Source organism: Pedobacter suwonensis (assembly GCF_900111825.1).
In the GTDB taxonomy this organism is placed as follows: Bacteria; Bacteroidota; Bacteroidia; order Sphingobacteriales; family Sphingobacteriaceae; genus Pedobacter; species Pedobacter suwonensis.
In genome coordinates, this window is sequence record NZ_FOJM01000006.1 from 216,177 (window position 1) to 297,899 (window position 81,723).

Consider the following 81,723-nt stretch of genomic DNA (forward strand, 5'->3'; position numbering starts at 1 on the left):
GTGATTACGCATGTAACGACCTCTAACGATGTATATAAATATTTGCATCAAACCTTTGCCAATCTCAATCATGAAGAATTCTGGATATTACTGTTAAATAGGTCCAACCGCGTGATCGGTAAATTCTTGATCAGCAAAGGCGGACAGGCTGGTACGGTAGCCGATCCGAAAATTATTTTTAAAACGGCTTTAGAAAACAATGCGGCTAATATTGTGTTGGCACATAATCACCCCTCCGGAAATTTAAAGCCCAGCGAGAGTGATGATAAATTGACCAGAGATATGGTCGCTTCAGGTAATTTGTTGAGTTTGTATGTGGTCGATCACCTGATTTTTGCCAATAACCGCTATTATAGTTACAGAGACGAAGATTTAATTTAAAAGATATTTGGATGTTAAGCTGCAATTAAAGTTAAAATAGTATAATAGCGGCTCAGAAATAGGTGGTACAATTCACCTTATTAATTAAACAGTGAAATTACATTTTATGAATGCTTTAAAAATCATCCCTATTTTTCTTTTATTAACCATTGCGGCTTTTGCTCAGAAAAAAGGCGTTCCAATTAATCTCATTACCTATAATATCCGCTTAAATGTTGCATCAGATGGAATCAATGCCTGGCCAAACCGAAAAGACAATGTCAAAGCCCTGGTTAAGTTTCACGATGCCGATATCCTTTGCGTACAGGAAGCCCTGCCTGAACAATTTGATGCCCTGCTGGAAAATTCCAATTTTGATGTAGTGGGGGTTGGGCGCGATGACGGCAAAAGAAAAGGAGAATTTTCGGCAGTTTATTTTGATAAAGACCGTTTCACTAAAAAAGATGGTGGTACATTCTGGTTATCAGAAACGCCTGATGTGCCTTCAAAAGGATGGGATGCTGCACTCAACCGCGTGTGTAGCTGGGTAAAACTTTACGATAAGCTGAATAAAAAGGAATTTATCGTTTTCAATACCCATTACGATCATATTGGGGTGAAAGCGAGAATTGAATCAGCTAAATTGTTGAAACAAAAGATACAGCAGATTGCACCAAATTTACCGGTTATTTTTACGGGTGATTTAAACGTGACGCCAGAAACGGAGGCCATTGCAACCATCAAATCTTTTCTCATTGATGCAAAAGACGTTTCTGTAGAGCCTCCATATGGGCCAACTGGTACCTTTAATGGTTTTCATTTCGATAGCGACCTGAAAGACAGGATCGATTATGTTTTCGTAAACAAAGGTTTTAAAGTGCAAAAGTTTGCCGTGTTAACCGATAGTAAGGATAAAAGGTATTATTCAGATCATTTACCTGTTTTTTGCCGGTTATTCTTTTAATAGATGCTGTTAAAATCTGTATCACCATTTCCTTTTCAATTCGGGCTTTTTGGTCATCAATACCATTATCATTACATTTTCGAAACCCTCGCTTTTATCATCGGCGTGAGGTTATATTACCATTATAAAAAAGGAATTGCAGATCCGATATCTGACGAAAACAGATTATGGATTATGTTAGGGGCCATGCTTGGTGCCCTGGTTGGCTCGCGGGTAGTGGCCGTGCTGGAAACGCCAGAAGTAGTCAATCATCTTACGTTTTCGGTTCTTTATCAAAGTAAAACCATTGTTGGCGGTTTGCTTGGCGGCTTATTTGGTGTCGAACTGATAAAAAAGATCATCGGAGTAAATATCGCCTCGGGAGATGTTTACGTGATCCCGATTTTAGTTGCATTGATTATAGGGCGGATCGGTTGCTTTTCAATGGGAATCGATGAACCGACCTATGGTATTCCTACCCGCTTTTTTATGGGGATGGATCTTGGTGACGGTATACCCAGACATCCGATCATGCTCTATGAAATGATTTATCTGGTACTTTTGATTTTTCTTTTCAACGGTTTGAAACATAAGGAATTGATTAACGGCGACCGTTTTAAATTATTTATGGTGCTTTATTTCTTATTTAGGTTTTTGATAGAGTTTATAAAGCCTTACCATTCGTTATTTTTAAATTTAAGCAGCATTCATTGGTCTGCATTGTTTATTTTTATTTATTATTATAGATTCATTTTTAGAATTTCTAAAAGAATCTTACCTAACCTGTAACATGATGGCCAATACCAGAGATTATATATACTACGATTACACCAAAAGCCTTTGTCCTGAATGTTTACAGCTTTGCGATGCGAAAATTGTTTTTCAGGATGGTAAGGTGTTTATGCTGAAAAATTGTAGGACACATGGTGATAGTAAAGTGATGATTGCTGATGATGTTGAATATTATAAACAGATCAGGAATTACAATAAACAGTCTGAAATGCCACTTAAGTTTAATACCAAAGTGCATTACGGTTGTCCTTACGATTGTGGTTTGTGTACCGATCATGAACAGCATTCGTGTTTAACGGTAATAGAGGTTACCGATCGTTGCAACCTGGCCTGTCCAACCTGTTATGCCATGTCGTCACCAAATTATGGCAGGCACCGAACTTTGGCGGAAATAGAGCGGATGATGGATGTGGTAGTGGCCAACGAAGGCGAACCTGATGTGGTTCAGCTGTCAGGCGGAGAACCAACCGTGCACCCTGAGTTTTTTAAGATTTTAGATCTCGCCAAAACTAAACCTATAAAACATTTAATGGTGAACACCAACGGTATCAGGATTGCCAAGGATATCAATTTTGTGGAAAAGCTAGCCACTTATATGCCCGATTTCGAAATTTACCTGCAGTTTGATAGTTTTAATGCTGATGTGTTGACCAAGCTAAGAGGCGAAGACCTTACTGAGGTAAGGAAAAAAGCCATTGATCATTTAAATCAGTTTAATGTATCGACCACCTTGGTTGTTACTTTGCAAAAAGGATTAAACGATCATGAAATTGGCGATATTTTAGATTATGCGCTCAAACAGAAATGTGTACGTGGGGTTACTTTCCAACCGACCCAGGTTGCCGGAAGAAACGATGATTATAATGATCAGCAGGGAAGGATCACCTTAACCGAGGTGCGCAGAAAGATTTATGAGCAATATCCAACCTTCACCCCACAGGATTTGATTCCCGTACCCTGCAATCCTGATGCATTATGTATGGCTTATGCTTTAAAAATCGGCGATGAAGTCATCCCGATGACACATCTGATCAATCCTGAAGATTTGCTCAATAATTCGAAAAATACCATCGTGTTCGAACATGATGAAAAATTGAAAGAACATATGCTCAACTTGTTTAGCACAGGTGTTTCGGTCGATTGTGCAGAAGACACTTTTGGCGAATTGATGTGCTGCCTGCCAAGAGTAAAATCAGATAGTTTGAGTTACGATAATTTATTTCGGATCATTATCATGAATTTTATGGATCCGCTTGATTTTGATGTGCGGGCAGTCAAAAAATCTTGTGTGCACATTGTAAGCGATAAATATAAAATGGTGCCTTTCGAGACCATGAATATTTTTTACCGCGATAATAAAATAGATCTGATCAGGGAAAAATTAAATATGAATTAATATGGATGGTTTATTCGGCTTATTTGTGATTTACATTCTTACTGCAATTGTACTTTTTGTAGTGGGGATCATTCAGATTATCATTAAATCTTCCAGGAACGAACCGGTGAAACCAGGATTGAAACTGCTTATTATTTCGGTAATAATGGCTGTAATTGGTTTTGGTGCTTGTGCCGTATTGCTTTTTAACAGTTAATCTCAAAACAAGCGTATGGGAATTTTTATTGTATATTGGGTAATTGCGGTTTTGTTGTTTGTAATTGGCATTGTGCAGATTATTATAAAAGCTGTAAGAAATCAGCCCGTTAAACCTGGAATTCAGTTAGTTATCGCTTCGGTTATTATGCTGGTAATAGGAGCAGGGGCATGTGCGGTCATTCTATCCAATCTGAAAATCGGCCATTAGTTACTTTTTGGTGTGTTTGCACCATTTTTAGGTTTTGTTATGTCTCATATCCCACATCTCCAGTCTCACATCTCATATCTCACGTCTCCAGTCTCAAATCTCAATAATTAACTTCCTCCTTTGACCTTTAAATAATATCTTTGCGTTTTAATAAAATTGATCATCATCCGGGCTTGTCCCGATACTTGATACTCATTACTTGATTCTCTAAAATGAAAATATCATATAACTGGTTAAAGCAATTCGTACAAATTGAAAAAACACCTCAGGAGCTTTCTTTAATTCTTACCAATGTAGGTTTGGAGGTAGAAAGTGTAGAAAAAGTGCAGCCTGTTGTGGGCGGTTTAGAGGGCTTGGTTATTGGCGAAGTATTAACCTGTATTCAGCATCCCAATGCCGATCGGTTACGTATTACCACTGTAAATGTTGGTGGTAAAGAAAATCTTCAGATTGTTTGCGGTGCGCCAAATGTAGGCGCCGGCCAAAAAGTGGTGGTAGCTACCGTGGGTACTACGGTATATCCCTTAGAGGGAGAACCTTTCAAGATAAAAGAATCAAAAATCAGAGGAGAACTTTCGCAGGGAATGATCTGTGCCGAAGATGAAATCGGTTTGGGTAAATCGCATGATGGGATTATGATCCTTGCTGAAGATACCGAAGTTGGAATCCGTGCAAAAGATCATTTTAAAATGGATGACGATTTTGTTTTCGAAATCGGATTAACACCTAACCGTGCCGATGCGGCTTCGCATTTGGGCGTGGCGAGAGATGTTGCTGCTTATTTCAGGAGTGAGTATGAAATGCCCGATATTTCCGCATTCAAAACGGACAACGAAAATCTGGTTATTCCGGTTGAAGTAGAAGATTTGGCCGCTTGTCCGCGTTATAGTAGCGTTACCATTTCGGGCGTTACCGTAGCAGAATCGCCTGACTGGTTAAAAGACAAATTAAAGGTAATTGGTGTACGTCCGATTAATAATGTGGTAGATGTTACCAATTATGTGCTTCATGGTTTGGGGCAACCATTACATGCATTTGATGCTGATAAAGTTGCCGGTGGAAAAGTAATCGTTAAAAAAGCGGAAGAAGGAACTCCTTTTGTAACGCTTGATGATGTGGAGCGAAAGTTGAGTGCAGATGATCTGATGATCTGCAATGCTGAAGCACCAATGTGCATTGCAGGGGTGTTTGGTGGCAAATCTTCTGGTGTAGATACGAGTACCAAAAATATTTTCCTCGAAAGTGCTTACTTCAATTCTGTTTCTGTGCGTAAAACGTCGAAAAGACATGGTTTAAAAACCGATGCCTCTTTCCGGTATGAGCGTGGTACTGATCCTGAGATTACGGTTACCGCATTAAAATATGCAGCCATGTTGATTAAAGAACTGGCTGGCGGCGAAATTTCCTCTCCGGTTGCTGATATTTATCCAAACCACATCAAGCCCTTTGAGTTTGAGGTAAGTTATACCAATATCAATAAACTGATCGGTGCAAATATCCCATCTGCCGAAATCAAACACATCATAACTGCGTTAGGTATTTCCGCTACCAATACCGCTGAGGATACTTTGGCTTTAAGGGTGCCATCATTTAAAGTAGACGTAACCCGCGAATGCGACATTACAGAAGAAGTTCTGCGTATTTACGGTTATAACAATGTTGAAATCCCTTCAAAGGTAAACGCATCACTTTCTTACAGTGTTAAGCCTGAAAAGGAAAATACACATAACGTAATTGCAGATATGCTTACCGCGAATGGTTATGCTGAGATTATGTGCAACTCGTTAACCAAATCGGCCTATTCAAAAAATTTAGATGAAGCTGTATTTATTTTAAATCCGTTAAGCAGTGATCTAAATGTAATGCGCCAGAATTTACTGATGCCGGCGCTGGAAAGTGTAGCATACAATCAAAACCGGAAGAACTCGGATGTGAAGTTTTATGAATTTGGTAAAACCTATCATTTGATTAACGAAAAGTATGTTGAGCGGCCAAGGTTGTTATTATTGATTGCTGGTGCCAAGCAAAGTGAGCAATGGAACCACCAGGCTAAACCGGCAACTTTTTATAATTTAAAATCAGCTGTTGATGCAGTTATATCACGTTTGGGGATTGCCAGTTATCAGTCGGATGTTTTAAACGATGAAAACTTTGCTTATGGAATTAAATATTTCCGTGGAGATAAAACTTTGGTAAGTTTCGGTGCTGTTTCAAAAGCTGATCGTAAAGTAGCTGATGTGAATACAGAAGTGTTTTATGCGGATTTTGATTGGGCTGTTTTGTTGGATATTGTAAGGAAAAATAAAATCGTGCACAAAGATGTTGCTAAATATCCGCAGGTACGTCGTGATCTTTCCTTATTAATTGACCAAAATGTAACTTTCGATACCTTAAAGGGGATTGCATTTAAAACGGATAAAAAGCTGATTAAGGAAGTGGGGGTGTTTGACGTGTATGTTGGTGATAAATTGCCGGAAGGGAAAAAATCTTATGCACTGAATTTCATCTTGCAGGATGAGGAACAAACCCTTACCGATAAGCAGATTGAGCATACCATGCAGAAGCTTATTACGAATTTAACGGCACAAGCTGGCGCAGAAATTAGGAAATAAAATATAAATTCGTATTTTTAGAAATAAATTCATGGCTTCTGTTGCAGATCAATTAGATAAAGTATTACAAAAAACGGCTCGGGTAATTGAGTTATGTAATGCGCTACAGGAAGAAAATGATTTATTAAAGCTTGAAAACCAATCGTTAAAGGTAGCACTTGATACAGCGAAAGAAAAAAATGTAGAACTTGATGAAAAATTGAGGGTTACAAAATTGGCTAAAAGTATCGAGGGGACAAGTGAAAAATCGCTTGACATTAAACAAAAAATTAACGATTTTGTGCGGGAGATTGATAAAAGTATTGCATTATTAAAAAAATAGTGATGCAAGGAAATCAGAAACTAAGCTAACAAATGGGAGAAATCTCGATTAAAATAACCATTTCCGACCGTATTTACCCATTAAAGGTGAACATGGAAGAGGAAGAAATTGTGAGACGGGCAGCGAAAATGATCAATGAGCGCATAAAAGATTACCAGGATAATTATGCGGTTAGAGATAAGCAAGACCTTCTTTCTATGGCTGTATTGCATTATGCAACAGCCGTGTTAAGAACAGAAAACAAAGTACAGAGCCAGGATACTGCTGTTGCCGATAAAGTTGAAGAATTGGATGTTTTACTCAGTAATTTCTTTGCAAAATAAGGTTCGTTCTTTCGGCATTTCATTACGCTGACCTGTTCAGCGCTTAAATGATGCCAATATTTAGCATAAAAACATAGCCGCGGCTGGTTTTTGAGTTTCAAATTTTATAAAACTTAACACTTCAATATCTATAGGGTTAAGAGGGCGTATTTCATTTGCTATTGCACCTGAAAATGGCTTAAACCCTAATTATGCTTAGTTGAGGTTTAAAATGTATGAGACTTTAAAAATTAGTTGCGGTTTTTTTTTACATAAAAAACAAAATGGAAATAGTTGAAATATTAGGATACGTATTTGCCGTGATAGCGGGTATAGCTATCGGAGTAGTAATAGGAAGATTTCTCCTGCGTAACTTGCTTAAACAGCAAGAAATTGCCGCACAGAACAAAGTGAAAAAGATTTTAAAAGATGCAGAAAACAATGCAGAAATTTTAAAAAAGAATAAACTTTTAGAAGCAAAAGAGAAATTTTTACAGTTAAAAGCCGAGCACGAACAAGAAGTTAGTGCCAGAAACAATACCATTAACCAGCGCGAAAATACCATTAAGCAAAAAGAGCAATCGGTAAATCAGCGCATGGAAAATTTTAATAGAAAAGAGCAGGAACTCGAAAAGCATAAAATTAACCTCGAAAAACAGACTGAACTTGCGGTTAAAAAGCAGGAAGAAGTAGAGGTACTCAAAAACCAGCATCTAAAGCAATTGGAAACCATTGCCGGCCTTTCTGCCGAAGAAGCCAAAGAACAATTGGTAGAAAATCTGAAACAAGAAGCCCGCACCCAGGCCATGATGCAGGTGAAGGATATTGTGGATGAAGCCAAATTAACGGCGAGTAAAGAAGCTAAAAAAGTAGTTATCCAAACCATCCAGCGTACTGCTACAGAGGCGGCAATTGAAAATTCTGTATCTATTTTCCACATCGAAAGTGACGAGATCAAAGGTCGCGTTATTGGTAGAGAAGGTAGAAATATCCGTGCTTTGGAAGCAGCAACCGGTATCGAAATTATTGTAGACGATACGCCGGAAGCCATCATTTTATCAGGTTTCGACCCGGTAAGGAGAGAGATAGCCCGTTTGGCTTTACACCGTTTGGTAACTGATGGTCGTATCCACCCGGCACGTATTGAAGAAATTGTAGCCAAAACCAAAAAACAGATCGAAGATGAGATTGTAGAGATCGGCGAGCGTACCGTAATCGATTTGGGTATTCACGGCTTGCATCCTGAATTGATCCGCATGGTTGGCCGTATGCGTTACCGTTCATCTTATGGACAAAACTTATTACATCACTCACGTGAAGTAGCTAATTTCTGTGCTACAATGGCTGCAGAATTAGGCTTAAATGCTAAAATGGCTAAACGTGCAGGTTTACTACACGATATTGGTAAAGTGCCTGATGATAATCCAGAATTGCCACACGCTATTTTGGGTATGCAGCTGGCCGAAAAGTATAAAGAACACCCTGAAATTTGTAATGCCATTGGTGCCCACCACGATGAAATTGAGATGACTTCAATGATCTCACCAATTGTACAGGCTTGTGATGCCATTTCTGGCGCTCGTCCGGGTGCACGCCGTGAGGTAGTGGAAAGTTATATTAAACGCCTTAAGGATTTAGAAGAGTTGGCTCTTTCTTATCCAGGTGTTGAGAAAACTTTCGCCATTCAGGCCGGTAGAGAACTACGTGTAATTGTAGAAAGCGAGCGCATTACCGATGCTCAGGCTGAATTGTTAGCTGCTGATATTTCTACCCGTATCCAAACAGAAATGACCTATCCGGGACAGATTAAGGTTACCGTAATCAGGGAAACCCGTTCTGTAGCTTTTGCGAAGTAATATTTTTAAGACCTTATAGGTTTTCAAAACCTATAAGGTCTATGAATTAAACAAAATATAAAGCGATGGATATTCCATCGCTTTTTTTATTTTTACATAATGAGCAAGCAAACCATTAAAATTGAACCTAAGAGACCTGTTGATGTACTTTTTGACAAGTACGCCGAAAGTCATCAAAATCCGACTAACAAACTGGTGCACTGGATCTGTGTTCCATTAATTGTATTTAGCTTATTAGGTTTGGTATGGCAGATTCCTTTCCCGCATTTGGGATTTCTGGGCAGTTATAATGGATTCTTTAACTGGGCTTCCTTTCTACTTGCCTTTAGCCTGTATTATTATTTTACATTGTCTCCGGTACTGTTTTTCATGATGATCTGGGTGGTGGGAATAATGAGTTACGTTATCGTCAAAATTGAACAGGCTGTAGGTTTAGGGAGCGGAACTGCTTATGTCATTTATGCCGCAATATTTGTAGCGGCCTGGGTTGGTCAGTTTATCGGCCATAAAATAGAGGGAAAAAAACCATCATTCTTAGATGACGTTAAATTCCTGTTAATTGGTCCGATTTGGTTACTTCACTTTATTTGCAAAAAGGCGGGCATCCGTTACTGATCAAAAATGCTTGTTAATATTTAATTAACCTTAAAGTAAAGCAATCTTAATTAACATCTAACTTACAGTTAACACTGTGGTAATAATTTTGCCCTTATCAAATAAAGGCAAATTGGACTTACTAAACTCTTTTAAAAGGGCGGCACTTACTGTGTTCGCGCTAACGATCAGCATACTTTCGTATGCACAGACCGGAAAAATTTCTGGTAAAATAACGGATAAATCTACGGGGCAAACGTTGGTGGGCCTATCTGTATTGATAGAAGGAACATCAATTGGTACTACCAGTGATGCTGATGGTAATTATATTTTAAATACTGTAAAACCAGGAACTTACCGTGTAAGTTTTTCTTTTATTTCCTTTAAAAAACAGGTAATTCCTAATGTAAAAGTTACTCCAGGAAAAACAACTGTGATAGATGTTGTGATGGAAGATGATCAATCTACCCTTAACGATGTTGTAATTACGGGCGCCAGGAAATCAGGTACTGAAGTATCTCTTTTGGCAGAGCTGAAAAAATCTCAATCAATTGCAAACGGAGTTTCCGCTCAAACCATTCAGCGATCCGGTGATACAGATGCTGCGCAAGTAGTAAAACGTGTTCCCGGTATTACGATTGTAGACAATCGTTTTATTAATATCCGTGGTCTGGCGGAACGTTATAATAATGTTCAGTTAAATAATGTAACCGCACCCAGCTTAGAAACGGATGTTCGGTCTTTTTCATTTGATTTAATACCAAGCAATCAAATTGATCGTGTATTGGTTTATAAAAGTCCTTCGGCTGATATTCCCGCAGATTTTGCAGGAGGTGTTGTTAAGGTTTTTCTTAAAAGCATACCTGATGATGATCGATTAACAATCGATTATGGAACTAGTTACCGTCAAAATGCTACTTTTAAAGATTTCAAAAGAACTAATACCGGAAGCTTATATTTTACTGGCTTCAATACAGGTGAAAATGATTTACCTGTTAATTTCCCTTCAAATTTAAACCAGGTTAGTGCCAGCAAATTGAACGCGGCCGGGCATGCACTTAGGAATAACTGGTTACCAGAAGTTAATACGGCTAATTTGGATCAAAAGCTAAATATTTACGGTAGCAAACGATTTAACATCAACAATAAATTATTGGGAAATATTACGGCGATTACCTATAGCAACAGTAAAACAAATAATGCCGTGTTTAGAGGAAATTACGAGGTTTATGATCCAATTTCGAAAATCGCTGAAGAAAATTACAGATATAATGACGATCAGTATACCTACAATGTCCGTTTAGGGCTTGTACATAACTGGGCCTTTAAATTAAATAATAACAATACTTTCGAGTTTAAAAACCTATATAATCAATTAAGTACATCACAATATGTTAGTCGCCTTGGTTCTGAAAAACAGCAGGAATACGCCAATTATGCATCGAATGTTTTATATCGTGGCATTTATTCAGGGCAATTATCGGGTGTTCATAAATTTAATGAAGAGCATACCAAGTTTGACTGGGTATTAGGTTATAGTAAATCATTCAGAGATCAGCCAGATTACTCGCGTTACAGAACACTTGCTAATGGAGATGGTACTTATAATATCTTCGTGCCAACTGGTGGTGCCCAGCCAGAGTTCCTGGGTCGGTTTTATTCCAAAATGAATGAAGACATTAAAACCGGTGCATTTAATGTTGAACAGGCACTTGCTCCAAAATCTGAGGGTTTTAAGCCTTCAATAAAAGTTGGTGGTTATTATGAAGATAAGCAAAGAACATTTTCTTCTAGAAACATCGGTTACGTGCGGGCAAATTCATTACAATTTGATCAGTCGTTGTTAAAGGGAACTATAGAAGAACTTTTCGACTGGAAAAATATTAATACAACAACGGGAATCAGATTGGACGAAAAATCTAATCCATATGACAACTATGATGCTTCAAATAAACTATTAGCTGGATTCGCCAATTTTGTTCTGCCATATAAAGATAAATTAACCGTAGTTGCAGGTGCAAGAGTAGAAAATAACGTTCAGAAACTGAACAGTTTTGATACTGGAGGCCCTGTTAACGTTAATAATGATATTACGAGGGTACTTCCTTCGGCAAACATCCAGTTTAATATAAACGAAAAATCTTTATTCAGACTGGCTTATGGTAAAACATTAAACAGACCAGAATTTAGAGAGATTGCACCCTTTTCATTTTATGATTTTGATCAGAATTTCAATGTTGCCGGAAATCCAAATTTAAAAACAGCAAAGATTGATAATTACGATTTAAAATATGAATTCTATCCATCAACAAGCGAACTGATCAGTATTTCAGGCTTCTACAAAAAATTTAAAGACGCCATCGAGATGACTGCTATACCAGGTTCTAATGCGCAGTCTTTTAATTTCAATAACGCTCAGAACGTTAGAAATATAGGAGTAGAACTAGAAATGCGTAAATCGCTTGCAGGGTTAAGTGAAAGTAAGTTTTTAAACGATATCACCATTTTGCTAAATGCTTCATACATTAATAGTAAAGTGATGTTTGATGGTGCCAGCGCAATTGGACAATCCAATAATCGCCCTATGCAAGGACAATCACCATATATTTTAAACGCAGCGATATTCTATAATAACATTAAATCTAAATTCCAGGTTAACCTGCTTTATAATGTTGCTGGAAAACGTATTGCATTTGTTGGCACAGATCTGATCAGGGATATTTACGAGATGCCAAGAAACGTGGTTGATTTAGTTGTGACGAAAAATTTCACCAATAAACTATCCCTAAAAGCCAACTTCAACGACTTGCTCAACCAAAACTTTACATTGATGCAAGACGGAAATCAAGATGGAAAATTCGATCAGTCAGAAGATCAGGTTACGGCCCAATTTAGGAGTGGCCGTCAGTTCGGATTAACGCTTTCTTACAAAATATTTTAAATAAAAATAAAGACTTAAATAGGAAAAATGAATATGAAAAAGCTTTACAAGCCAAAATTTGGTACTAATGGATTCAAAACAATGGTATTTGTTTTGGCAGGAACATTAATTTTTAGTTCATGTAAAAGAACAACTATTATCGAATACAATGAAGCTGGATATAATTCTGGTAACGGATCTGGTACAGGTACAAATCCAGCTACTGGATTTACTAAACCAATAGTAGAAGTTGCAAACGGAAGTATTACGACCAACACTAAGTGGACTAAAGACAAAATTTACAGACTTAATGGTTTTGTTAGAGTGGGAAGAGATGCAAAAAATAAAGCAGGCTTAGCAGCAATTGAAGGAGTTACCTTAGAGATTGAAGCGGGTACGGTGATTATCGGCGACAGAGAGACAAAAGGTACTTTGGTTGTACAAAGAGGAAATAAATTAATTGCCGAAGGAACTGCATCTCAACCAATTATTTTTACTTCAGAACGTGCTCCGGGATTACGTGAGCCAGGAGATTGGGGTGGTGTTGTATTATGTGGAAAAGCAACTAACAATCAATCAGGTGGTGAAACCGAATTAGAAGGCGCTTACGAAGGCTGGCACGGTGGCACGGTTGATACAGATAATTCTGGTATTTTAAAATATGTAAGAATTGATTATGCTGGTACGCCGATTAACCCTAACCAGGAGGTTAACTCATTAACCATGGGTTCAGTAGGTTCTGGAACTGTAATTGATTACGTGCAATGTTCTTATGGTCTAGATGATGCTTTTGAATGGTTTGGTGGAACTGTAAATGCGAAACACTTGATCGCTTACCGTGGGCTTGATGATGATTTTGACGTTGATTTTGGTTTCCGTGGTACCGTACAGTTTGCTATTGGCATCCGTGATGCAAATTCTGCCGACCAATCTGGTTCTAATGGTTTTGAAGTTGATAATGATGGAACTGGATCAAGTGTTACACCTTACACATCACCTCAGTTTTCTAATGTAACTATTATTGGCCCAAAGAAAGACAGAACCAAAACCATTTCAACTCAATTTCAAAATGCAATGCATTTGAGAAGAAATAATAAAATAAAAATCTACAATTCTGTATTTACAGCATACCCTAATGGATTGTTTATTGATGGGGCAACCACTTTGGCAAATGCTGCAAATGGCGAATTAGTATTAAAAAATATTGTTTTAGCAGGTGTTGATGGTTGGGGAGCAAACGGTTATGGTACAGGAGGTACAACAACATTCCCTAACCCAGTGGGTGTTGAAACGAAATCAACTGGCAATGTAGGTACGCAGGCAATTGATGTTTGGTTTAAAACAGCATCATTTGGAAATGAAACATATGGGAAATGGCAGGATTTAGGAATCGATGAAACTATTTTTGATTTAGGTGCTACTCCTAAATTCACATTAAATACGGGGTCAATTTTATTAGCAGGCGCTAGTTTTACAGGCTTAACTGGTTTTGATGTCGTAACTTATCGTGGTGCATTCGGCACTTCAGACTGGACATCAGGTTGGGCTAACTTTACGCCTCAAACTAATGTCTATTAAGATTTTTAGGATTTAATTTAAAAGAGGCTGTCTCATTTATTTTGAGACAGCCTTTTTTTAATCTATTTTAATTCCGCCTCTTCTTTTTCCGTCACTTTGGCTTTTTTGGTAACGGTTTTTACTGCTGAGGATTTTGTTGGCTTTTCTTTAACGGGTGGTGCAGCTTGTTCTTCTTCCTTAATAAACGGCACAATAGAATCATCTACAGCAGGAATAGTTACCTTTTTAGCAAGTTGTTTGGCAAACTTCTCAATTACTTTGTCGATTTTTTTTGCTTTGCCATATTGATTAACTAATTCATTAAATGCAAAGGTTAATTTCGATTCTAATTCTTTACGTAGCTTTTTATTGGTCGAATGATTTTTCGACTTGGATTTATTCTTTTTCATCTACTTATGGGTTTTTACAAAAGTAGAAAAACAGAAAGTTAAGTTAATATTATGATTATGTTAACACTCAGATGGCTGCTTAACATACAAAATATTTGTCATAACTTAGGTTAAATTGCATAGACTGGTATTTAATCGAACAAATATGAATTATCCAATAGTAATAGGCGTTGCAGTTCTGGTCATTATTTTAATTATTTATCTGGTCGTCAGAAACCAAAAAGACAAAAAGGAGTTTGAGGAGGAGGTAATCCAATCAGAACTTCCCGCGGAGAAAGACGATAAAGAGAATAATTAAAAAGCATTTCCTGGTGCTACTTCACCACCTAAATCCAATGTATTTTGAAAGGCCTCCAGGTAGCCCAACAAATGGCGTTCTGCATTGGCATAAGAGGTAAATGTGGAAGCCGGTACATTGGCTTCCTGTCCGCTGGTATTTTTAAAGTGCGAACTGACCTGAAATGTAAAGGTTTTGTCGTCATTAATTGGAGATAGAATCCTGGCCTTTACCGGATAGCCGTGAATTTCGACAAAGAATTCCTTAATAACAGTATAGATGATGGCGGCCATGTGTTTTTTCAGATTAACCCTTAAAAATACGGTAAATAAAGTGTTAATATACTTCTTATCGATAAGATAACATCATCTTAACTTATGGTTAACCTTAGCTTAACCTGTCCGGTCTTTCATTTGTTGCCAGGCTCATAAGCATATACCACCTCATACTTCAGGTTTTTCAGGTTGGTGGCAATTTGCCCTATTTTTAAGTTTTGTGCCTGAGGGGTAGGTTCACAATAAGAATATTTTTTGCCCTTATAAGTAACTGCTTCACCCACTGGTTTGTCAAACTGTACCGCAATGGTTAAATGTTTGGGGTATAGTAATGCAATCATTGGCAGGTTATATATTTCCTTTACCAGGTAAAAGAATAATGCGGCCCGGTCGTCGCAGTCGCTATATGTACTCAATAAAGTTTGTTCCGGAGAAAAGCGTTTTTCCTTACCATAGTTTTCATTGTCATCTTCATATAGAAAGCCATAACGTGTAAATCTCATCAGGTAGTCCACACCTTTTTTCTGATCCATGTTTTTCAGATTTTCTTTCAGTGTGGGAATAAGAGAACTGTACGTTTCTCTGCTCAGCGGGATATTGAAATAACTCTCAAAATCAACTACCGGATAATTTTTAAAAATGGTCTGTACATCCTGATTAACTTTAAGTTTAAAATGATGTATTTTCTGTCGGTAGCTAAATTCAATGTCTTTTTCCTCGTAACTTTCAGGCTTAAAATCGGGCATTCTGGTTACCTTATAGGAAAATGGATTCTTGGCTTCTGGTATTGATATCTTTATCGGTTTGTAAGCATCGGCCTGTTTAAATAGTTTGCCGTAATCATGGTAGTTCAGGTATGTAAACTTTTGCCCGTCAATCATAAAAAACGGAATATCGCTGATGTCTTCTTCGTTTCTTACATAAAAAATGACCTGGTCGTTGCCTACCGCCAACCTTGCATCGTAGCCGCATTTACTTAGTAAAAACCATTTATATAATGTATATCCAAAATAGTTGTTGGCTTTGGGACTAATCTGTTCTGCTGTTTTGCGGATCAGTTGATAATAAATCCAGTCGTTTAAATTAAATTTTTTCTGGTACGTTTCTAAAGATGAGATAAGGGAAGCGTATCGTCCGGAAGAGACCTGATGATAAAAGTTCGAAACTGCTGAAGCTGTTGCCGTTTGAGGTATGGGAAAAACTATTGTGGAATCGACATTGAAATTAAAAGTTCCTTCGTAAAAATCGAAAGCGTATTGTTGTCCCTTTGAGCTGATGGCATTTGTCATCAGGCCAGCGAACAAAATAGTCCTCAAAATGTAGATGTAAATTCCTCTTTTCAAACCGCGCCATATTTGGTTACATTAAATTTACTTATTATTAATACAAAATCAACAATTTCTTTATGAGAACCATTTAGGCTGTCTTAATATTGTGTTAACATAGTGGCCGGCCTGCTAAAGCCTGAGTTTTTTCATATCAATTACTGATGTAAGCAAATTTCGTCAGTCATTAATAAATTTCTATAAATAACATTTCATTAATACCAATTTAACATGGCCAGCCTACTTTTGTGGCATAAATATTTGGTTAGTATTTATAAAGTTTAGGTTAGTTGATAATAAAAAACCCAGATGGATGTCTGGGTTTTTTATTGCCTTAAATTATAAGTTTTTGCCGAGTTTTTCCAAAATTTCTGCTGGAATACTGTGGGTATCAACCACTAAGAAACCATCTAAACAATCAGAAAACTTAGGGTCGATATTGAATGAGATGATCTTTGCATTCAGGTTCATGTACTGCCTCAACAATACCGGGATTTTAATATGCGTGTTTTCGATGTCTCCGATAATGCTGTCCAGATCTTTGAAAGATTCGCTGCTGTCAACCAGGGTATCGGTAGAAATAGGCAATAAATCGGCTTTAAATTTGTTTCGCGGTTTAACGTATTTGGCCATTTCGTAATCGAAATGGTTCTTGGTGATGTAATCTACAATTAAAGCCTTGCTGAATTTCGAGAAATTATTACTGATACTTACAGGACCGAACATATAACGGTACTGTGGATTATCGATCAGGTATTTTAAAATCCCTTTCCATAACAGGAATAGGGGAAGTGGTTTACCCTGGTATTCTTTTCTGATCCATGATCTGCCCAATTCAATACCTTGTCTCAACATCGGGTAGAATTGATCTTTCATTTTAAAGAGTTCAGAAAGGTAAAAACCACGGCGTCCCATGCTTTCTAAAATCTCATCACCTTTTCCAATCCGGTAAGCTCCTACAATATTTTCTAAATCTTTATCCCATATAAATAAATGGTTATAGTAAATATCGTAATTATCCAGGTCGATTTTTTTATTGGTGCCCTCGCCAACCTCACGGAAAGTGATTTCGCGTAAACGGCCGATTTCCCTTAAAATATTAGGGATTTTTAAAGTTGGGACAATATATACCTCATAATTTTTCTCCGTCCAGACCCTGAAATCTTCCAGAGCTGCTACCTCATTTTTAATCAGGAGCCTTGAGGTTTCTTCAATTACCTCCGCAGGTTTCTTTTTAATTTTAAACAGGTTTAACGGGTTAAAGAGTTTTTTCTCAGTATCTAAACCAATACCAAGCGCGTAGGTACGGGCTCTTAAAAAGTCCATTAGCTTATTGCTGCTGTTCATGTGCGAAATTTCAGAAACGGCTATTGGCTTACCAATCCGGACCTTGATGGTTCGTCCATGTTTGTTTAAAAATTCTGAAGGTAGCTTTGCCGTGCGCAGGGTAGGGTGTATAAAGCTCAAAATATTAAAGAAAACGCCATTATTACCATGGAAATAAATCGGTACAACGGGTACTTTAGCTTTAGCAATCAGTTTTCCAACAACAGGGTGCCACATCCTGTCGGTTACCTGCTGAGCATCTAATTTAAAAGTAGATACTTCTCCGGCAGGGAAAATACCAATCGGTGTTCCGTTTCTGAGCAGGTCAAACGTAGTTTTTAATCCGCTGATGCTGGAAGAATGCTGCACATTTTCGAAAGGATTAACCGCCACAAAAAACTCATCAAGGTTTGGTATTTTTTTCAGAATAAAATTGACCATTACCTTGGCATCTGGCCTAACCGTACACAATAGTTTAACCAGGGCCAAACCTTCTACACCGCCATAAGGGTGATTTGCAATAGCGATAAAAGGTCCTGTTTTCGGGATACTATTTAAGTCATCATCGTCGAATTCTATAGAAACACCAATGGTTTCCAATATCTTGTCTACAAATTCTAAGCCTTTAAAGTGTTGATTTTGAGCAAATACATCATTAATGTCGTTCAGTTTCATGATCTCCATCATCAAACCTGCTAAACCTGGCACACCTAGCTTATCTATCTTTGTTGCTTTCGCAAACTCAGATGTAGTTATGATTTTCATATAATTCTTAGATTGTTGATAGGCAAAACCTATGCAGTTTTGCAATTCCAAAAATAAGATTTATATTTATAATCCACATGTCATATCGCATCAATGAGAATTTGGTTCAACAAAAATTTTGGTGTTAGCAAAAGTGAATTCAACGGGCTGTTGTTCCTGGTCTTTATTATTATTGTGATTAAGGCTATCCCGATTTTGTGTACCCATTTCCAGCCGGTTTCGAAGGATGATCCTGATCTTTTGGCGCAGATTCAACAGATTAGTATAACAGACAAGGCGTATGATCATGTTGTTCGCGACAGGATTGAAGCTTCCAGTTATAAAAAAATAGTCAGACTTTTTAAATTTAACCCCAACACTTTAAATAAGGAAGGTTGGGAAACTTTAGGCTTATCGGCAAAACAGGCCCAATCGGTTGTAAACTATACGGCTAAAGGTGGCAGATTTTACAAACCCGAAGATCTTCAGAAAATGTATACCATTTCGCCGGAAATGTATAAAAAGATATTGCCTTATGCACATATACCCGAGTCAACTAAGGTGTACAAAAATGACCAGCTTTCTGAAAGAAAAGAACATGTGAAAAAAGCTCTTGTAATTGTTGATATTAATACGGCAGATTCTACACAATTGGATGAGATTAAAGGTATAGGCGAAACTTTTGCACGTAGAATTATTAAATATAGGGAACGTTTGGGTGGTTTTTACAAAAAAGAGCAGCTTCTTGAGGTTTACGGCTTAGACTCCGTTAAGTATGCGGAGATTAAAGACCAGATTAAAATTGGCAATACACCGCTAAAAACAATCAATATCAATACGGCAGGTTTTAACGATTTAAAGCGTAGTCCATATCTGAGTTTCAAACAGATCAATGCCATTATTCAATATCGCAGGCAGCATGGCCATTATACAGGTGTAGCTGATTTAAAAAAGATCATTTTATTAAATCAGGAAGTGATCGATAAGATTACGCCTTATATTTCTTTCCAGAAAGAATATTAATTTTTGATTTTGGAAAGCAAAACCTGTATTCCATAGGGAAGTTTCTCCCTGCTCTTCGCTTTACTCCGTTGCACTCCGTGTTCGCTGCGATCAGGTTTAAGTACGCAAGATAGTGCTGTAAACGATAATAATCTTAAATGCATATTATTTCTGCACCCTGCAACCTCAAATCTGATTACTGGCCGTGCCACCTAAACCCAATGGAAGCGGTCACGCAGTAAAGCGGACAGTGGGACTGCGTGATCCTGAATGCTTCCAATTTGCTTTCCTAAAAAAAGCGTATTTAAGAGTTCTGTTGTTTTGGAAAGCAAAATCTGTATTTCATCGTCAGGTTTCTTCCTGCTCTTCGCTTTACTCCGTTGCACTCCGTGTTCGCTGCGATCAGGTTTAGATACGCAGGACAGTGCTGCAATCCTTTGCGCATAACTAAAGGCAGGTTGTTTCTGCACGCTGCAACCCCCAATCTGATTACCGGCCGTGCCACCTAAACCCAATGGAAGCGGTCACGCAGTAAAGCGGACAGTGGGACTGCTTGATCCTGAATGCTTCCAATTTGCTTTCCTAAAAAAAAGTGTATTTAAGAATTCCGTTGTTTTGGAAAGCAAAACCTGTATTCCATCGTCAGGTTTCTTCCTGCTCTTCGCTTTACTCCGTTGCACTCCGTGTTCGCTGCGATCAGGTTTAGTTACGCAGGACAGTGCTGCAAGCCTTTGCGCATAACTAAAGACAGGTTGTTTCTGCACCCCAATCTGATTACTGGCCGTGCCACCTAAACCCAATGGAAGCGGGCACGCAGTAAAGCGGACAGTGGGACTGCGTGATCCTAAATGCTCCCAACTTGCTTTCCTAAAAGAAAGCGTATTTAAGAGTTCTGTTGTTTTGGAAAGCAAAACCTGTATTCCATAGTCAGGTTTCTTCCTGCTCTTCGCTTTACTCCGTTGCACTCCGTGTTCGCTGCGATCAGGTTTAGTTACGCAGGACAGTGCTGCAAGCCTTTGTGCATAACTAAAGGCAGGTTGTTTCACCCAAATCTGATTACTGGCCGTGCCACCTAAACCCAATGGAAGCGGGCACGCAGTAAAGCGGACAGTGGGACTGCGTAATCCTAATGATTCTAAACCTGCTTTCCTAAAAAAACACGTTTAAGTATTTTAAGCTGTTAATCTTTTATCCGTATTCAAATGAAGCTATTTTCCAAAATATTCGGTTACCGTTTTAAAAAATCATAAAAAACTTTCCTCCTTAATTTTCGATGTTTAAAATTAACCGGGAAACTTATTGAACCGAATACCATTTCATTCTGTAATGGCACAAATATTTAATGGTAACTAACTATCAAATAATTGTTTATAATTGCCTCAACTAACTATAAAAATATATATTTAATGAGCGTAAGCTTCGATTTTTCAGAAACAGAAACTCAGCAAAGTGTAAAGGCCATGGTCCGCGATTTTGCAGAGAAAAACATCCGTCCGCATATCATGGAATGGGATGAAGCACAGCATTTTCCTATAGATTTGTTTAAGCAGCTCGGAGCATTGGGGTTGATGGGTGTTTTGGTTCCCGAAGAATATGGCGGCTCAGGATTAGGCTATCAGGAATATGTTGACGTCATTGTAGAAGTAGCCCGGGTTTGTGGTTCAATCGGTTTGTCGTTAGCAGCACATAACTCTTTATGTACGGGGCATATCCTCGCATTTGCCAGCGAAGAACAGAAACAGAAATGGCTTCCTAAACTGGCTACAGCCGAATGGATTGGTGCCTGGGGATTAACAGAGGCCAATACTGGTTCAGATGCCTTAAGAATGATGACTACGGCTGTTGAAGATGGTGATGATTACATTATAAACGGTGCAAAAAATTGGATTACCCATGGTAAAAGCGGCGATATTGCGGTGGTGATGGTAAGGACAGGTGAGCAGGGAAGTTCAAAAGGAATTTCGGCCATTGTAGTAGAGCGTGGTACGCCGGGTTTCTCCGCTGGAAAAAAAGAAAATAAACTCGGCATGCGGGCATCAGAAACTACTGAAATGATTTTTGATAATTGCCGTGTACCCAAAACCAACCTGTTGGGCAATGTTGGCGAAGGTTTTAAACAGGCCATGAAAGTGTTGGACGGCGGAAGGATTTCTATTGCGGCCTTGGCTTTAGGCATTGCAAAGGGGGCTTTTGATGCTGCGGTAGCATACTCTAAACAACGGCAACAGTTTGGTCAACCTATTTCCAGTTTCCAGGCCATTAGTTTCAAGCTTGCTGATATGGCTACAGAGATTGAAGCTGCAGCGCTATTGATCCGCCAGGCAGCTGATTTAAAGAACAGACACTTACCTATGACAAAAGAATCGGCTATGGCAAAATATTTTGCCTCGGAGGTTTCAGTGAAAGTTGCTACAGATGCCGTTCAGATTTTTGGCGGATATGGTTATACAAAAGATTTTCCGGTAGAGAAATTTTATCGTGATAGTAAATTATGTACAATAGGAGAGGGCACCTCAGAAATACAAAAGATTGTGATTGCCCGCGAAGTATTATCGAGGTAGTGGTAAAAGTATAGGGTTTAAGGCTAATATCAAATCACGCTAAACCCTACGTCCTAAACCTTACACCTTAACCCTTATTAAAAACCAAATATATTATGAGTAATCCGGACGGTTTAACCACCTCCGGATTTTTTATTTAAAATTTTAAAACTGCTGATCTTGATATGCTGTTTTGAATAAAGACTTTAACAGTTTCCAATTGGCGATTGGCGGTTGCCAATGAATAAATGATCACTGAATTAATGAACGATAAAAATGGCAAAATATTCAGAAAAAGCTGGTGAGAAAGTAGAAAAAACCATGCACGAAATGAAAGAAGGTAAGCTTAAGAGCGGGACCGGTAAAAAAGTAACTTCCAAAAAGCAGGCAATTGCTATCGGATTATCGGAAGCCAGAAAAGCAGGAGCCAAGGTGCCTAAAAAAGGTTAGGAGGCGGAAAGTTTATGGTATAAGGTAAACCCTAAACCCTAAACCGCTTATTGCGGTATATCCTTCGAAGTTAAAATGCTATCAACTACGTAAACACTAAATCCGCGCCATGGCAGGGAGTGTTTATATTCTTTGTAGTGTAATTCGAAAAACCTGCCACTATTGGCCATCATTTTTTCAGCAATTTCCTTGTTGGCAATAGAAAATTCGAATTCGTTGTTCTGCAGTGTTCCTGTTTGTCGCGATTTTATGCCACTCTGGATTAATTTGCCTTCATAGGTTTTAAAAACGTAGCCTTTTTTCACCACATAGTTTAATTCGCCTGCTTTAACACCTTCACCAAAGACAAAGAAATACCTATAGTAACAAGTTGCTATTAATATAATAACCACGATAACGGCGATAATCGAGCCTACTTTTTTACCTGTTGTCATAAAGTATAATGTATATATAAATGTAGGTAAACAATAGTTTAGTTTAATCAATGATTTAAATAATATTTCTTTCTATAAAATCTTTCTCATTTTCAATATTTTGCTTACATTTGCAGCCCCGATAATACGGGAAAATTTAAAAACCACGAGAGGAGGTATTTCAGCGTTATGATCATTATCAACATTAAAGACGGCGAATCATTAGATAAAGCCCTTAAACGTTTCAAGAAAAAGTTTGAAAAAACTGGTGTATTGAGAGAATTACGTAGCCGCCAGGCATACGAGAAAAAATCCGTTGCACGCCGTACTGAAATTAAACATGCTGTTTACATTCAGAATATGAATCAAGATACAACTGCATAGTTGTTTAAGATATAATATATTAAAGTCTTCCGATTAACATCGGGAGACTTTTTTGTTTTTGGGGGCATTCAAAACTTTACAATAAACAATTAATTAATGATTTCTTTATATCAAAACAATTTGTAACTTCATATCAATGCCCCATAAAAGATATTGAATGTTGCTAAAAAGTTTTATTACCTATTTAACTCACGAGAAGCGCTATTCTCAGCACACTGTCACATCTTATCAAACCGATTTAGATCAGTTTGAAGAATTTGTTAAAGCATTGGAACTTGATTTTTCTGAAGTAAAACATACTCACCTGCGCAGTTACCTGGTGGAGCTGATGGAAAAGGAAAATTCAGAAAATACCATCAACAGAAAAATTTCCGCTTTAAGAAGTTTTTACAAGTTTTTGCACCGCTCAGGAAAAATCGATCAAAATCCCATCCTTTTAATTAAAGCACCTAAAATACCGAAAAGACTACCTGTGTTTGTGGACGCCCGGAAAATGGACCAACTGTTGGATTCTGAGCGTTATTTCGATGAAAGTTTCCCTTCTGTCCGCGATCATTTGGTTATCGAACTGCTTTTCGGAACAGGTATACGTTTAACCGAACTATTGCAGTTAAAAGATACTGATATTGATCTTTATTCAGGAACGATAAAGGTATTGGGCAAAAGGAACAAGGAAAGAATAGTGCCTATAAATAAACAGCTTATCAATCAGGTAAATACCTATATTGACTTAAAAAAGTTGCAAAACTTTAATAACAATTTACTAATATTAATCGTTACCAATACAGGTGCAGCGGCATATCCGAAATTAATATACCGCATTGTTACCTCATACCTAAACCATGTATCAACCAATGAAAAGAAAAGCCCCCACGTGTTGCGGCACAGCTATGCAACCAGCCTTTTAAATGCAGGTGCAGATTTAAATGCTATTAAGGAACTTCTGGGTCATTCGAGTTTAGCGGCTACCCAGGTTTACACCCACAATTCGATCGAAAGATTAAAAACAATTTATAAACAAGCCCATCCAAAGGCATAAAAAAAGGAGGAAAAATGAAAATCGGAGTTCAATCAATCCACTTCAATGCAGATAGTAAGTTGTTAGATTTTATACAGAAAAAAGCAAATAAGCTTGATCAGTTTTTTGACCAGATCATTAGCGGAGAAGTGTATTTAAAGTTGGAGAACGTAGAGGACGAGGCGAATAAGATCAGTGAGATAAAACTCATTGTACCCGGAGGCACCCTCTTCGCGAAGGAACAATGTAAATCATTTGAAGAAGCCACCGATCTGGCCATCGAGTCGTTAAGAAAGCAGATTACTAAACATAAAGATAAAACGCGTGCAAAATTAAGTGAGCATAAGGCAATTTTAAGTGAGATTGAAGCTACTGATTATTAGTAAATCTCTTAAATATAATTAGCAGAGCGGCGCAGTTAATGCGTCGCTTTTTTTTGTTTAGTTTTTATAGTTTTCGTCATGCTGAACTTTGTCTCACTATCTTTCTGCCAGATAGACCCTGAAATAAATCAGATAACCTAAGTTCGTTTATCCGCTAAATATAAATGCTTATTTCTAAATGTTTGTATTAATGAGATCGTCATGCTGAATTTATTTCAGCATCTTTCTTGTTAAACCGTCTTACTATCAAGACCCTGAAACAAGTTCAGGGTGACGACCATCATGCAATGCGCCTAATAATCCAAATTAAAGCAATTTAATCGAATTGAGGTGGGTAGCTATCAGATTAGGGTGATGATAATTTAAAGAAACAGGAAGCTATTCACACAATTTCTATGGACCTAATTTAATTTTCCAAGTTCACTCGCCGTCGAAAAACAGTCTTCGACGCATAAATTTTAACCTTTATTTGGCTTAATTTTATTTTTTATTCACCATTAATAATTGTGATTACAGTTTATAACCTTGTCAAGGTTGAAAATGGCCATAAAAAAAATGAAAAAAATATTCAATTTTAAGAGATTGATTATGAAGCTTCTTCAGGTAGATGACGGGCTTTGATCTGAATAACTTCATTATTTTTTTTCAAAATTATTTTGAAGTGAAATATAAGTGTGTATATTTGCATTCCCTTTCGGAAACGGTGTTAGGCCAAGAAGAAAAGGATAGTTCTGTGAAAAGATAAAAGTTTTAAAAAAACACGTTAATAGTATGAAAAATGAAGATTTTTCGTATCATTGCAGAAAATTTAAAGCCTCCTTAGCTCAGCTGGTAGAGCAACTGACTTGTAATCAGTAGGTCATTGGTTCGATTCCGATAGGAGGCTCTTTTTATGTTAAAGTGTTAGCATTTTAAAGTAAAAAACGGGGAGATACCAGAGCGGCCAAATGGGACAGACTGTAACTCTGTTGTCGTAAGACTTCGAAGGTTCGAATCCTTCTCTCCCCACACTTTAAATGAATGACCAAATGTTTTAATGGCAGAATAAATCTCTCATTCTTTCATTCAATCAATCACTAGTTTTAAAAGCGGAAGTAGCTCAGTTGGTAGAGCGATAGCCTTCCAAGCTATAGGTCGCGAGTTCGAACCTCGTCTTCCGCTCTAAAAATAAAGTGAGCAGTTAATGGTTGTCAGTTTGGTGGTTTTGCTAAAACTGAATGCTGAAACTAGAAACTAAAAAGCCGAAGTAGCTCAGCGGTAGAGCACTTCCTTGGTAAGGAAGAGGTCGTGGGTTCAAGTCCCATCTTTGGCTCAAGGATAATAAAGCTTTGTTAAATCTGTTTAATATGCAGGGTAGACAAGGTTTTTTGTGTTGCATTGCATCAAAAAAATTAATAAAAATAATAAAAAGTTAACCTACTAATTAGTTATAAATAAAATGGCAAAAGAAAAATTTGACCGCAGTAAACCGCACTTAAACATCGGTACAATCGGTCACGTGGATCACGGTAAAACAACTTTAACAGCGGCTATTACAAAAGTTTTAGCTGATGCTGGTTTAACTGAGGCACGTTCATTCGATTCAATTGACTCTGCTCCAGAGGAAAAAGAAAGAGGTATTACAATCAATACAGCTCACGTTGAGTATTCAACAGCTAACCGTCACTATGCACACGTTGACTGTCCAGGTCACGCGGATTACGTGAAAAACATGGTTACTGGTGCTGCTCAGATGGACGGTGCAATTATCGTTGTTGCTGCTACTGATGGTCCAATGCCACAAACTCGCGAGCACATCCTATTAGCTCGTCAGGTTGGTGTTCCTTCATTGGTTGTATTCATGAATAAAGTGGATATGGTTGATGATCCTGAATTATTAGAATTAGTAGAAATGGAAGTTCGTGAATTATTATCATTCTACGAATTCCCAGGTGATGATATTCCTGTAATCCAAGGTTCTGCACTAGGTGGATTAAACGGAGATGCTAAATGGGTTGGAAAAATCATGGAATTAATGGATGCTGTAGATAGCTACATTCCAATTCCTCCACGTTTAACTGATCTTCCTTTCTTAATGCCTGTTGAAGACGTATTCTCAATCACTGGTCGTGGTACTGTTGCTACTGGTCGTATTGAGCGTGGTGTAATCAACTCTGGAGATCCGGTTGAGATCTTAGGTATGGGTGCTGAGAACTTAAAATCTACAGTAACTGGTGTTGAGATGTTCCGTAAAATCTTAGATTACGGTGAAGCTGGTGATAACGTAGGTTTATTGTTACGTGGTATTGAGAAAACTGATATCCGTCGTGGTATGGTAATCTGTAAACCAGGTTCAGTAACTCCTCACACTGATTTCAAAGCTGAGATCTATGTATTATCAAAAGCTGAAGGTGGTCGTCACACTCCATTCTTCAACAAATATCGTCCTCAATTCTATTTCCGTACTACAGACGTAACTGGTGAGATCTCACTAGCTGAAGGAACTGAAATGGTTATGCCAGGTGATAACGTTACAATCACTGTTAAATTAATTAACGCGATTGCAATGGAAAAAGGTCTACGTTTCGCTATCCGTGAAGGTGGTAGAACAGTAGGTGCTGGTCAGGTAACTGAAATCTTAGCTTAATTTTAAGCTACAACAATACAAAAGAGAGCTGGTTAAGGCTAGCTCTCTTTTAAATACACGGGAATAGTTCAACGGTAGAATAGAGGTCTCCAAAACCTTTGATCAGGGTTCGAATCCTTGTTCCCGTGCTTAATATTGATTGAGTACAAGAATGAGTGAATGATTGAATTTGAAGCTTCGTTTCAAGTAATATCATCCACTCATTTACTCATTCATTCATTCAATAATTTGATATGGCTAAAGTAGTTGAGTTTATAAAAGAATCGTACGATGAAATGACCCAAAAGGTTACCTGGCCTACCTGGGGCGAACTGCAAAGTTCTGCAATTCTCGTATTAGTGGCTTCTTTAATTATTGCATTGGTTATTTTTGCAATGGATAAAGGATCGACATTTGTGTTAGATACTTTTTATAAATCACTTTCTAATTAATATTTACTAATGAGCGATCTAAAGTGGTACGTTGTAAGGGCGGTTAGCGGTAAGGAAAAGAAAGTAAAACAGTACATTGATGCTGAGATCAGCCGTTTAGGTTTCTCTCATTTGGTTCCACAGGTTTTAATACCGATGGAAAAATATTACCAGATGAAAGATGGTAAAAAAATTGCCAAAGAACGTAACTTTTATCCGGGTTATGTTTTAATCGAAGCGACATTGGATGGAGAATTAGAACATATCATTAAAGGTATAAACAGTGTAATTGGTTTCTTAGGCGATAAAGCCGGTAATCCAATCCCAATGCGCCAGGCAGAAGTTAACCGTATTTTAGGTGTGGTTGATGAGATGAGCGAGCAGGGCGAAACGATGAATGTTCCTTACTACGTTGGCGAAGGCATCAAAGTAATGGACGGACCTTTCAATGGTTTCTCCGGTGTTATTGAAGAGGTAAACGAAGAGAAGAAAAAACTAAAAGTAATGGTTAAAATCTTCGGTCGTAAAACACCGCTGGAACTTAACTACATGCAGGTAGAAAAAGAATAATAAAAATATTAAACATTAAAAGCTCCGGATTACCGGGGCTTTTTTTATGATCATGAATTTGCTGAGGTTATGTTGTAATAAGTAATAAATTTTAGTATTTGCCCGTTAAATATATAATAATCGAATTCAGATCCTGGTTCTGTATAAAAACTACAATAAATTAATTTATTAATACTATTGTTTTACTGTAAGTTAATCCATATCTTTGCAGTCCTTTAAGTTTTATAGGAGCTCTAAGGAATTAAATGTTACATGCTTCCAATATTTAACATTGAGTTTTAAATAAACAAAAAACACAAAATGGCAAAAGAAGTCAGTGCAATGATCAAATTACAGATCAAAGGCGGAGCGGCAAATCCATCGCCACCAGTAGGACCTGCATTAGGTGCTAAAGGGGTGAACATTATGGAGTTTTGCAAACAGTACAACGCTCGTACCCAAGATAAAGCAGGTAAAGTATTGCCAGTTGTAATTACTGTTTATGCTGATAAGTCATTCGATTTCATCATCAAAACCCCTCCGGTAGCTATTCAGTTAAAAGATGCTACTAAATTACAGAGTGGTTCTGCTGAGCCTAACCGTAAAAAAGTTGGGTCGGTGACCTGGGACCAGATTAAAGTTATTGCTGAGGATAAAATGCCTGATTTAAATGCATTTACAATCGAATCAGCAATGAGTATGGTTGCTGGAACAGCACGCAGTATGGGAATCACCGTTTCTGGTGACGCACCCTGGAACAATTAATTAAAAAACAGTTTACAACAGTGGCGAAATTAACTAAAAATCAAAAAAAGGCACATGCTAAAATAGAAGCTGGTAAAGCTTATACTTTGAAGGATGCTGCTGCTTTGGTAAAAGAAATCACTACTACTAAATTCGATGCTTCAGTTGATATTGATGTATCTTTAGGTGTAGATCCGCGTAAAGCCAATCAAATGGTACGTGGTATTGCTACTTTACCACACGGAACAGGTAAAACTGTACGTGTTTTAGCTTTGGTAACTCCTGATAAGGAAGAAGAAGCAAAAGCAGCTGGCGCAGACTTCGTAGGTTTAGACGAGTATGTAGCTAAAATTGAAGGTGGTTGGACCGATGTAGACATTATTATCACTACACCAGCTTGTATGGCTAAGGTAGGTAAATTGGGCCGTGTTTTAGGTCCAAGGAACTTAATGCCTAACCCAAAATCAGGAACAGTAACTAACGAAGTTGGTAAAGCTGTAACAGAGGTTAAAGCAGGTAAAATTGATTTTAAAGTAGACAAAACGGGTATCATACACGCCTCGATAGGAAAAGTATCATTCCCAGCAGACAAAATTTATGAGAACGCACTTGAGATTATTCAAGTAATTTCTAAATTAAAACCATCTGCTGCAAAAGGAACTTATTTTAAGAGCATTCACGTGTCTTCAACAATGAGTCCTGGGATTGCAATTGAAACAAAATCAGTAGCGGGGATCTAATCATGAACAGAGAAGAAAAAAACGAAGTAGTTTTAGAACTACAAGGACAAATGCAGGAATTTGGCAATTTTTATATTGCTGATACTTCCAGCCTTTCTGTTGAGCAGATCAATAACATCCGTCGCAAATGTTTTGAAGGCGATATCGTGATGAAGGTTGCTAAAAATTCTTTAATCCGTAAAGCGATTGAAGGGTTAGATGGCGATGCTTCTGAGATATACGAAGCGCTTAAAGGTTCATCATCATTATTATTCTCAAAAACAGCTAATGCTCCGGCTAAGTTGATTAAAGCTTTGAGAAAAACATCTGATAAACCAGTGCTTAAGGCGGCGTTCATAGATTCATCAGTATATGTTGGCGATGACCAATTGAATAACTTAGTAAGCTTGAAATCAAGAGAAGAGCTTATCGGAGATATCGTTGGATTATTACAATCACCAGCTAAAAATGTTCTATCTGCGCTTCAATCAGGCGGTAGCAAAATTGCAGGAATTGTTAAAACTCTTCAGGAAAGAGAAGGTTAACGGACACCTTAAGTTCGCAAATTAAACACAATTATTTTTACGTAAATTTTTAAAATCTTAATAAAATGGCAGATTTAAAAGCGTTTGCTGAGCAATTGGTAAACTTAACAGTTAAAGAAGTTAATGAATTAGCTCAAATCTTAAAAGATGAGTATGGTATTGAGCCTGCAGCTGCTGCTGTAGTTGCTGGTCCTGCTGCTGGTGGTGATGCACCTGCTGCTGCTGCAGAAAAAACATCTTTTGATGTAATCTTAAAAGAAGCTGGTGGTCAGAAATTAGCAGTTGTAAAACTTGTTAAAGACTTAACTGGTTTAGGTTTGAAAGAAGCTAAAGACTTAGTAGACGGTGCACCAAAAGAATTAAAAGCTGGTGTTGCTAAAGACGAAGCAGAAGCTCTTAAAAAACAATTAGAAGAAGCTGGAGCAGTAGTTGAGATTAAGTAATCACTTAACTTAGCTAAGCTAAAAATGTATTAGACACCGACTGAAAATGTCGGTGTCTTTACCTGTTTATAAACACCTCATTTTGTTTGGTTAATGAGCCTGTTTGAAATTCGAACCAAACAAATAGTTTATTCTTAAACTAAAATCTTTTAGTCCATTGGCAAAGACAGTCGAACAAAGAGTAAATTTTGCAACAAGTAAGCACATTATAGACTATCCGGATTTTCTGGATGTGCAATTGCAATCATTCAGAGAATTTTTCCAGATAGATACCACATCAGACGATCGCTCTAGCGAAGGTTTGTTCAAAGTGTTTGCTGAAAACTTTCCAATAACAGATTCAAGAAATATCTTCGTATTAGAGTTTCTTGATTATTTTGTTGATCCGCCACGTTATGATATACACGAGTGTATTGAGCGTGGATTAACCTACAATGTTCCATTAAAAGCAAAGCTTAAGCTTTCTTGTAATGATGTAGAACATGAAGATTTTGAAACCATTATCCAGGATGTCTACTTAGGTACAATCCCGTATATGACACCAAAAGGTACATTTGTAATCAACGGTGCAGAACGTGTTATCGTTTCGCAATTACACCGTTCTCCGGGCGTGTTCTTCGGCCAAAGCCGTCACACTAACGGCACCAAATTGTACTCTGCACGTGTAATCCCTTTCAAAGGTTCATGGATCGAGTTCGCTACAGACGTTAATAACGTGATGTATGCTTATATCGATCGTAAGAAAAAATTCCCGGTTACCACTTTATTACGTGCTATCGGTTACGATTCTGATAAAGATATCTTGGAACTTTTTGATCTTGCTGACGAAGTAAAGGTTAGTAAATCAGGTTTAAAGAAATACATCGGTCGTAAACTGGCGGCAAGGGTATTGAAAAAATGGGTAGAAGATTTTGTTGATGAAGATACTGGTGAGGTAGTTTCTATCGACCGTAATGAAGTGATTCTCGAAAGAGAAACCGTTTTAGAAGACGAACACATTGATATGGTTATCGAAGCTGGCGTAAAAAGCATCATCTTATCAAAAGAAGATGGCGCAAGTCAGGCTGATTATACCATTATATATAATACCTTACAAAAGGATACCTCAAACTCAGAAAAAGAAGCTGTAGAAAACATCTATCGTGCTTTGCGTAACGCAGAACCACCTGATGAGGAAACAGCCCGTGGTATCATTGATCGTTTATTCTTTTCAGATAAACGTTACGATTTAGGAGATGTTGGTCGTTACCGCATTAACCGTAAATTGAAAATGAATACCCCTGATGAGGTTAAAGTATTAACAAAAGCAGATATCATTGCGATTGTAAAATACCTGATCAAGTTGATCAACTCTAAAGAAGAGGTGGATGATATCGATCACTTATCTAACCGTCGTGTACGTACGGTAGGTGAGCAGTTGTACGCACAATTTGGTGTGGGTTTAGCCCGTATGGCCAGAACCATCCGTGAGCGTATGAACATTCGCGATAACGAGGTGTTTACACCAACTGATTTGATTAACGCACGTACGTTATCATCAGTAATCAACTCTTTCTTTGGTACCAATCAGTTGTCTCAGTTCATGGATCAAACCAATCCATTGGCAGAGATTACGCACAAACGCCGTTTATCGGCTTTAGGTCCGGGTGGTTTATCACGTGAGCGTGCCGGTTTCGAGGTACGTGACGTTCACTATACCCACTATGGCCGTTTATGTACGATTGAAACACCAGAGGGACCGAATATTGGTTTGATTTCATCACTTTGTGTGCATGCAAAAATCAATAATCTAGGTTTCATTGAAACACCATACAAACGTGTTGAAGATGGTAAAGTAGTTGTAGATTCAGACGTTATTTATTTATCTGCAGAAGATGAAGATGGTAAAACCATTGCACAGGCCAATGCAGAGTATGATGATAATGGTAACTTTACTACACCACGTGTTAAAGCGCGTTACGAGGGTGACTTCCCGATTATTGAGCCTGAGAAATTAGACTTAATGGACGTTGCACCTAACCAGATTACTTCAATTGCTGCTTCGTTAATTCCGTTCCTGGAACATGATGATGCGAACAGGGCTTTGATGGGATCAAACATGCAACGTCAGGCCGTACCATTGTTACGTCCTGAAGCACCGATTGTAGGTACAGGTTTGGAAGGTCGCGTCGCACGTGACTCAAGAACTTTGATCAATGCAGAAGGTGATGGTGTTGTAGAGTACGTTGATGCCAACGAAATTACCATTAAATATGAGCGTAACGAAGATGATCGTTTAGTTTCATTTGAAGGTGATAGCAAAACTTACCGTTTAATTAAATTCAAAAAAACCAACCAAAATACTTGTATCAACTTAAAACCAATCGTTAAGAAGGGTCAGAAAGTAACTAAAGGACAAGTGCTTTGTGAAGGTTATGCTACTGAAAATGGCGAATTGGCCTTAGGAAGAAACTTAAAAGTGGCGTTCATGCCGTGGCAGGGTTTCAACTTTGAGGATGCGATTGTAATCAACGAGCGTATTGTTCGTGACGACGTTTTCACTTCATTGCATATTGAAGAGTTTGAATTGGAAGTACGTGATACTAAACGTGGAGAAGAGGAATTGACACCTGATATCCCGAACGTTTCTGAAGAGGCTACTAAAGACCTTGATGAAAATGGTATTATCCGTATTGGTGCTGATGTAAAAGAAGGTGATATTTTAATTGGTAAAATTACACCTAAAGGAGAGTCTGATCCTTCACCGGAAGAGAAATTGCTACGCGCAATTTTTGGTGATAAAGCAGGTGATGTTAAAGATGCATCTTTAAAAACTCCTCCTTCTATTCAGGGTGTGGTAATTGATACCAAATTATTCAGCCGTGCTAAGAAAACTACAAAAGCTGAAGAAAAATCAGCGATTGAGAAATTAGACAAGGCATATAATAATATCACTGAGAAGCTAAAGGCAGAATTAGTTGACAAATTATTCGCTATCGTAAATGGGAAAACATCACAAGGTGTATACAACATTTACAAGGAATTGTTAGTTGCTAAAGGTGCTAAGTTTACGCAGAAAATTTTAGCCGAGCTTAATTATGAGCACATTAGTCCTAACAAGTGGACTACTGATGATGATAAAAATGAGCTGATTAAAATGTTGCTTCACAACTACGGTATCCGTGTTAACGAAGAGCTGGGTGCTTACAAACGTGATAAATTCGCGATCAGTGTAGGTGATGAGCTTCCTTCAGGAATCGTACAGATGGCAAAAGTTTATGTGGCTAAAAAACGTAAATTAAAAGTAGGTGATAAAATGGCAGGTCGCCACGGTAACAAAGGTATTGTTGCACGTATTGTACGTGATGAAGATATGCCTTTCTTAGCTGATGGTAGCCCGGTTGATATCGTGTTGAACCCGCTGGGTGTACCTTCACGTATGAACCTTGGCCAGATCTATGAAACCGTATTGGCATGGGCCGGTAAAGAATTGGGTGTTAAATTTGCCACTCCGATTTTTGATGGTGCTACGCACGATGAGGTGGAAGAGTGGATTGCTAAAGCGGGTGTTCCTGCTTCAGGAAAAACCTACTTGTACAATGGTTTAACAGGTGAGCGTTTCGATCAGACTACAACTGTAGGTATTATCTACATGTTGAAATTAGGTCACATGGTTGATGATAAGATGCACGCCCGTTCAATCGGACCATACTCATTAATTACACAACAGCCATTGGGTGGTAAAGCCCAGTTCGGTGGTCAGCGTTTTGGTGAGATGGAGGTTTGGGCATTAGAGGCATTCGGTGCAGCTAACATTCTTCAGGAGATCTTAACCGTTAAGTCGGATGATGTAATCGGAAGAGCCAAAACTTACGAAGCCATTGTTAAAGGTGAAAACCTACCAACGCCGGGTGTACCAGAATCGTTTAACGTATTGGTACATGAGTTACGCGGATTAGGTTTAGATATTACATTAGATTAATTAAGGTAGAGGGTTAAAAGGTAGAAGGTTGAGGGTTCAAACGCCCTCTGCCTTCCGCCTTCCGCCTTTCGCCTTTAACCTTACATAAGTATGTCTTACAAAAAGGATAATAAATTAAAAAGCAATTTCACATCCATCACAATTAGCTTATCGTCTCCGGAAATTATTTTGGAACGTTCAAGCGGTGAGGTGTTGAAACCAGAAACCATTAACTACCGTACTTACAAACCTGAGCGTGATGGTTTGTTCTGTGAGCGTATTTTTGGTCCGGTAAAAGATTACGAATGTCATTGCGGTAAATACAAACGGATCCGTTACAAAGGGATAGTTTGTGATCGTTGTGGTGTTGAAGTAACTGAAAAGAAAGTACGTCGTGAGCGTATGGGACACATCGCTTTGGTGGTTCCTGTTGCACACATCTGGTATTTCCGTTCTTTACCAAATAAAATCGGTTATTTATTAGGTTTACCTACTAAAAAATTAGATTTAATTATCTATTACGAGCGTTACGTAGTTATCCAATCAGGCTTAATGGCTGAAGAAGGTATCAACTATATGGACTTCTTAACTGAAGAAGAATATTTAGATATCTTAGATAAATTACCTAAAGAAAACCAATATTTAGATGATAAAGATCCTAATAAATTCATCGCCAAAATGGGTGCTGAAGCATTAGAAGATTTATTAAAACGTATTGATTTAGATACTTTATCTTATGACTTACGTCACCAGGCTGCTAACGAAACTTCTCAACAACGTAAAAATGAGGCTTTAAAACGTCTTCAGGTTGTTGAAGCTTTCCGTGGTGCCAATACACGTATCGAGAATCGCCCTGAATGGATGATTGTTAAAATCGTTCCGGTTATTCCACCAGAATTACGTCCTTTGGTTCCATTAGAAGGTGGCCGTTTCGCTACTTCAGATTTAAATGATTTATACCGTCGTGTAATTATCCGTAACAACCGTTTAAAACGTTTGATCGAGATTAAAGCACCAGAGGTAATTTTACGTAACGAGAAACGGATGTTACAGGAAGCTGTAGATTCGTTATTTGATAACTCACGTAAAGTTAACGCGGTAAAAACTGAAGGTAACCGTGCTTTGAAATCACTTTCTGATATTTTGAAAGGTAAACAAGGTCGTTTCCGTCAGAACTTATTAGGTAAACGTGTGGATTATTCAGCTCGTTCGGTAATTGTTGTAGGGCCTAGCCTTAAATTACACGAGTGCGGTATTCCTAAAGATATGGCTGCTGAGCTTTACAAACCGTTCATTATTCGTAAGATGATTGAGCGTGGTGTGGTAAAAACAGTTAAATCTGCTAAGAAAATCGTTGATAGAAAAGATCCATTGGTTTGGGATATCTTGGAAAATGTATTAAAAGGTCACCCGGTATTATTAAACCGTGCACCTACGCTACACAGATTAGGTATTCAGGCTTTCCAGCCAAAATTAATCGAAGGAAAAGCGATCCAGTTACACCCATTAGTTTGTACCGCATTCAACGCCGATTTTGACGGTGACCAGATGGCTGTGCACTTACCATTAGGTAACGCAGCAATTTTGGAAGCCCAGGTGTTAATGTTGGCTGCTCACAACATTTTAAACCCTGCAAACGGTACGCCGATTACAGTACCATCACAGGATATGGTTTTAGGTCTTTATTATATTACTAAAGGCCGTAGAACAGATGAAACCAGAGTGGTTAAAGGACAGGATTCTGCTTTCTATTCTCCAGAAGAGGTTATTATTGCTTATAACGAGAAAGAATTAGACTTGCATGCATTTATCAAAGTAAGGGTAAATGTTAAACAAGCCGATGGTTCTATCGTTAATAAATTAACTGAAACTACTGTAGGTAGGGTATTGTTCAACCAGATGGTTCCTGAAGAGGTTGGTTATATCAATGAATTATTAACCAAAAAGTCTTTAAGAGATATTATTGGTGAAGTAGTGAAAATGACTGGTATGGCCCGTGCTTCACAATTCCTGGATGATATCAAGGAATTAGGTTTCAAAATGGCATTCCAGGGAGGTTTATCGTTCAACTTACAAGACGTAAACATTCCGGTTGAAAAACATACTTTATTAGAACAGGCAGCAGCTGAAGTTGAAGAGGTAAGAAACAACTATAACATGGGTTTCATTACCAACAACGAGCGTTACAACCAGATTATCGATATCTGGACCCGTATCAACAACAGGTTAACTACTTTCGTTATGACTCAGTTATCTTCAGATAACCAAGGTTTTAACTCGGTTTACATGATGCTTGATTCAGGTGCACGTGGATCTAAAGAGCAGATTCGTCAGCTTTGCGGAATGCGTGGTTTGATGGCGAAACCTCAAAAATCAGGTTCAGGTGGCGATATCATCGAAAACCCGATCTTATCAAACTTTAAAGAAGGTTTATCGGTATTAGAGTACTTTATCTCTACTCACGGTGCACGTAAAGGTTTGGCGGATACGGCGTTAAAAACGGCGGATGCGGGTTACTTAACCCGTCGTTTACATGATGTGGCACAGGATATGATTGTTAACGATGATGATTGCGGTACTTTAAGAGGTATGTACACAACCGCATTAAAAGATAACGAAGATATTGTTGAGCCATTATATGAGCGTATTTTAGGCCGTACATCATTACATGATGTGTACAATCCTTTAAATGGCGAGTTATTGGTAGCTGCTGGTCAGGATATTGATGAGGATGTAGCTAAAGCGATTGAAGAGTCGCCGCTTGAAGGGATCGAAATCCGTTCGGTGTTAACCTGCGAGTCTAAACGTGGTGTTTGTGCATTATGTTATGGACGTAACTTAGCATCTGGTAAACGCGTTCAAAGAGGTGAGGCAGTTGGTGTAATTGCAGCACAATCAATCGGTGAGCCGGGTACACAGTTAACACTTCGTACTTTCCACGTGGGTGGTACTGCATCAAACATTGCTGCAGAATCAAATATCGTAGCTAAGTTTGATGGTGTAATCGAATTCGAAAACATCCGTACTGTGGATACACAAACAGAAGATGGTACCGTACAGGTAGTATTGGGTCGTTCAGGTGAGTTTAGAATTGTTGAGCCAGGAAGCGGTCGCGTGATCGTAACCAACAACATCCCTTACGGAGCTTTCTTATTTGTTAAAGAAGGTGATAAAGTAACCAAAGGCGACAAAATTTGTTCATGGGATCCGTACAACGCGGTTATCCTTTCTGAATTTGCCGGTAAAGCACAATTCGATGCCATTATTGATGGTGTAACTTACCGTGAAGAATCTGATGAACAAACTGGTCACAGAGAAAAAGTAATTATTGATACCCGTGATAAAACGAAAAACCCTTCTATTCAAATCGTTGACAAGAAAGGTGAGTTTATCAAAGGTTATAACATTCCGGTAGGTGCGCACGTTTCAGTTGATGAAGGTGAAGCGATCCAAACTGGTCAGATTATTGCTAAAATCCCACGTGCAACTGGTAAAACCCGCGATATTACGGGTGGTTTACCTCGTGTAACAGAATTATTTGAAGCCCGTAACCCATCAAACCCAGCTGTAGTAACTGAAATTGATGGTGTGGTAACTTTAGGTGGTGTTAAACGTGGTAACCGCGAGATTACAATTGAATCTAAAGATGGTGAGGTTAAAAAATACCTTGTTCCATTGTCTAAACACATCCTTGTACAGGATAACGACTTTGTGAAAGCAGGTATGCCATTATCAGATGGTTCAATTTCTCCTGCTGATATCCTTGCTATTAAAGGGCCTGCTGCCGTTCAGGAATACTTAGTAAATGGTATCCAGGAGGTTTACCGTTTACAAGGTGTGAAAATTAACGATAAACACTTCGAGGTGATTGTTCACCAGATGATGCAGAAAGTTCACATCGAAGATCCTGGCGATACTATTTTCTTGGAAAACAATGCAGTAGACCGTTGGGACTTCTCAGAAGAAAACGATGCCATGTACGACAAGAAAGTTGTTGAAGATGCAGGTGATTCAACCGAATTCAAACCAGGTCAGATTGTATCGTTACGTAAATTAAGAGACGAAAATTCTCAATTGAAACGTAAAGATTTGAGACAGATCACAGTTAGAGATGCAAGACCAGCAACTGCAAGTTCTATCTTACAAGGTATTACCCGTGCATCATTAGGTACTAAATCGTTCATTTCTGCGGCTTCGTTCCAGGAAACTACGAAAGTATTAAATGAGGCAGCTATTGCAGGTAAACGCGATAATATGTTAGGCTTGAAAGAGAATGTGATCGTTGGTCACCTAATCCCTTCAGGTACTGGTGTACGTGGTTACGAAAGAATCATCGTTGGTTCACAAGAAGAATACGATAAATTATTAGCTTCGAAACAAGAAGAAGTAGAAGCTTAATATTTTTTGATATTTTGTTTTAAAACTCCCTCCATATTGAGGGAGTTTTTTGTTTGGAATAGATTTTGTAACTTTAGTTGTATTAGTGATAATTTATGATGTCAGGTTTTTAGCACCAATACCTAATTCGATCGTCATGCTGAACTTGTTTCAGCATCTTTTCACCAAGTAGACCCTGAAATAAATTCAGGGTGACGATTTAGGAAGAACAAAAATAATTGAACTCAGTCAGTAAATAAGAATAAACACAATAGAGTTATGCCTGAATTGGATAATAAGAAAGAGATTTTAGCAACAAAAGAAGACATTGGCCATACTAAGGAAGCACTGGCTAATGCCAAAGCTGAAATTATTAAGTGGATGTTTATTTTTTGGATCGGTCAGATTGCAGCTACGGTAGGTATAATATTAACTTACCTGAAAAAATAAAGGTTAAAAGTTTCGATGATTTTCTTTAATATTATATTCTAAATTCCGCCATTAAGCAGCGGAATTTTTTATTTTTGAACCATTATGGAAGAACAACAAAACGAGAATCAATTAAACATAGAGTTATCAGAAGAGATTGCTGAAGGGATTTTTTCTAACCTGGCCATTATTACCCACTCTAATACCGAATTTGTATTGGATTTTATCCGCGTAATGCCCGGTATTCCTAAAGCTAAGGTAAAATCAAGAATTATCTTGACTCCAGAACATGCAAAACGTTTGCTATCAGCATTGGAAGATAATATACAAAAATTCGAAGCCGTAAACGGACGTATTAAGACTCAGGAAGAACCGCCTTTTCCGATGGGTTTTGGTGGACCGACTGCCCAAGCATGAAACCCTTAAAATTCTTACACATAAATATTTGCTTACTATGTTAGCATAGTATATATTTGTATATAACCATTTATAAATGAAAAAAATTTTATTGAGCGTATTACTTTCTGCTCCACTATGGGTTTTGGGGCAGGGTTTCCAGGTTAATTTACAAGGTCAGAAGCAAATAGGTATGGCGGGTGCAGGTTCTGCATTGGCTTTGGATGAAGCTTCTGTATTTTACAATCCGGGTGCGGTATCTTTCTTAGAGAAAAACTCAGTTTCAGCAGGAGTAAACCCATTATTATTTAAATCAGCGTTTCAACAAACAGGCTCAAACGTTACGGAGAATGTTAAAAATAAAATTGCGCCTCCATTCGAATTTTATGCGGTTTGGGGTCCAAAATCAAATAAATGGAAACTGGGTTTGGGCGTTTATACGCCATTCGGAGGTTTGGTTGACTGGGGAAATGACTGGTCTGGCAGATATGCACTAACCTCATTAAATTTAAAAGCTATTTATTTCCAACCTACTTTAAGTATCAAGATTACGGACCGTATTGGTATTGGTGCAGGTTTTGTGTATAATCATGGTGATGTGAATCTTCAAAGAGCGCTTCCGGTAAATTTTCCTGATGGGCGCTCCGGACATGCTACTTTAGAGGGAACCGGAAAAGGTTATGGTTGGAATGCAGGTTTATATATTAAGACCCTAAGCAATATTTCATTTGCGCTTGTTCACAAATCAAAAGTAGTTACGAAATTAGATAATGGTACTGCTGAATTTGATGTGCCAGGTTCATTAAGGTCTTCGTTCCCGGCAGGAAACACTTTCAATGCTGAATTACCTTTGCCGTCAACCACAAGCCTGGGTATAGGCATTCCATTATCACAAAGTACTACATTAGCATTTGATGCCAGTTGGGTGCAATGGCATATTTATCAGGATTTATCATTTGATTATGCGACCAATACTCCAGCACTTGCGGATACGAAATCGGCTCGTAATTATCGGGATGGTTCTTCTTTCAAACTGGGTATTAATCACCAGGCGTCAGAAAAATTAGCTTTACGAGCTGGTGTTGGTTATGCGCTTTCACCTGTACAGGATGGCTATGTAACACCTGAGGCACCAGATGCTGATCGTTATATTTTAAGCGCTGGTTTCGGTTATACGCCTACCCGCCATTTCGAAGTTAATGCATCGTTCTTTTTTGAAGATGTTAAATCACGAAAGCAAAAGAATATAGAAACAGGCCTGGATGGTACTTTTAAAACATTGGTTTATGCGCCAGGTATTTCATTAACTTATAAATGGTAGGAGAATTTAAGATGAAAAAATATATATTAAATAGTTTCATTGCTGCTGCCATTCTTTTCACAGCAGCCTGCAAACCTGAGATTGAAACACCTGCGGGCACAACGGCAGGACAAGCGAATTTCAGCAAATACATTGCTGTTGGTAATTCATTAACTTCAGGTTATGCTGATGGTGGATTATACTTAGAAGGCCAGAAAGTAGCATACCCGAATTTAATTGCAGCGAAGATGTCTTCAGTAGGGGGAGGAGCTTTTACTTCTCCATTTTTCAATGAAGATCGTTTAAATGGCTCGGGTTATATCTCTTTGACAGCTTTGGTAAATGGAACCCCAACTTTAACTCCTGTAACAGATAAATTAGCAATAAGGGATGCTGCAAAGCATTTGGATAAGTACAGTGGTGAAATCCAAAATTTAGGTATTCCCGGCATGCGTGTCGATTTATCTTTCGATCCAACACTTACTTTTAGCGCTGCCAATCCTTTTTTTGAGCGTTTATTAACGGATGCCCAAGTTGGTAAAACCAATTATTTTCAATATATCCAGGGAAGAAACCATACCTTTTTCTCTATCTGGTTGGGAAATAACGATGTATTGGGTTATGCTTTAAATGGTGCGGTAACTGTTGCTGGTGATCCGACTACCGTGTTAACAGATAAAGTAACCTTCTCCTCATTATATGCTAATTTATTAAATGCCTTAACCGCTGGTGGTCAGAAAGGAATAGTAGCCACTATTCCTGATGTAACAGCTATTCCTTACTTCAATACTGTTAAGCCTTCTCTGCTGCTCGCTGCAGCAAAGGCTTCTAATCCCGCTGCTCAGGCCGTATTTATTCAAACGGGTACTGGCGCGGTAAGGGTAGCAACGGATGAAGATTTAATTCGTTTACCGTTTCAATCGGCTGGTTTATTTGGTCAGGGTACTATTCCTTATGGTTTGCACCCGTTAAATCCTATCGCAAACAACTGGGTATTGGATAAAGATGAGGTAATTAAGGTAAAAGATTATGTAAACAGCTATAACAGCAGCATAAAATCTATCGCAACAAGCAAAGGTTTAGCTATAGCAGATACCTATGCTTATTTTAATCAGGTAAAAGTTGGTGTATTAGTACAAGGTATTGGTATCAATGCTGCTTTTATTTCAGGTGGTGCTTTCTCTTTAGATGGAATTCATTTAACCCCTCGTGGTAATGCAGTAATTGCGAATGTATTTATCGATGCCATTAATGCAAAATATGGCTCTACTATTCCAACGGTTGATGTTACACAATATAGAGGAGTAAAATTTCCTGACACAAAGTAAGGTTTATGGATTTAAAAAAAGGGGAGCATAGTTTTGTATGCTCCCCTTTTTATTTGCAGGTTATTTTGTTCTCTGCAAAGTCGATAATTTGTTTACTTTGGTCAGGTTCAAACCAATTAACTTCTTCGTCTCTTCTAAACCAGGTTAGCTGGCGTTTGGCAAAGCGCCGGGTATTTTGTTTAATGGCAGCAACGGCATCCTTAAGGTCAATTTTGCCGTCCAGGTAATCGAAAAGCTCACTATAACCTACCGTATTTAAAGCATTGTATTTTCTAAATGGGATGAGCAATTTTACTTCCTCTACTAAGCCATCAGCCATCATCTGATCAACTCTTCTGTTAATCCGATCATAAAGAACAGCGCGATCGGTATTTAATCCAATCTTGATGATACTAAACGGTCTTTCCTTTTTGGTTGCCGAAAGCATTGAAGAAAGCTTTTGACCTGTTGATAAATATACTTCCAAACCTCTGATCATTCTTTGTGGATTTTGCTGATCTACTTTGGCAAAGTATTCAGGATCCAGTTCGGCCAGTTGATTTTGGATAACACTTAAACCTTCTTCTTCGAATTGTTTATTTAATTTTTCCCTGATCGATAAATCGATATCGGGCATGTCATCTAAACCATTTATCAATGCATTTACATATAACCCTGAGCCTCCAACCATAATCGCTACATCATGTTTCCTGAAAATTTCATCCAGCTTCTTTAGCCCTTCAACTTCAAAATCGCCGGTACTGAATAATTGCGATACTGAATGTGAATCAATAAAATGATGCTTTGCCGCTGCTAATTCAGCTGCACTGGGTTTTGCGGTTCCTATTGCCATTTCCCTAAAAAACTGCCTAGAATCTGCAGAGACAATTTCTGTTCCAAAATGTTGAGCCAGTTGAATAGCCAAAGCCGTTTTGCCTATGGCAGTAGGGCCAACTACGGATATTAAAGTTTTTGTTTTCGGGGCTTGAGGCATGAAGATTGGTATAAAATAAAAGCTGCCAAATTTAAATATTTGGCAGCTTTTTGCATTTATTATTTTGTTGCTAATTAATAGTCATCTTTATGGCTATCATCTTCGAACTGATCGTCATCAGAAAATTCATCTCCAAATTCGTCGTCTTCACTCTCTTCATCTTCTTCCCGTTCTTCCTCGTTAATACCCATATCGCCCATGGCTTCTAATTCGTCGGTATCTTCAGGTACAAAGTTCATTTCGTTTAAGAAATCAAATTCACCTGCAGTCGCAGCAGCTCCCCGGGGATCAACAGCCTGCGGACTATTCTGCTCCATAATTTTTGGTGCTTCACCAACGCTTTTGGCTAAAAATGGATATTCGATATTCGGATCGGCGTCAAGTATGATTTTTACAAGCTCTACGTGGAAATCGTAAGGGCGGTCGAAATTATAGATATAGTAAAACTTTTGATGTGGATCTTCAATGAAACCGCTCAATTTGGAATTTTCCATTAAAACTACACGGTCTTTTTTTCGTTCGTTTGGTAAATAGGCAATTTCATCGCCTTTTAGCCAATTATCGGTACTTACATAAAAAGATGAAGGCTTTTCGGCATTATAACCTGTCGATCTGTGGATAGCTTTATGCAGATCTTCAAATGTTTGGTTTGATTTAATGTCGATCTCTCTCACAACATCATCAAAATCTTCGAAAGTAATTCTAAATTTATAAATAGCCATTATTTTATTTTGGAATCGTAAAAATAAAGTTAATTTATAACTGCCGCAAGCATGGAGCGTCTTAAAAGACACCGTATTTAGATTGTTACGGCAATCAAATTATTTATTAACAGGATATAATCCCATTTGTTTTGCCTGATTAAGCATAAAATTAAACGCTTCCTGATAATCATTTGTAATCTCACCTTCCAATATGGCCTCACGAATGGCGTTTTTAATCAGGCCGACTTCTTTGCCTGCATCAAGGCCAAAAGTTTCCATGATGTCGTTGCCGGTAATTGGTGGTTGCCAGTTTCTGATTTTATCACGTTCTTCAACATCCCTGAGCTTTTGCTTTACCAGTTCAAAGTTGTTTCGGTATTTTGTTTTCTTATATTCGTTTTTGGTGGTCACATCGGCATTGCAGAGCAACATCAGGCTTTCAATTTCTTCTCCGGCATCAAAAAGCAATCGCCTTACAGCAGAATCTGTAACCGTTTCCTGTGCAAGCACAATTGGGCGTAAATGAAGTTGCACCAGTTTTTGCACATACTTCATCTTTTCGTTTAAAGGAAGTTTCAGCTGTGCGAAAATTTTCGGAACCATGCGCGCACCCCTGTCTTCATGGCCGTGGAATGTCCAGCCGTGGCCTTCTTCAAAACGTTTGGTAGCCGGTTTGGCAATATCATGTAAAATAGCCGCCCAACGTAGCCATAAATCATCCGTATCCGCGCATATGTTATCCAATACCTCAAGTGTATGATAAAAGTTGTCTTTATGCCCCTTTCCTTTAATAATTTCCACGCCATGAAGTTGTGCCATCTGGGGGAAAATGATATGCAATAATCCGGTATCGAAAAGATATTTAAAGCCTACAGATGGCTTTTTGGAAAGAATGATTTTATTCATCTCATCCGTAATCCGCTCTTTTGATACAATACTAATGCGCTGTTTTTGTGTTTTTATGGCATGTAGCGCAGTCTGATCAATATCAAAATTAAGTTGTGAAGCGAAACGTATGGCCCGCATCATGCGCAAAGGATCGTCAGAAAAGGTTATTTCCGGGTCGAGTGGTGTACGGATCAGCTTATTTTCGAGATCTTTGGTACCGTCAAAGGGATCCAGTAATTCACCAAAACGATCAGCATTTAAATTAATTGCCAAAGCATTGATGGTGAAATCTCTGCGGAGCTGGTCGTCTGCTAAAGTACCATCTTCAACAATAGGTTTGCGCGAATCAGAACGATAAGATTCTTTCCGGGCGCCCACAAACTCGATTTCTAAATCCTGAAATTTGATGTTTGCCGTACCGAAATTTTTAAAAACAGCCACCTTGGTGTTCAGTTTTCTACCTACAGCTTCAGCATAGGCTATTCCGCTGCCCACAACAACCACATCAATATCTTTTGAAGGGCGATCTAAAAATAAATCGCGAACAAAGCCACCGATTACATATGCTTCGGTTTGATGCTTATCGGCAATTTGTGATAAGGTTTTAAATATTGGATGTTGTAGGTGTTGCTGCATAAAATGATTTCGTCATGCTGATCCGATAGCTAACTATTGGATTTATTTTAGCATCTATTAAAAAATAACCTGGTGACGAATTACTTAATGATGCGAAATTAATAAAAACTATTGAGGCTTACTTCCTGATAAACTCAAACTGTCCACCTGGAGAAAGTTTCATGATGGTTGATGGTTTTTTGCTGGTCCGGTTTTCCTGTTCAAAATCTACTACATAATCAACGGTATTGATAATTTCAGGATCAATGTCATCGAAGAATTTTGGCGAAGGCTGCCCGCTTAAATTTGCTGAGGTAGATACGATAGGTTTTCTAAAACGCTGGATCAATGGGGTACAAAAATCGTGTTTAACAATTCTGATGCCTACGCTGCCATCGGCATTAATTACATTTTTAGCTAAGTTTTTGGCATTCGAAAAAACAACGGTAAGTGGGTTTTCTGCATATTCGATCAGATCATAAGCCACGTCGGGTATTTCGGCAACATAACTCTGCATTTTACTGTCAGTATCCAATAAGACGATTAAGCTCTTTTCGGCCGGCCGGTTTTTTATTTTCAGTACTTTATCTACCGCTTCCGGATTGGTGGCATCGCAACCTATTCCCCAAATGGTATCGGTAGGATAGAGGATTACCCCGCCCGATTTTAATACTTCTAAAGCTTTGTTAATCTCATCTTTTAACATTCTGCAAAGTTAATCGATAAAGCTTAAGTTAAGTAACGTACTCATAAAAGAATTTTAGCATTATATATTCTTTATTCTATTAACTGATACGCTCGGATCAATAAATCAATTTCTAATTACTGGTTATTAAATGAAGTACATTTTACAATAGGAATGTTTATCCTTAATGATTCAACGATTTCCTGTGGCGTCATATGTTCCTATCTGGCACTTATCATACTGATAAAGTGATGTTATGATCGTAACATATTCTTTATCGTTCATTTAGCTGAACTGATGTGTTTTACGCCAATAAACCCGTATTTTAGTAATAGGTTATTAAATAAAACATAAAATGAAACACACACTTAAATGGGGTATGCTGTTTACTATTGTAATGGCATTTACCGGTTGTATTTCTGTGCTTACGGCATCAGATTACGACAAAAAGATCGATTTTTCGAAGTTAAAATCATTTGCTTACTATGAAAAAGGCATTGAACATTTAGAATTAAACAACCTGGACAAGCCCAGGATGTTAGATGCCATCGAAGCCACTATGGCAAAAAAAGGGTTTGGCAAAGCTGGCCGACCGGATTTTTTGGTTAATGTAGTAGTTTTAAGCAGCATTAATGCGAGGGCAGATTGGGGTTACAGCGGAGGTGGTTATCAATGGGATGCAGCCTCATTGTCGTATCAATGGAGAGATTCGCAATTCGGACCGCTTAACAGCAACAAACCATATCAAACGGGGACTATTATCATCGATTTTTTGAATCCGGAAACCAAGGCAATTATGTGGCACGGGGTAGGTTCAGGCTTTAATATGGATGATTATAACGATAGAGAAAACAGGATAAATCTTGCTGTTAAACAGATCTTGTCACAATATCCTCCAATTTATTGATCTGATCCATTTAATCCAATTGTAAAATATTTAGTCTGAGTGATATAAGGTCAAAACATAATCAAATAGAAATCGTTTTATAGATAAAAATCTGATTGTAAAAAAATGTTAAATGATTTTATTTGGTTTGCAAGATCGTTATATTTATGTCAGGTTATTTATACAAGAAACGCACAAAATGAAAACAGCACAAAAATTATTAATGCTTTTTACAGTGGTATTGGCATTAGCAGGGTGTACAACACTCCGCACCGCATCAGATTATGATAAAGATGTTGATTTAAGGGGTTATAAAACTTACAATTTTTACGATAAAGGTATTGCCAGGATTAAGCTCAACAATTTAGATAAGCGCAGGTTGATGGCGGCGGTTGAATCTGAAATGAATGCGAAAGGCTTCACAAAATCGGATCGTCCGGATATGCTGGTTAATCTGGTAGTGGTTGCCCGCGAAAAAACCGATGTGTATGGCCCGGGTTACTACGGTGGCTGGGGATGGGGCTGGCGCGGCGGTTGGGGAAATCCTTTCTGGGGCGGTGGTACCTATGTGAACCAGTATATTGACGGTACCATTATTATCGATTTTCTGGATCCGGCCAAAAAGATTTTATTCTGGCACGGACAGGGATCAGGTTTTAACCTTGATAACTTTAATAAAAGAGAACAACGTTTGTATACTGGCGTGAAAGAAATCTTAGCACAATATCCATCGAACGGTGTAACTGCAAAATAAGCAGTAGAAATTAACTATAACAAGAGGGCTGTTGAATTTTAAATAATTCCAGCCCTTTTGCCTTTGTACAGTCAGTTCCAATTTAAACCTGACATTCGCGGAAAGCCCGGAATCCGATTGTTCATCGGATGAGGACTTGTAGCATTGGCAGGACTAACGTTTATAGTAGCAGTATCGTTGCTTTTCAAATATAAAAGCCAAATTTCTGTAATTAACCTAAATTACGGCACATTACACGTTATAACAAGGGAATGTTGGCATAATGGAATAGCCTTTTAAAGAGATAGATAACAATTCATCAATTGCTGTGTAACCACAGAACTATTGAATTTTTGAACAAATTCCAACCCCTTTTCTTTCATTTCTTTTTGAAGTTGAGGATTTTCTATAATTTGATTAATGGCTTTTGCTAATCCTGTTGCATCATTTGGCGAAACATACAGACTATTGGGACCACCCGCTTCTTCCAGGCATGAGCCTGTTGCTGCAACAACTGGAACACCAGAGTAAAGGGCCTCAATAATTGGGATACCAAAACCTTCGTAAAAAGAAGGGTAAACAAAAACGTTGGCCATTTGGTAGATACCAGGCAAGTCGGTAAAAGGAATGTTTTTTAAAAATAAGACACGGTTTTTCAGACCTAGTTTTTCTATTTCTTTCTCAATGCTGTTAAAATAGGCAGTTTGTTTCCCTATCACTACCAATTTATATTCTTCATTAACTTCTTTTAAAGCCTGGACAACCAGTTTTAGATTTTTACGCTCTTCAATGGTGCCAACATTCAGCAGGTATTTATCGGGTAGTTTATAGGTTGCCTTAATCCTGCTTAATTTTTCTTTTGGAAACGCTGTTTTAAAACTATCATCGCAGCTCTGGTAAATCACTTCAATCTTTTCAGGGTTAATCCCGTACAGATTGATAATATCTTCCTTTGTTTTTTCGCTGATGGCGATAATTTTATCGGCGCGTTTGCATGCAGATTTACTTTTCCATTCGTATAATTTCCGGTCGATCAATTTATAATACTGTGGAAAGCGAAGAAAAATTAAATCATGTATGGTTACGATGGATTTAATCCTGGTGTGCTGGATGGCCAATGGAATTTCATGACTAAGACCATGAAAAATCTGGCATTCGTCTTGGGTTAAATCTTTTAGAATATTTAACGCCCGCCATAAAAAAGGCCCGCTTTTAGGAAGCTTTAATTTGATGTTTTCCTTTTCAAAAAAAGCATCTATCTGTCTGGCGGATTTTACTTTTGGTGCATAAACCAAATACTCGTGTTCAGGAAACTGATCCGCAAGATGCTCAATTAAAGAACGGCTGTAATTACCAAGTCCGGTTAAGTTATTGGCAGCACGCTTGCCGTCAAACCCTATTTTAAGCTTAAAGTTTAAAGCCGAAAGACCAAAGCTTGATTGATCAAGTTCAGTACTATCGGCCTTTTGATTTTTAGTTTCGCTTTCAGCTTTCACCTTTTTGCTTTCAGCTTAAACCGCTACATTATTTTCTCTCAACGCATCGTTAAGTGAAGTTTTCTTATCTGTACTTTCTTTACGTTTACCGATAATTAAAGCACAGGGAACCTGAAATTCGCCAGCTGGGAATTTTTTAGTATAACTTCCTGGTATTACCACTGAACGAGCCGGAACAATACCTTTATATTCAACAGGGGTTGGGCCGGTAACATCAATAATTTTGGTCGATGCTGTTAAAACCACATTGGCACCAAGAACGGCTTCTCTTTCTACTTTAACACCTTCTACAACAATAGCCCTTGAGCCTAAAAAGGCATCATCTTCAATAATAACGGGAGCAGCTTGTACAGGCTCTAAAACACCACCAATACCTACACCACCACTTAAATGTACACGTTTACCAATTTGTGCGCAAGAACCCACGGTAGCCCAGGTATCAACCATGGTACCTTCGTCAACATAAGCGCCAATATTTACATACGATGGCATCATGATTACACCTTTTGCCAAAAACGAACCATAACGTGCGCTTGCCATAGGCACCACACGAACACCAGTTGTTTTGTAATCGGTTTTTAATTCCATTTTATCATGGTAAACAAACGGACCGCTTTTAATTTCCTTCATTTCGCGGATCGGGAAATATAAAATTACTGCCTTTTTTACCCATTCATTAATGCCCCAAGAATTTAAAACTGGTTCAGCTACACGGATTTCGCCCTTATCTAAACCTTGAATTACCGTTTCAATGGCTTCGCAATAGTTGCTATATTGTAAAAGTGTTCTGTCTTCCCAAGCGGCTTCAATTAATTTCTTTAAATCTGAATACATGATGTTTTTTAATTTTACGCAAAATAAATCAATTTTTGTTTATTAAAGGGTTTATTGTATAAATTGTTTTGTTCCTGGGTTAACTGGTTGATTATTTCAATCGGTTAACTGTTGAAAGCCGTATCTACAATTAATCGATTAAGCAGTTTATACAGTTAACCTAATTACGTATTTTTGTATTTTTATGACAGAGACAGAAAAACTTCGGATAGATAAATATTTATGGGCAATCAGGCTGTTTAAAACAAGGAGCCTGGCTACCGATGCCTGTAAAGCGGGTAGGGTGAAACTCAAGGGGCAGAATATTAAACCCTCGGCTATTGTGAAAGTTGGCGACGTTTACCAGGTTTCAAAAGGCATTGAGAAAAAAATTATAGAGGTGGTTGAACTCTCGTATAACAGAACAGATTCGCCAACCGCCTTAACCAAATATAAAGATCTTACTCCGCCAGAAGAAACGCATGCTTTTAAATCAGCTTTTCATGCACCAACACTTAAACGCGATCGGGGAACAGGACGTCCAACTAAGAAAGACAGAAGGGAAACAGATGATTTATTGGATGGGATGTTTGATGAAGAGTAGTTAGTTTCCAGTTTTCAGTTTACGGTTTTCAGTTTCTTCTGAACTGGAAATTGCGTACTGCAAACTGAAATACCTCATTCTGTAACTCATCATGGCTGTCTTACCTAATTTCTCAATTAATTTATAATTGGCAATAGCGCCAACCGCTGCGCCCACAAAAGGGAGCATCTGGGCCAGTTTAGCCAGATCGATGTAATCACGATACTGTTGCTGAAAAGTGAGCCAGTCAAATTCATCAATATTGGTCGGCAATAAATGCGCTTGTTCATCCCAGGACAGCATTTTTCTGAAAACATGCTGACTTTCTTCTTTACTTGAAAAGGCCAGTTGAAAGATGTGTAGAATATATAAACGTTCGCGGTAATCTTTAACATCATATCCGTAAACTGCCGCTATATCGAAAAGCATTTTCATTTTGATGCCCAATAACAACGGGAAATCAGCCAGGCTCATTAAAAAACCACCCGCACCTGTAATTCCACCTTCTGCAGCCCCTGTTTTTTTATAATTTTCGACCTTTTGCTTAATTAATGCTTCCCGGTGCATCAAAGTCAAATCGGTAATGGGTTTCGAAGTGGTAAAGGTAGAACCAAAAAGTACCGCCTTAACCATTTGTTTTATGGCTGAGGTTATGGCATCATGAACCTTATCGGGTATATAGCTGTTTATTTTCTTTTGAACTTTATCAGTCACCTTGTTTAATAGTGAAGGTTGTTGCAAAGTTTTAAACTTCCAGAAATCCAGTTCACTCTTTATTTTTTGTTCGTAGGTCATGATTATGTTCACACAATAATTATTCCTTAAAATTTAACAAAAAATAACTAGGAAAAATGGCGAATAAACTATATATTTAGTTTATCTAATTAAAACCTAATCCTTTCATTATGAAAACCTTAAAATTGTTCTGTTTACTGGTGTTGGCTGCGGGAGCGGTTAATGCTCAGGGGGTAAAATTTTCTGCTGTTCAACCAGCTGCAGGAAGTACCGTTAAATTTACCTACGATCCAAAAGGAACTAACCTGGAAAACCTGGCCGATGTAAAATGTACCGGTTATACTTTTTTTAGTACAACTAATCCAAAAAGTAAGAAAGTTGAACTGGTAAAAGAAGGGACGGTTTACAAAGGGGAGATTTCAACTCCGGATAGCGTTACTGTGGTTGGCCTTTCCTTTTCTGTTGGCGACCAGAAAGATGAAGCGCCGGCCGGTTACGTCATTGAATTTACCAAGGGTGGAAAAGTACCTGCTGAGGCGTATCTTAACGAAGCCTTTTTATATGGATTAGCCGGAAATTATTATCTGGGACTTACCATTGATCCTGAAAAGGCAGTATCATTATACAATCAGGCATTTGCGCTAAAGCCAGGGTTGAAAAAGAAAAACCTGCAGCAATACCTTTCGCTAGAGTATAAAGCAGATAAAGATAAGGGAACAAAGCTCATCAACGAGAACATTTCGGCGTTGTCTAAACTAAAAGAACCTAAAGAAGAAGATTTGAGCACTGTAATCGGACTATATTCGCTGCTAAAGAAGAAAACACAGGCCGATTCAGTTAAAGGGATTGTGCTCAAGAAATATCCAAACGGGAACTATGCCTGGAATGATGGAATGAATACACTTTACGGTACAAAAGATTTTGCTGTGCAAATAAAGAAAGCGGAAGAACTGATAGCAGGATTTAAACTCGATCAAAACAAAAAGGCTGATGTGGGCAAACTAAATGCTGTTTATGGCATGATGGCAAATAGCGCGGTAAAAGCCAAAGATCTGGATAAGTTTCAATATTATGCGGGTAAAGTAACTGATAAAATGACAAGGGCAAGTCTCTATAATAATTTTGCCTGGCCAGCTGCCGAAAAAAAGGAAAATATAGATTTAGCCTTAAAGCTTTCCAGGCAATCGCTCGATCTTATAGAAGCATCAAGAAGTGATGAGCTGCCAAAATATTACAATACTAAAGAAGATTATCTCAAATATTTAGATGGTGCTTATGGCATGTATGCTGATACCTATGCATTATTGCTTTATCATCAGGGCAAATTTAAGGAAGCATTGGCTGCACAGGAAAAAGCTTTACCGATGTATGCTAGTGTTCCGCCAGATGTTTCTGAGCGTTATGTTACCTACCTGATTAAAGATGGGCAGAACAATAAAGCCTATACAGAGGCGGAAAAACTCATCAAAGATGGTAAAGCAACCGATTCGTTAAAAGCTGATTTTAAGAGGCTTTACACCACTTTAAAGAAAGAAGGTACTTACGAAACGTATATCGCCAGTCTGGAAAAAGCAGCTTTAGAAAAAGAAAGAGCGGAGTGGACCAAAAAAATGATCAATATCCCTGCACCCGCATTTTCACTGATGAATTTAAAAGGTGAAAAGGTTAGCCTGGCCAGCTTAAAAGGTAAAATAGTGATTTTGGATTACTGGGCAACCTGGTGTGGCCCATGTGTAGCTTCTTTTCCCGGTATGCAAAAAGCCATGGCGAAATATTCAGCCAACCCCAATGTGGTATTCCTGTTTGTAAACACCTGGCAAAATGAGGATAACAGGGAGAAAGTGGTTACCGATTTTATTGCTGAAAAGAAATACAATTTTAATGTGCTTTACGATACCAAAAACGCTAAAGATCCCTCAAAATTCGATGTTGTAAGTGCTTATAAGGTGGATGGAATCCCTACTAAATTTGTGATAGACGGCGATGGTAACATCAGGTTTAAAGCCGTGGGTTTCTCAGGAACTGATGATGGTGTAATGAAAGAGATAGATGCTATGGTGGGGTTATTGGCTTCTAAAGAATCGGGTAAATAAACTTCAGTTTACAACAAAGGTGCTGAGTGATCGGCACCTTTCGTAGTTTAATAATTAATCCGCATCTGCGATGTTTCCCATAGCTTAAATGCCGACAACGCTTCATCGCGCATCAACTGGATTACAGGCAGGCTTCTGTTTTCCATTGGTTTGTCAAGCTCATCATAAATGAATTTGTCGCTAAAACCAATATGCTCAGCATCTGATTTGGTATTTGCGTAATATATGGTATCAATTTTTGCCCAGTAAATAGCCCCCAAACACATCGGACAAGGCTCGCAGCTGGTGTAGATTACACATCCACTTAAATCGAAAGTATTTAATTCGGTACAGGCCAGTCTGATGGCCGAAACCTCTGCATGTGCCGTCGGATCGTTGGTTAAAGTAACCTTGTTAGCTGATTTAGCAATGAGTTGTCCATCTTTTACCACTACCGCGCCAAATGGTCCGCCAATGCACTCGCTTACATTTTGTACCGATAGGTCGATGGCCATCTGCATGTATTCCTGATGTTGTTTTTCCATATTTATTTTATTTGGGTAAATGGTTTCGGTGCTGATTTTCAATGTAACACAAAAAAAATGCCCCGATTTTGTCGGGGCATCCAGTTTTCAATGTCTTTTGGTTTATTTTTTACTGTATTCTGCATTTAAGCCTTTAATTACTTCTGAAGTCACATCTAAACTTTCATCGGCAAATAAGATGGCACTGTTACCTTTTGAGTAAGTTAAAACCATTTTATAACCTTTTTCTTTAGCATAACCTTTCAGATAATCAGCTACTTTATCGTAAAGTTTTTCATTTTCGGCAGCCTGCTCATTCTGTAAAGCGCCACCAGCGTTTTGTTGGTAAGTTTGAAGCTCTTGTTGTTTACGTGCCAAACGTTCTTCAGTACTTTTGCGTTGATCGGCTGATAATGTTTGTGCCGATTGCTGGTATTGTGCTACCTCTCTCTGAAAAGCCTGACCTTTTGCCTGGATATCTGCCTGAGCACTTTTGCTTTTCCCTTCAAATTTTACTTTAAGATCTTTGAAGTATTCATATTTTGTAAGTAACGAGTCGGAGTTTACAAACACAATTTTCTCAGTTGCAGAAACCGGTGCAGTAGTACCCTCTGTTTTTTTAGGTTCAGTAGTTTTAGTGTCTTTGTTCTGACATGCAGAGAAAGCAGTTATCAAAGTTGCAGTTGCAAGTAAACCAAAGGTTTTAAAGGTTCTTCTTTCCATTCTTGTTTAATAAATTTTAGCAAACTTATATAAATTAGTTTTGATATGCAATTTAAAGAAAAGCCTATTGTCATCGAAAGGTGTTTTACGTTTGGCGCGGAGCATCAAGCGTTAATTTTACGCGTTGCTAAGCACCTTGCCGGCCGCTCAAACCAGATAGCGATGATTTGAAAAGCAATACCTTTTTTTCAAACGGTTGTTTGCCCTGCTGTCCGCTTTATTGCATGCCCGCTTCCATCAGGTTTAGGTGGCGCAGCATATGCTGCTATTGGGGTTGTATGTTGCGTGGCAAATTGGCAATAGCAAATAATCCTAAGGAAAGAAAACACCAATTGACTATTGACTACTTACGAATCGCCCCTTACGGGATGTTTTTTCTCAAAATGAAGCTTCTATATTGCGGATGATGCCCGAAAGAAAAATAAATGTTCTTTACCGGCTTTAAGCCCAAACGGAATGGGGGTAAAACCGGGGTCAATAGAAGTAGAGAGACAACCCTGCTGGTAATACAGGATTTACATTTCAAATCCCTGTTAATTCAATGAAAGAGGCTTTTGCATCAATCTCTTAACAGCCCAAAAATTATCCACATATTAGTTTAAGTGGCAAAATTTCCGTATTTTTGATACTTATTGTTTTTAATTAAAATATGAGCGAAGAACAGGATTTAAAGTCAAATTATTCGGCAGATAATATACAGGTTTTAGAAGGTTTGGAAGCGGTGCGTAAGCGCCCTTCGATGTATATAGGTGATACTGGTGTAAAGGGTTTGCACCACTTGGTTTATGAGGTTGTAGATAACTCTATTGATGAGGCTTTAGCCGGTCATGCAGATACCATTGACGTTCGCATTTTAGAAGGCAACTCCATCAGGGTTGAAGATAATGGACGTGGTATTCCGACGGGAATTAATAAAAAAGAAAATAAATCGGCGCTTGAAATCGTAATGACGGTTTTGCACGCAGGTGGTAAATTTGATAAAGATACTTACAAAGTATCCGGAGGTTTGCATGGTGTAGGGGTAAGTTGTGTTAATGCCTTGTCTACAGATTTAAAAGCAGAAGTACACCGCGAAGGTAAAATCTGGATGCAAGAGTATAAAATTGGTGTTCCGCAGTATGATGTTAAAGAAGTTGGAAATACAGACAAACGTGGTACGATTGTAACATTTACCCCTGATCCTACCATTTTTACCCAAACTACCGAATACAAATATGATACTTTGGCTGGCCGTTTGCGCGAGTTATCTTTTCTAAATAAAGGGATTAAATTAACGCTTACTGATGAACGTGAGAAACTGGATGATGGTTCTTATTTTTCTGAAACTTTCCATTCTGAAGGTGGTTTAAAAGAGTTTGTAGCTTTTTTGGATGATACCCGTACTTCTATTCTGGCTGAGCCTATTTATATCGAAGGAATTAAAAATGGTGTTCCTGTTGAGCTGGCTTTCCAGTACAATGACAGTTATGCAGAGAATGTTCACTCTTACGTAAATAACATTAATACCCACGAAGGCGGTACACATATTGCCGGTTTCCGTAGGGGATTAACCCGTACTTTAAAAACCTATGCTGATAAGGAAGGTTTATTAAAGAACGTAAAAATGGAAATCACCGGTGATGACTTTAGGGAAGGTTTAACCGCGGTTGTTTCGGTAAAAGTACAGGAGCCACAATTTGAAGGACAGACCAAAACCAAACTCGGAAACAGTGAGGTGATGGGATCGGTTGATGTTGCGGTAGGAGAGGCTTTAGGTAATTATCTGGAAGAGAACCCTAAAGAAGCCAAAATGATTATCAATAAGGTAATCTTAGCGGCTACTGCACGTGCTGCAGCCCGTAAAGCACGAGAAATGGTGCAACGTAAAAGCGTAATGGGCGGTTCTGGCTTACCTGGTAAACTAGCCGATTGCTCAGATAGTGATCCCGAAAGATGTGAAATTTTCTTGGTTGAGGGAGATTCTGCGGGTGGTACTGCTAAACAAGGTCGTGATCGTAATATTCAAGCGATTTTACCTTTAAAAGGTAAGATTCTGAATGTGGAGAAAGCAATGGAGCATAAGATCTATGAAAACGACGAGATCAAAAATATGTTTACCGCTATTGGGGTAAGTATCGGTACACCAGAGGATAATAAAGCTTTAAATTTAACCAAACTCCGTTACCATAAAATTGTAATCATGACGGATGCTGATATCGACGGGTCGCACATTACCACGTTGATTTTAACATTCTTCTATCGTTATATGCGTGCCCTGATTGAGGCCGGATATGTTTACATTGCATCTCCACCACTTTATCAGGTTAAAAAAGGTAAAGATTTTGAATACTGCTGGAATGATGCACAACGTGATGCCGCTGTACAGCGTTTAAAAGGTGCAGGTAAAGAAGATAGTGTGCACATACAACGTTATAAAGGTTTGGGTGAAATGAACGCTGAGCAACTTTGGGATACCACCCTAAATCCTGCTACACGTACCTTAATGCAGGCCACCATCGAAAGTGCAGCGGAATGCGATCATACTTTCTCGATGTTAATGGGCGATGAAGTTGCACCACGCAGGGATTTTATTGAGCGTAATGCGAAATATGCAAAAATTGATGCTTAATCCTTAGATCCCCTTCAGGGGACTTTAATATACAAACCCTCTTCAAGTCAAAGCTTGGGAGGGTTTTTTCTTAGCGGGATTATCGGAGGCGTCAGTTGTTTCCAGCTGAGGCTGGAGGCATAGTACTGTAAAATGATATCAGCTAAAACTGCCGCAAATTTTCTTATCAATTAAGGGTGTGTCAGTTAATGTTTGATTATACTACAAAAAAACAAAGCCATTCATTTTTTGAATGGCTTTTGTATTATACAACTATCGCAAATGGCCATACTTTATCCAAAGGAAAACCATTGCGCTTAACTAACCATCTCAGCAAAGAGATTTATTTTAGGCTTCCTGGGGTGATTTACAAAATGTAATATGATCCCACCTGGGCCAATTCGGTTTGAGGTTTATCCTCATAAATTTTATTATCATCTAACATCTGGCAAAGATCTCGTTCAATGGTTCTACAGATGGTAGTAGTTGGTGTATCTGTAGGTTTATTCTCAAAAGGATCCTGAAGATGAACAGCCATTTTTTCAACCAGTAAAAAGAAGGCAGCAATGGCCACCACCAATGGAACTTCCATGTAACCAAAGTATTCCAGCAATCCGAAAGGCAACAAGACTATGAATAAATGGATAGACATGTTGATATACTTGCTATAAGTAACCGGGAAAACGGTGTTTTTAATTCTTTCCGATCCGCCCATATGGTTACATAAACCGGTTATGGTTTTGTCTATTTCTATCTGTTGATATTTATTGATCCAGCCTTCCTGCAGTGCTCTTTTTAAAGCCATGGCATGCAATTCTAAAATGCTGGCCGTTACATTTTTGCGTTTCTTGATGAATTCAAATTCTTCAACCGAAAGGTATTCTTCTAAACCTTTTCGAGGATTAAAACCTCTCAAGGCCTGACTTAAGGCATAACACCAGGCAATCTGCCGTTTTACAAAGCTTGCCTTGAACTCCTCAATTTCGTCTATTCCATAGGGATTTTCAACGAACGACAAGATCTGGCGAGACAAGGTTCTCGAATCATTAACTATTGCGCCCCAAAGAATCCTTGCTTCCCACCACCTGTCATAAGCCTGGTTAGAACGAAATGCCAATAAAAGCGAAATGATTGTTCCTAGTAAAGCAGGTACTGCAACAGGAATGGAAATACGGGTAACATGAAGGTTCTCATATAATATCACAATACCTATAGAGTAACCGATAACAAACAGAAGCTCTTTTTTGATCTTTCCAAATATATAAGTGAGCGGAATATTATTTCGTAATAGCATAATATAAAGTTTAATGGTTGGTAACTAAGAATTTGCTTCCTGCAGCTGCGTTTCGTGTATTTTTGTATCGATTAAATTTTCGTTGGCATGAACGGTTAAAGTATTTAGTAAAATTACTTCACATCCTGCCCGTTCTGTTAATATTTTAGGGTCGATACTATATTTGTTGATTGGCGTAAAATTGTATCCCTTTAAATAGGCAATGCATTCTACATCAAAAGCTTCGATGAAATTTTTAAAAGCCGCTACTGTACTTCCGTAGAAATATTCAATCCCAATGGTATTGATCTGAGTAGGATATTTTCCCTTGGCCTGATTGATTTGCTGATAAAATTCGTCGCTGACGTTTTCATAATCGCGGCTGCGGCGACTCAACATTAACATATCAGTTATGGAATCAGACAATTTAAAGGCATGTACGAAAATGATGTTTAATATTTCGTTTTTTTGATGTTGAACAAGTGCATCAATAATTTTTATACTTTCTACTTTGAAGTCGGTTGGAATTAATACTGTTTTCATCTCTTTATCTTGTTTAAATGAATTGAAATATTATTTATACAAGTTTAACCGCATATTATTATAGCGAAATAAGAGCGAGATTAAAACGAGATTAGAATGCACTCCTTTTTAGAATAGTTAATTAGTGCATTAGCCATTAGCTCATCTATGCAGAAGTCCAATGCATAGTTTAAAGTACTTGACGAATTGTTATCTAGTTGATAATTATTAAGGCTAATTTACAATTAACCAGTTTAAACGATGTAAACAATCAACCTGATACAGGTAACAATACTTTAATTTCCGTGCCAACGCCTTCCTGCGATTTGATGGCAATACTCCCCCTGTGCAAACGGATAATATTTAACGAAAGTGGCAAGCCAACCCCATAACCTTTAAAATCATTGGTGTTTGATGCCCGGTAGAAAGGCTCAAATATATGCTGGATATCGGTTTGTGGGATGCCGATACCCCGATCGGTTACCGAGATCGAAAGCATATTGACGTTACTTTCTATACTAATGCTTACCAATTTCTCATTAGAATATTTGCAGGCATTATTTACAATATTACTGATGGCCAGTTTCATCAGGTTTTTATTTACCCGCAACGAAAGCAATTCATCATCATCGGGGAGTTTACTAAAATCGATTTCTATTTTACTGTTCGGATGAACCTGGTTTACCGAATCTTTAATTTCCCATAACAATTCATCCATTCGTACTTCTTCCCAGGGCTGGTTTTTTCCGTTGAAACCTGATTGGGCCAGGCCTAATAAACTGGTTAAAATATGCTCCAGCCGTTCTGCTTCATTCTTGATTTTTGATAATGCCTTTTCCTGTTTGTCCGCATCTGCAATGTTTTTCATGGCCAGCTCAACCTCTCCACTAATGATAGTTAAAGGTGTTCTAAGCTCATGTGAGGCATTGCTGATAAAATTATTTTGCGTCTCGAAAGCCGTTTCCAAACGGTTGAGCATATTATTAAAGGTTTGCGCCAGTTGCGACATTTCATCATTACCTTTTTTAACATCCAGCCTTAGGTGCAAATTTTCGGCCTTTATTCTTTTTACACTTTTAATGATATTTCGCAGGGGCATCAACATGTAATTGGAAAATTTCCAGCCTACCACAAATGATAATATAACTGAAAGAAAAAAGCCAATAATTAAAATTCTTTGCAGGTCTTTTAACTCGCGGAAACCGACAGGATCATTTGCAGAAACAATAACAATATATCCTCCATTTGGATTTTTAAAATATTTGCCGGCATAAAAGTGGTTTTCCGTGCGATAGCGGGCTACGTAACCTGCATTTATCCGGTTATAAAAACTTGCTGGCAATTCGCGATCCAGTTTATTGGTTGGTTTTCCTGCTTGAATGATGTATTCCTTTTCAGAAGGCAACCGCTCCAGGTATCTGTTGCGCATTTTAGCATAAACCTTATTGTTGTCGTCTTTGTAAAGTTTAATCTGGGCAGCAATATTAACCCTTGCTTCCAGGCGTTTGTAAAAATCTTCAAAGGCAAATTCGTTAGAAAAATACCAAACAAAACCACTTAATAAGGAAATAATAACTGCCGATAAAATGGCAAAAAGTAAAGTGATTTTCTTGGCGATCTCCATCTATTTTTCTTTCAATATATAGCCTAAACCTACCGCGGTATGGATCAGCTTTTGATCAGCATTCTTATCTATTTTTTTACGAAGGTAATTAACATAAACATCAACTACATTGGTGCCCAGGTTAAAATCGATATCCCACACGTTTTCCAAAATATCTATCCGGGATAAAATTTTGGATTTGTTTTTAGCCATATACTCCAGTAGCCGATACTCTGTTGCCGTAAGAATGATTTCTTGTTGGTTTCGCTTTACGGTTTTTGCGCTTAAATTTAGCTGCAGGTCGCCTACAGCAATAATCTGATCTTGCGAAACCACGCCATGGTATCGCCTCAGCAGCATTCTGATCCTCGCGAAAAGTTCAGCAAATTTAAATGGTTTGATCAAATAATCATCTGCACCATTATCCAGTCCGTTTACCACATTTTCGGTAGTACCTAAGGCTGTAAGCATGATAATGGGCGTATTGGGTTTTTGCTCTTTAATGATCTTGCAGAGTTCCAGGCCATTTATTCCAGGTAGCATAATATCAAGGATAATCAGATCAAACTGATTATCCAAAGCCATCTGTTTCCCGATTAAACCATCAGGAGAAATACTTACGGTGAATCCCTCGTCTGTTAAACCCCTCGAAATTACAGATACAACACTTGGTTCATCTTCTACAAGTAATAAATTCATTTGATGGAAAAGTAATCTAAAAAACAGGAAATTACAAAATATTAATTGATGGTTAGACCACTTTTGATACTTTTTTAACCCAAAGCAGGGATAATTGTTTGGTTGGTGTTTCAAAGAATAAAAAAAGCTCTTTTCAAGAGCCTGGAAATATTACTTGCTTTTTTAACCACAAAGATCATGAAGTTATGGCACAGAGAATGCAAGTTTACAGGGCGCACGTCCTAGATTGGAGCAAAGCGGAATGAAGAGATCTTTGAATCACAATAGGGTCTTCGACTTCGTTACCGTTGACAGATTTAAACAAAAAAAGGGGCATCATTGCGAGGCACGAAGCAATCTTAATACACCCGCTGGCAGCGATCGTTGTAAGATTACTTCATCTGCTGAAAAAGCCTTCTCAGCAATTACGGACGCTAGCAGCCCGCCATTTGGCAAAAAAAAACTGCCATTTTATATTGATTTTAAACAATAAATTATCTCTCAGAATGACAATGCAATTAAATCTCCTTCTCTGATTTCTCTTTGAGGGATTTCAATCCATCTTCAAAATCTTTACCGATCATGTTATCCATAAATAAGCAAAACCATTTGTTGACGATGCCTTTGCTATCTCCACTCATGGTCCAGGTTACTTTATTTCCATTCTCAGCTTTTTCGATGTCAAAGCGGGTGTTTGCTATGCTTTCCATGGGTTTGATGAATTTTAATTCCATATCGACCATTTTATTTGCCTCTGCTTTATTGATCAGCATTTGTCCGGTACCACTTTTTTCACCATTCCATTGGTACAGGTGACCCGGCTGAGCAGCTGTACCGGTAATGGTAATCTTCGCTTTTGGATCCATTTTAGACCATGCATTCCATTTGTAAAATTCATGATAATCGGCAATGTTTTTATAAATAATACTGTCTGGAGCAAGAATGGTTATAGTCCGATTAACGGAATAGCTTTTTGGAAGAAAGAAACTACCTCCAATAATGATTACTGCCAGTACGGCGATAATGCCTAAAAAGATTTTGAGAAATTTCATAACATAAATTTAGTTTGGTTAACTAAATTTATAAAGAAAGCAGTTGAAATCAAAGCGGATTGAACTAAACAATCTTGATCTTCGATAAGGGGGCATTGATTTTAAAGTGCATTAAATCAGCAATAGATTGGGCTTTTTGTTTAATCAGTTCTGCATTAGGTCCCGTAAACAAATCGTCTACGTTTTGGAAAAAGAGATTTTTCCATATCTCAAATTGTTCCTGCTGCAATGGCGTTTGTTTATTCAGTGCAAAATGGCTTAGCATCGGATTTCCCTTATAAATGGCTTTACCGAAAAGTATACTTTCCCAAAAATCGTACATTTTCGGTAGGTGGTGTGTCCAATCCACCCTGGCAACATCGGTAAATATCGGGCCTATATGTGGATTGATCGCAACATTTTCGTAAAAAGTATCCACTAAAACGATAATATCTGCTCTATTATCAATATCCTTTTTCATGGTTTAATGATTTTAAATTTAAGAAACCCATTGTAATCAATATCAGGAATTTAATGGTGTCGGCAATGATATACAAGATATGATGGTAACTTCTTACCGGGGCATGACCCGCCAAAACCAGTTTTGCCCTTTCATCAAGTAGTGGCAATAACCAAAAAGTATCAATCATCAACAGGATGGTAACCGAAAAAAGTAAAATACTGCTGATGTTTTTTAACGGTGCCGGCAAGGAGCAGGCTAAAATCACCATAAGTAATATAACCTCTATTTTATTGAGTGCCTGAAAAACCAACTGCCCGATACCTAATCCAAGCGGGATGGTAATTCCTGGCGCCTGAAATTTTAGCGGGGCTTCTAAAAAGCTAATTCCACCAATTAATCCGGCCCAAAAAATAATACAAAAGATTGCGATTAACTTCTTCATCAAGGTCAAATATCACTTAAAATGGCTTTGTTAAAAATGATCGGTGTCATAAAGAAAAATTATCTTTATCTATAAAGCCTCAGCATCATTTTCTGGTAATTAATCACAGCCTTATACTGCATTAAGATATCTCCGCCAATAATCCCCATAATAGGTGGGTGACCAAACTGCTGGTAAGTTTCGCTTACCGACTGCAGATCAAAAGCCACTGTTTCATAATTATTGATCTTTAAGGTGCCGATTTTTAATTGAGGAAGGGTAGCCTGTATGGTAGTGGTGGTAGTAAAAAGTGTAGCAGCATTAATTTCATCAGAAACCTGAAGTGTTTCTGATATATGTTTTTCGATCAATGATTTATCGAAAACACTCCGTGAAGCGCCGGTATCTAAAACGGCGAGGTGTTTTTCCTTAAAAACAATAACTTCCACTAAAAGGTGAAAGCCATCGTCTTGTAAGTTTATTATTTTTAAGGGAATGGAAATGGCTTTCATAACAAATGTTTAGAAGCCTAAATTAGGCTAATTAACCTAAAAACCATGTCAGGTAAGGGTTATTTGTTTTTGATCAGGTTTTTTACAAATTCCATTTCTGTATCATATCCGCTTAAGTACTCTTCAATTTTTGGCTGCACTTCGTTATCGGGCATTACACCGCGACCAAATGGAATATTATTTTGTTTTTCTTTAACAACAAATTTAATGAGTGGGATCCGGCCAGTTAATTTGGAATTAGGTAAGGTATAATTGATGAAAAAACCACTGGTATTGCCATAATAACCTCCGCCTGTTTCTTCACCTATAAAACGTGCGTTGGTATAATTTTTTGCTAAAGCAGCAAATTCTGATCCTCCGGAAAAAGATAAACCGCTGATGAGTATATACAAATTGCCTTTGAAACGGTTGGTTTGGGGTGTATCACTTTTGTATTTCCCGGGAAGATCCAGGTAACGCCCGTCGTTGCTGCGATAAAATTCGGCTTTTAAGTCCTTTTCAAAATCATCCTGCGATTCTTTATTCCGGTAATCGGTATAATCTAAAAAAGAATAGGTAAAGGACGGAATTTCAGCATACTGGTATTTTGGATATTCTTTGTCGACCAGATACGACATTAAGTGGTCTTCCATGGCCTGTGCACCGCCTTCATTTTTCCTGATGTCAATAATTAAATGCTTTATTTTATGATGAGCAATGTCTTGAAAACCCCTGGCTAAGAATTCTTTAAAACCCTTTCTGCCACCTGTATAATCGTTGGTTGAAAATGTATTTACTGTTAGTGTAGCCGTGCTGAGCAGTGTGTCGATCTTTAATGCAGCTGGTTCTTTATAGCGGTAATTAGGGATAGATTGGGTTTCTTTAGAAATAAATTTTCCGTATTGTTTAAAACTTAATGCTGTTATTCCATTATAATGAACCTTATCGTTGGTTTTTGGGTTAATCAGTTCAATATCGAAATCATTCGGTTGCTGTTCGAAAAAACGCAGGTAATATTTAGAGAACGCTGTTTCTATCCAACGGTATTTGCTTGTGGTATTATAGCCGTCTGCCGGCTCTATTTTTAGAAATTGCGTCATGATGCTATCGATACTATTTCCATTGATTTTAGAAAGTAACATTCCCTTGGTTTTGTAATGATCAAGATCGTTCAGGACATAAACCTTTTTATCCAGGATTTTTATCAGAAATGGAAAGTACTTGCCATGTTGCCTGATGTAATTACCCGTTTCTTCGGACGTCTGGATTGCACAATGGCCCTCTTTGGTGTAGGTAACCACCGGCGCAACGATCTGATAAAAATCCAAAGCACTCATTCGATTTTTTATCTTACTTTTTTGTGCCTTACATAGGCTGTCGAACTGCTTATAGGTATTGTACCACAGGCCAATATTTGTTTCAATGAAAGCATTTTTAAGGATGTCGAAATCCTGTTCGAGGGCTTTTGAACTCAGTTTTTTTAATTTCTTTGGCGGGCTTTGTATGATGACTGAATAGTTACCCTCTTTCGCATTGCTACTTTCGTACAGTGGTTTAACCGTAAGGATAAAATAACCGCTACTATCAGGCGAATAGATGATTTTTTCGCTGCCGAACCGGCCATTGGGAGAATCTATATCCTGTATGGTTTTCCCGTTATGGTCTTTTAATCCTACTGTAACATCTATTCCTTTTTGTTCAACAGTGATTGAGTAGTAAAGATCTTTTTTTAACTGGAAACTAAATGAAGTTTCTTCGCCCTGCTTGATGTTTAAATCGGCTGTAGTTTTGTCTATTTTAATCGGAATGAGGTTATGGCCCACTTGTGCACGCACCGAGAAACCGAAAAATAAAATAATAAGAATGGTAAAGCTATCTTTTTTCATTTTTTGTGAGATATGATAGCAAAAATAAGGCTTACATGCCGGGATCTGTTGTACGATATTGCAATTGGGTTAAGCCCTTTTATATTCAGAAGGTGTTACACCGGTAAATCTTTTGAAATGCCTTGATAGGTGTGCCACATCATAAAAACCTGTTTTAATGGCAACCTCCATCAAATCTGTTTCTTTAGTGAGCAGCTTTTTGCAATTTTCTATCCGCTGTAAAAGGATATAATTATTTGGCGTTAAACCAGTCTCGTGTTTAAATAGACGCAGAAATTTGTATTTATCTAATCCGAAGCGTTTTGCAGTATCTGTTAATGAAAATTTTTCTGAAAGGTTTTCGCTGATAAAATCCTGAAACAACACCGTTTTCTGATCACTAAAATACATACTGGAGGCATAACGGGAAACCAGTTGTTCTAAAACAGATAGTAACGCTTTTTCTAGATTAAGCGCCGGATGGTTAAAGTGTTCTGACAAATAATGTAAGCGGTTAACCAGATTATGATCATAAATGATTTTATCCTCAAAAAAAACATCATGGCCTTTGTTTAAGGTTTTAAGCACGTCTGGAGCAACGTAAAACGTAAAAAAAGAATTGCCTAGCTTACTATCGCAGGGAGTTGCATGTACTTCGTTTGGGTTGGTGATTGAAATTGTACCGATCGGTGCCGTTAAAAATTTATCGTTGAGTTTAGTATAAAAAGTCTGATTTAAAATCAGCGTAATATTAAAATTATTGTGCGTGTGAAAGGGGAAATCAATGGTGTGTTTTTTAGCATTTAACAACTCCAGACCATCTAAAATCGGGATTTTATGGTAGGTACTGATGTTATGTGTCTCAGCTACTATTTTATCTATACTTTTGATATTCAATGGCTAAAGCTTCTTTAATATCCTGAAAAATAATCTTCATCTCGATTGGAAGACCCTGAAACAAGTTCAGGGTGACGATATGCCGAGGAGGAACGACGAAGTAATCTTTAAGCGTTGGCTGGTATCGATCGTTTTAAGATCGCTCCCCCGGAAAGTCGGTACAGGCTGTTGGCTAAAGAAGCCTTCCCGCAATGACGATTTATCCTTTTAAACCAGTTTCATTTCTGCCAGTACGCTGTTCATGTTTCTCACTGCATCAGCACTTTTATTAAATGCCGCCTGTTCATCTTCTGATAATTTAAAATCGACGATTTTTTCCCAACCATTGCGACCGATTATTACCGGTACACCTAAACAAATATCTTGTTGTCCGTATTCTCCCTCCAGGGAAACGCAGCAGGTAAATAGTTTTTTTTCATCGCGTAAAATGGCTTCAACCAATGCTGCACCTGCCGCACCCGGAGCATACCAGGCTGATGTTCCTATTAAACCAGTTAAAGTAGCGCCACCAACCATGGTATCTGCCGCCACCTGATCAAGCTTAGCTTTATCCAATAAATGGCTTACTGGTAAACTTTGGTAAGTAGCTAAACGGGTCAATGGAATCATCGTGGTATCGCCATGGCCACCAATTACAAACCCTTGTAAATCATTAGGGCTGCAATTTAAAGCTTGTGATAAATAAAATTTGAAACGTGCGCTATCTAACGTTCCACCCATACCAATAATACGGTTTTTCGGCAGTCTTAAAGATTTTAAGGCCAGATAGGTCATCGTATCCATAGGGTTACTGATCACGATGAAGATGGCTTCAGGAGAGAATTTTAAAATATTTTCGGCAACACCTTTCACAATACCTGCATTAATGCCAATCAATTCTTCGCGGGTCATCCCCGGTTTACGTGGCAAACCCGAAGTAATTACCACTACATCAGAACCTGCGGTTTTGCTATAGTCGTTCGTTACCCCTGTAATTTTGGTGTCGAAGCCCAAAAGGGTTGCAGTTTGCATCATGTCGATTGCCTTACCTTCGGCAAAACCTTCTTTAATATCCAATAATACAAGTTCGTTCGCCAATTCTTTGCGGGCAATATGATCTGCACAAGTGGCACCAACTGCGCCTGCGCCAACAACGGTTACTTTCATATATTTATATTTTTTGGTTCGCTTTCGTTAAATACCTATCGAAGGTATAAATAAATATAAGGTTAAAAAATGCTTTTCAAAACTTTATAATTTAATCGGGGTTTAATTAATCGTCACTAATCATCAATTTTTGTGCTAATAAATATGGAAAACAAGCCAATCTCAAATATCGATTATAAAGCCTTCGAGGGAAAATGGTATTCTTTATATTCTATACCAACCTTGTTGGATAAACATTGGAAACAGACTACTGAGACCTATACTTTAATAGATGATGATCATTTTGATGTATATACCACTTACCATAAGGATGGGAAACCTGAAGAAAAATCGATCACTTCAAAGCTATTTTTCGACAAGGAAAAAGCCGATGGAGATATGAAAGCCCAGTTTTTATGGCCTTTTAAAATTGGCTACTGGATTATAGAGCTGGCTGATGATTACAGTTATGTCGTGGTAGGGCATCCGGATGAAAAATATCTCTTTATTATGGCTCGTGAGCCCAAAATGGAAGCCGATTTATTGGTGCATATTATTGAAAGATGCAGGCAGAAAGGGTATGAAGTAAGTGAGCTGGTAAGCCAGGAGCATTTTTGATAAGTTCGCAATTGGCGGTTTTCAGTGTGTGCTGGCTCCAAAAAAGGTTTGTAATTCTGAGGGATAATTTATGATATAAAAATCAATATAAATGACAGTAGAATTTAATGGAAATAAATCTCGCAGAGGTATCGTCATTGCGAGGAGGAACGACGAAGCAATCTTACAACTATCGCTGGTAGCTAGCGCTTTAAGATTGCTTCGTGCCTCGCAATGACGATCTTTCTATTGGGCTGTCAATGGTCGCAGCCAAGAATTTTGTCATTGTTCTAAGTGCTATAGATTATCCATTTGTTATGGAAAGCAAGTGCAGAAGCGTTTGGGTTTATGCAGTCCCGCCATTCGCTGTAGGCCTGATGAAGAATCAGGCGCTGCCGCTGCTGTCGGGTTTAGGTAGCGCCGACTGTGCTACTATCGTTGGTAATTAAACCCAATTGTAGTGAACATTCCAATATCTCTATCGGGATGAAGAATATAGCAGGGCCAGAAACCGGCTATAAAAATTGAATCATTCATTTCCGAAAAAAAAGTAAATATTTAACTGAATAATTTGTTTCTAAAAACGATAGAATTATTTTGATATGGATGCACTCGTTTGGAAACGAGGATAAGCGTTTTTCTATTTTAAACCTTGCAGGTTTTAAAAAACTGTAAGATTTGTCGAAAGATTTTGTTGATAAAATCCTCAAGCCGTGGTTCGTGTCTTCACGAACCAAACCGTTTGCTCTTGACCATCGAAGCACTTACCTAGTTTGTAAACCTGATAGGAGCGAACACGTAGTGCAACGAAGTAAAGCGGATAGCAGGGCTGAATCACCCTATGGAAAACTGACCGTTCATTTCCAAAAAAAAGAAATCTTCTTCGCTAAATATCCTGGTTCCACTTTAACTAAGGCCGACGACTTTTCATGCGCCTCGGTTCTTGTCATTTCAAATCCAAACTCAGTTTGACTGTCACATTTTGTTGATAAAATCCTGACAACTTCAACCCTCAAAATCCTTATTTTTGAAGAACCGTTATTGTTTTACAACGGTTAATTCTTTGCCGCACAATATGTACTTAATTTTTGATACTGAAACCACGGGGCTGCCCCGCAATTACAATGCACCTATTACCGATACAGATAACTGGCCGCGTTGTATACAGATTGCCTGGCAGCTGCACGATGAGATGGGGAGATTGGTTGAACATCAGGATTATCTGGTAAAACCAGAGGGATTTAATATTCCATATGATGCAGAACGGATCCATGGAATCTCTACGGAACTGGCGACGGAACAAGGTATAGGTTTCGACGAAATGTTGTCCAGGTTTAACGAGGTTTTAAACAAAGCCAAATTTATTGTTGGGCAAAATGTCGGTTTCGATGTGAATATTATGGGCTGCGAGTTTCACCGCTTCGGAGTGGCTAACCGCTTGGCAGAAATGCCCATTTTAGATACCTGTACCGAAGTTACCGCACAACTTTTGCAATTGCCCGGAGGTAGGGGCGGTAAATTTAAATTGCCAACCTTAACAGAATTACATTCTTATTTGTTTGGTGAACCCTTTAATGAAGCCCACAATGCTACCGCCGACGTTGAAGCGACCACGCGTTGTTTTCTGGAACTGATAAAAAGAGAGGTATTCAAAAAAGAAGAACTGCTTGTTGATGTAGAATATTTTCCCCGCTTTAGGGAAGTAAACCCAGGCTTAATTCAGGGCATAGGATTAAAGCATATTAATTTAAAGGCTGCATCTGATGAAATCCGTAAACGCCAGCAAAAAACCGAAGGCAGTGGAATTTCTAAACAGGAACTTGCCGATAACAAACAAGAACTTGCTGCTGCAACATTTGTGCATTTGCATAACCATACGCAGTTTTCGGTATTACAGAGTACCATCAGCATTCCTGATCTGGTAAAGGCCGCTGCCGCACAAAAAATGCCCGCTGTTGCCATGACCGATCATGCAAACATGATGGGGGCTTTCCATTTTGTAAACAACGTACTTAATCACAATAAAGCAGCCGAAGCCAAAAATGCTGCGGCAATAGAAGCCGGCGAACGTCCTACCGAGGTGGTAATGACACCGATAGTAGGGGTGGAATTTTTCGTATGCGCAAACCATTTAGACCGTACTGCAAAAGACAATGGCTACCAGATGGTATTGCTGGCGAAAAACAAAAATGGCTATCACAACCTCGCCAAAATGTCGTCGATTGCCTATACAAAGGGTTTCTATTATGTGCCTCGTATCGACAGACAGATTATAGAGCAGTATAAGGAAGATATCATTGTTTTATCCGGTAACCTCGGCGGTGAGATTTCCAGCAAGATCTTAAACATGGGCGAAAGCCAGGCGGAAGAAGCGCTGATCTGGTGGAAGGAAATGTTTGGCGATGACTTCTATCTCGAAGTGATGCGCCACAACCAGGAAGATGAAGACCGTGTTAATGAAACATTAATTGCTTTTGCCCGCAAACATGCCGTTAAACTGGTGGCAACCAACAATACTTATTATGTAAATAAAAAAGATGCCAATGCGCACGATATTTTACTTTGTGTAAAAGATGGTGAAAAGCAGGCTACACCAATAGGCCGTGGCCGTGGTTATCGCTACGGTTTACCTAACCAGGAGTACTATTTCAAATCGGCTGATGAAATGAAGGCACTTTTTGCTGATCTGCCCGAAGCGATTTTGAACATTCAGGATATTCTGAACAAAATTGAAACCTATAAACTGGCCCGTGAGGTACTGTTACCTAAATTTGATATTCCTGAAGAATTTTTGGTGGCTGAAGATGAAGTTGATGGTGGTAAACGTGGTGAGAATAAATTTTTAAGGCATTTAACTTACGAAGGTGCAAAACGTCGCTATGGAACCTTAACTGACGATGTAATTGAACGTCTGGATTTTGAATTGGCCACGATTGAAAAAACCGGGTATCCGGGTTATTTTTTGATTGTACAGGATTTTATCGCAGAGGCGCGTAATCTTGACGTATCAGTAGGGCCTGGGAGGGGTTCAGCTGCAGGTTCAGCAGTGGCTTATTGCCTGGGTATTACCAATATTGATCCGATTAAATACGACCTCCTTTTTGAGCGTTTCTTAAATCCCGACCGTGTATCCATGCCCGATATCGATATCGACTTTGACGATGAGGGGCGTGGACGTGTAATGGATTATGTAATTAATAAATATGGTGCCAACCAGGTAGCGCAGATTATTACTTATGGTACCATGGCGGCCAAATCGTCTATCCGCGATACAGCACGTGTATTGGATTTGCCCCTGTTTGAGGCCGATAAAATTGCCAAGCTGATCCCGAATATGAAGCTGGCTAAAATATTTAACCTCGACGAGAAAAGCTTAAAAGATACTTTACGTCCAGATGAATATGAGAAAGTTGTAGAACTGAAAAACCTGGGCAGTCAGAAAGATTTAAGTGCCGAAACCATCCAACAGGCACAGGTTTTAGAGGGATCGTTGCGTAATACGGGTATCCATGCCTGTGGTGTGATCATTACCCCGAGCGACATTACCAATTTTGTTCCCGTATCGGTAGCCAAAGATTCAGATTTATATGTTACCCAGTTTGATAACTCGGTTGTAGAAAGCGCCGGTTTATTAAAAATGGACTTCCTTGGGCTAAAAACCTTAACCCTGATTAAAGATACCGTGAAACTGGTTAAGAAAAGACATGGTATTGATCTCAATCCCGATAATTTCCCGATTGATGATGTGATGACCTATGAACTTTTCCAGCGTGGTGAAACCATTGGTATTTTCCAGTACGAGAGTCCGGGTATGCAGAAATACATGAAAGAGCTTAAACCAACGGTTTTTGACGACTTAATTGCCATGAACGCTTTGTACCGCCCGGGACCAATGGAGTATATCCCGAGTTTTGTTCGCCGTAAAAATGGCGAGGAAGAAATTAAATACGATCTGGACGCCTGTGAGGAATATTTAAAGGAAACTTACGGAATTACTGTTTACCAGGAGCAGGTAATGCTTTTATCGCAAAAACTGGCTGGCTTTACCAAAGGTGAGGCCGACGTTTTGCGTAAAGCCATGGGTAAGAAACAAAAAGACGTTCTGGATAAGATGAAACCAAAGTTTGTAAAACAAGCTTCGGAAAAAGGCCATGATGCCACCGTTTTAGAGAAAATCTGGAAAGACTGGGAAGCATTTGCATCTTACGCCTTTAATAAATCGCACTCTACCTGTTACGCATGGATTGCTTATCAGACGGCCTATTTGAAAGCGCATTATCCTGCCGAATATATGGCTGCGGTATTATCCAATAATATGAGTGATATTAAGCAGGTGGCTTTCTTTATGGAAGAGTGTCGCCAGATGAGTGTGACTGTTTTAGGTCCGGACGTAAACGAATCTGATCTTAAATTTTCGGTTAATGCCAAAGGAGAAGTACGTTTCGGGATGTCGGCAGTAAAAGGAGTGGGCGAGAAAGCGGTAGAGAGTATCATCGAAGAACGCACGGCCAACGGACCTTATGCCAGCGTGTACGATTTTGCCAAGCGTTCTAACACGCGTATTGTAAATAAAAAAGCTTACGAGAGTTTTGTATATAGCGGTGCTTTCGATGCATTTGGCGGGCATAGGGCGCAGTATTTTTATATTGGCCCGAATGATAAAATGAATGGCATTGAAAAGATTATTAAATATGCCAATGATTTTCAGAACAATGAAAGCACTTCGCAGGCTTCACTCTTTGGTGGCTCAAAGGCCGATCTGATTTTAGAGCCAAGTTTGCCAGTCTCACCCGAGTGGGCTTTAATGGACCGGTTGAAATATGAAAAAGATGCAATCGGGATTTTCCTTTCCGGTCACCCCTTGGATAACTATAAACTCGAACTTGATAAATTCTGTACCAATAGTGTACGGCAGCTCAGTATCATCAATAAGGTGCGTATGGGCGATAGCAACGAGGAGGTTTTGGCCGAATTTGAAAAACTAAAAAACCGCGAGCTTTGTGTAGGTGGCCTGGTGGTAACGGCATCGCAGCGGATTACCAAAACCGGTAAACCTTTCGGAACTTTTGTTTTCGAAGATTATGATGATGCCTGCGAAATGGCCTTGTTTGGTGAAGATTTTTTAAAGTTCAAATCATTTTTAACCGAAGGATATTTCTTACAGATCAGGGGTAGGGTAGGCGAGCGCTTCGGAAAAGCAGGCGATTGGGAATTTAAAATCACGGCAATTAACCTGATGTCTGAACTGCGCGATAAATTAGCAAAGAGTTTAACAATCCAGGTGCCTATTGAGCGTGTTAACGATCAGTTAATGAGAGAAATTGAGGCCATATTAGCAGACAATAAGGCAAATTCAGAGCAGCAAAACTGCCAACTCAATTTTGCTGTTTTTGATAGTGAAAAGCAGATTATGCTTGATTTACCTTCTAAAAATTTAAAAATTAACCCCAACAACAAGTTCTTAGAACAATTAATGGGGATGAATGTTGTAAATTATAAATTGAATTAGCGTTCTGCGTTTGGCGTTAGGCGTTTCTGGATGAGCTTTACGCTCGTCGCTAGCCGCTAAGCGCTATCCATATTTACCAAAATAATGTCAAATTGGCATTACAGAATTGGTGGCATTACAATTGAATACATATATTTGAACATAAAAAAAATAATTATGGCATTAGAAATCACAGATGCAAACTTCGAGGAGCTTGTATTAAAATCAGATAAACCCGTATTAGTAGATTTTTGGGCAGAATGGTGTGGCCCTTGTCGCATGGTTGGTCCAGTTGTAGAAGAGATCGCTAAAGAATATGATGGCAAAGCGGTAGTTGGAAAAGTAAACGTTGATAACAATCCACAAATTTCAATGCAGTTTGGTATCCGCAACATCCCGGCTTTATTATACTTTAAAGGTGGTGAAGTGGTAGACAAACAAGTTGGTGCTGTTCCAAAATCAGTATTGGCAGAGAAATTAAACAAGCAACTTGCTTAGTTTAAACTTAAAGCACAAAGATCAGCCTAAGGGCTTGTAACATATTTAAAACCCAGGTTCATAGCAAGAATTTGGGTTTTTTAATGCAAACATAATTTTGTTTCTTTAATCAAAAAAACTAACAATCATGTCTAATCACTTATTTAATAATAAAACTTTATCAATTTTATTAGCTGGTTTAGCTTTAAACTGTGCTAATATTGCTGGTGTATCGGCCCAAAATCCGGTTGAAACTAACCCGCCATCTGCAGATTATAAACCAGCCTTTACCGGACAGACCCGTATTGCAGGTGTAAAAACCAAAACCCCTTTGGATATTACGGTAATCAATGAGAAACTGGAGAATCCCTGGGCTATTTCGGTACTTCCTGATGGCCGTTTTTTAATTACCCAGAAACAGGGCACCATGGTTATTTTAAATGCCAACGGGGAACTGAGCAAAAAGATTACAGGTTTACCAAAAGTAGATCCGTCTGGTCAGGGTGGTTTACTGGATGTAACTTTAGATCCCAACTTCGCTAAAAACAGGATGATTTACTGGGCTTATTCAGAGCCACAGGATAAAGGCGTATTATTGGCTATTGCGAAAGGTAAATTGGCGGCAAGTGAAACTGCGATAGAAAACCAAACCGTTATTTACCGTGCTACACCAGCATATTCTGGTAAACTTCAGTACGGATCAAGAATTGTTTTTGATAAAAACGGAAATTTATTTGTAAGTACAGGCGAACGTTCCGGCAACGACATCAGGATACAGGCACAATATTTAAACTCTTCGTTAGGCAAAATTTTGCATCTTACTCCAGAGGGGAAAGCTGTGGCAAATGGCCCTTTTGCCGGTAAAACCGATGCCCGACCTGAAATTTATGCTTACGGCCTTCGCAATCCGGATGGCTTGGCTATCAATCCACAAACCGGGGATTTATGGGAGGCAGAATTTGGGCCTAAAGGTGGCGATGAAGTAAACATCATTAAGCCAGGCAAAAATTACGGCTGGCCAATTATTACTTACGGAACAGAATACAGCGGTAAAAAAGTGGGGGATGGCATTCAGCAGAAAGAAGGGATGGAACAGCCCGTTTATTATTGGAATCCGAGTATCTCGCCCGGTTGTATCGCTTTTTATAACAGCAACAGCATAGCCGAGTGGAAAGGAAATTTATTTGTTGGAGGTTTAGGCGGTTCGCATATTATCCGATTGGTGATAAAAAATGATAAAATTGTAGGCGAGGAAAGATTATTGGAAGGTAAAGGTGAACGTTTCAGAGATATGGTAGAAAAAGATGGAGCACTTTATTCGGTAACAGATAACGGACATTTGTATAGGATAGCGAAGAAGTAATTAATTTTAATTTTTGTTATTCAGACCTCACAGGTTTCAAAAACCTGTGAGGTCTTTTTTTATTATATTTCAAAACTTGAAAGCCTTCCTTCAAATAAATCTATTTGTTTTCGGAGACGGAGGGGCGTTTTTTCATGGCGGCTTGCTGTCCCGCTTTCGCTTACAGTCCTCTCCTGACGGATTGTTGGGATTCTGGCTATTCCGCTGAATCGGGTTTATTTAAAACGGATAGTAGCACAATCTTAACCATGTGATCTTTGTCAATTGCGGGCGGAAGACGGTGGCGAGATGCCGATTGGCAGATGCGTAAGCAGGAGTTTCATGGGCTAAATTTTACTGCATCTTCTTTTTCTGAAATCATGATGATATTTGCTTTAAAAATCTTTGAACTGTTAAGTCCATCAAAATAAAAAAGTGATTTAAATGTTCATTGGGCTAATGATAGACATCGCTTTCCAGTTGTAATTATGGCATTTTAATTGCTGTAAAAAATCATCATTCCCTATTATTTCATTGCGATTTTATAATTGTTTTCAAAATATTAATAATATAATGATGGAATATTCTTTAAAAGAAAAAAAGAATGCAGGTATTTTATTCACTTTTTATGATCCATTCAGATCATTTCAGGGTTTTAACTCATGTTCATACTCCAGTTCTTCAATAACTTTAATTATTGATACTATTCATAAAAATTATATCATTGAGAAAAAAACTGCGAGAGGTGGAGTTGATATAGATTATTACTATCTTGATTCGCGGACATTTTGGGATAAAAAGAGATTTATTAAATTCAACAAGAAAGCAAATTCGCTAATGTTAATTGTTGAAAATGGGTTACCTAGACATTTAAGGCCGACTTGGGATGATACAACAAATAAAAGAATTTTAACTTTAGATAGGAGGTTGCAAAACCCTGCAAGGGAATTTATCAATACAGTTGAAGAAGAACTTGGGATACAGTTAAGGATTGTACAGGCGTTGAGAACCATCGCTGAACAAAATGCATTATATAATCAAGGTAGAACAACACCGGGAAATATCGTTACCAATGCCAGGGGAGGTTCAAGTTATCATAATTACGCATTAGCTATAGATGTGGTAATCGTAAAAGAAGGCCGAGCAGTTTGGAGTATTTTGCCGAGAGAAGTTGTTCAGATAGGAGAGCGACTTGGATTCGAATGGGGAGGGAATTGGAAAGGCTTTAAAGATTATCCACATTTTCAGATGACTTTCGGGAAAAGTATTAATGATTTAAAAAATGGAAAATAGTTTGAAGGGATTTCTAATATTGTTAATAGCCACTATCTGCAGCAGCCACAATACTTTTGCAGGTGACAAAACTCCAATTAACAACACGATAGATAGCGTAGCCGCAATCAAAAAAATCAGGGCGGATTTTACGCTAATTAATAAACAACTCAAGTTTTTTAGGAAAAGAACCAAAGATGCTTTCGGAATGTCGGCAGAAGGTGGTGTGGTAACCGGCTATTATAGTAAAGGTGCGCTTAAAAAAATACATTGTGTTTTTTATGGTGAAACAGGAAAGACTGAGGCAGATTACTATTTAAACAATAAAAACTTATTTTTTTTATATAAAAAGGAAACGGTATACGATAAGCCGATTTCTTTAAAAGGATTTAAAATTAAAAATAGTACGGAATACCGGTATTATTTGTCTGGAGGTAAAGTGATTAAAAAAATCATAAAGCCCAATACCTCTTTACTATTATCATATTCACAAATAGAAGCTGAGTTAGAGCAAATTATGGCTCTCCTAGATGAAAAATAGGTGTATTTATATTTGGGTCTTTTTATTATATTCTAAAATGGGAACAGGTAACAAGTTATTGTCAAAACGGAGCTGAAGTGCGCACTTCAGCTTTTGTGCTTCTATTAAACTTTGGTACATTTACCGAACTGCTTCGATTGCCCTACCATCGCCATTTACCCGAAATGTTTATTGCAATAATGAATTATTGGCTAAAAAAGCTATCTAGACTTTACCGCTACTTTTCTTTTTGCCCTGCTACTTGACACCCAAAAGACGGATAATCATGAGGCTATTCGTCTTTGTAGTCTTTAAATAAAATTTAAAATGTTTATCGAATATTTTTCCTAATTCGGCTTAATGACGATTGTGTAACTCCCAAATAGGAAGCCAAATAAGAAAGCGGAATACGATTGGCAAGCTGCGGGTATTTTTCCATAAACGCCAGGTAACGCGTTGTAGCATCTTCTGAAACCAAGGGACTTCTTCTCTCTATCTTTTGTATTAATGATTTTTTGACAATTTTATTGACAATACTCTCCCAACCGACAATGGTATTGGCAATTTCTTCCCAATTTTGTTTAGAAAACACAATTAGTTTGCAGTCCGTAACGGCTTGCACATAGCCTGAAGAGGGAATCTTGTTATCAAAACTGTCCAGATCTACTACAAAATTGTTTTCGTCTATAAAATAACTGGTGATTTCTTCGCTTTTATTGTTGTAATAACAAACCCGAAGAATGCCGTCCAAAATGAACCCAACTTGTTTTGCTATTTTGCCTGCTTCTGAAAAATAGCCTTCTTTGCGAAGCGCTAATTCTGTTGACTTGCTTGTGATGAAGTCCATTTGCTGTTTGTTCAAATTTCCGAATTGCAATAAATAATTGATCAATGTTTCCATAGTTTTATTTCATTTGGCTCATTATCATTTTGTCAAACATTTTATCGGACAGAATTTTCTTGAAAAATAACATCATTTTCGCTCCCGAAGCCCCAGCATACCTTGTTTTCGGATTATTTGCTTCAATGCCTCGTTTGATAAGTCTAGCAATTACAATTGGGTCGGCAGCATCTTTTTCTACTGCTGCATACATATTGATTACGCCTTTTGCCAAAGAGCTGTATGCAGTATCGCCCGAGACTTTTGACATATATTCAGTTCCAAGTCCTGTCATTTCTGATTTTGTGCCGCCCGGCTCAATGACTATTACGTCAATTCCGAACGACTTTACTTCTTTACGAAGTGCATCACTCAATCCTTCAATAGCAAATTTGCTTGCGTGATACCATACGCCCATTGGCAGCGTTACTTTTCCGCCAACCGATGAAATGTTTACAATTTTACCGTAATTGTTTTTTCGCATATTGGGCAATACCAATTGTATTAAACGTGCCACACCAAAAACGTTGACTTCCAACTGATATTTTGCATCAGATATTGGCATATCTTCCAACGCACCGTAATATCCTGACCCCGCATTGTTAATTAAAATGTCAATGCTTCCTGCTTCTTTCAAAATTTGTTCAACACAAGCAACAAGGCTTTCTTCTTTGGTAATGTCCAAAGAAATTGGTTTTATCCCGTGTGTTTTTAAGTCTTGCATTCTCTCTATTCTGCGTGCTGCACCGTAAACGTTGTAGCCGTTTTGTGCCAAATAAATTGCTGTTGCTTTACCTATTCCCGATGAGGCACCTGTAACTAATACTGTTTTCATTTCTTTTGTTTTTAATTTAACAGTGAAGGTCGCCCGTTTTAAAATTAAACTATTTGTCATTTGGCAAATAGTGACTTTACAAATGTTGGGTTGTATTGTAAGCTTGTTCCTGTTTCCGATTTTCCTTTTTCTCACAAGAATAAACCCATAACGACAATAACCCGAATATAATCAGTGTATAAGCAATTCTTTAAAAGGGTTTAAAATTAAAAATACTACAGAAGCGGGGCTGCATGGTCGGCTAAGTAACGCAATTGCTTTCCAAGTCACTCATAAGAATATTAACGCGCCCAAAGCTGTGCTCGTTAACTGAATATCGTTTTGCCGTCAAAATCTGATCGGTTTTTACGAGTATTTTCTAAATCTTTCATTAGCTTTACGATATGCAGGCTGTAAACTACGAGAACGAAACTAGCTATGGTAATTTAGAATTGCTCGCGCAGCAAGTGGTAGAGGGTTTTATTACAGGCTTGCATAAAAGCCCTTTTCATGGTTTCTCGGTTGAGTTTGCCGAACACCGTCAGTACAATAATGGTGATAACGTTAAGAATATAGATTGGAAATTATACGCTAAAACCGACAAACTTTACAGCAAACGTTTCGAAGAAGAAACGAATTTGCGTTGTCAGTTTGTGATGGATGTTTCCTCATCCATGTACTTTCCCGAGCCTAAAAACAATAAATTGATATTTTCTATACAGGCTGCAGCATCGCTAATGTACCTGTTGAAGAAACAACGTGATGCTTTCGGGCTTAGCTTGTTTGCCGATGAGATATTGTTCAATTCTCCTGCAAAATCGACCACAGTACATCAGAAGTATTTATTTACCCAATTGGAAGAGCTGCTACAGAAACCAAAGGTAAACGCAAAGACCAATTTAAGTGAGGCACTGCACCAGGTAGCAGAACTGATCCACAAACGTTCCCTGGTGATTATCTTTAGCGATCTGTTCACTACCCAAATAAGTACAGATAAAACTGATCAGTTTTTTGATGCGCTGCAACACCTGAAATTCAACAAACATGAGGTAGTAGTTTTTAACGTGGTTGATAAAAGAAAAGAGGTCAATTTCAATTTTGAAAACCGTCCGTACCAGTTTATTGATATGGAAACCGGAGAGATGATTAAAGTACATGCTAATCAGGTAAAGGAGAATTATATAACAGCAGTTTCTACTTATCGACAAGAGATTGCGCTAAAATGCGCTCAATATAAAATCGATTTAATCGATGCCGATATGAATGAGGGTTTTTACCCGATTCTTCAGTCTTATTTAATCAAACGGCAAAAATTAGGTTGATTTTTGTTACAAAACAAGAAGGCATTAATACTGTTTTATTCATGATTTAAATTTTAAGCTTCGTAATATGTTACAACAAGGCGATACTGCACCAGATTTCGAATTAAATGCCACCCCCAACCAAAAAATAAAACTCAAGGATTTTAAAGGTAAAAATGTTATCCTGGCTTTTTATCCTGCAGATTGGAGTCCGGTATGCAGCGACCAGATGGCACTTTATAACGAAATGCTAAAGTATTTTAATAAATATGATGCACAGATTTTTGGAGTTTCTGTAGACAGTGTATGGTGCCACTTAGCCTTTGCAGAAAATAGAAAACTTCATTTTCCGTTACTGGCTGATTTTGAACCGAAGGGCGCGGTTTCTAAAGCTTATGGCGTATATGATGATGAAGTTGGCGAAAGTAAAAGAGCGCTGTTTGTGATTGATAAAGAAGGTAAAATTGCATGGAGCTATTTATCACCTGTAGCCGTTAATCCTGGTGCTGATGGTATTTTGGATGCATTAGAGAAATTAAGCAAGAAATAAAAGCGATGAGTACATTAAAACCTGAAATAAGCAATCTGGATCATACTCAAGGGGATGATACAGCAAGTATTACCATTGTAGAGTTTGGCGATTATCAGTGTCCGTATTGCGGTGATGCCTACCCGATTATGAAAGAAATTGAGGAGACTTTTGGCCATCAGATCAGATTTGTTTTTCGCCACTTTCCTTTAGCAAATGCACACGAGTTCGCGTTTCCGGCTGCTGTAGCTGCTGAAGCGGCTGGATTACAAGGCAAGTTTTGGGAGATGCACAATGCACTTTATGAAAATCAATACCGCCTAAATGTTGAGCTGTTTGACGAATTGGCCGAAACGATTGGTTTAGACTTGGAGCAGTTTCAGCGAGACAGTGCTTCAGAAGAGATTAAACAAAAAATAGAAGATGATTTTGATAGCGGCGTACGAAGTGGCGTAAACGGAACGCCTTCATTTTATGTTAACGGAACTAAATTTGACGGTGGTGCAACCGATTTATACCAGATGCTTAAAGAAAGTGCGGAGTGATTTAGAAATGTACCTCGTCCTTTTTCAAAAAACAGCTGTGGCATATCTGATTTTTGACCTTGTTATGCAATTAATCGTGAAATCAGCATGAGTAGGCGGCTTAGTTCGCCTTTTATAAGGATTAGATAGCAGGAGTTTACTTAGGCTCGATTAATATTT

Annotated in this window: 75 protein-coding genes and 5 tRNA genes (1 of these 80 cut by a window edge); 52 read left to right on the top strand and 28 right to left on the bottom strand. The window is 38.3% G+C overall.

The window, feature by feature from the left end; translation table 11 throughout:
* The 13 genes from radC to BM107_RS09830 all read left to right on the top strand — a co-directional run.
* Positions 1 to 381 carry the 3' portion of a RadC family protein gene (radC, locus tag BM107_RS09770; protein ID WP_090982731.1) on the top strand. 318 nt of this gene lie to the left of the window's left edge, so 381 of the gene's 699 nt are visible here — the last part of the coding sequence; its start codon lies off the left edge, out of view; its stop codon occupies positions 379 to 381.
* Between the two features lie 91 nt (positions 382 to 472).
* On the top strand, positions 473 to 1,324 hold the full coding sequence (locus BM107_RS09775) for an endonuclease/exonuclease/phosphatase family protein (protein WP_244278777.1): 852 nt from the start codon (positions 473 to 475) through the stop codon (positions 1,322 to 1,324).
* Between the two features lie 3 nt (positions 1,325 to 1,327).
* Entirely contained in the window at positions 1,328 to 2,092 is a 765-nt protein-coding gene (locus BM107_RS09780) for a prolipoprotein diacylglyceryl transferase (protein ID WP_090982735.1), read from the top strand.
* Position 2,093: 1 nt separating this feature from the next.
* Positions 2,094 to 3,491 carry a radical SAM protein gene (locus tag BM107_RS09785; protein ID WP_244278778.1) on the top strand — a complete coding sequence of 466 codons (1,398 nt, stop codon included), beginning with the start codon at positions 2,094 to 2,096 and terminating at the stop codon, positions 3,489 to 3,491.
* Between the two features lies 1 nt (position 3,492).
* On the top strand, positions 3,493 to 3,687 hold the full coding sequence (locus BM107_RS09790; RefSeq protein WP_090982737.1) for a hypothetical protein: 195 nt from the start codon (positions 3,493 to 3,495) through the stop codon (positions 3,685 to 3,687).
* A gap of 15 nt (positions 3,688 to 3,702) precedes the next feature.
* Positions 3,703 to 3,897: a hypothetical protein gene (locus tag BM107_RS09795; protein ID WP_090982739.1), complete on the top strand. Its 195-nt coding sequence runs from the start codon at positions 3,703 to 3,705 to the stop codon at positions 3,895 to 3,897.
* Positions 3,898 to 4,109: 212 nt separating this feature from the next.
* Entirely contained in the window at positions 4,110 to 6,509 is a 2,400-nt protein-coding gene (gene pheT, locus BM107_RS09800) for a phenylalanine--tRNA ligase subunit beta (protein ID WP_090982741.1), read from the top strand.
* A 31-nt stretch (positions 6,510 to 6,540) separates the two neighbouring features.
* Positions 6,541 to 6,831: a hypothetical protein gene (locus tag BM107_RS09805; RefSeq protein ID WP_090982743.1), complete on the top strand. Its 291-nt coding sequence runs from the start codon at positions 6,541 to 6,543 to the stop codon at positions 6,829 to 6,831.
* A gap of 32 nt (positions 6,832 to 6,863) precedes the next feature.
* On the top strand, positions 6,864 to 7,154 hold the full coding sequence (locus tag BM107_RS09810) for a cell division protein ZapA (protein WP_090982746.1): 291 nt from the start codon (positions 6,864 to 6,866) through the stop codon (positions 7,152 to 7,154).
* A gap of 263 nt (positions 7,155 to 7,417) precedes the next feature.
* Complete coding sequence (rny, locus tag BM107_RS09815; protein ID WP_090982748.1) at positions 7,418 to 8,989, top strand: ribonuclease Y; 1,572 nt, start codon at positions 7,418 to 7,420, stop codon at positions 8,987 to 8,989.
* A gap of 99 nt (positions 8,990 to 9,088) precedes the next feature.
* Positions 9,089 to 9,604: an Mpo1 family 2-hydroxy fatty acid dioxygenase gene (locus BM107_RS09820; RefSeq protein WP_090982750.1), complete on the top strand. Its 516-nt coding sequence runs from the start codon at positions 9,089 to 9,091 to the stop codon at positions 9,602 to 9,604.
* 112 nt (positions 9,605 to 9,716) lie between these two features.
* The gene (locus BM107_RS09825) at positions 9,717 to 12,524 is read left to right on the top strand and encodes a TonB-dependent receptor (RefSeq protein ID WP_159435217.1); all 2,808 of its coding nucleotides are present in this window, start codon (positions 9,717 to 9,719) and stop codon (positions 12,522 to 12,524) included.
* Between the two features lie 27 nt (positions 12,525 to 12,551).
* Entirely contained in the window at positions 12,552 to 14,081 is a 1,530-nt protein-coding gene (locus BM107_RS09830) for a hypothetical protein (RefSeq protein ID WP_090982754.1), read from the top strand.
* Positions 14,082 to 14,143: 62 nt separating this feature from the next.
* Here the strand turns inward: BM107_RS09830 and BM107_RS09835 are convergent, their stop codons facing one another.
* On the bottom strand, positions 14,144 to 14,470 hold the full coding sequence (locus BM107_RS09835; protein ID WP_090982756.1) for a hypothetical protein: 327 nt from the start codon (positions 14,468 to 14,470) through the stop codon (positions 14,144 to 14,146).
* 145 nt (positions 14,471 to 14,615) lie between these two features.
* On the opposite strand from BM107_RS09835, the gene BM107_RS24860 reads away from it, so the two are divergent.
* Positions 14,616 to 14,768: a hypothetical protein gene (locus BM107_RS24860; RefSeq protein WP_167543440.1), complete on the top strand. Its 153-nt coding sequence runs from the start codon at positions 14,616 to 14,618 to the stop codon at positions 14,766 to 14,768.
* Here the strand turns inward: BM107_RS24860 and BM107_RS09840 are convergent.
* The 3 genes from BM107_RS09840 to BM107_RS09850 all read right to left on the bottom strand — a co-directional run bounded on the left by BM107_RS09840 (position 14,765) and on the right by BM107_RS09850 (position 18,438).
* Positions 14,765 to 15,040: a hypothetical protein gene (locus BM107_RS09840; RefSeq protein ID WP_090982758.1), complete on the bottom strand. Its 276-nt coding sequence runs from the start codon at positions 15,038 to 15,040 to the stop codon at positions 14,765 to 14,767. The two genes, BM107_RS24860 and BM107_RS09840, sit on opposite strands and share 4 nt — an antisense overlap.
* 116 nt (positions 15,041 to 15,156) lie before the next feature.
* A complete protein-coding gene (locus tag BM107_RS09845; protein WP_317614798.1) occupies positions 15,157 to 16,365 on the bottom strand; it encodes a hypothetical protein in 1,209 nt (402 codons plus the stop codon).
* 321 nt (positions 16,366 to 16,686) lie between these two features.
* A complete protein-coding gene (locus BM107_RS09850; RefSeq protein WP_090982762.1) occupies positions 16,687 to 18,438 on the bottom strand; it encodes a lysophospholipid acyltransferase family protein in 1,752 nt (583 codons plus the stop codon).
* Positions 18,439 to 18,531: 93 nt separating this feature from the next.
* Between BM107_RS09850 and BM107_RS09855 the strand changes: the two genes are divergently transcribed.
* Complete coding sequence (locus BM107_RS09855) at positions 18,532 to 19,440, top strand: ComEA family DNA-binding protein (RefSeq protein ID WP_090982765.1); 909 nt, start codon at positions 18,532 to 18,534, stop codon at positions 19,438 to 19,440.
* A gap of 503 nt (positions 19,441 to 19,943) precedes the next feature.
* Here BM107_RS09855 and BM107_RS09865 read toward each other — a convergent pair.
* Positions 19,944 to 20,465 carry a hypothetical protein gene (locus BM107_RS09865; protein WP_139222287.1) on the bottom strand — a complete coding sequence of 174 codons (522 nt, stop codon included), beginning with the start codon at positions 20,463 to 20,465 and terminating at the stop codon, positions 19,944 to 19,946.
* A gap of 360 nt (positions 20,466 to 20,825) precedes the next feature.
* On the opposite strand from BM107_RS09865, the gene BM107_RS09870 reads away from it, so the two are divergent.
* Together BM107_RS09870 and BM107_RS24865 are read left to right on the top strand one after the other, a co-directional pair.
* On the top strand, positions 20,826 to 21,980 hold the full coding sequence (locus BM107_RS09870; protein ID WP_090982773.1) for an acyl-CoA dehydrogenase family protein: 1,155 nt from the start codon (positions 20,826 to 20,828) through the stop codon (positions 21,978 to 21,980).
* 255 nt (positions 21,981 to 22,235) lie between these two features.
* Positions 22,236 to 22,409 carry a DUF6496 domain-containing protein gene (locus BM107_RS24865; RefSeq protein ID WP_166672317.1) on the top strand — a complete coding sequence of 58 codons (174 nt, stop codon included), beginning with the start codon at positions 22,236 to 22,238 and terminating at the stop codon, positions 22,407 to 22,409.
* Between the two features lie 47 nt (positions 22,410 to 22,456).
* On the opposite strand, the gene BM107_RS09875 is transcribed toward BM107_RS24865, so the two are convergent.
* Positions 22,457 to 22,843 (bottom strand): hypothetical protein, encoded by a 387-nt coding sequence (locus BM107_RS09875; RefSeq protein ID WP_090982775.1) that lies wholly within the window; start codon positions 22,841 to 22,843, stop codon positions 22,457 to 22,459.
* Between the two features lie 168 nt (positions 22,844 to 23,011).
* On the opposite strand from BM107_RS09875, the gene rpsU reads away from it, so the two are divergent.
* The 21 genes from rpsU (at position 23,012) to BM107_RS09975 (ending at position 42,413) form a co-directional block, all read left to right on the top strand.
* Complete coding sequence (gene rpsU, locus BM107_RS09880) at positions 23,012 to 23,206, top strand: 30S ribosomal protein S21 (RefSeq protein ID WP_086549247.1); 195 nt, start codon at positions 23,012 to 23,014, stop codon at positions 23,204 to 23,206.
* A 157-nt stretch (positions 23,207 to 23,363) separates the two neighbouring features.
* A complete protein-coding gene (locus BM107_RS09885) occupies positions 23,364 to 24,245 on the top strand; it encodes a tyrosine-type recombinase/integrase (RefSeq protein ID WP_090982777.1) in 882 nt (293 codons plus the stop codon).
* 14 nt (positions 24,246 to 24,259) lie between these two features.
* Positions 24,260 to 24,607 (top strand): ribosome hibernation-promoting factor, HPF/YfiA family, encoded by a 348-nt coding sequence (gene hpf, locus BM107_RS09890; protein WP_090982779.1) that lies wholly within the window; start codon positions 24,260 to 24,262, stop codon positions 24,605 to 24,607.
* An 813-nt stretch (positions 24,608 to 25,420) separates the two neighbouring features.
* Positions 25,421 to 25,493 (top strand) — tRNA-Thr (locus BM107_RS09895).
* Between the two features lie 39 nt (positions 25,494 to 25,532).
* A tRNA-Tyr gene (locus BM107_RS09900) sits at positions 25,533 to 25,615 on the top strand.
* Positions 25,616 to 25,695: 80 nt separating this feature from the next.
* Positions 25,696 to 25,768: transfer RNA gene (locus BM107_RS09905), tRNA-Gly, on the top strand.
* A 79-nt stretch (positions 25,769 to 25,847) separates the two neighbouring features.
* Positions 25,848 to 25,919 (top strand) — tRNA-Thr (locus tag BM107_RS09910).
* 126 nt (positions 25,920 to 26,045) lie between these two features.
* Positions 26,046 to 27,233, top strand: coding sequence for an elongation factor Tu (gene tuf, locus BM107_RS09915; RefSeq protein WP_010601091.1), 1,188 nt, complete (start codon positions 26,046 to 26,048; stop codon positions 27,231 to 27,233).
* A 57-nt stretch (positions 27,234 to 27,290) separates the two neighbouring features.
* A tRNA-Trp gene (locus BM107_RS09920) sits at positions 27,291 to 27,361 on the top strand.
* 105 nt (positions 27,362 to 27,466) lie between these two features.
* Positions 27,467 to 27,664 (top strand): preprotein translocase subunit SecE, encoded by a 198-nt coding sequence (gene secE / locus BM107_RS09925; RefSeq protein ID WP_029279332.1) that lies wholly within the window; start codon positions 27,467 to 27,469, stop codon positions 27,662 to 27,664.
* 9 nt (positions 27,665 to 27,673) lie between these two features.
* Positions 27,674 to 28,213 (top strand): transcription termination/antitermination protein NusG, encoded by a 540-nt coding sequence (gene nusG, locus BM107_RS09930; protein ID WP_029283241.1) that lies wholly within the window; start codon positions 27,674 to 27,676, stop codon positions 28,211 to 28,213.
* 300 nt (positions 28,214 to 28,513) lie between these two features.
* The gene (gene rplK / locus BM107_RS09935; protein ID WP_010601094.1) at positions 28,514 to 28,957 is read left to right on the top strand and encodes a 50S ribosomal protein L11; all 444 of its coding nucleotides are present in this window, start codon (positions 28,514 to 28,516) and stop codon (positions 28,955 to 28,957) included.
* 20 nt (positions 28,958 to 28,977) lie between these two features.
* Positions 28,978 to 29,676: a 50S ribosomal protein L1 gene (gene rplA, locus BM107_RS09940; RefSeq protein WP_025143259.1), complete on the top strand. Its 699-nt coding sequence runs from the start codon at positions 28,978 to 28,980 to the stop codon at positions 29,674 to 29,676.
* A gap of 2 nt (positions 29,677 to 29,678) precedes the next feature.
* Positions 29,679 to 30,200 (top strand): 50S ribosomal protein L10, encoded by a 522-nt coding sequence (gene rplJ, locus BM107_RS09945; protein WP_090502367.1) that lies wholly within the window; start codon positions 29,679 to 29,681, stop codon positions 30,198 to 30,200.
* A 65-nt stretch (positions 30,201 to 30,265) separates the two neighbouring features.
* A complete protein-coding gene (gene rplL / locus BM107_RS09950) occupies positions 30,266 to 30,643 on the top strand; it encodes a 50S ribosomal protein L7/L12 (RefSeq protein ID WP_010601097.1) in 378 nt (125 codons plus the stop codon).
* 157 nt (positions 30,644 to 30,800) lie between these two features.
* Positions 30,801 to 34,604, top strand: a complete 3,804-nt coding sequence (gene rpoB / locus BM107_RS09955) for a DNA-directed RNA polymerase subunit beta (RefSeq protein ID WP_090982781.1) — start codon at positions 30,801 to 30,803, stop codon at positions 34,602 to 34,604.
* Positions 34,605 to 34,694: 90 nt separating this feature from the next.
* A complete protein-coding gene (gene rpoC, locus BM107_RS09960; protein ID WP_090982783.1) occupies positions 34,695 to 38,981 on the top strand; it encodes a DNA-directed RNA polymerase subunit beta' in 4,287 nt (1,428 codons plus the stop codon).
* 258 nt (positions 38,982 to 39,239) lie between these two features.
* Complete coding sequence (locus BM107_RS24640) at positions 39,240 to 39,410, top strand: hypothetical protein (RefSeq protein ID WP_159435218.1); 171 nt, start codon at positions 39,240 to 39,242, stop codon at positions 39,408 to 39,410.
* An 84-nt stretch (positions 39,411 to 39,494) separates the two neighbouring features.
* Complete coding sequence (locus tag BM107_RS09965; RefSeq protein WP_029279713.1) at positions 39,495 to 39,806, top strand: DUF3467 domain-containing protein; 312 nt, start codon at positions 39,495 to 39,497, stop codon at positions 39,804 to 39,806.
* A 76-nt stretch (positions 39,807 to 39,882) separates the two neighbouring features.
* Entirely contained in the window at positions 39,883 to 41,106 is a 1,224-nt protein-coding gene (locus BM107_RS09970; protein ID WP_090982785.1) for an OmpP1/FadL family transporter, read from the top strand.
* Positions 41,107 to 41,117: 11 nt separating this feature from the next.
* Positions 41,118 to 42,413 carry an SGNH/GDSL hydrolase family protein gene (locus BM107_RS09975; protein WP_090982885.1) on the top strand — a complete coding sequence of 432 codons (1,296 nt, stop codon included), beginning with the start codon at positions 41,118 to 41,120 and terminating at the stop codon, positions 42,411 to 42,413.
* Between the two features lie 49 nt (positions 42,414 to 42,462).
* Here the strand turns inward: BM107_RS09975 and miaA are convergent, their stop codons facing one another.
* The 4 genes from miaA to BM107_RS09995 all read right to left on the bottom strand — a co-directional run bounded on the left by miaA (position 42,463) and on the right by BM107_RS09995 (position 46,299).
* Entirely contained in the window at positions 42,463 to 43,386 is a 924-nt protein-coding gene (gene miaA, locus BM107_RS09980) for a tRNA (adenosine(37)-N6)-dimethylallyltransferase MiaA (protein WP_090982787.1), read from the bottom strand.
* Between the two features lie 74 nt (positions 43,387 to 43,460).
* Entirely contained in the window at positions 43,461 to 44,108 is a 648-nt protein-coding gene (locus BM107_RS09985) for an IS1096 element passenger TnpR family protein (RefSeq protein WP_090982789.1), read from the bottom strand.
* A gap of 99 nt (positions 44,109 to 44,207) precedes the next feature.
* On the bottom strand, positions 44,208 to 45,614 hold the full coding sequence (locus BM107_RS09990; RefSeq protein WP_090982791.1) for a CCA tRNA nucleotidyltransferase: 1,407 nt from the start codon (positions 45,612 to 45,614) through the stop codon (positions 44,208 to 44,210).
* 118 nt (positions 45,615 to 45,732) lie between these two features.
* The gene (locus tag BM107_RS09995) at positions 45,733 to 46,299 is read right to left on the bottom strand and encodes an L-threonylcarbamoyladenylate synthase (RefSeq protein ID WP_090982793.1); all 567 of its coding nucleotides are present in this window, start codon (positions 46,297 to 46,299) and stop codon (positions 45,733 to 45,735) included.
* A 334-nt stretch (positions 46,300 to 46,633) separates the two neighbouring features.
* Here BM107_RS09995 and BM107_RS10000 point away from each other — a divergent pair, with 334 nt between their 5' ends.
* Both BM107_RS10000 and BM107_RS10005 read left to right on the top strand, forming a co-directional pair.
* Positions 46,634 to 47,185 carry a DUF4136 domain-containing protein gene (locus BM107_RS10000; RefSeq protein ID WP_090982795.1) on the top strand — a complete coding sequence of 184 codons (552 nt, stop codon included), beginning with the start codon at positions 46,634 to 46,636 and terminating at the stop codon, positions 47,183 to 47,185.
* 178 nt (positions 47,186 to 47,363) lie between these two features.
* Positions 47,364 to 47,918 carry a DUF4136 domain-containing protein gene (locus tag BM107_RS10005; protein ID WP_159435219.1) on the top strand — a complete coding sequence of 185 codons (555 nt, stop codon included), beginning with the start codon at positions 47,364 to 47,366 and terminating at the stop codon, positions 47,916 to 47,918.
* A gap of 275 nt (positions 47,919 to 48,193) precedes the next feature.
* On the opposite strand, the gene BM107_RS10010 is transcribed toward BM107_RS10005, so the two are convergent.
* Together BM107_RS10010 and BM107_RS10015 are read right to left on the bottom strand one after the other, a co-directional pair.
* Positions 48,194 to 49,393, bottom strand: a complete 1,200-nt coding sequence (locus BM107_RS10010; protein ID WP_090982799.1) for a glycosyltransferase family 4 protein — start codon at positions 49,391 to 49,393, stop codon at positions 48,194 to 48,196.
* 15 nt (positions 49,394 to 49,408) lie between these two features.
* A complete protein-coding gene (locus BM107_RS10015; RefSeq protein WP_186462435.1) occupies positions 49,409 to 50,227 on the bottom strand; it encodes a 2,3,4,5-tetrahydropyridine-2,6-dicarboxylate N-succinyltransferase in 819 nt (272 codons plus the stop codon).
* 184 nt (positions 50,228 to 50,411) lie between these two features.
* On the opposite strand from BM107_RS10015, the gene BM107_RS10020 reads away from it, so the two are divergent.
* Entirely contained in the window at positions 50,412 to 50,810 is a 399-nt protein-coding gene (locus BM107_RS10020) for an RNA-binding S4 domain-containing protein (protein WP_090982803.1), read from the top strand.
* On the opposite strand, the gene BM107_RS10025 is transcribed toward BM107_RS10020, so the two are convergent.
* The gene (locus tag BM107_RS10025) at positions 50,811 to 51,584 is read right to left on the bottom strand and encodes an EcsC family protein (protein ID WP_090982805.1); all 774 of its coding nucleotides are present in this window, start codon (positions 51,582 to 51,584) and stop codon (positions 50,811 to 50,813) included.
* Between the two features lie 110 nt (positions 51,585 to 51,694).
* On the opposite strand from BM107_RS10025, the gene BM107_RS10030 reads away from it, so the two are divergent.
* Complete coding sequence (locus BM107_RS10030; RefSeq protein WP_090982807.1) at positions 51,695 to 53,617, top strand: redoxin domain-containing protein; 1,923 nt, start codon at positions 51,695 to 51,697, stop codon at positions 53,615 to 53,617.
* Between the two features lie 47 nt (positions 53,618 to 53,664).
* Here BM107_RS10030 and BM107_RS10035 read toward each other — a convergent pair whose 3' ends face one another.
* Together BM107_RS10035 and BM107_RS10040 are read right to left on the bottom strand one after the other, a co-directional pair.
* Positions 53,665 to 54,141: a nucleoside deaminase gene (locus tag BM107_RS10035; protein WP_090982887.1), complete on the bottom strand. Its 477-nt coding sequence runs from the start codon at positions 54,139 to 54,141 to the stop codon at positions 53,665 to 53,667.
* 102 nt (positions 54,142 to 54,243) lie between these two features.
* Complete coding sequence (locus BM107_RS10040; RefSeq protein WP_090982809.1) at positions 54,244 to 54,843, bottom strand: OmpH/Skp family outer membrane protein; 600 nt, start codon at positions 54,841 to 54,843, stop codon at positions 54,244 to 54,246.
* 649 nt (positions 54,844 to 55,492) lie between these two features.
* Here BM107_RS10040 and gyrB point away from each other — a divergent pair.
* Positions 55,493 to 57,451 carry a DNA topoisomerase (ATP-hydrolyzing) subunit B gene (gene gyrB / locus BM107_RS10045; protein WP_090982812.1) on the top strand — a complete coding sequence of 653 codons (1,959 nt, stop codon included), beginning with the start codon at positions 55,493 to 55,495 and terminating at the stop codon, positions 57,449 to 57,451.
* 346 nt (positions 57,452 to 57,797) lie between these two features.
* On the opposite strand, the gene BM107_RS10050 is transcribed toward gyrB, so the two are convergent.
* The 11 genes from BM107_RS10050 to mdh form a co-directional block, all read right to left on the bottom strand.
* A complete protein-coding gene (locus BM107_RS10050; RefSeq protein WP_090982815.1) occupies positions 57,798 to 58,724 on the bottom strand; it encodes a bestrophin family protein in 927 nt (308 codons plus the stop codon).
* Between the two features lie 24 nt (positions 58,725 to 58,748).
* Positions 58,749 to 59,246: a hypothetical protein gene (locus BM107_RS10055; protein ID WP_090982817.1), complete on the bottom strand. Its 498-nt coding sequence runs from the start codon at positions 59,244 to 59,246 to the stop codon at positions 58,749 to 58,751.
* A 250-nt stretch (positions 59,247 to 59,496) separates the two neighbouring features.
* The gene (locus BM107_RS10060) at positions 59,497 to 60,849 is read right to left on the bottom strand and encodes a sensor histidine kinase (protein ID WP_090982819.1); all 1,353 of its coding nucleotides are present in this window, start codon (positions 60,847 to 60,849) and stop codon (positions 59,497 to 59,499) included.
* Positions 60,850 to 61,527 (bottom strand): response regulator transcription factor, encoded by a 678-nt coding sequence (locus BM107_RS10065; protein ID WP_090982821.1) that lies wholly within the window; start codon positions 61,525 to 61,527, stop codon positions 60,850 to 60,852.
* Positions 61,528 to 62,024: 497 nt separating this feature from the next.
* A complete protein-coding gene (locus BM107_RS10075; protein ID WP_090982825.1) occupies positions 62,025 to 62,558 on the bottom strand; it encodes an SRPBCC family protein in 534 nt (177 codons plus the stop codon).
* 64 nt (positions 62,559 to 62,622) lie between these two features.
* Positions 62,623 to 63,018 carry a group III truncated hemoglobin gene (locus BM107_RS10080; protein ID WP_090982827.1) on the bottom strand — a complete coding sequence of 132 codons (396 nt, stop codon included), beginning with the start codon at positions 63,016 to 63,018 and terminating at the stop codon, positions 62,623 to 62,625.
* Positions 63,002 to 63,442 carry a hypothetical protein gene (locus tag BM107_RS10085; protein ID WP_090982829.1) on the bottom strand — a complete coding sequence of 147 codons (441 nt, stop codon included), beginning with the start codon at positions 63,440 to 63,442 and terminating at the stop codon, positions 63,002 to 63,004. Before BM107_RS10085 ends, BM107_RS10080 begins: the two co-directional genes overlap by 17 nt.
* A 65-nt stretch (positions 63,443 to 63,507) precedes the next feature.
* Positions 63,508 to 63,933 carry a retropepsin-like aspartic protease gene (locus tag BM107_RS10090; protein WP_090982831.1) on the bottom strand — a complete coding sequence of 142 codons (426 nt, stop codon included), beginning with the start codon at positions 63,931 to 63,933 and terminating at the stop codon, positions 63,508 to 63,510.
* Between the two features lie 59 nt (positions 63,934 to 63,992).
* Positions 63,993 to 65,798: a S41 family peptidase gene (locus tag BM107_RS10095; protein WP_090982833.1), complete on the bottom strand. Its 1,806-nt coding sequence runs from the start codon at positions 65,796 to 65,798 to the stop codon at positions 63,993 to 63,995.
* Between the two features lie 69 nt (positions 65,799 to 65,867).
* Complete coding sequence (locus BM107_RS10100) at positions 65,868 to 66,674, bottom strand: AraC family transcriptional regulator (RefSeq protein ID WP_208864370.1); 807 nt, start codon at positions 66,672 to 66,674, stop codon at positions 65,868 to 65,870.
* A gap of 207 nt (positions 66,675 to 66,881) precedes the next feature.
* Entirely contained in the window at positions 66,882 to 67,820 is a 939-nt protein-coding gene (mdh, locus tag BM107_RS10105; protein ID WP_090982835.1) for a malate dehydrogenase, read from the bottom strand.
* 144 nt (positions 67,821 to 67,964) lie between these two features.
* Between mdh and BM107_RS10110 the strand changes: the two genes are divergently transcribed.
* The 6 genes from BM107_RS10110 (at position 67,965) to BM107_RS10140 (ending at position 77,516) form a co-directional block, all read left to right on the top strand.
* Positions 67,965 to 68,417, top strand: a complete 453-nt coding sequence (locus BM107_RS10110) for a lipocalin family protein (protein ID WP_090982837.1) — start codon at positions 67,965 to 67,967, stop codon at positions 68,415 to 68,417.
* A gap of 1,054 nt (positions 68,418 to 69,471) precedes the next feature.
* A complete protein-coding gene (dnaE, locus tag BM107_RS10120) occupies positions 69,472 to 73,905 on the top strand; it encodes a DNA polymerase III subunit alpha (protein ID WP_090982841.1) in 4,434 nt (1,477 codons plus the stop codon).
* A 156-nt stretch (positions 73,906 to 74,061) separates the two neighbouring features.
* Positions 74,062 to 74,382: a thioredoxin gene (gene trxA, locus BM107_RS10125; protein ID WP_039482143.1), complete on the top strand. Its 321-nt coding sequence runs from the start codon at positions 74,062 to 74,064 to the stop codon at positions 74,380 to 74,382.
* A 127-nt stretch (positions 74,383 to 74,509) separates the two neighbouring features.
* Positions 74,510 to 75,724, top strand: a complete 1,215-nt coding sequence (locus tag BM107_RS10130) for a PQQ-dependent sugar dehydrogenase (protein WP_090982843.1) — start codon at positions 74,510 to 74,512, stop codon at positions 75,722 to 75,724.
* 552 nt (positions 75,725 to 76,276) lie between these two features.
* Positions 76,277 to 76,996 carry a M15 family metallopeptidase gene (locus tag BM107_RS24935; protein WP_208864371.1) on the top strand — a complete coding sequence of 240 codons (720 nt, stop codon included), beginning with the start codon at positions 76,277 to 76,279 and terminating at the stop codon, positions 76,994 to 76,996.
* The gene (locus tag BM107_RS10140; protein WP_090982845.1) at positions 76,986 to 77,516 is read left to right on the top strand and encodes a hypothetical protein; all 531 of its coding nucleotides are present in this window, start codon (positions 76,986 to 76,988) and stop codon (positions 77,514 to 77,516) included. The genes BM107_RS24935 and BM107_RS10140 overlap by 11 nt, the downstream gene beginning before the upstream one ends.
* A gap of 310 nt (positions 77,517 to 77,826) precedes the next feature.
* Here BM107_RS10140 and BM107_RS10145 read toward each other — a convergent pair whose 3' ends face one another.
* Together BM107_RS10145 and BM107_RS10150 are read right to left on the bottom strand one after the other, a co-directional pair.
* Positions 77,827 to 78,396: a Crp/Fnr family transcriptional regulator gene (locus BM107_RS10145; RefSeq protein ID WP_090982847.1), complete on the bottom strand. Its 570-nt coding sequence runs from the start codon at positions 78,394 to 78,396 to the stop codon at positions 77,827 to 77,829.
* A gap of 4 nt (positions 78,397 to 78,400) precedes the next feature.
* On the bottom strand, positions 78,401 to 79,210 hold the full coding sequence (locus BM107_RS10150; RefSeq protein ID WP_090982893.1) for an oxidoreductase: 810 nt from the start codon (positions 79,208 to 79,210) through the stop codon (positions 78,401 to 78,403).
* Between the two features lie 383 nt (positions 79,211 to 79,593).
* Here BM107_RS10150 and BM107_RS10155 point away from each other — a divergent pair, with 383 nt between their 5' ends.
* From BM107_RS10155 to BM107_RS10165, 3 genes are all read left to right on the top strand, one after another.
* Complete coding sequence (locus BM107_RS10155; RefSeq protein WP_090982849.1) at positions 79,594 to 80,511, top strand: DUF58 domain-containing protein; 918 nt, start codon at positions 79,594 to 79,596, stop codon at positions 80,509 to 80,511.
* 67 nt (positions 80,512 to 80,578) lie between these two features.
* Positions 80,579 to 81,040: a redoxin domain-containing protein gene (locus tag BM107_RS10160; RefSeq protein ID WP_090982851.1), complete on the top strand. Its 462-nt coding sequence runs from the start codon at positions 80,579 to 80,581 to the stop codon at positions 81,038 to 81,040.
* A 5-nt stretch (positions 81,041 to 81,045) separates the two neighbouring features.
* Entirely contained in the window at positions 81,046 to 81,564 is a 519-nt protein-coding gene (locus BM107_RS10165) for a DsbA family protein (RefSeq protein WP_090982853.1), read from the top strand.
* Positions 81,565 to 81,723 lie beyond the last annotated feature (159 nt).

Excerpts from the sequence above, each read along its gene's own strand:
- BM107_RS10130 (WP_090982843.1), top strand. The coding sequence starts at position 74,510 with ATGTCTAATCACTTATTTAATAATAAAACTTTATCAATTTTATTAGCT.
- BM107_RS10085 (WP_090982829.1), bottom strand. The coding sequence starts at position 63,442 with ATGAAGAAGTTAATCGCAATCTTTTGTATTATTTTTTGGGCCGGATTA.
- hpf (WP_090982779.1), top strand. The coding sequence starts at position 24,260 with ATGAAAATCGGAGTTCAATCAATCCACTTCAATGCAGATAGTAAGTTG.
- BM107_RS10025 (WP_090982805.1), bottom strand. The coding sequence starts at position 51,584 with ATGACCTACGAACAAAAAATAAAGAGTGAACTGGATTTCTGGAAGTTT.
- rplJ (WP_090502367.1), top strand. The coding sequence starts at position 29,679 with ATGAACAGAGAAGAAAAAAACGAAGTAGTTTTAGAACTACAAGGACAA.
- BM107_RS10020 (WP_090982803.1), top strand. The coding sequence starts at position 50,412 with ATGACAGAGACAGAAAAACTTCGGATAGATAAATATTTATGGGCAATC.
- BM107_RS10035 (WP_090982887.1), bottom strand. The coding sequence starts at position 54,141 with ATGGAAAAACAACATCAGGAATACATGCAGATGGCCATCGACCTATCG.
- BM107_RS09790 (WP_090982737.1), top strand. The coding sequence starts at position 3,493 with ATGGATGGTTTATTCGGCTTATTTGTGATTTACATTCTTACTGCAATT.
- BM107_RS09850 (WP_090982762.1), bottom strand. The coding sequence starts at position 18,438 with ATGAAAATCATAACTACATCTGAGTTTGCGAAAGCAACAAAGATAGAT.
- BM107_RS10030 (WP_090982807.1), top strand. The coding sequence starts at position 51,695 with ATGAAAACCTTAAAATTGTTCTGTTTACTGGTGTTGGCTGCGGGAGCG.
- BM107_RS10075 (WP_090982825.1), bottom strand. The coding sequence starts at position 62,558 with ATGAAATTTCTCAAAATCTTTTTAGGCATTATCGCCGTACTGGCAGTA.
- BM107_RS09820 (WP_090982750.1), top strand. The coding sequence starts at position 9,089 with ATGAGCAAGCAAACCATTAAAATTGAACCTAAGAGACCTGTTGATGTA.
- BM107_RS10050 (WP_090982815.1), bottom strand. The coding sequence starts at position 58,724 with ATGCTATTACGAAATAATATTCCGCTCACTTATATATTTGGAAAGATC.
- BM107_RS10055 (WP_090982817.1), bottom strand. The coding sequence starts at position 59,246 with ATGAAAACAGTATTAATTCCAACCGACTTCAAAGTAGAAAGTATAAAA.
- BM107_RS10015 (WP_186462435.1), bottom strand. The coding sequence starts at position 50,227 with ATGTATTCAGATTTAAAGAAATTAATTGAAGCCGCTTGGGAAGACAGA.
- BM107_RS09885 (WP_090982777.1), top strand. The coding sequence starts at position 23,364 with ATGTTGCTAAAAAGTTTTATTACCTATTTAACTCACGAGAAGCGCTAT.
- BM107_RS24860 (WP_167543440.1), top strand. The coding sequence starts at position 14,616 with ATGAATTATCCAATAGTAATAGGCGTTGCAGTTCTGGTCATTATTTTA.
- rplL (WP_010601097.1), top strand. The coding sequence starts at position 30,266 with ATGGCAGATTTAAAAGCGTTTGCTGAGCAATTGGTAAACTTAACAGTT.
- BM107_RS10150 (WP_090982893.1), bottom strand. The coding sequence starts at position 79,210 with ATGAAAACAGTATTAGTTACAGGTGCCTCATCGGGAATAGGTAAAGCA.
- BM107_RS09985 (WP_090982789.1), bottom strand. The coding sequence starts at position 44,108 with ATGGCTATTTATAAATTTAGAATTACTTTCGAAGATTTTGATGATGTT.
- rny (WP_090982748.1), top strand. The coding sequence starts at position 7,418 with ATGGAAATAGTTGAAATATTAGGATACGTATTTGCCGTGATAGCGGGT.
- BM107_RS10040 (WP_090982809.1), bottom strand. The coding sequence starts at position 54,843 with ATGGAAAGAAGAACCTTTAAAACCTTTGGTTTACTTGCAACTGCAACT.
- BM107_RS09835 (WP_090982756.1), bottom strand. The coding sequence starts at position 14,470 with ATGAAAAAGAATAAATCCAAGTCGAAAAATCATTCGACCAATAAAAAG.
- tuf (WP_010601091.1), top strand. The coding sequence starts at position 26,046 with ATGGCAAAAGAAAAATTTGACCGCAGTAAACCGCACTTAAACATCGGT.
- BM107_RS09785 (WP_244278778.1), top strand. The coding sequence starts at position 2,094 with ATGATGGCCAATACCAGAGATTATATATACTACGATTACACCAAAAGC.
- pheT (WP_090982741.1), top strand. The coding sequence starts at position 4,110 with ATGAAAATATCATATAACTGGTTAAAGCAATTCGTACAAATTGAAAAA.
- BM107_RS10090 (WP_090982831.1), bottom strand. The coding sequence starts at position 63,933 with ATGAAAGCCATTTCCATTCCCTTAAAAATAATAAACTTACAAGACGAT.
- BM107_RS10005 (WP_159435219.1), top strand. The coding sequence starts at position 47,364 with ATGAAAACAGCACAAAAATTATTAATGCTTTTTACAGTGGTATTGGCA.
- gyrB (WP_090982812.1), top strand. The coding sequence starts at position 55,493 with ATGAGCGAAGAACAGGATTTAAAGTCAAATTATTCGGCAGATAATATA.
- BM107_RS10155 (WP_090982849.1), top strand. The coding sequence starts at position 79,594 with ATGCAGGCTGTAAACTACGAGAACGAAACTAGCTATGGTAATTTAGAA.
- rpsU (WP_086549247.1), top strand. The coding sequence starts at position 23,012 with ATGATCATTATCAACATTAAAGACGGCGAATCATTAGATAAAGCCCTT.
- BM107_RS10000 (WP_090982795.1), top strand. The coding sequence starts at position 46,634 with ATGAAACACACACTTAAATGGGGTATGCTGTTTACTATTGTAATGGCA.
- BM107_RS09975 (WP_090982885.1), top strand. The coding sequence starts at position 41,118 with ATGAAAAAATATATATTAAATAGTTTCATTGCTGCTGCCATTCTTTTC.
- BM107_RS24640 (WP_159435218.1), top strand. The coding sequence starts at position 39,240 with ATGCCTGAATTGGATAATAAGAAAGAGATTTTAGCAACAAAAGAAGAC.
- secE (WP_029279332.1), top strand. The coding sequence starts at position 27,467 with ATGGCTAAAGTAGTTGAGTTTATAAAAGAATCGTACGATGAAATGACC.
- BM107_RS09810 (WP_090982746.1), top strand. The coding sequence starts at position 6,864 with ATGGGAGAAATCTCGATTAAAATAACCATTTCCGACCGTATTTACCCA.
- BM107_RS09965 (WP_029279713.1), top strand. The coding sequence starts at position 39,495 with ATGGAAGAACAACAAAACGAGAATCAATTAAACATAGAGTTATCAGAA.
- dnaE (WP_090982841.1), top strand. The coding sequence starts at position 69,472 with ATGTACTTAATTTTTGATACTGAAACCACGGGGCTGCCCCGCAATTAC.
- BM107_RS09875 (WP_090982775.1), bottom strand. The coding sequence starts at position 22,843 with ATGACAACAGGTAAAAAAGTAGGCTCGATTATCGCCGTTATCGTGGTT.
- BM107_RS10140 (WP_090982845.1), top strand. The coding sequence starts at position 76,986 with ATGGAAAATAGTTTGAAGGGATTTCTAATATTGTTAATAGCCACTATC.
- BM107_RS09995 (WP_090982793.1), bottom strand. The coding sequence starts at position 46,299 with ATGTTAAAAGATGAGATTAACAAAGCTTTAGAAGTATTAAAATCGGGC.
- nusG (WP_029283241.1), top strand. The coding sequence starts at position 27,674 with ATGAGCGATCTAAAGTGGTACGTTGTAAGGGCGGTTAGCGGTAAGGAA.
- BM107_RS10110 (WP_090982837.1), top strand. The coding sequence starts at position 67,965 with ATGGAAAACAAGCCAATCTCAAATATCGATTATAAAGCCTTCGAGGGA.
- BM107_RS24935 (WP_208864371.1), top strand. The coding sequence starts at position 76,277 with ATGATGGAATATTCTTTAAAAGAAAAAAAGAATGCAGGTATTTTATTC.
- BM107_RS24865 (WP_166672317.1), top strand. The coding sequence starts at position 22,236 with ATGGCAAAATATTCAGAAAAAGCTGGTGAGAAAGTAGAAAAAACCATG.
- rpoC (WP_090982783.1), top strand. The coding sequence starts at position 34,695 with ATGTCTTACAAAAAGGATAATAAATTAAAAAGCAATTTCACATCCATC.
- BM107_RS10080 (WP_090982827.1), bottom strand. The coding sequence starts at position 63,018 with ATGAAAAAGGATATTGATAATAGAGCAGATATTATCGTTTTAGTGGAT.
- BM107_RS09855 (WP_090982765.1), top strand. The coding sequence starts at position 18,532 with ATGAGAATTTGGTTCAACAAAAATTTTGGTGTTAGCAAAAGTGAATTC.
- BM107_RS10060 (WP_090982819.1), bottom strand. The coding sequence starts at position 60,849 with ATGGAGATCGCCAAGAAAATCACTTTACTTTTTGCCATTTTATCGGCA.
- BM107_RS09795 (WP_090982739.1), top strand. The coding sequence starts at position 3,703 with ATGGGAATTTTTATTGTATATTGGGTAATTGCGGTTTTGTTGTTTGTA.
- BM107_RS09970 (WP_090982785.1), top strand. The coding sequence starts at position 39,883 with ATGAAAAAAATTTTATTGAGCGTATTACTTTCTGCTCCACTATGGGTT.
- mdh (WP_090982835.1), bottom strand. The coding sequence starts at position 67,820 with ATGAAAGTAACCGTTGTTGGCGCAGGCGCAGTTGGTGCCACTTGTGCA.
- BM107_RS10145 (WP_090982847.1), bottom strand. The coding sequence starts at position 78,396 with ATGGAAACATTGATCAATTATTTATTGCAATTCGGAAATTTGAACAAA.
- BM107_RS09840 (WP_090982758.1), bottom strand. The coding sequence starts at position 15,040 with ATGGCCGCCATCATCTATACTGTTATTAAGGAATTCTTTGTCGAAATT.
- BM107_RS09805 (WP_090982743.1), top strand. The coding sequence starts at position 6,541 with ATGGCTTCTGTTGCAGATCAATTAGATAAAGTATTACAAAAAACGGCT.
- BM107_RS09990 (WP_090982791.1), bottom strand. The coding sequence starts at position 45,614 with ATGCAGCAACACCTACAACATCCAATATTTAAAACCTTATCACAAATT.
- BM107_RS10065 (WP_090982821.1), bottom strand. The coding sequence starts at position 61,527 with ATGAATTTATTACTTGTAGAAGATGAACCAAGTGTTGTATCTGTAATT.
- miaA (WP_090982787.1), bottom strand. The coding sequence starts at position 43,386 with ATGCCTCAAGCCCCGAAAACAAAAACTTTAATATCCGTAGTTGGCCCT.
- BM107_RS10160 (WP_090982851.1), top strand. The coding sequence starts at position 80,579 with ATGTTACAACAAGGCGATACTGCACCAGATTTCGAATTAAATGCCACC.
- BM107_RS09870 (WP_090982773.1), top strand. The coding sequence starts at position 20,826 with ATGAGCGTAAGCTTCGATTTTTCAGAAACAGAAACTCAGCAAAGTGTA.
- BM107_RS10165 (WP_090982853.1), top strand. The coding sequence starts at position 81,046 with ATGAGTACATTAAAACCTGAAATAAGCAATCTGGATCATACTCAAGGG.
- BM107_RS10095 (WP_090982833.1), bottom strand. The coding sequence starts at position 65,798 with ATGAAAAAAGATAGCTTTACCATTCTTATTATTTTATTTTTCGGTTTC.
- trxA (WP_039482143.1), top strand. The coding sequence starts at position 74,062 with ATGGCATTAGAAATCACAGATGCAAACTTCGAGGAGCTTGTATTAAAA.
- BM107_RS09830 (WP_090982754.1), top strand. The coding sequence starts at position 12,552 with ATGAATATGAAAAAGCTTTACAAGCCAAAATTTGGTACTAATGGATTC.
- BM107_RS09780 (WP_090982735.1), top strand. The coding sequence starts at position 1,328 with ATGCTGTTAAAATCTGTATCACCATTTCCTTTTCAATTCGGGCTTTTT.
- rplK (WP_010601094.1), top strand. The coding sequence starts at position 28,514 with ATGGCAAAAGAAGTCAGTGCAATGATCAAATTACAGATCAAAGGCGGA.